Annotated in this window: 99 protein-coding genes (1 of these 99 running past the window's edge); 55 read left to right on the top strand and 44 right to left on the bottom strand. The window is 51.0% G+C overall.

The features are described 5' to 3' along the window. The 3 genes from htpX to CLC93_RS00495 form a co-directional block, all read left to right on the top strand. Positions 1-126: the end of a protease HtpX gene (gene htpX / locus CLC93_RS00505; RefSeq protein ID WP_095503982.1), read on the top strand. 735 nt of this gene lie to the left of the window's left edge; only the last 126 of its 861 coding nucleotides appear in the window; its start codon lies off the left edge, out of view; it ends in the stop codon at positions 124-126. A 212-nt stretch (positions 127-338) separates the two neighbouring features. Then, positions 339-674: a cytochrome c3 family protein gene (locus CLC93_RS00500; protein ID WP_095504516.1), complete on the top strand. Its 336-nt coding sequence runs from the start codon at positions 339-341 to the stop codon at positions 672-674. A 131-nt stretch (positions 675-805) separates the two neighbouring features. Next, positions 806-1,141, top strand: coding sequence for a cytochrome c3 family protein (locus tag CLC93_RS00495; RefSeq protein ID WP_245837022.1), 336 nt, complete (start codon positions 806-808; stop codon positions 1,139-1,141). 80 nt (positions 1,142-1,221) lie between these two features. Here the strand turns inward: CLC93_RS00495 and CLC93_RS00490 are convergent, their stop codons facing one another. Beyond that, on the bottom strand, positions 1,222-1,758 hold the full coding sequence (locus CLC93_RS00490) for a DUF1415 family protein (protein ID WP_095503981.1): 537 nt from the start codon (positions 1,756-1,758) through the stop codon (positions 1,222-1,224). After that, positions 1,758-3,479: a bifunctional metallophosphatase/5'-nucleotidase gene (locus CLC93_RS00485; RefSeq protein WP_095503980.1), complete on the bottom strand. Its 1,722-nt coding sequence runs from the start codon at positions 3,477-3,479 to the stop codon at positions 1,758-1,760. The genes CLC93_RS00490 and CLC93_RS00485 overlap by 1 nt, the downstream gene beginning before the upstream one ends. 124 nt (positions 3,480-3,603) lie before the next feature. Between CLC93_RS00485 and CLC93_RS00480 the strand changes: the two genes are divergently transcribed. Then, complete coding sequence (locus tag CLC93_RS00480; RefSeq protein ID WP_245837020.1) at positions 3,604-3,837, top strand: RNA-binding S4 domain-containing protein; 234 nt, start codon at positions 3,604-3,606, stop codon at positions 3,835-3,837. Positions 3,838-3,845: 8 nt separating this feature from the next. Beyond that, complete coding sequence (locus tag CLC93_RS00475) at positions 3,846-4,196, top strand: ribonuclease E inhibitor RraB (protein WP_095503978.1); 351 nt, start codon at positions 3,846-3,848, stop codon at positions 4,194-4,196. Between the two features lie 70 nt (positions 4,197-4,266). Here CLC93_RS00475 and CLC93_RS00470 read toward each other — a convergent pair whose 3' ends face one another. Then, on the bottom strand, positions 4,267-4,470 hold the full coding sequence (locus CLC93_RS00470) for a cold-shock protein (RefSeq protein ID WP_095503977.1): 204 nt from the start codon (positions 4,468-4,470) through the stop codon (positions 4,267-4,269). A gap of 303 nt (positions 4,471-4,773) precedes the next feature. Here CLC93_RS00470 and CLC93_RS00465 point away from each other — a divergent pair, with 303 nt between their 5' ends. The 3 genes from CLC93_RS00465 to CLC93_RS00455 are packed head-to-tail and all read left to right on the top strand — an operon-like array spanning position 4,774 to position 10,235. Next, complete coding sequence (locus tag CLC93_RS00465; RefSeq protein ID WP_095503976.1) at positions 4,774-5,916, top strand: exonuclease SbcCD subunit D; 1,143 nt, start codon at positions 4,774-4,776, stop codon at positions 5,914-5,916. Between the two features lie 8 nt (positions 5,917-5,924). Beyond that, the gene (locus CLC93_RS00460) at positions 5,925-8,987 is read left to right on the top strand and encodes an AAA family ATPase (RefSeq protein ID WP_095503975.1); all 3,063 of its coding nucleotides are present in this window, start codon (positions 5,925-5,927) and stop codon (positions 8,985-8,987) included. Positions 8,988-9,017: 30 nt separating this feature from the next. Continuing rightward, entirely contained in the window at positions 9,018-10,235 is a 1,218-nt protein-coding gene (locus CLC93_RS00455; protein ID WP_095503974.1) for a uracil-xanthine permease family protein, read from the top strand. Between the two features lie 41 nt (positions 10,236-10,276). On the opposite strand, the gene CLC93_RS00450 is transcribed toward CLC93_RS00455, so the two are convergent. Continuing rightward, the gene (locus CLC93_RS00450) at positions 10,277-11,614 is read right to left on the bottom strand and encodes a DEAD/DEAH box helicase (protein WP_095503973.1); all 1,338 of its coding nucleotides are present in this window, start codon (positions 11,612-11,614) and stop codon (positions 10,277-10,279) included. A gap of 152 nt (positions 11,615-11,766) precedes the next feature. Here CLC93_RS00450 and CLC93_RS00445 point away from each other — a divergent pair, with 152 nt between their 5' ends. The 3 genes from CLC93_RS00445 to CLC93_RS00435 all read left to right on the top strand — a co-directional run bounded on the left by CLC93_RS00445 (position 11,767) and on the right by CLC93_RS00435 (position 13,561). Then, complete coding sequence (locus CLC93_RS00445) at positions 11,767-12,819, top strand: hypothetical protein (protein WP_095503972.1); 1,053 nt, start codon at positions 11,767-11,769, stop codon at positions 12,817-12,819. After that, positions 12,816-13,262 (top strand): YciI family protein, encoded by a 447-nt coding sequence (locus tag CLC93_RS00440; protein ID WP_095503971.1) that lies wholly within the window; start codon positions 12,816-12,818, stop codon positions 13,260-13,262. Before CLC93_RS00445 ends, CLC93_RS00440 begins: the two co-directional genes overlap by 4 nt. 113 nt (positions 13,263-13,375) lie before the next feature. Beyond that, a complete protein-coding gene (locus tag CLC93_RS00435; protein ID WP_095503970.1) occupies positions 13,376-13,561 on the top strand; it encodes a hypothetical protein in 186 nt (61 codons plus the stop codon). A 63-nt stretch (positions 13,562-13,624) separates the two neighbouring features. On the opposite strand, the gene CLC93_RS00430 is transcribed toward CLC93_RS00435, so the two are convergent. The 5 genes from CLC93_RS00430 to CLC93_RS00410 all read right to left on the bottom strand — a co-directional run bounded on the left by CLC93_RS00430 (position 13,625) and on the right by CLC93_RS00410 (position 25,439). After that, positions 13,625-15,808 (bottom strand): TonB-dependent receptor, encoded by a 2,184-nt coding sequence (locus tag CLC93_RS00430; protein ID WP_095503969.1) that lies wholly within the window; start codon positions 15,806-15,808, stop codon positions 13,625-13,627. Positions 15,809-16,069: 261 nt separating this feature from the next. Then, positions 16,070-17,527 (bottom strand): cryptochrome/deoxyribodipyrimidine photo-lyase family protein, encoded by a 1,458-nt coding sequence (locus CLC93_RS00425; protein ID WP_281254646.1) that lies wholly within the window; start codon positions 17,525-17,527, stop codon positions 16,070-16,072. Positions 17,528-17,742: 215 nt separating this feature from the next. Next, positions 17,743-20,223, bottom strand: a complete 2,481-nt coding sequence (locus CLC93_RS00420; RefSeq protein WP_095503968.1) for a TonB-dependent receptor — start codon at positions 20,221-20,223, stop codon at positions 17,743-17,745. Positions 20,224-20,439: 216 nt separating this feature from the next. Beyond that, a complete protein-coding gene (locus CLC93_RS00415; RefSeq protein WP_095503967.1) occupies positions 20,440-23,733 on the bottom strand; it encodes a carboxyl transferase domain-containing protein in 3,294 nt (1,097 codons plus the stop codon). Next, positions 23,733-25,439 carry an AMP-binding protein gene (locus CLC93_RS00410; RefSeq protein ID WP_095503966.1) on the bottom strand — a complete coding sequence of 569 codons (1,707 nt, stop codon included), beginning with the start codon at positions 25,437-25,439 and terminating at the stop codon, positions 23,733-23,735. Before CLC93_RS00410 ends, CLC93_RS00415 begins: the two co-directional genes overlap by 1 nt. A gap of 153 nt (positions 25,440-25,592) precedes the next feature. On the opposite strand from CLC93_RS00410, the gene CLC93_RS00405 reads away from it, so the two are divergent. After that, the gene (locus CLC93_RS00405) at positions 25,593-26,237 is read left to right on the top strand and encodes a TetR/AcrR family transcriptional regulator (protein ID WP_095503965.1); all 645 of its coding nucleotides are present in this window, start codon (positions 25,593-25,595) and stop codon (positions 26,235-26,237) included. A 55-nt stretch (positions 26,238-26,292) separates the two neighbouring features. Here the strand turns inward: CLC93_RS00405 and CLC93_RS00400 are convergent, their stop codons facing one another. Genes CLC93_RS00400 through CLC93_RS00385 form a run of 4 tightly spaced genes read right to left on the bottom strand, consistent with a single transcriptional unit; the run spans position 26,293 to position 30,624 of the window. Further along, positions 26,293-27,630, bottom strand: a complete 1,338-nt coding sequence (locus tag CLC93_RS00400; RefSeq protein WP_095503964.1) for a GntP family permease — start codon at positions 27,628-27,630, stop codon at positions 26,293-26,295. A gap of 23 nt (positions 27,631-27,653) precedes the next feature. Next, complete coding sequence (locus tag CLC93_RS00395) at positions 27,654-28,691, bottom strand: phosphotransferase family protein (protein ID WP_095504514.1); 1,038 nt, start codon at positions 28,689-28,691, stop codon at positions 27,654-27,656. 11 nt (positions 28,692-28,702) lie between these two features. Next, complete coding sequence (locus CLC93_RS00390; protein ID WP_095503963.1) at positions 28,703-29,929, bottom strand: acyl-CoA dehydrogenase family protein; 1,227 nt, start codon at positions 29,927-29,929, stop codon at positions 28,703-28,705. Positions 29,930-29,952: 23 nt separating this feature from the next. Continuing rightward, a complete protein-coding gene (locus CLC93_RS00385; protein ID WP_095503962.1) occupies positions 29,953-30,624 on the bottom strand; it encodes a histidine phosphatase family protein in 672 nt (223 codons plus the stop codon). A gap of 109 nt (positions 30,625-30,733) precedes the next feature. On the opposite strand from CLC93_RS00385, the gene CLC93_RS00380 reads away from it, so the two are divergent. Then, the gene (locus CLC93_RS00380) at positions 30,734-31,633 is read left to right on the top strand and encodes a LysR family transcriptional regulator (protein WP_095503961.1); all 900 of its coding nucleotides are present in this window, start codon (positions 30,734-30,736) and stop codon (positions 31,631-31,633) included. 14 nt (positions 31,634-31,647) lie between these two features. On the opposite strand, the gene CLC93_RS00375 is transcribed toward CLC93_RS00380, so the two are convergent. Beyond that, positions 31,648-32,391 carry an SDR family NAD(P)-dependent oxidoreductase gene (locus CLC93_RS00375; protein ID WP_095503960.1) on the bottom strand — a complete coding sequence of 248 codons (744 nt, stop codon included), beginning with the start codon at positions 32,389-32,391 and terminating at the stop codon, positions 31,648-31,650. Positions 32,392-32,640: 249 nt separating this feature from the next. Here CLC93_RS00375 and CLC93_RS00370 point away from each other — a divergent pair, with 249 nt between their 5' ends. Continuing rightward, a complete protein-coding gene (locus tag CLC93_RS00370) occupies positions 32,641-33,453 on the top strand; it encodes an SDR family NAD(P)-dependent oxidoreductase (RefSeq protein WP_169902737.1) in 813 nt (270 codons plus the stop codon). Between the two features lie 140 nt (positions 33,454-33,593). Then, positions 33,594-33,932, top strand: a complete 339-nt coding sequence (locus tag CLC93_RS17665) for a DUF1294 domain-containing protein (RefSeq protein WP_342744922.1) — start codon at positions 33,594-33,596, stop codon at positions 33,930-33,932. 29 nt (positions 33,933-33,961) lie between these two features. On the opposite strand, the gene CLC93_RS00360 is transcribed toward CLC93_RS17665, so the two are convergent. The 6 genes from CLC93_RS00360 to ubiG form a co-directional block, all read right to left on the bottom strand. Next, positions 33,962-34,375, bottom strand: a complete 414-nt coding sequence (locus tag CLC93_RS00360; RefSeq protein WP_095503957.1) for a GNAT family N-acetyltransferase — start codon at positions 34,373-34,375, stop codon at positions 33,962-33,964. 58 nt (positions 34,376-34,433) lie between these two features. Beyond that, positions 34,434-34,688: a class I ribonucleotide reductase maintenance protein YfaE gene (yfaE, locus tag CLC93_RS00355; protein ID WP_095503956.1), complete on the bottom strand. Its 255-nt coding sequence runs from the start codon at positions 34,686-34,688 to the stop codon at positions 34,434-34,436. Positions 34,689-34,694: 6 nt separating this feature from the next. After that, the gene (gene nrdB, locus CLC93_RS00350) at positions 34,695-35,825 is read right to left on the bottom strand and encodes a class Ia ribonucleoside-diphosphate reductase subunit beta (RefSeq protein WP_095503955.1); all 1,131 of its coding nucleotides are present in this window, start codon (positions 35,823-35,825) and stop codon (positions 34,695-34,697) included. 12 nt (positions 35,826-35,837) lie between these two features. Continuing rightward, positions 35,838-38,159: a class 1a ribonucleoside-diphosphate reductase subunit alpha gene (nrdA, locus tag CLC93_RS00345; protein WP_095503954.1), complete on the bottom strand. Its 2,322-nt coding sequence runs from the start codon at positions 38,157-38,159 to the stop codon at positions 35,838-35,840. A gap of 398 nt (positions 38,160-38,557) precedes the next feature. Beyond that, positions 38,558-39,205 carry an HAD family hydrolase gene (locus tag CLC93_RS00340; protein WP_095503953.1) on the bottom strand — a complete coding sequence of 216 codons (648 nt, stop codon included), beginning with the start codon at positions 39,203-39,205 and terminating at the stop codon, positions 38,558-38,560. 2 nt (positions 39,206-39,207) lie between these two features. Continuing rightward, positions 39,208-39,918, bottom strand: coding sequence for a bifunctional 2-polyprenyl-6-hydroxyphenol methylase/3-demethylubiquinol 3-O-methyltransferase UbiG (gene ubiG / locus CLC93_RS00335; RefSeq protein WP_095503952.1), 711 nt, complete (start codon positions 39,916-39,918; stop codon positions 39,208-39,210). A gap of 180 nt (positions 39,919-40,098) precedes the next feature. Between ubiG and gyrA the strand changes: the two genes are divergently transcribed. The 12 genes from gyrA to CLC93_RS00275 all read left to right on the top strand — a co-directional run bounded on the left by gyrA (position 40,099) and on the right by CLC93_RS00275 (position 54,239). Continuing rightward, positions 40,099-42,792: a DNA topoisomerase (ATP-hydrolyzing) subunit A gene (gyrA, locus tag CLC93_RS00330; RefSeq protein ID WP_095503951.1), complete on the top strand. Its 2,694-nt coding sequence runs from the start codon at positions 40,099-40,101 to the stop codon at positions 42,790-42,792. Positions 42,793-42,942: 150 nt separating this feature from the next. Next, on the top strand, positions 42,943-44,025 hold the full coding sequence (gene serC / locus CLC93_RS00325; protein WP_095503950.1) for a 3-phosphoserine/phosphohydroxythreonine transaminase: 1,083 nt from the start codon (positions 42,943-42,945) through the stop codon (positions 44,023-44,025). 84 nt (positions 44,026-44,109) lie between these two features. Beyond that, positions 44,110-45,213 (top strand): histidinol-phosphate transaminase, encoded by a 1,104-nt coding sequence (hisC, locus tag CLC93_RS00320; RefSeq protein WP_095503949.1) that lies wholly within the window; start codon positions 44,110-44,112, stop codon positions 45,211-45,213. Continuing rightward, a complete protein-coding gene (gene aroA / locus CLC93_RS00315) occupies positions 45,210-46,496 on the top strand; it encodes a 3-phosphoshikimate 1-carboxyvinyltransferase (protein WP_095503948.1) in 1,287 nt (428 codons plus the stop codon). The genes hisC and aroA overlap by 4 nt, the downstream gene beginning before the upstream one ends. 194 nt (positions 46,497-46,690) lie before the next feature. Beyond that, positions 46,691-47,380: a (d)CMP kinase gene (gene cmk / locus CLC93_RS00310; protein ID WP_095503947.1), complete on the top strand. Its 690-nt coding sequence runs from the start codon at positions 46,691-46,693 to the stop codon at positions 47,378-47,380. 98 nt (positions 47,381-47,478) lie between these two features. Further along, on the top strand, positions 47,479-49,149 hold the full coding sequence (gene rpsA, locus CLC93_RS00305) for a 30S ribosomal protein S1 (RefSeq protein WP_095503946.1): 1,671 nt from the start codon (positions 47,479-47,481) through the stop codon (positions 49,147-49,149). Between the two features lie 54 nt (positions 49,150-49,203). After that, positions 49,204-49,506: an integration host factor subunit beta gene (locus CLC93_RS00300; protein WP_342744921.1), complete on the top strand. Its 303-nt coding sequence runs from the start codon at positions 49,204-49,206 to the stop codon at positions 49,504-49,506. Between the two features lie 98 nt (positions 49,507-49,604). Further along, the gene (locus tag CLC93_RS00295; RefSeq protein WP_095503944.1) at positions 49,605-49,907 is read left to right on the top strand and encodes a LapA family protein; all 303 of its coding nucleotides are present in this window, start codon (positions 49,605-49,607) and stop codon (positions 49,905-49,907) included. Continuing rightward, entirely contained in the window at positions 49,900-51,060 is a 1,161-nt protein-coding gene (gene lapB, locus CLC93_RS00290; protein WP_095503943.1) for a lipopolysaccharide assembly protein LapB, read from the top strand. The genes CLC93_RS00295 and lapB overlap by 8 nt, the downstream gene beginning before the upstream one ends. Positions 51,061-51,073: 13 nt before the next feature. Next, positions 51,074-51,772 (top strand): orotidine-5'-phosphate decarboxylase, encoded by a 699-nt coding sequence (gene pyrF / locus CLC93_RS00285; protein ID WP_095503942.1) that lies wholly within the window; start codon positions 51,074-51,076, stop codon positions 51,770-51,772. A gap of 10 nt (positions 51,773-51,782) precedes the next feature. After that, complete coding sequence (locus CLC93_RS00280; protein ID WP_095503941.1) at positions 51,783-52,316, top strand: DUF2058 domain-containing protein; 534 nt, start codon at positions 51,783-51,785, stop codon at positions 52,314-52,316. 150 nt (positions 52,317-52,466) lie between these two features. Beyond that, positions 52,467-54,239 carry an acyl-CoA dehydrogenase C-terminal domain-containing protein gene (locus CLC93_RS00275; RefSeq protein ID WP_095503940.1) on the top strand — a complete coding sequence of 591 codons (1,773 nt, stop codon included), beginning with the start codon at positions 52,467-52,469 and terminating at the stop codon, positions 54,237-54,239. A gap of 76 nt (positions 54,240-54,315) precedes the next feature. Here CLC93_RS00275 and dacB read toward each other — a convergent pair whose 3' ends face one another. Both dacB and CLC93_RS17660 read right to left on the bottom strand, forming a co-directional pair. Beyond that, the gene (gene dacB / locus CLC93_RS00270; RefSeq protein WP_281254644.1) at positions 54,316-55,722 is read right to left on the bottom strand and encodes a D-alanyl-D-alanine carboxypeptidase/D-alanyl-D-alanine endopeptidase; all 1,407 of its coding nucleotides are present in this window, start codon (positions 55,720-55,722) and stop codon (positions 54,316-54,318) included. Continuing rightward, on the bottom strand, positions 55,703-55,873 hold the full coding sequence (locus CLC93_RS17660; RefSeq protein WP_095503938.1) for a hypothetical protein: 171 nt from the start codon (positions 55,871-55,873) through the stop codon (positions 55,703-55,705). Before CLC93_RS17660 ends, dacB begins: the two co-directional genes overlap by 20 nt. A gap of 189 nt (positions 55,874-56,062) precedes the next feature. Here CLC93_RS17660 and pssA point away from each other — a divergent pair, with 189 nt between their 5' ends. After that, positions 56,063-57,397: a CDP-diacylglycerol--serine O-phosphatidyltransferase gene (gene pssA / locus CLC93_RS00260; protein ID WP_095503937.1), complete on the top strand. Its 1,335-nt coding sequence runs from the start codon at positions 56,063-56,065 to the stop codon at positions 57,395-57,397. A gap of 154 nt (positions 57,398-57,551) precedes the next feature. On the opposite strand, the gene gloA is transcribed toward pssA, so the two are convergent. Continuing rightward, positions 57,552-57,947, bottom strand: a complete 396-nt coding sequence (gene gloA, locus CLC93_RS00255; protein ID WP_095503936.1) for a lactoylglutathione lyase — start codon at positions 57,945-57,947, stop codon at positions 57,552-57,554. Positions 57,948-58,277: 330 nt separating this feature from the next. Between gloA and rssA the strand changes: the two genes are divergently transcribed. Continuing rightward, a complete protein-coding gene (gene rssA / locus CLC93_RS00250; RefSeq protein ID WP_095503935.1) occupies positions 58,278-59,198 on the top strand; it encodes a patatin-like phospholipase RssA in 921 nt (306 codons plus the stop codon). Here rssA and CLC93_RS00245 read toward each other — a convergent pair. From CLC93_RS00245 to CLC93_RS00200, 10 genes are all read right to left on the bottom strand, one after another. Then, positions 59,195-59,554, bottom strand: a complete 360-nt coding sequence (locus tag CLC93_RS00245; protein ID WP_095503934.1) for a rhodanese-like domain-containing protein — start codon at positions 59,552-59,554, stop codon at positions 59,195-59,197. The genes rssA and CLC93_RS00245 overlap by 4 nt on opposite strands. A gap of 84 nt (positions 59,555-59,638) precedes the next feature. Beyond that, positions 59,639-61,102, bottom strand: coding sequence for a sodium/proline symporter PutP (gene putP, locus CLC93_RS00240; RefSeq protein ID WP_095503933.1), 1,464 nt, complete (start codon positions 61,100-61,102; stop codon positions 59,639-59,641). A 136-nt stretch (positions 61,103-61,238) separates the two neighbouring features. Next, positions 61,239-61,937, bottom strand: coding sequence for a DUF3379 family protein (locus tag CLC93_RS00235; protein ID WP_095503932.1), 699 nt, complete (start codon positions 61,935-61,937; stop codon positions 61,239-61,241). Beyond that, positions 61,930-62,493 carry a sigma-70 family RNA polymerase sigma factor gene (locus CLC93_RS00230; protein WP_095503931.1) on the bottom strand — a complete coding sequence of 188 codons (564 nt, stop codon included), beginning with the start codon at positions 62,491-62,493 and terminating at the stop codon, positions 61,930-61,932. The genes CLC93_RS00235 and CLC93_RS00230 overlap by 8 nt, the downstream gene beginning before the upstream one ends. A gap of 74 nt (positions 62,494-62,567) precedes the next feature. Further along, positions 62,568-64,211: a BatD family protein gene (locus tag CLC93_RS00225; RefSeq protein WP_095503930.1), complete on the bottom strand. Its 1,644-nt coding sequence runs from the start codon at positions 64,209-64,211 to the stop codon at positions 62,568-62,570. Next, entirely contained in the window at positions 64,211-66,190 is a 1,980-nt protein-coding gene (locus CLC93_RS00220) for a VWA domain-containing protein (RefSeq protein ID WP_095503929.1), read from the bottom strand. Before CLC93_RS00220 ends, CLC93_RS00225 begins: the two co-directional genes overlap by 1 nt. Beyond that, positions 66,187-67,176, bottom strand: coding sequence for a vWA domain-containing protein (locus tag CLC93_RS00215; protein WP_095503928.1), 990 nt, complete (start codon positions 67,174-67,176; stop codon positions 66,187-66,189). Before CLC93_RS00215 ends, CLC93_RS00220 begins: the two co-directional genes overlap by 4 nt. Further along, positions 67,169-67,627 carry a DUF4381 domain-containing protein gene (locus CLC93_RS00210; protein WP_095503927.1) on the bottom strand — a complete coding sequence of 153 codons (459 nt, stop codon included), beginning with the start codon at positions 67,625-67,627 and terminating at the stop codon, positions 67,169-67,171. The genes CLC93_RS00215 and CLC93_RS00210 overlap by 8 nt, the downstream gene beginning before the upstream one ends. Next, positions 67,627-68,544 carry a DUF58 domain-containing protein gene (locus tag CLC93_RS00205; RefSeq protein WP_095503926.1) on the bottom strand — a complete coding sequence of 306 codons (918 nt, stop codon included), beginning with the start codon at positions 68,542-68,544 and terminating at the stop codon, positions 67,627-67,629. The genes CLC93_RS00210 and CLC93_RS00205 overlap by 1 nt, the downstream gene beginning before the upstream one ends. 2 nt (positions 68,545-68,546) lie before the next feature. Further along, complete coding sequence (locus tag CLC93_RS00200) at positions 68,547-69,503, bottom strand: AAA family ATPase (protein WP_095503925.1); 957 nt, start codon at positions 69,501-69,503, stop codon at positions 68,547-68,549. A 207-nt stretch (positions 69,504-69,710) separates the two neighbouring features. Here CLC93_RS00200 and fadI point away from each other — a divergent pair, with 207 nt between their 5' ends. Both fadI and fadJ read left to right on the top strand, forming a co-directional pair. Beyond that, positions 69,711-71,021, top strand: coding sequence for an acetyl-CoA C-acyltransferase FadI (gene fadI, locus CLC93_RS00195; protein ID WP_095503924.1), 1,311 nt, complete (start codon positions 69,711-69,713; stop codon positions 71,019-71,021). Next, on the top strand, positions 71,021-73,159 hold the full coding sequence (gene fadJ, locus CLC93_RS00190) for a fatty acid oxidation complex subunit alpha FadJ (RefSeq protein WP_095503923.1): 2,139 nt from the start codon (positions 71,021-71,023) through the stop codon (positions 73,157-73,159). The genes fadI and fadJ overlap by 1 nt, the downstream gene beginning before the upstream one ends. Before the next feature lie 565 nt (positions 73,160-73,724). On the opposite strand, the gene CLC93_RS00175 is transcribed toward fadJ, so the two are convergent. From CLC93_RS00175 to CLC93_RS00165, 3 genes are all read right to left on the bottom strand, one after another. Then, complete coding sequence (locus CLC93_RS00175; protein WP_095503920.1) at positions 73,725-74,015, bottom strand: hypothetical protein; 291 nt, start codon at positions 74,013-74,015, stop codon at positions 73,725-73,727. 188 nt (positions 74,016-74,203) lie between these two features. Next, positions 74,204-78,526, bottom strand: coding sequence for an EAL domain-containing protein (locus CLC93_RS00170; protein ID WP_095503919.1), 4,323 nt, complete (start codon positions 78,524-78,526; stop codon positions 74,204-74,206). A 135-nt stretch (positions 78,527-78,661) separates the two neighbouring features. Beyond that, complete coding sequence (locus tag CLC93_RS00165) at positions 78,662-81,451, bottom strand: insulinase family protein (protein ID WP_095503918.1); 2,790 nt, start codon at positions 81,449-81,451, stop codon at positions 78,662-78,664. Positions 81,452-81,620: 169 nt separating this feature from the next. On the opposite strand from CLC93_RS00165, the gene sixA reads away from it, so the two are divergent. Next, positions 81,621-82,088 carry a phosphohistidine phosphatase SixA gene (sixA, locus tag CLC93_RS00160; RefSeq protein ID WP_095503917.1) on the top strand — a complete coding sequence of 156 codons (468 nt, stop codon included), beginning with the start codon at positions 81,621-81,623 and terminating at the stop codon, positions 82,086-82,088. A 14-nt stretch (positions 82,089-82,102) separates the two neighbouring features. On the opposite strand, the gene smrB is transcribed toward sixA, so the two are convergent. Next, complete coding sequence (gene smrB, locus CLC93_RS00155; protein WP_095503916.1) at positions 82,103-82,609, bottom strand: endonuclease SmrB; 507 nt, start codon at positions 82,607-82,609, stop codon at positions 82,103-82,105. A gap of 85 nt (positions 82,610-82,694) precedes the next feature. Here smrB and prmB point away from each other — a divergent pair, with 85 nt between their 5' ends. From prmB to CLC93_RS00125, 6 genes are read left to right on the top strand one after another with little or no spacing between them, the layout of a single operon-like run. Then, positions 82,695-83,633, top strand: coding sequence for a 50S ribosomal protein L3 N(5)-glutamine methyltransferase (gene prmB / locus CLC93_RS00150; protein WP_095503915.1), 939 nt, complete (start codon positions 82,695-82,697; stop codon positions 83,631-83,633). Between the two features lie 2 nt (positions 83,634-83,635). Further along, positions 83,636-84,724, top strand: a complete 1,089-nt coding sequence (gene aroC, locus CLC93_RS00145; RefSeq protein ID WP_095503914.1) for a chorismate synthase — start codon at positions 83,636-83,638, stop codon at positions 84,722-84,724. A gap of 4 nt (positions 84,725-84,728) precedes the next feature. Continuing rightward, the gene (locus CLC93_RS00140; protein ID WP_095503913.1) at positions 84,729-85,901 is read left to right on the top strand and encodes an MFS transporter; all 1,173 of its coding nucleotides are present in this window, start codon (positions 84,729-84,731) and stop codon (positions 85,899-85,901) included. 20 nt (positions 85,902-85,921) lie between these two features. Further along, positions 85,922-86,488: an elongation factor P hydroxylase gene (locus CLC93_RS00135; RefSeq protein ID WP_095503912.1), complete on the top strand. Its 567-nt coding sequence runs from the start codon at positions 85,922-85,924 to the stop codon at positions 86,486-86,488. Continuing rightward, entirely contained in the window at positions 86,478-87,602 is a 1,125-nt protein-coding gene (locus CLC93_RS00130; protein ID WP_095503911.1) for an ATP-NAD kinase family protein, read from the top strand. Before CLC93_RS00135 ends, CLC93_RS00130 begins: the two co-directional genes overlap by 11 nt. An 8-nt stretch (positions 87,603-87,610) precedes the next feature. Continuing rightward, positions 87,611-87,877, top strand: a complete 267-nt coding sequence (locus tag CLC93_RS00125; RefSeq protein ID WP_095503910.1) for a YfcL family protein — start codon at positions 87,611-87,613, stop codon at positions 87,875-87,877. 83 nt (positions 87,878-87,960) lie between these two features. Here the strand turns inward: CLC93_RS00125 and mnmC are convergent, their stop codons facing one another. Continuing rightward, positions 87,961-89,961 carry a bifunctional tRNA (5-methylaminomethyl-2-thiouridine)(34)-methyltransferase MnmC2/FAD-dependent 5-carboxymethylaminomethyl-2-thiouridine(34) oxidoreductase MnmC1 gene (mnmC, locus tag CLC93_RS00120; RefSeq protein ID WP_211286771.1) on the bottom strand — a complete coding sequence of 667 codons (2,001 nt, stop codon included), beginning with the start codon at positions 89,959-89,961 and terminating at the stop codon, positions 87,961-87,963. 160 nt (positions 89,962-90,121) lie between these two features. Here mnmC and fabB point away from each other — a divergent pair, with 160 nt between their 5' ends. From fabB to purF, 10 genes are all read left to right on the top strand, one after another. Further along, positions 90,122-91,333: a beta-ketoacyl-ACP synthase I gene (fabB, locus tag CLC93_RS00115; protein ID WP_095503908.1), complete on the top strand. Its 1,212-nt coding sequence runs from the start codon at positions 90,122-90,124 to the stop codon at positions 91,331-91,333. A gap of 173 nt (positions 91,334-91,506) precedes the next feature. After that, on the top strand, positions 91,507-92,634 hold the full coding sequence (locus CLC93_RS00110; RefSeq protein ID WP_095503907.1) for a 4-phosphoerythronate dehydrogenase: 1,128 nt from the start codon (positions 91,507-91,509) through the stop codon (positions 92,632-92,634). Positions 92,635-92,639: 5 nt separating this feature from the next. Continuing rightward, the gene (locus CLC93_RS00105; RefSeq protein WP_095503906.1) at positions 92,640-93,656 is read left to right on the top strand and encodes an aspartate-semialdehyde dehydrogenase; all 1,017 of its coding nucleotides are present in this window, start codon (positions 92,640-92,642) and stop codon (positions 93,654-93,656) included. Between the two features lie 127 nt (positions 93,657-93,783). Beyond that, entirely contained in the window at positions 93,784-96,018 is a 2,235-nt protein-coding gene (locus tag CLC93_RS00100; protein WP_169902729.1) for a FimV/HubP family polar landmark protein, read from the top strand. A 113-nt stretch (positions 96,019-96,131) separates the two neighbouring features. Next, positions 96,132-96,923 (top strand): tRNA pseudouridine(38-40) synthase TruA, encoded by a 792-nt coding sequence (truA, locus tag CLC93_RS00095; protein ID WP_095503904.1) that lies wholly within the window; start codon positions 96,132-96,134, stop codon positions 96,921-96,923. Positions 96,924-97,084: 161 nt separating this feature from the next. Beyond that, a complete protein-coding gene (gene accD / locus CLC93_RS00090) occupies positions 97,085-97,957 on the top strand; it encodes an acetyl-CoA carboxylase, carboxyltransferase subunit beta (RefSeq protein WP_095503903.1) in 873 nt (290 codons plus the stop codon). Positions 97,958-97,977: 20 nt separating this feature from the next. Then, positions 97,978-99,228, top strand: a complete 1,251-nt coding sequence (folC, locus tag CLC93_RS00085; protein ID WP_095503902.1) for a bifunctional tetrahydrofolate synthase/dihydrofolate synthase — start codon at positions 97,978-97,980, stop codon at positions 99,226-99,228. A gap of 9 nt (positions 99,229-99,237) precedes the next feature. Beyond that, the gene (locus tag CLC93_RS00080; RefSeq protein WP_095503901.1) at positions 99,238-99,831 is read left to right on the top strand and encodes an SPOR domain-containing protein; all 594 of its coding nucleotides are present in this window, start codon (positions 99,238-99,240) and stop codon (positions 99,829-99,831) included. A 99-nt stretch (positions 99,832-99,930) separates the two neighbouring features. Next, the gene (locus CLC93_RS00075; RefSeq protein ID WP_095503900.1) at positions 99,931-100,428 is read left to right on the top strand and encodes a CvpA family protein; all 498 of its coding nucleotides are present in this window, start codon (positions 99,931-99,933) and stop codon (positions 100,426-100,428) included. Positions 100,429-100,464: 36 nt separating this feature from the next. Beyond that, positions 100,465-101,976: an amidophosphoribosyltransferase gene (purF, locus tag CLC93_RS00070; RefSeq protein ID WP_095503899.1), complete on the top strand. Its 1,512-nt coding sequence runs from the start codon at positions 100,465-100,467 to the stop codon at positions 101,974-101,976. Between the two features lie 125 nt (positions 101,977-102,101). Here purF and CLC93_RS00065 read toward each other — a convergent pair whose 3' ends face one another. After that, positions 102,102-102,773, bottom strand: a complete 672-nt coding sequence (locus CLC93_RS00065) for a DUF1826 domain-containing protein (protein WP_095503898.1) — start codon at positions 102,771-102,773, stop codon at positions 102,102-102,104. A gap of 186 nt (positions 102,774-102,959) precedes the next feature. Continuing rightward, a complete protein-coding gene (locus CLC93_RS00060) occupies positions 102,960-103,559 on the bottom strand; it encodes a Yip1 family protein (RefSeq protein WP_095503897.1) in 600 nt (199 codons plus the stop codon). A gap of 257 nt (positions 103,560-103,816) precedes the next feature. On the opposite strand from CLC93_RS00060, the gene CLC93_RS00055 reads away from it, so the two are divergent. The 3 genes from CLC93_RS00055 to miaE are packed head-to-tail and all read left to right on the top strand — an operon-like array spanning position 103,817 to position 107,016. Beyond that, a complete protein-coding gene (locus CLC93_RS00055) occupies positions 103,817-104,851 on the top strand; it encodes an arginine N-succinyltransferase (protein ID WP_095503896.1) in 1,035 nt (344 codons plus the stop codon). A 1-nt stretch (position 104,852) separates the two neighbouring features. Beyond that, complete coding sequence (locus tag CLC93_RS00050; protein WP_095503895.1) at positions 104,853-106,187, top strand: NAD(P)/FAD-dependent oxidoreductase; 1,335 nt, start codon at positions 104,853-104,855, stop codon at positions 106,185-106,187. Between the two features lie 46 nt (positions 106,188-106,233). Beyond that, positions 106,234-107,016 (top strand): tRNA isopentenyl-2-thiomethyl-A-37 hydroxylase MiaE, encoded by a 783-nt coding sequence (gene miaE / locus CLC93_RS00045; RefSeq protein WP_245837017.1) that lies wholly within the window; start codon positions 106,234-106,236, stop codon positions 107,014-107,016. On the opposite strand, the gene CLC93_RS00040 is transcribed toward miaE, so the two are convergent. The 3 genes from CLC93_RS00040 to CLC93_RS00030 form a co-directional block, all read right to left on the bottom strand. Continuing rightward, positions 107,005-107,757, bottom strand: coding sequence for a UDP-2,3-diacylglucosamine diphosphatase (locus tag CLC93_RS00040; RefSeq protein ID WP_245837015.1), 753 nt, complete (start codon positions 107,755-107,757; stop codon positions 107,005-107,007). The genes miaE and CLC93_RS00040 overlap by 12 nt on opposite strands. After that, the gene (locus tag CLC93_RS00035) at positions 107,729-108,226 is read right to left on the bottom strand and encodes a peptidylprolyl isomerase (RefSeq protein ID WP_095503892.1); all 498 of its coding nucleotides are present in this window, start codon (positions 108,224-108,226) and stop codon (positions 107,729-107,731) included. The genes CLC93_RS00040 and CLC93_RS00035 overlap by 29 nt, the downstream gene beginning before the upstream one ends. Before the next feature lie 125 nt (positions 108,227-108,351). Next, positions 108,352-109,488 (bottom strand): hypothetical protein, encoded by a 1,137-nt coding sequence (locus CLC93_RS00030; RefSeq protein ID WP_095503891.1) that lies wholly within the window; start codon positions 109,486-109,488, stop codon positions 108,352-108,354. A gap of 210 nt (positions 109,489-109,698) precedes the next feature. Here CLC93_RS00030 and cysS point away from each other — a divergent pair, with 210 nt between their 5' ends. Continuing rightward, positions 109,699-111,081 (top strand): cysteine--tRNA ligase, encoded by a 1,383-nt coding sequence (gene cysS / locus CLC93_RS00025; RefSeq protein WP_095503890.1) that lies wholly within the window; start codon positions 109,699-109,701, stop codon positions 111,079-111,081. A gap of 46 nt (positions 111,082-111,127) precedes the next feature. Here the strand turns inward: cysS and CLC93_RS00020 are convergent, their stop codons facing one another. After that, entirely contained in the window at positions 111,128-111,973 is an 846-nt protein-coding gene (locus tag CLC93_RS00020; RefSeq protein ID WP_095503889.1) for a D-hexose-6-phosphate mutarotase, read from the bottom strand. Positions 111,974-112,160: 187 nt separating this feature from the next. Here CLC93_RS00020 and CLC93_RS00015 point away from each other — a divergent pair, with 187 nt between their 5' ends. The 3 genes from CLC93_RS00015 (at position 112,161) to gmhB (ending at position 114,937) form a co-directional block, all read left to right on the top strand. After that, entirely contained in the window at positions 112,161-113,390 is a 1,230-nt protein-coding gene (locus CLC93_RS00015; protein ID WP_095503888.1) for an endonuclease/exonuclease/phosphatase family protein, read from the top strand. Positions 113,391-113,468: 78 nt separating this feature from the next. Beyond that, the gene (locus CLC93_RS00010) at positions 113,469-114,299 is read left to right on the top strand and encodes a YdcF family protein (RefSeq protein WP_245837013.1); all 831 of its coding nucleotides are present in this window, start codon (positions 113,469-113,471) and stop codon (positions 114,297-114,299) included. Between the two features lie 86 nt (positions 114,300-114,385). Then, the gene (gmhB, locus tag CLC93_RS00005) at positions 114,386-114,937 is read left to right on the top strand and encodes a D-glycero-beta-D-manno-heptose 1,7-bisphosphate 7-phosphatase (protein ID WP_095503887.1); all 552 of its coding nucleotides are present in this window, start codon (positions 114,386-114,388) and stop codon (positions 114,935-114,937) included. Positions 114,938-115,343: the final 406 nt, after the last annotated feature.

Below are 115,343 nucleotides of genomic sequence, written 5' to 3'. Positions count from 1 at the left end.
AACGCCGAGAGCACCATGCCGGCGCAAATGGCTGCCTTTGGTATTTCTGGTAAGAAATCCATGGCCGAACTGCTGATGAGCCATCCGCCGCTAGAGAAGCGTATTGCTCGTTTGCGTCAAGGCTAAGCCATTGACCTAGTTGATAAAGGCAGCGTTAAAGCTGCCTTTTTTGTGCCTGAATTAAATTATTTTAGGCGGAGCTAAAGTTTGCTAATTAGCCACACATTCGCTAGGGTGATAGTTGGTGTAGTCAGTACCTCGAAGGCGTGGAAGCGTGATTTTAAGGAACACCAAAAAGATTCAAACCCTGCAGGTTGAATAACTATGGAGAGCTTATTGTGAGCAAACTTACATTCGCGGCCTTATTCGCCGCACTGCTAGCTGTACTGGCATTTGCACCATTAACTGACGCGGCTGATCAGTCCATTGCGGACATGCACGCTGATGCTAACGGTTGTGAAAGCTGTCACGCTGACGGCGAACCATCCGCAGATGGTGCCCATGAAAATGCCATGTGTGTCGAATGTCACGGCGGTATGGCGGATATGGATGAACCCCATCCGACCCACGAAGATGCCGTTGTGTGTTCAGATTGTCACCAAGTCCACGACATGAATGTAGGTCAAGTTCCTACCTTCGAGGGAAATCCAAAGTGTGCTGATTGTCACGGCTAGCTCTAAAGTGGTACTCGTTCCGAGTAAGTATCGGAAATACCGATGATTTTTCAGTGAGCTACAGCACAGTATGACGAAACGCTTGCCGTTATGATGGCAAGCGTTTTTTTTAGTTGTTAGGGAGAAAAACTGTGAGCAATAAACTGTTAAGTGCACTGTTTGGAGCGGGCTTTGCAATGTTGGCCTTGTCGCCAGCAGTACACGCGAGCGACGTATTGGCTGATGTTCATGCTGAAGCGGGTGGCTGTGAAAGCTGTCACGCCGATGGCGAGCCATCAGCAGATCTAGCTCATGAGAATGGGACTTGTGTTGACTGTCATGGCGGCATGGCAGACATGGATGAGCCACACCCAACTCACGAAGACGTAGTGAACTGTACTGACTGTCACGAAATGCACGAGCACACGGCTGATACTAAGCCTGAGCTAGATGCTAGTGACGAGAAGTGCGCCGACTGTCACGGCTAAGCCTGAATCAGTCATTGGGACGCAAAAAAGCATCGCACAGCGATGCTTTTTTATTGCCTGTAACAAAAGGGCGCGTCGGCTCAGCACTTAGTCTTTGTATCGGGGTCTTTGTGGCGGGCGCGCTTGCGCATTAGTTCTTGATTGCGATCGGGAATTTTATCGATATCAATGCCGCTGCGCTTGGCCATTTCCAAGCTGGAATGGCGAATTAGGTGCAGCGTGGGTAGCGGACTTTGATTGGTTTGATTGGCCGGGTCGTCGGGATTCAAGCCTTCAAAGCAATAGTCTGGGTGAAAGTGCGCCAATTGAAATACCTGGTCAAGCCCTTGTAGATTCATCAAGTCCTCGGCATAACCCACCAACTCCCAAAACTCATCGAAATCGCTAAAGCCTTGGTGATAGATCAGTAGGCTGGTTTCAATGTCATCACTATCGAGCAAATCGAGAAACGCCTCCACCAGTTCACTTAGCGCAGGCTCTATGCTATCGGTGTCGCTGACTTGATAGCCAATGCGTTGCTCGTCATAAGGCACTTTGGCAAATGGACACAAATTGAGCCCAATAACTTCGCGTAGTAGCCAGTCTTTGGTGGTTGTGATTGAGTCTGTGCTTGTCATTAGTTGTTGAAATCCAGTTCAAAAGCCACCTGAAGCGTGTCTAGTGAACGATGTTGTAATAACTGAATAAAGGAGTCTGACATCATCAGCGGCAAGGTAAGCGATTGCTTGCGTTGCTGCAGTGCCTGGTAGCCCTCTTTGCCTGATGCGGTATAGGCTGAGCTCACTCCCCATAACCACTGTTCAGGGTCGAGTACTTGCCAACGGTCTTGCTCGGTAAACAGCTTGAGCTGGGTTAGCCGTTGACCGGCCGGAGCCTTGGCATCGTATCGATAGCCGAGGCGATAGGCGTAGGGAAAACTGCCGGTGCCCGTGCTTTGAACGCCGTTGTTGATGGCGGCATTAATCGCTCCCTCTAGGGCTAATGCCAGATGCTTGGCTTGTAGCTGATAGCACACTAAGGGGATAGCAAAAGGCAGCATGCGTCCGGCGATATCCGCCTGGCTGACATCACCGGCGAGCAGCGAGGTGCGCACTCCGCCGGCGTTGTGCAGAGCAAAGTCGACCCTGTGCCCAAGCTCGCGCGCGGCCCGGTAGAAGCCGTGGGCCACCATAGGCGCCAGTTCACTGCCTTGCGGTAGGGACTTGGTGGGCAATCGAGTGTGGTGCCAGGTTTTGGGGGCGTAGGCTATGTGCTCATGTTCCATGGCCCTAAGTGCGGGTTGGTATTCTTGTGCGATTCGCTGGCTTATCTCGAGATCAGGCGAGACCGGAACCACATAAGGCAGGGCGTTGAACGCGTTAATCGCCGTTTTTGCTTGTGGGTACTTAGCAGATTCTGGGCAAGTCACCGATGATGACACTAGTAGTTGATTACCACCAGCGAGTCTAATCACTCGTCCATCGGCATCCATGGTGAGCTCAGCAACCCCCAGAGTTTCAGCAAACTTGCCCGCGTGCAGCACGGGAATTCGCTCGCTCGGGATTTCGCAATCGCCGTAAACCAGCCCTTGATCCAGCCCTACAGCACTAAAGTCGCCCTGCAGCGAGTGGCTATGACCACCGACAATTACGCTGGCGCCCTTGAGTTTGCTCGCCAGTTCTCTGTCTTGAGTTAACCCCAAATGAGACAATAGTACGATATGACGAATGCCGCGCTGACGTAAGTGATCAATGGTGGTTTGTGCGACAGCAAGAGGGTCGTGAAAGCGGGCTTCGGGGTCTGGTGTAGCCACCTTGTGCATCTGCTCAAGGGTCACGCCGAATATCGCCAATTGAGTGTCGTGAAAGGGTATCAGCTGGTAGCGAGCGATACCGAGTTCAGCCTGATACTGATAAAGATTCGAGTGGTTTTTAAGGCCAAAAGGCTTGTCATCGGCTTCGACGCTGTAATCGCAGTTGCCAGCGAACACGGGAAAATTAGCGCTATCGACAAGGGGGTGTGTGCCGCGATTGCCTGGGTCCATGTCATGGTTGCCTAGCACCAGCGCATCCAGCCCCATGCGATTCATTAAATCCCAGTTGGCTTTGCCGTGATACACGCTGTAGTACAGGGTGCCTTGGTAACAATCGCCGGCGTGGACAAACAAGCTAGGGTGAGTACGGGTTTGGCGAATCTGCTTTACCGCAGCCGCGATAGCGGCGTAGCCACCGCAGTCGGCCATTAAGGGAATAGTTTGTCCCTGATAGTCGAAGTCCAGACGCAGGGAGTTAGCTTCAAAGTGCGAGTGGCAATCGTTGATGTGAGCCAAAGTCAGCTGATATTGCGCCGATTTTTGCATGAATTCCTTGCTGTAGCACAGGTTGTCGATGGAGACGCCGAGCAGTTGCCGCTATACTAGGCGCACATTTTGCTTCGGGCTCAATTCGTTAGTTGCGCCCCATTGTATACAGGAAGCCACTCAGGTGCAGCAATTTCCCTTACTGCCGGACCAGGCATTTATTGAACTCTACAAGCTGTTGAAAGCGGTCGATTGGGCTGGTAGCGGCGGCGAAGCCAAGCAAGTGATTGACGCTGGCTGGGTTCAAGTGAATCAAGAGGTAGAGACTCGCAAGCGCAAAAAGATTGCCGCAGGCGACGTGGTCGAATACCAACACCAACAGGTGCGCGTAGTTAGCGCCGACACTCCAAGCGAATAAGGTAAGTTATGAGTTTTCCGAACGATGATAACGGCAAGATGCTGCAGGCCATGGTTGATGCGGGTATGTCCCTAGACCAGCCAATGGAAATCGATTTTTTCATGGTGTTTGAAGATCAGGGCGATGCCGAATCGGCCATGGCTCAGTTTGAAGACGATAATCCAGGGGCCTTTGTTGAGCTGCAGCTCGACGAAGAGCAGGGCGTATGGGAATTGGTAGTGGCTAAAAGCATGGTACCTGAGTATCAAACCATTATTGATACCGAAGTGGGTTTAGACGAGTTTGCTCAAGGCTTTAATGGCTTTTCGGATGGTTGGGGTGTGATGCAACACCAAGAAGGCGACCCGGAAGTCGAATAACCGCCTTTCACGGAACGTCAGGCACAAAAAAAGAGTCCGCATGGACTCTTTTTTACGTTCAAGCCTTTAATTAAAGAGGCTTAACGTTTTCAGCTTGAGGACCTTTTTGGCCTTGGCCGATTTCGAATTGAACCTGCTGGCCTTCTTCTAGGGTCTTGAAACCATCAGAAACGATGTTACGGAAGTGAACGAATACGTCAGGACCGTTTTCTTGCTGAATGAAACCATAACCTTTGTCGGCGTTAAACCACTTAACTACACCAGTTGTAGACATTGTTGTCTCCTAAATAAAACACTGAATATTTTCTAAAATACGCTCGCATAAGCGCTGCCTTGCTAAAAGAGCCTTCCTGCTTCACAGATTGCGAACGTACCACGAGAACTTCAGTTTTCGAGGCGTGTAGCACAGTAGAGCCAAACCTTTTATAGCGTCCACCTATCGGTGGATGCAGCCAGTATGCCTGAGGGGTATAGGGGAGTCAAACGAATTGAAAATACGGTAGGAATCCCACTAACCCCTGCGATACACTGCTACAAACGGCGGTAAACGCCAATAAGGCCATAAAAATTTCATAAAATGTTAAAAATTCTCCACAGCTCGGATTGGCATCTCGGTAGACAGTTTCACGGCTGTAGCCTACTTGAAGACCAAAAACACATCCTCGACCAGATATTGCAGCAGTGCGTAGACCACAAAGTTGACCTGTTAATCGTCGCCGGAGATATCTACGACCGCTCTGTGCCACCCGCCGCCGCGGTGGCGCTACTCGATGATTTTATTGAACAATTATCGGCACTTAATCACACTCAGCTGTTGATGATCCCGGGTAACCACGATGGCGCGGTGCGTCTGGGCTTTGCCGCTCAGCGCTTGGCCAAAGCCGGGGTTCACATCAAAAGCGAATTGGCGCAGGTGGCCGAGCCGTTGCGCTTGCCTTTGGGAGACGAGCAGTCGCTGGCGTTATATTGCGTGCCTTACGCTGAACCACAAGCGGTGCGTCATACCTTTGAACTAGAGGTCAGTACTCATGATCAGGCCCACGGCGCTTTGCTCGAGCACATCAAAGCCCATTGGCAGGACAATGAGCGCCGAATTTTAGTCAGCCATTGTTTTGTGGATGGCGCGCTCGAGTGCGAGTCGGAGCGACCTTTGGCGATTGGCGGCTCTGAGCGAGTGAGCGTAACCCCGATGCTTGACTACGATTACGTGGCGCTGGGGCACTTGCACGGTGCGCAAAAACGCGGTGCTGATACGGTGCGCTATTCGGGCTCCCCCATGCCTTACAGTTTTTCTGAGCAACACCACAACAAGAGCTGTGTGCTGTTGGAAATTAACGCTGACGGGGTGCAGTCGCAACAGCTACTGCCGTTGCAGCCGCTTCGCAATATGCGCGTGATTGAAGGCTTGATGTCAGAGGTGATTGCCGCGGCCGAGAGCGATCCCAACCGCGATGATTACTTACTGATTCGGCTGACCGATGAGCATGCGATTCTCGACGCCATGGCCAAATTGCGCGAGGCTTATCCGAATGTATTGCATCTCGAAAAACCGGGAATGCTTGATGCCAACTCTGCCAATGCGCAAAACCAAGCCCGATTGAAAAGGGACGAGTTGGCCATGTTTGCCGATTTTTATCAGCAAGTGCGCGATGTGGAGCTGTCTGACGAGCAGCGCCAATTGATTCAGTCGACACTCACTCGTCTTCACAATAACGCCTAAGGATAGCCATGCGCCCGATTGCGCTTACATTGCAGGCCTTTGGGCCGTTTGCCGACCGACAGGTTTTGGATTTCACCAAGCTGGGTGACAACCCACTATTTTTGATTTGCGGCGCTACCGGTGCCGGTAAGAGTAGCCTGCTGGATGCCATGTGCTTTGCGCTGTACGGTGCGACTAGCAGTAAGGAGCGCGACCCGGCCCACATGCGCTGCGACTACGCCCAGGCGAATTTGCTGACTCAAGTCGAGTTTGAGTTTGCTATCGGCGCACAGCGCTATCGAATTGAGCGCTCGCCCACTCAGGACAAGCCTAAGCAAAGGGGCGAGGGGGTTACCGAGCACAAAACCCAAGCCTTGCTGATACAAATTCACGCCGATGGCAGTGAAACTCTGTTAGAGGCCAGTCGCGCCTCTGAGGTGAGCAAACGTTGCCAAGAGTTGTTGGGTTTGGATGTGGAGCAGTTCCGTCAGGTGATGGTGCTACCCCAGGGCAAGTTTCGCGAGTTGTTGCTGGCGGATTCCAGCCAGCGCGAGAAAATCTTTAGCCAGTTGTTTCAAACGCAAATTTACCGCCGCTTAGAGGATTCGCTCAAAGAGCAGGCCCGAGCGGTTAACAAGCAGTATCACGAGTTAAAGCAACAGCAAGTGGGCTTGTTGGCCAGCGGCGAGTACGACAGCGAACAGGCCTTAGAGGAGGCAATTGCCGCCTTGGTACCCGAATGCGAGCAATTGCAACAACAGGCGCAAGCCTGTCAAACTCAGGCGACCGCCGCGGCGAAAACGCTGGCTGACGCCGAGCAACTGGCGCAACTCATTGCTAGGCGCAGCCAAACCCTAGCCCAGAGTGAGCAGCTGGCCGCTCAACAGGATGACATAGCACAAGCGCAAACCCGTTTGGAGTTGGGCTTGGCCGCGCAAAGCTTGGCAAGCGAGCAACAGGCGCACCAGCAACAAACTCAGTTGGTTCAAAGTTTGGCCGAGCAAGCATCGAGCCTGCAGACTCAGTTGGTTAGCGCTGAGCGTGCGGTAGAAGACGCGAAGAGAGCACTGGCAGAAGGCGCTGAACTTGAAACTCAAATTCACAATTACCAACGCGCACTGCAGAACAACGCCGAGTTACAACAACGCTGGCAAAGGCTAGCTCCGCTTAAGCAGGCGGCAACCAAGGCTGAAGCGGCTCATCTCGAAAGCGTTCGCCAAAAAACTGAGTTAAGCGAGCAGTTGCAAACCCTAAGTGCTGGTTTAAGCTCGGCTCAATCCCAACAAGATGCGCTGCAACCTTTGGTGGCCAAACAAGGCGAGCGTCAAAACCAGTGGCATCGTTGGCAACAACTGCAGCGCGGATTTGAATCCATCAGCGAGCTTCGCGGCGCTTTATCCCACAAACAAGCGGAATTGACCCAAGCGCGAGGCCAATATCGCCAGTTGCAAGAGACAGCAAAAGCGGCGGACCAAAACGCCAAGGGACTTCAACTGACCTGGCACCAGCAACAAGCAGCTAGCTTGGCGCAAGAGTTAGCTGACGATCAGCCCTGTCCTGTGTGTGGTTCGGCAGACCATCCCAATCCCGCGGTAAGCGAGCAGGCGTTAATCAGTCAGCAGGCGTTAGAAGTGGCGCAGCAACAAGCTCAGGCGAGTCGCGACCAGTTGGCGGTCCAAGGCGAAATTGGCGCCAAACTCAAAACCGAAGCCGAGAGCCTTGAGGAACAAATTGAGAAGATACTGGCGACCAGTCCAGAGTTGGCCCAGTTAACTGAAGCAGCTTTGGCTCAAGGGCTTGAGCACGCTCAACGGGAGGCTGAAGCTAGCGCGCAGGCGGCTGTGCAGCTTGAGCAACTGACCAAAAGCTTGCAGGCTGACCGTCAGGCGTTAGACCTAGCGCAACAGCAACAAACCGCAGCGGACTCCGCTGAGCGTCAAGCCGAGCAAGCATGGCGCAGTGCGCAGCAGACTTGGCAAGCGGCGTTAGCCGAGATCCCTGAAGATTTGCGCAGCGAGCAAGCGCTAATCTCTGCAGGGCAGCAGTTAACAACTCAACTCAATGCGACCCAGGCTCGTTGGAGCGCCTTGCAACAGGCGGCTCAGACGGCGGAACAAACACTCAGTGCCGCCCAAGGGCAATTGCAGCAAGTCAATCAGCAGCAAGTGCAAGCACAAGCCCAACTGCAACACACCCAAACCGCTTGGACACAGGCGCTTGAAGAATCCCAATTCAGTGATGAGTCTGCTTATACTGCGGCGAGACTCAGTAGCGAGCAGATGCAGGCGTTGCGCCACAAGGTAGACCAGTACCAGGCTAAAAGCGCTGAGGTTGCGGGTGCCTTGGCACAAATGGAGCAAGCCATCGATGGACGCTCGGCGCCCGACTTGGCAGAGCTAAGCGAGCGTAACCAGCAAGCCAATGCCGCACTGATTCAGGCCCAAGAAGCCCATCAGTCCAGCTTGGCCAAATTGGACTTGGCCAAAGCCCTTCAGCGCAAACTTTGTGCCAGTGCTGAGAGAATGGCTGAGGTTGAAAAGGACTACGCGTTGGTGGGCACCTTAAGCGAAGTGGCCTCGGGTCAGTCGGGCGATAAGGTTAACTTGCAGCGTTTTGTTTTGAGCGTGTTGCTCGACGACGTGCTGATTTCCGCTTCCGAGCGTTTTTACACCATGTCCAAGGGGCGTTATCGCTTGTTGCGAAAAACCGAACGCGCCAAAGGCAACAAAGCCTCTGGACTTGAGTTAGAGGTGGAAGACGGTTACTCGGGGCTGACACGAGGGGTAGCGACCTTAAGCGGAGGCGAGTCATTTATGGCCGCTTTGTCTTTAGCATTAGGATTATCTGACGTAGTTCAAAGTTATGCCGGAGGGATACAGCTAGATACCTTGTTCATTGACGAAGGATTTGGCAGTCTAGACCCCGAGTCTCTAGACTTAGCGGTTAACACCTTGATAGATCTACAAAGTCGCGGTCGAACCATTGGCATCATCAGTCATGTTTCTGAGCTAAAAGAAACCATGGCGTTGCGCCTAGAAGTGGACGCAGGCAAAGAGGGCAGTCGCCTGCGAATGGTGGGAGTGGTTAGCTAACTGCGGCGCGCAAAATAAAAAGGAGTATTTATGCGCACACCTTTGCTCGGAGCTCAAATGCTGTTGGTGGCCTTTGGGGCCACCACGCTGGTTCCGCTATTGACCGGCATTAGCCCCAATCTCGCTCTGCTCGGTGCTGGTATCGGCACGCTAATCTTCCAACTTTGCACTAAAGGACAAATCCCGATTTTCTTGGGTAGCTCCTTTGCCTTTATCGCGCCGATTATTCTCGGTATTCAACAATTCGGTTTGCCCGCCACCTTGTCCGGCTTAATGGCTGCGGGTTTTGTGTTTTTAATCGTCAGTGCGGTGGTGAAAGTGCGCGGGGTTGGCATCATCGAACGCTTCTTGCCACCTGTGGTAGTTGGGCCGGTGATCATGGTGATTGGTTTGGGCTTGGCACCGGTGGCTGTGAATATGGCGTTGGGCAAAACCGGTGATGGCACCGCGGTATTGGTTGAGCAAGATACCGCGCTGCTGATTAGTGCAGTGGCCTTGATAACCACCATTGCCGTGTCGCTGTTGGCTAAGGGGTTGCTGCGATTGATGCCGATTATTTGCGGTGTGGTGGTGGGTTATGCCTTGTCGCTGGTTTATGGCTTGGTGGATTTCACCCCTGTGAGCAACGCTCCTTGGTTGGCGGTACCAGAGTTTGTGACCCCAGAGTTTAACTGGCAGGCAATTTTGTTTATCGCGCCCATTGGCTTGATTGTCACGATTGAGCACTTTGGCGACATCATGGCGATCTCCAATGTCACCGGCAAAAACTTCATCAAGGAGCCTGGTATCCATCGCTCTCTGCTTGGGGATGGACTTGCCACCATGAGTGCGGCCAGTTTTGGCGGGCCTCCGGTGGTGAGCTATGGCGAGGTGACCGGTGCTGTGTCTTTGCTGAAAACCTTCAATCCAAGAATCATGACTTGGGCGGCGGTGTTTGCCATTGGCTTGGCCTTTGTTGGCAAGACCGGCGCGCTGCTGTTGTCGATCCCTGTGCCTGTGATGGGCGGCATCATGTGCCTGTTATTTGGTGCTATCGCCTCGATTGGTTTGGGCACTTTAATCAAACATCAGGTGGATTTAAGTGAACCGCGCAACTTGGTAATTGTGTCGGTGACACTGGTGTTTGGTATTGGTGGTATGGCGGTAGGTTTTGGCGAGTTTACCCTCAAGGGTGTGGGGCTCTGCGGCATAGTCGCAATCATACTGAATTTGATACTGCCAAAGGCCAAAGTCAGCGCGGATAGCTGATAGGCTAAAAAAAGCCCCGACCTTTTGTCGGGGCTTTTTGGTTATTCGGGCTCGTCCGTATCAATGTCCGCTTGCGGTTTTTTGCGCAGCAGCGGCTTATCACCCACATCAATACTATTGGCAAAGCGCTTATCCCGAGCCTGTTTGCGCTTAGGCTTGGCGGTCGCTTTTTCCCAAGGCGTTTGCTTATCTTTCTTCTCTACAGTTTTCTTGGCTTTCTTCGGTCTAAACCCTTTGAACTTACCGGTCAGTCCTTCAAACTCAACAAAACCCTTTGGCAGAGTGACAAAGGCTTGCACCGCTAAGTAGGACTGCCAGTCTTTCGGGCCAATCAGAGATAGGGCTTCACCCTTAGAGCCTGCGCGGCCAGTACGACCAATGCGGTGCACATACTCTTCGGCGTGCTTGGGCATGTCGAAGTTGATGACGTGGCTGACGGTGCTGATATCCAGTCCGCGAGAAGCCAAATCCGTGGTGACCAAGAACTGATAATGACCTCGAGCAAACTCGTCCATGATACGATTGCGCGCACTCTGGTTAAGCTCACCGCTAAGAGCAATGGCCTTGCGACCTTGCTCGTTCAAACGCTCGGCCAATCGCTGGGTATCTTCGCGAGTGGCGGTAAAAATCATGCCCTGACGAATGTCGTTATTGTCTAGGAAATGGTCCAGCAGCGCCTGTTTGTGGTCTAAGTGATCGGCCAAAACCAAGCTTTGCTCGATATCGCCGTGCACTTGCTGCGAGCTGCCAATCGCCACTCGCTCCGGTTCACGCAAGAAAGACTGGGTGTATTGAGCCATTTCGGCGTGATCGAGCGTGGCGCTGAACATTAAGGTTTGGCGACGACGGTGATCGGCGGCTTGGTGGATTTGCTTTAACTCTTCAGCAAAGCCCATATCCAGCATGCGATCTGCCTCATCCAGAATTAGAAGCTCAAGCCCGTTTAAGAACAAGTGACGCTGTTTTAGATGATCCGCCAAACGACCCGGGGTGGCGACCACCACATGAGGATCTTTGGCCAGCGCTTTGGCTTGGTCGTTAAAGTTCTCGCCACCAAGAATCAAACAACCTTTGAGCGAAGTCGGGGTTAGTACCAGTCGCAACTGGGCAAAGACTTGCTTGGCCAATTCTCGAGTTGGCGCCAGAATCACCGCGCGCGGGTCGCGTTTACTCAATGCTTTGGTTTTGAGCATTCGGTGCATGGCGGGCAGCAAGTAGGCAAGGGTTTTGCCCGAACCGGTTTTTGAAGACGCCAGTAGATCCCGGCCGCTGATCGCAACGGGAATGGCTTGCGCCTGAATATCAGTCGCCTGCTCAAAGCCTAGGTGGTCAATGGCTTTGATAAGACGAGGGTCGAGACCTAATTCGGATATTTGCACACTGTGCTCCTGCACCAATCTAAAAAACGGCGGCCATTATAGAGGCTTGCGCTTGGATTAGCTAACTATAGGTGTAGCTTTGTCATTTGCCTAAGCCCAAACATAGGGTTAGCTTTAAGTGAGTCACTTTAAACCGGTCGCGTGAGGTCAGCATGAGCCAAAAGGCGTTAAGCCAAGCGGTAGAGCAGGGGATCATTAGCCAAGCCCAAGCGGATGCTCTGTTGCCTTTGATAAACGCAGAGTCAAAGCTCGTCACTTCCCATCTCGAAAAAACAGAAGCTAACAAATCTCAGAGCAGCAGTGCCATGAGTCGTGCCCTGTATTACTTGGGCGCAGTGATAGGCCTGTTCGCCTTGTGGCTACTACTGGATCTGGGCTGGGAGCTTTGGGGCGGTTTTGGGGTGGCCCTGTTGGCTGCCGGTTACGCGGTTTCGGCGCTCGCCTTAAGTGGCAAACTACTGCCCAAGGATGCTGGATTAATTCACTGGTTGTTGCAGTTGTTTGTCTGTGGCTGCGCGCCCTTACTGGTGTTTGGCCTATTTGTAGGTTTTGGCTGGTGGCAGCCTGAAACCATAGGTTTTACTCGCGAATTAGACGGTGAGCCGCTGACCCTGTTACTGGTCTTTTTAGCCGCCTGCATTGCCTTTGGTTGGAAGGGGCAAATGTCGCTTTGGTGGCTGCCCATCAGCTTTGCCGCTTGGATACTGATCTTGGAATTGAGTGACGGTCTGGCGCCGGAACTGAGTTGGCGCCAAAGTGCAACGCTAACCTTAAGCTATGGTTTGGTGTTAATGGGCGCAGGCTATGCTTTACGTCTGAAACTGCCGGATTGGGATGGTGCCAGCTTGCTCAGTATCGGCGGCGGTTTTTTCTGGCTTGGATTAACCGCGCGTTGCATGGGCGTCGATGACAGCATGTTGCTATACCTTGCGGCCAATCTGGCGCTTATTGGCTTGGGAAGCTGGTGGCAACAGCGCAGTTTTTGGGTGTTGGGCTGTGTTGGTGTGGTGCTGTATTTAGGTTATCTGGCCTACGATGTATTCAAGGACAGCGTGTGGCTACCGGCGATCTTGGTGATTCTGGGCCTAGGCGTGGTGACACTGGGAGCGCTTTGGCAGCGTCGATTATCCAAACCAACTTTGACCACAAAATCTCAGCCGGCACAGGTAAGCTCGGCAGACGCAGAAAAGGAGAGCAACCAATGAAAGCGATTCAATCCGCTTTGCTGGTAATACTAGTGGCGGCAATGTCGGCTAGTGCGGCCGATTATGATGCCGCGAAAGCCAAAGCCTTAGGTGCTGACGACTACGGCATGAAAAAGTACGTGATGGCCTTTTTATATAAAGGGCCTAATCGCGACCGACCCAAAGAGGAAGCCCAAGCTTTGCAAAAAGCGCACATGGACAATATTGGTCGCTTAGCGGAGCAGGGCACACTTATTTTGGCTGGGCCGTTTTTCGGCGATGGCGATTTGCGTGGCATTTACGTTTTTGATGTGGCCAGTATCGAAGAGGCGAAAAAGCTCACCGAAACCGACCCGGCCATTCAACAAGGCTCACTGCGCATGGACCTAAAGGAATGGTATGGCTCGGCGGCGCTACTTGAGGTCACCAAAATCCACGAGACAATCGCAAAGCAAAGCCCTTAGCTGATAGTTTCGGCGCTAATGTAGGATAAACTTGATGTCTATCATCCACTTATATTTCGGATTGTGACAAGTTAGAAGGGTCACAATGGAATAACCAATACAAGGAAGTCGCTGTGGAATGGATTGTATTTAAGCTTGGGATCTGTATTTGGATTGTGTTCTTTGGTGGTGCAGAGAGGATTGAAAACACCTTCACGGGCTATCTTAACTTTGGCCAATTTGCTGATAAAGCTCGATTAATCAAGGCCCTGGCCATCGTATATATGATTGTGTTTGTTATCTCGACTCTCAATAGTTAACACCGGATGCCAGCAAACAAAAAAAGGCTGCTCTTTTGAGCAGCCTTTTTCCTTAAATACGAGTTAGTAGAAGCGCTTAGTAATTTCTATACCATAGCGTCGCGGCTCGTTAACAAAGGCGGTGTTGTTGTTGAAGTCGATGCCACCCTTGATGTTGCTTTCATCAGTGATGTTACGACCGTACAAGGCCACCTCTAGGTCATAACCGAAGTTCACGTAACCCAAGCGCAGGCCACCTTCGAATTGGCCAGAAGTATTAAACTCCTGCGACTCGTAGATGAACAGGTTGGTTTTGCCTTGATAGGACCAATCGGTGAAGGCAAAGATCTCGCCATTGCCTACTTCTTGAGACCAACGAGCGGTTAGGTTGCCGGTGACTTCAGGTGCTTGTGGGAACGGGTTGCCGTTGACCAAAGCTCGTTCTACTCCTTCGATCGTTACTAAAGGATTGGTCACGTCACACTGAGCACAGATACCTACCACTAAATTCTTGTCTTGAATCTCGGTTTTTTGATAGGCAAAACCGGCGGTGAACAGCAAGTTCTCGATTGGCAACCACTCAAAATCAAACTCGATACCGTAGGCTTTACCCTTGTCGGCATTCAGCAGCTGAACCAAGTTGTCGGTACCACCAACCGCGGTGAATTGAGGGTCGTTGACTTGGTAGGCAAACAAGGCCGTGTTCAAACGCAATGTGTTCTCAAGCAAGTCGCCTTTAGTACCCACTTCAATCGAGGTCACGGTTTCTGATTTGGCCACCGATGGCGCGCCAAAGAAGGCCACGTCACGACCTTGAATCGATGGGGCACGGAAGCCGTGCGCGAAGCGGCTGAATACCGCCCAATCGTCAGAGACTTTGTAGTGCAGGGCCAAATCGCCGCTCACTTTAGAGTCGTCGGTGGTTACATCTTTGAAATTGATGTTGCTCTGAATGTCCTTAAGGGTTTTGTCGTCTTTGGTATAGCGCAAGCCACCCACAAGGGTCAGTGCATCGGTAAAGTCATAGCTGACCTGACCAAACACCGCCCAAGTTTTATTGTCGTGGCGAACAATACTTGGGGTAGTAAAGAATGGGTCTGTTTCCACGGTCAATTCGCTGTCAAACCAGTAAAAACCCCCTTGCCAAGTCAGGCCAGTGTTGTTGTTTGACGCTAGGCGCAGCTCGTGTGTCAACTGCTTAACGTCAGCGCCATCGGCGGTGTTGGACTGGAACGGAATATCACCTGGGCCGCCTTCGTTACCACCGTCAATATCGCCAAAGCCCGAACCGTCAGCTTTTTGCAAAGAGCCAATGTAGCTCAAAGTAGCAAAGTCGAGGTCTAGGTTAGAGTAAAGGCTGTAGCCTTTGTTTTTGTATTTCTGGAAGTTGCGATATTCGGGGGTGTCATTGTAATACACTTCATCGCGCTTGTAGTTGCCGTTGAGTTTGTTAGAACCCTGGTCCAACACGTTAGCGCGGAACATGGTAGAAGTACCGTCTAGGTCGCGTTGCTGGTAGCTAAAGCGCAGGTCCCAACGGTCGGTTAGGTCAACTTCAACTTGGGTGCGTACCGCGGTGTCTTTGTGACCGCCATAGATGTTCTTCTCATTGGTGAAGCCGTTAGAAATCCAGTCATCTCGACGGTCATCTTTAACCGAAACACGGGCTCTGAAACTGTCTGTGATACCGCCACCTACAGCACCTTCAATCACTTGAGAGCCATAGTTACCGCCACCCAGTTTTACGTAGCCATCCAGGTCATCGGTAGGCTTAGCGGTATCAAACTTGACGATCCCCGCGGTGGAGTTACGTCCAAACAGCGAACCTTGTGGACCACGGAATACTTCGACCTGCTGCATATCAAACAGTGGAAAACTCTTAAGAATCACGTTTTCCATCACCACGTCGTCCATGATCACTGACACTGGCTGCGAGGCGGCCAAATCGAAGTCGGTGTTACCCAAACCGCGAATGTAGAATCGTGGTGCAACACGGCCGTTGGATGACTCGGCGTACAGACCTGGCACTTGCAGAGCGAGTTGCAAAATGTCACCACCACCAGACATTAGGTTTTCAAATTGCTTTTCGCTAATCGCTGCAATCGAGACCGGCACATCGGCGATATTTTGCACACGGCGGTTGGCGGTGACCTCAATGCGTTCCAGAACTGCGGCTTCTTTGGTTTCTTCTTCAGCAGCGAACGATGAGGCAGGTAAAACACTTGAAGCTAGGGCAACGGCCGTAGCTATTTGGGTTTTAGTAAACATGAGTGGTCCTTGTAGTTAGGATTTATTGGCTTCCTGATATGGCCGAGTTTGCCCCTTGCTCCTGAGGTACCCCCGCGACCAACAACACGATATTTTCACAGGTATGACCACGACGATCAACAATTGGTTAACCTTTTGCTAATAAAAATGTGACCATTGCGTGATTGTTAGCAACGCCTGATTGATGTTGTTGTTTGTGCGGCCAGTGTTTTGTGGCGTCCACGCTCTGTGGTTTTCGCTCTGAGGTTTTAGCACTGCGGCTTAGCTGCCGCGGCTTGAGCTAGGCCTGACGTGGCGCGCAAGAATTCGCTTGGCTTCGTATTTGACCTCGGGCTTAGCACGCCAGCTCCAAAGGCGGCTGCGCGCCTGCTTGCCCGTCTCCAATACATCGACAATTGGGAGTGGGTAGTCTTTTCCCAATTGCACTCCCACCATCAGCTGTTCCATCTCTGGCATCAGCCAAGGCGTGTGGATCAGTTCGTTGGGAAGCGAGGCTAGTTCTGGAACCCACTGGCGGACGAAGGTGCCTTGCGGATCTTGCTCAACCCCTTGCTTAATCGGATTGTAAATTCGAATAGTATTGGTACCTGTGAGTCCGGCTTGCATTTGTACTTGGGAATAGTGAATTCCGGGTTCAAAATCCAGAAACCGGCGCGCCAACTCGACAGCGACGGGCTGCCAATGCAGCTCCAAATGATGACAAGCTACGCTGACCAACATGGCTCGCATTCGAAAGTTGATGTAACCGGTTTGTTCTAAACAGCGCATACAGGCATCCACCATTGGAATGCCGGTCATTCCATCACGCCAAGCGCGAAATCTTTTCTCGGCGATGTCGCCCTCAGAATATGCCAAGGACAGATAACCTCTGTTGACGGGGCGAAACTCCATCTCGCACTCGGACTCAAACTTTTGAATAAAGTGACAGTGCCAATGCAGCCTGGATGACAGCGCGCGCAAGGCGCGACTCCAACCGGGACGCCCCCAATGACTTAATAGGGCTTGATAAGCCTGGCGTAAGCTCAGATTGCCCCAAGCGAGGTAAGGAGATAGGCGCGAGCAACTGTCTTTGCTGAGCAGTGGTGAGGAAATATGACGTTGGTAGTTTTGTCCTCTGGTATCGAAAAAAGAGTTCAACACTGCGTGTGCGTTTTGCTCTCCACCGGCTTGAATGGAATTTGCTTCTACTGAGTAGCAGGGAGGTGCATCGAACTCGTGCAAGTTCGCAGTATATGGAATTAGCGAGGCTAGGTCCGGCATCTGTATCGGAGCCCGCATGACTTGCGCCCAGTTCTTGTCCCAGCCGATGCGATTTGGCGCAGCGCGAATGACGGCACCAGTCGGGAATTCATGCCAGGGAATCTGGTGTGTGGCGAACAGCTCAGCTAACGCTTTGTCGCGCTGGTAGGTACACAATAGTCCGCTCTCTTGATAGCTGAACACACGAGAGATACCAACCTCTTTTGCTAAGTGTGTAAACAAATCCACCGCATCGGCTTTCATCCGTGTCACCTTGATTCCCAGAGGAGCAAGCTGCTTGTCCATACAATCCAGAGACTGCTGCACGAACGCCCAGTGTCTTTTGTCGTAGTGGGGGTTGGCGAGCAACATGGGCTCGTACAAATACAAAAGCAAGGTCGGTTCTGGGGAGGCGCAAACCTGCATCAAAGGAGCGTGATCGCTCAAGCGCAGATCCCGTTTGAACCAGACGATTTGCACGGATTGTTGTTGGTTTGCAGAAATGCTCGAATGCTCTAGTTTACCTGAGGTTATCGATTGATACGCAGTCTTGTTAGCTCGGGCTCAGCGCAGCGCAGAGAATTTGCCGAGTCGGCTCTATTAATTTGCTCGACACGTAGGATAAGCAGAATAGTAAAAAAGCAGCCCCTAGCCGCGCAGTCGGGAGATAAGGGCAGGGGCTGCTCGATCGATACCTAGTAGGTGTAGGCTAGTGTGACTCCATAAGTTCTTGGCGCGTTGTATTCGCTGTAGCCGCTGTCCAGTCCGTCGAGATAGAAGGTGGTGCGATAGGCTTCGCCACTCAAGTTACGTCCCCAGATCGCCACGCTCCAGTTATCTGATGGGCTGAAGATCTCGGCGCGGGCATTCACCAAACCATAGCCTTTTTGCTTGTGAATTGGCTCGTTGGAAATCGACAGCCAGTAATCGTCCTTGTAGGACGCGTCCACCTGCACAAAGCCACCTAGGTTACTGCTAAGGTTGAAGTTGTAACGAGCAATCAAGTTGGCGCTAAACTTAGGTGCGTTGTTAAGCTCGTTTCCTTCGACGTTTTGCACTTCACCAAAGATACTGGTGATACCTATATTGTCTGACTCAAATTCTGCGACCTTGTCCACTTTGGTGTCCAAAAGGCCAACCGCAGCGCGCAGATCCCACGCGTCAGTTGGTAACCAGCGCAGGTCGAGTTCGGCACCGGCCATCTTCACATCGCCCAAGTTTCTCAGACCGTTAAAGGTGGCGCCTGAGGCAGGGTCAACTTCTTGTAGCTGCGACTGGAAGTTCTTGTAGTCGTAGCTGAACAAGGCGCCGTTAATTTGCAGGCGAGCGTTTTCAATGGTGGATTTAAAGCCCAGTTCAACACCGTTGTTGCGTTCAGGCTTGTAAGGGCGAATGGCGTTGGGGTTGGTCAAGAAGCCACCAAAGAAACCACCAGATTTAAAGGTGCTACCCACACTGGCGTACAGCAAGGTCTCTGGAGTGACTTTCCAGTCGAGATTCACTTTCCAAGACGGGTCTTTCTCGTCGTACTTCGCCTGGTTGTTGCGAGCTAAGTCGTACAAACCCGTGTCTGGGTCCCAAGCGATGAAGTTCGCACAGTAGGCCGGATTGTTTGGATCTGTGGTATTGAGACCGTTAACGGTACAAATCCAGGTGCCATCGTTGACGAACACGTCGCCCATGTAGTCTTTTTTCTCATGGGTGTAGCGGAAGTCGATAGTGGTCGATAGGGTTTCGGTGATCGAGTAGTCGATTTGGGCATAGGCCGACGCGACTTTGGTTTCTTGGCGGTAAGCCATGGTGCCGCAGCCGGGAAACTGAATCCAATCGGCGTACAGGTTGGCGGCAAACGAACAAGAGCGCAGTTCGTCAATGTCATCTTGGGCGTAAACCGCGCCTAGCATCCAGTTGAAATCGCCACTGTAGTTAGACAGTAAACGCAACTCCTGACTCCAAGACTTGGTATCCGAGTTGTACTGGGTAACGTACATCTCATTGAGATCACCACCGTTGATTCGACCGTAGTCGCGGCTGGCTTGCTCCCACCCGTCCTGGTCTTGGCCAGGGCCTAAACCGACAGAACCAATACCGTTTCTGTGCTTAAACTGCATCTTAGATTGGTTGGTGATGGACGCTAGACTGTGATTGCCAAAATCCCATGCGATGTTAAGCGACAGCGAGTCAAAGCGGTCGTCGTTGGGATGAACGCGAGCGTCAGCACCGCGGTAGGGGTCACCATCGGGTGCGGCGCGGTTCATGTTGATACAGGTACTATCTGGAATGCCAGTGTTGACCACAGGATCGCACCAAGCAATGGTGCCATCTGGGTTGTATGGAATATTCATTGGCGGCAGGCCGGGTAGGCCAAACAGCGGGCCTTCCCAAGAGGCGTTAGGATCTAACAAGCCAACCACTTCAGGGATTGAAGCCTCGGTTTTATCGCGGCCATAGGTATAGCGTACGTCCGCGCGGAAATTCTCGGTCGGCTCCAGGCTAAGGGTGACACGCGCTTGTTGCTTGTCCTTGCCGCCTTGGTTGCGATTCAAAAAGGTGTTGTAGTAATAACCGTCGCTATTGTCTGTCTGTAGCGCGACTCGAATGGCAGCAATATCGCCTAGAGGTAAACTGGCACCCGCTCGAACGTTAATGGTGTTGTAGTTACCAAAGTCCACTGCCGCATTGGCTTCAGTGGTTCCCATCTCTGGCTTTTTAGAGGTGAAGGAGACCGCACCACCGGTGGAGTTTCGGCCATATAGACCACCTTGAGGGCCTTTTAGGACTTCAACGCGCTCGGTATCAAACATAGAGAAGGCGGTATAAATGCCATATGGCTGATACACATCGTCAACCACAACAGCGGTATTTGGGGTGTTGTTGGTGTTGTAGTCCTGCAGACCCACACCGCGGATCACAAAGATTGGAATGCCGCTGTCTTCTGACCAGGCCATTTCCATATTGGGAATGAATTCGGTAATTGCCGACGCTTGGAAGGCGCCCAAATCTTCCAGTTCATCGCCGTTAATGGCGGTAATGGAAATACCCACGTCTTGAATTCTTTCTACGCGCTTTTGCGCTGTGACTTCGATGACCTCAAAGGCACTTTGCTCGCTTTCTTGCGCTAAGCCTTGGCTGGATATTGCTCCCAAAACCGCAACGGCTAAATAACTTAGTCTCATTATGCTCCCCCAGGGTTGCCTGACAGCTTGTTGTTGTTGTTATGTGATGTGTGTAACAATTTTTACATCAATTGTAATATTGCAGTTGCTGTAAAAAAGATCAATCCCCCTTGGCGAGAAAATATCCATTAGTGTTTTGGCGGCAGCAAAGGTCCGATAAAAAAAGCCCGCTATTCAGGGAAATAGCGGGCTTGTAGGCAAGTGATAAAAGCACTATCACCAAGGGTCTATCGGGAAGTTTTGATCTGAAGTGTCATCGGTTTTGGCCGAATCAAAGGTTCGCACTAGCCAAGCTCGAGTGTCCGCAGGATCGATCACTGCGTCTATTTCCAGGTAGCTAGCGACATTCATGGCTTGGCCGTTTTGATGGGCTTGAGCCACCCAAGCGTCAAACTGCTGTTGCCGCTCAGCCGAGTCCTCAATGGCCGCTAATTGACGTTTTCGACTGATTTTTACCGCACCTTCAATCCCCATGGCGCCAAACTCGCCAGAGGGCCAAGCCATGCTCATGCTCGGCTCACAAAAGCCGCCAGCGGCCATCGCCATTGCCCCTAGTCCATAGGCTTTGCGAATGACCACGCAGGCTATTGGCACTTGCAGATTGGCGGCTTTGACGAACATACGGGAGATATGCCGAACCGTGGCATTTTTCTCGGACTCCGGGCCCACCATGAACCCTGGGGTGTCGCACAGGCTAATCAGCGGCAGATGGTGGGAGGAGCACAGCTGCATAAAGCGCGTAAACTTATCACCGGCATCGGCATCGATTGCGCCACCTAAGTGGCGAGGGTCATTGGCCATTAGGCCATAGGCCTTACCCTCAATTCGCACCAGCGCGGTGATTGCCGAAGGCGCAAACTGAGCCCGAAGCTCCAAAACAGAGTCTTGGTCCACCAAGGTTTCAATGAGCTGGCGCATGTCGTAAACGGATTTTCGATTGATTGGCACACTGGTTCTAAGCTGGCTTTGCTCAGCAGCCTGCCAGGATTCAATTGGTCCTTGGAAGTAGCTCAAGTAACGCTTAGCCATGGCCACTGCTTGGCTTTCGTTTTCTACCAGCAAATCGACCACACCAGTTTTGGCGTGCATAGTGGCAGGCCCCACTTGGTCAGGGGTAAATTGACCCAATCCACCGCCTTCGATCATCGCTGGTCCCGCCATGCCGATACTGGTGTCCCGAGTGGCAATGGTAAGGTCGCAGCAACCAAATAGAGCAGCGTTACCAGCAAAGCAGTAATCGGCGGTAATGGCGACCGTTGGTACCCGCCCCGACAGTTTGCCAAGCTCGGCAAAAGTTCGCAGATTTAAAAAGCCGACGCCCGGATAGTCGGTGTCCGATGGGCGACCGCCACCGCCGCCACAAAACAGCACTAACGGCAGCTGGTGTTTTTGCGCAATCTCGATAATGCGGTCGGTCTTTTTGTGGTTAATCATGCCTTGGGAGCCAGCCATCACGGTATAGTCGTAGCCAGCGATGGCCACTTGGCTGTATTGTTTGCCCACTAGCTCGGCGTTTATCGATGCCGTGCCGACCACCATGCCATCGGCGGGAGACAGCTGTTGCAGCGTTTCGATATCGTGGCGTTGTCGCTGAGCGGCGAGTGCCAGTGCCCCGTATTCGTTAAAACTGTCAGCGTCGATCAGCTGCGCTATGTTCTGTCTGATGGTGTTCTTGTTGTGCTTGGCGCGTTTGGCAACGGCCTCGGGACGGCCATCATCGCTAATGGCCTCTAATCGCTGTTGCAATTGGGCCAACAGCGGCCGCACTGCCGGCTCTTGTTGCTGTTCGATTGGGCTGTCAGCGGCTATATCTTGCGCATCAGCGACAAAGGCAAACAAAGGCTGGCCTTCGAGCAGCATATCGCCAGTGCTCACCGGTGCGACTCGACTGATAATACCTGCGCTCGGCGCTTCAATGGGAAACTCCATTTTCATCGCTTCAACCACTGCCAGTAACTGGCCGGCTTTTATTGTCTGGCCTTGTTCGACTTCGACAGAGATTAAGCTGCCGGCAATCGGACTGTTAAGGATTTCACCGAGTTCAGCATTCCAGCTCTCAGAGTCCCATCGCTCGCTTTGGCTAGCGCCGCCGTTGACGCAATCGAGCTTGGGCGTTCGCCCACTGGCGGCGATTGGCAGCAGCAGATGCTCAAGATGTTGTTCGACATAAGCTGTGGTGATTTGGTTATTGGCCAAGTCTTGCGAGTCTAACAGGTTGGTCAGTAGGGTTTGGTTGGTCTCCACACCTTGAACACTCAGCTCGCTTAGGCGGCGCTGGGCTTTTGCCAGTGTCTGCGAGTAGTCGGCGCCTTTCACAATTAGCTTGGCGCCAAGGCTGTCGTAGTTTGGGTTCACCGAGTAGCCCGCGTACAGGTAGTCATCGACTCTGACGTCGCGGCCATTGGGTTTGTGGTATTGAGTAATGACTCCGGCCACAGGTCGAGTGGCCCCCTCAGGGGTCAAGGTTTCTAAGTTAATCCTCAGTTGTATGGCGCAGCCTGAGAATGGCGGCGTTTCGGCCAGCCGCAACTGGTTTAGCGATTGACCCGCCGCCAGTTGAATTTGCGACTTCACCAGATCCACACCGGTAATCTCCTCGGTAATGGTGTGCTCCACCTGTATTCTGGGATTGATCTCCATGAAGTAGTAGTTGGCCGGCTCGCGGGCGTCCACCATAAACTCAAAGGTGCCCACACCGGCGTACTTGATGCTACTGGCTAGCGCCAGCGCTGAATCAATAATGCCTTGTCTTTGGTCTTGGTTAAGACTAGGGCTAGGCGCGATTTCAATTAACTTTTGATTGCGGCGTTGCAACGAGCATTCTCGCTCCCACAAATGGCTGACTTTGCCGCTACCATCACCGAGGATCTGTACCTCAATGTGACGGGCGTTTTCTACCAATTGTTCGACGTACACTTGATTGCGACCAAAGGCCAGCTGGGCTTCTTCCTGGCAGGTGTGATAGGCCTTGGCAATGGCGTCTCTGTCGCGTACCGCGCGCATGCCGCGACCGCCGCCACCGCTTAAGGCTTTGATCATTATCGCGCCATGCTCGCCTAACGAGTCGAAAAAGGCTTCAACTTCTTCTAGGCTGCAAGCCCGGTTTATTCCCTGAGTGAGCGGCAGACCAGCGAGCTCGGCCATCTGTCGTGCTTGCGCCTTATCGCCAAGCTGCGCTAACAACTCGGGCGCTGAGCCAATAAACACCAACTGGTTGTTAGCCAGGCGCTCGGAAAACTCCGCCGACTCCGACAGAAAACCATAGCCAGGATGCACGGCTTGGCAGCCTTCGGCTTTGGCTAGCTCAACCAGTTGTTGTTGGTCTAAATAGGCGCTGACACCGCGTCCTTTTAGAAGCAGGGCTTTGTCAGCGCGCATGGTGTGCAGCGAGTCAGCATCGTCCTCGGCGTAAACCGCGATTGATGTGATGCCAAGCTCGGCACAAGCATCGGCAATCCGGATCGCAATTTCACCTCGATTGGCAATCAGAATTTTGCGAAAGGCGGTCATTACAGCAGGTCCTCTAGGTCTTTTTTACGCACTTTTCCGGTGGCGGTCATCGGCAGTTGTTGTAGAATGCGGATCTCTGGCACCTTGTAGACCGCCATGGCGTTTCTGGCCCATTGGTTAAGTTCGGCCTCGGACTGTTTGGCTCCGGGTTTTAACGTCAAAAATGCCACTGGAACCTGACCTTTCTTGGTATCTTTTCGGCCGATCACGCCACAGGCGGCAATGGCTTCGTTTTGGCCGAGCATGGCCTCAATTTCGGTGGGGAACACGCTCATGCCGTTGACTTTGATCATCTCTTTAAAGCGACCCAAGTAGCGCACAAACCCGTGCTCGGTAATCATTCCCAGATCACCGGTTCTAAACCAACCGTCCTTGAGCAGACGCTGGTTGTCTTCCGGTTTGTTCCAATAGCCCTGAAACAGGGTCGGACTCTTAATCCAAATCTCACCTTCGCTCCCGATTGGTAGCTCTTGCTCGGAGGCGAGATCGCAAATCTTAAACTGAGTGCCGGGTACCGGCATGCCGACAAAGGCCGGCTCAATCTTGAGGTCAAAGTTGTCCTCTTGAAAGCCCTTGGTGAAGGTGTCACAGGTATGGGTTTCGGTCATGCCGTATGCCGCTTCAAACAAGGTGGTACCGGTCAGTTCACGCCACCGCTGGCGGTAATCCGGGTTGAGTTTTTTGATGAAAGAAATACAGGGCGTGCAGTTTAATGATTCGAGGTTAAAGTCATTCACCAAAGGATGGTTGAGAATTTCGTCGATGCTATCCACCAACAGGTTACAAACATTGACTTGATAGTGCTCCACCGCTTCTAAAAATGCGACGCAGTCCCAGCGCGCCAGCAGCACTAAGGTGTTGCCGCTAAACATAGGGAACAAGATGCCGGTGTTCTCGCCGGCAATCCAAAACTCAGGCAAAAAGGTGCACATCACCTGTTCGCTGGCGTTGCCATCGTAATCGCCGTAAACCAGCGGGCTGTAGGCGGCAACCGTGTCTATGATGTTGGCGTGAGTATGCACACAACCTTTTGGCAAGCCAGTGGTGCCGCCTGTGTAATTCAGCGCAGCTACATCATCCAACTCAACCTTTACTGAGGGAGCGCTGCTAGGCATGTCTTTGATGGCCGAGAAGAAGTCTACTTGGCCGCCAACCGGGTCAAGTTTGGCGGCGTCAAACAATTCAGGCAGGGGAATAGTGGGCTGCTCTGGGCGCAACTCGCTAATTGAGGTCACTAGTAGATTGTCGATGTTCAACTGCTCGCAGACCGGCTGCATGAACTCTAGCAGCCGGTCAAAACTGACCACCGCCTTAGGCTGACTATCGCCAAGCTGATGCATCAGCTCCATTTGCTTTGACAGCGGGCTCACTGGCACGTGAATAGCCCCGGCTTTCATCACACCGAAATAGGCGATGTTGAATTGTGGACAGTTGGGTAAGTAAAGCGCTACGCGGTCACCTTTGACGATACCAATGCTGGCGAGATAATGGGCAAACTGATTGGACAGGGCATCGAGTTCGGCAAAGCTCAGGCTATAGCCGTAAAACTCCAACGCAGACTTGTTAGGAACTTGTTGCGCCCAATGGGCTAAGTACTGGTTCAGCGGGCGTCGGCCAATGGGATATTGGGCTTGGGTCGGTGCGCCCGGTGGCCAATATTGCTGGCAGCCTTGGCTGATGCTGTCTAGGGATTGCGGGTGTTTCATAGATTAGCTTCCTTAACGACTGACATTTTTTATTATAATTTTGCTTCAAATGTAAAATTACAGTTACTGTAATTATTTGTCAAAGAAGAATCCATAGGTCGGATGGCTTGTAATTCCAACCAGAAATCGGAAGAATCAGGAAACACAAATAAAATGAGTACGCTAAAAAACACTATGAGCTTACGAGAGCAGAAAAAACGCCAGACCCGCCTGCGGATCTTGAAAGTAGCCGAATCCATGTTCGCCGAAAAGGGCTTTGACCAGGTAATGGTCAACGAGCTAGCGGAACGCGCTGAAGTGAGCCAAAAAACCTTCTTTAACTACTTTCCCAGTAAAGCGGCAACGCTAAAAGCTCTGCTGATCGATTATTTGGAAGAAAGTAATTTGTGGGCACACACCACAGAGCTTGAAGCCAGTGTTGAGTCGGCCATCGTACCGCCAAACGTCGAAGAAATTCAGGACTGGGTGGTGCAACGTCGTCAGCTGTTGCAGCTGATATTTCGTCACACGGATTTGTTTAATTCCATCTATCTGATGGAAGGCGATGGCGAAGAGGGCGAGCGCCTATTCCCAGCCAAATACAAGCAACCGCGAGTAGAGCGCATTCGCAAAGCGCAGCAAATGAAGGTGGTCCGCGACGACATCTCCGCTGAGATGATTGCCGACATGTACGATTACGTGCGTATCGATATGGTGCGTCGTTGGTTGTGTTTATCGGATGATATCGCCACACCTGAGCGCTACAAGCGAGAATATCAACAGGGCATTGATATTCTACTTAAAGGGCTGTCGGCTTAGCTCTTGTCGATAGCTCTTGTCGATAGCTCATGCCGACGCCCGCAACTGAATCTCGCTAGTAAAGTAGGCTAGCCAGCCCAATACATACCAAAGTGACCAGAATCGGAATCGCCACAGAGACCACCGCAATTTCTTTGTAGGACTCTTTGTGGTTGCTGCCCATGATGGTCAAAAAGGCTATCACACCGCCGCAATGGGGCAGCGAGTCCAGCCCACCCGAGGCCATCGCCGCCAATCGGTGTACCACTTCTGGGGCCAAACCAAGCTCAACGAATGACTGCCCCATGGTTTGCAAAAAGATTTGCAGGCCTCCGGAGGAGGAGCCGGTAATCCCAGCAATCACGCTGACCGAGCTCAACAACGACAGCATCGGCGGCAACTCCAGCGTCAGCATGCTATCGACGAACCACTGAAAACTTTGGGTTTGCGAAACCACACTGCCAAACCCTATCACCATGGCGGTATTGAGCACTGGCATAACCGACGATGAAGCTCCTTCACCAAGACTTTCACCAAGGCTGTTACGCACAGTCTTTGAAGTCAGGACAATGGCCAAACAGCCAATCAGCAAACTGATAACAGGCCAGAAAATCGGTTGAGCGCGAGCGTAGTCAAACAGGCTCAGTGCGGTGGGAAGTTGCTCGGGTAATAGCTTAGGCAGGGCAATTAGCAGGATAACTACAAACAAGGGCAAACTGGCCAACCACCAAGGGTGTGGGCTAGTTTCACTTGGTTCGCTTAGTTCTGGTGCGCCAGCGGCTTGAGTCACGCCTAAGGCAATGCGTTTGCGCTCGAGATACCAAATGCCCAGAGCAAACATCATCAGACTGCCGATAATCCCTAGCAGGGGGGCGGCGTAAAGATCCGTGCCCAAGGCGCTTGCCGCTAGAATGTTATTCAAAGACGGTGTGCCTGGCATGGCGGTCAGAGTGAAGGTACCAGCGCCCAAGGCTACTGCGCCAACCATCAGATTTTTGGGAATGCCAGCTTGAACGATCAGCTGTTGTGCCAACGCGTTCACGGTAAACAGCACCACAAAGGCACTTACTCCGCCATAGGTGAGCACAGCGCAAGCCAAGGCAATTATCCACAAAGCGCGGTGGGAGCCTAAGCGCAACGCCAGCGTATCGGCGATGGATTTGGCATAACCACTGCGGGCCATTAGGGTGCCAAACACTGCGCCCGCCACGAACAGCAAGAAAAACCGCCCCATAAAACTAAAGGCACCGAGCTTGCCGAAGGTAAAGGACTCGGTGAAACCTTGGGCAATGTCCATGCCGTTGGAAACCAGTACGATCAAGGTGGCGGTTAGGGCGGCGACTATGATGTTTATGCCGCGCAACGCCATCACGATTAGCACAGCAAGTGCTAGCAGCAGGCCTAGCTGTTCCATAGCAATTCCTCGTCAGATTTTAATTATTTTTGTTGGTAATCTTGAATACTTTGCAGTGCAAGCTCCGCCAAGGGCGCCACGTAATCGCCCATGCTGGCGGCCTGCTTGTTCGACGCGTTGCCGTCTAAGGCGCGTTTCGCTACCCCCTGCACAATCGCGGCCAGGCGGAAGAAGCTAAAGGCGACGTAAAAGCCGAAGTTATCGATGGAATCAATGCCCATACGCTCGCAATAAGCTTGGATATATTGGCTTTCGTTTGGAATACCGAGGGCCTTGAGGTCTTTGCCTGCCAGCCCAACCACAGGGCCAATCTTGGGAATGCGCATTTGCATGCACAAATAACCAAGGTCGGCAAAAGGGTGGCCTAAGGTCGACAACTCCCAGTCCAACAAGGCCATAGGCTCCAAGCTATCTTTATCGAACATCAGGTTGTCGAGACGATAGTCGCCATGAACTAGCGAAATTCGGCCATCGTCTTCAGGGATTTGAGTCGATAGCCACTCGATTAACTGCTCCATGGCCTCAATGTTTTTGGTTTCGGATGCTCGGTATTGCTTGTGCCAGCGATTGAATTGTCGTTCGAAGTAGTTGCCGGGTTTGCCGTAGTCGCTCAGTCCCACGGACGCCACGTCCACTTGGTGTAAATCGGCTAGTACGTTGACTAGGTGGTGATGAATCTTGCCTCGTTGCTGATTGCTAAGCTCGGGCAGGGCGGCATCCCAGAACACTTGCCCTGGGCAATACTCCATTAAGTAAAACATTGAGCCAATGATGCTGGTGTCGGTACACAAATGCAGGCACTTGGGCACAGGGACTGGCGTGTGCTCAAGCGCTTGGATCACTCGAGCTTCTCGGTCAACGGCATGGGCCGACGAAAGCAGGGCGCCCGGGGGCTGACGTCTAAGCACTATCACGCCCAGATTGGTGGTCAGTTTGAAGGTTGGGTTGGATTGACCACCGCTGAACTTTTCGGCGGCACTGATGCTCTCAAACTCGGCTAAGTGCTGAGAGAGATAAATTGACAGTGCATCCAAGTCGAGAGCTTCTACCAGTCGAGTCATCGCTTTCATCCTTATTGATTCTTTTGTTGCATCCAATCGCGGGCGAGATTGCGGCCCAGCTGCATCATGTGTACCTGATCTGGACCATCGGCCAGTCGAATCGCTCGAGCTAGGGTATAGGCGCGAGCCAAGAAAAAGTCCTGGCTAAGACCGGCGGCACCAAATAGCTGAATGGCGCGGTCGATGACCTTACAGCCCATATTCGGGGCAACGATTTTGATCATCGCAATCAGGTCTTTAGCGGCTTTGTTACCGCCAATATCCATTTTTTGCGCGGCTTTGAGGGTCAACAAGCGAGCTTGCTCAATTTCGCAGGCGGACCAAGCTAAGTCTTCGCGAACCGATTGCTGTTTGGATAGTGGGCGACCAAAGGCAATCCGAGTTTCGGCGCGCTCGCACATGTGCTCTAAGGCGCGTTGGGCCAGGCCAATGGTGCGCATGCAGTGGTGAATTCGACCCGGCCCTAAGCGGCCTTGGGCGATTTCAAAACCTCGTCCTTCGCCAAGCAGCATGTTTTCCACTGGTACGCGAACATTGTCGAAGATGATTTCGGCGTGTCCCTCTGGCGCATCGTCGTAGCTAAACACGTTCACTGGGCGAACCACTTTGACGCCAGGGGTGTTTGCGGGTACCAAAATCATCGACTGCTGGCGGTACTTGTCGGGGTTGTCCGGCGAGGTTTTACCCATGACGATGTAGATTTTACAGTGATTGTTGCAGGCCCCTGAGATGTACCATTTGCGGCCGTTAATCACGTACTCATCGCCATCGCGAACCATGGAGGTGGCGACGTTGGTGGCATCTGAGGAAGCAAGATCCGGCTCGGTCATGGCAAACGCCGAGCGAATTTCACCGTTTAACAAAGGCTTGAGCCACTTGTCTTGCTGTGCCGGGGTACCGTACTTTGCCAAGACTTCCATGTTACCTGTGTCCGGCGCATTGCAGTTAAACACCTCGGAAGCCCAGTAGACCCGGCCCATGATCTCCGACAAGGGTGCGTACTCTAGATTGGATAAGCCCGGGCTGAATTCGCCATAGCTTTTGTGCAAGAACAAGTTCCAAAGGCCTTGAGCTTTGGCTTTTTGTTTTAACTCTTCGAGGATAGCGGGTGGCTCCCAGCGATCCCCTTGGTCAACTTGCTCTTGCCACAAGGCTTCGTTGGGGTAGATGTGCTCGTCCATGAACTGCAGCAGCTTTTGTCGAAGTGCTTGTACCTCTGGCGTAAATTCGAAGTTCATCTTTTTGGTCCTTATCCACTGGCTTAGTGGTGGGTAATATCCAAGTGCGGCGCGTCTTTAAAATGCGCCACCGAATTAAAGCTGGTTAAACTGATTTGGCCCTTGCCGAATTTAAAGTGGCTTACCCCTGTGTTGGCGATTTGACGGTTCAGCTGAACCACACTGGCCGCTGGCGCATTCAGTACCTGTGCGGTGATTGCGGCAATCACTCCGCCTGAGGTGACTGCGACCACTTTTCGCGCCGGGCTGGCAATGATTTGCTCAATGAATCGAGTGACGCGTTGATTGAACTCTAACCAGCTCTCGGACAACATCTGGCTGTCGAGTTGGTCAGCTTGCCAAGCGTGCATGGCTTGGCTGAGCTGATGAAACACAGCGCTGGAGTCATGCCATTGCAGCGGCTCTGTTAAGCCTTGCTGGCGGCGGTAGGCTGTCAGTATCGATTGAAAGTCGTATTCATTCAGACTAGCGCTGGCCTCAGCGGGCAGTGCCAACTGGCTGCCAAGGGCCATGCCATCTAGGGTTTGCTGGTGGCGCTTGAGTTGTCCGGTAACTATTGAGTCGCACTTGGCCAATTCTTCGCAAAAGTACTCACCAAGACGCTGGGACTGATGGGCGCCCAATTCAGACAGTTGGTCGTAATCTTGTTGGCCAAAACTGGCTTGTGCGTGGCGAATCAGATATAGGTCAGGCATTTCAGTTCAATTCTTGTGTCTATGTTTAGCAGGATAACAATCCGGTTTAATATTTTTAAAATTTATTTTATAAATAGATTGGTATTCACCTTGTTTATAGTGGTAGCCAATGCATAAGGTCGATTTAAATCTATTTGTCGTTTTAGAAGCTGTGTATCGGGAGCGCAATCTCACTCGCGCTGCCGAGCAGTTACACGTGACCCAACCGGCAATCAGCAACTCGTTGAAGCGCTTAGGCCGTCACTTTGATGACCCCTTGTTTGTGCGTCAGTCCAACGAGATGGTGCCAACTCAAGTGACAAAGCGGATCATTGAGTCGGTGCGTTTGGGAGTCGACTCGCTAACCAGTGCCGTGGAGCAATCGCTGCAATTCGACCCGGCAAACGCGATACAAGATGTGATGTTGTCGATGAACGACGTGGCGGAGCTGAGCTTTTTACCGCCGGTGCTAAAGCACATTCGCCCCTTAGCACCGCAATTGAAGCTTCACAGTGTGGACGTGGCTCGCAAAGAAATGGTGCGCGAGCTGGCGCTTGGACGTATCGACTTTGCCATTGACCCTCCGATAGTCAGTCACCCTGACATAGAACACAGCTTGATTCACTCGAGCGAGTACGTGTGCTTGGTACGCCCGGGACATCCCATTATCTCGAATGACTTTGGCCTGGATGATTACTTGTCGCTAGAGCACGTGCACATTTCCAAGCGGCCGATGGGCACAGGCCATGTGGACCACGCTCTTAATCGACTGGGGCTAAAGCGCAATATCGCTCATCGAATTCAACACCACACCATTGCTCAAAGCTTGCTGATCGACAGCGACTTAGCGGTGACAGTGCCAACCGACATTGCCCGCCAAACCGAGCTGGTATCACTGCCTTTACCATTTGCGATTGAGCCGCAACAGTGGCATCTGTACTGGCATAAAAACCAGCAGGCCAGCGAGATGCATGCTTGGTTGCGCCAGCAAATCGTGTCGGTATGCGAGAAGCTGGCGCTGTCGGACTAGTGGTTAGTGGCCAGTTACAAACACTGGCCGTCGTCTAACGCTAAGGTTTGACCGGTGAGAAAGTCTTGCCCTGGCTGGCACAGGTAAACGATGGCTTTGTCGAGGTCACTTGGCACACCCACCCGTTTTCGAGGCATGGTGGCTGTGAGGGCTTGTCCCGGTGGGGTATCAAAAAACTCGGCGTTAAGTTCGGTTTTGATGTAACCAGGGGCTAGGGTGTTCACGCAAATGCCTTTGTTTATCCACTCTCGAGCAAATTGTTGGCTCAGGCGCGCAATGGCCGATTTGCTGGTGCCGTAGACCGTATGACCTGGTATGGCTTTACGATCCGACACAGAGCCAACATTGACGATACGACCGGCTATCCCTTTGCCCATCCAGCGACGAGCGAGCTCGGTGGATAGGAAATAGGGCCCTTTTAAATTCAAATCCATTACAAAATCAAAATCTTGCGGTGTCATATCAATGGCTTTTTTGCTGATTGAACTGCCGGCATTGTTGACCAAGCAATGAATATCACCGGCCATAGTTTCGGCCTGATCAACCGCGGCTTTAAAGCTGTCGATGTCGGTAACATCCAGCGCCAGTGGGTGGGCCTGACCTCCAGCACTTCGAATCTCTTCACAGATGGATTGCAGTTTATCGATTCGGCGCGCAGCGGCGATGACGGTGAAACCATCGGCGGCCAGTGCTCGACAGAATTGTGCGCCTAATCCGGATGACGCGCCGGTGACTAGAACTGTTTTGTTGTCGCTCATTGGTGTACTTCCTATCCCTAGTGACAAGTGGTGGCGGACTTTGTTTTTGTTACAGTTAGTGTAAACAAATCAAACCTAGGACTCGGTGTCAACCGTCGATACTCAACTAAATTGCATTCGAGCAACTATTCATAATGTGAATGCTAGCCTATTCATACAATTCATTTGTTTAATGTTTGTTGTAATTTTAGGATGGAGAACATCAATGGCTCGGTGCGAAGCAACACGGAAAGTCACATGAACACTCACATGAAAAGAATGAGAATTTTTATCACTGGCGGCGCCAGCGGCTTAGGAAAAGCGATAGCCACCCACTACGCCAAACAGGGCTATGCGGTGGCGATTGGTGATATTGACCCAATCGCGCTGGCTCAGGCGCAGCAACAACTGACTCAGTACACAAGTGATGTCCTTGCCATCGATTGTAATATCACCGCACTTGAAGATCTGGAGTCGGCACGAGCGCAAATTGAATCGGCCTGGGGGGGCTTGGACATTCTGGTGAACAACGCCGGGATTGTCGGTAAAGTCGGTTTGCTGGATGCCTTGGCCATTGAAGACTGGCATCAAGTGCTGGATATCAATCTGCTCGGTGTGGTTCGTGGAATTAAGGCCTTTGCCAGCTTGTTTAAGCAACAGGGCAGCGGTGCCATCGTCAATATTGCCTCCATGGCGGGGATCACTAATAGTCCCACTATGGGCATCTACAGCACCTCCAAAGCCGGGGTGATTGCCTTAACAGAGACGCTGGAATACGAGATGGCGGCTTATGGGGTTAGCGCTCACGTGGTTTGCCCGGCCTTCTTTGAAACCAACTTAACCAAGTCCATGAACTCCAGCGCCAAAACCAAGAGCTTCGTGGAAGGAGCGATGGCGAAATCCAGTATTGATGCCAACGACATCGCCGCCATGATTGCTCAGCAGGTGGAAGACGGGGAGCTTTACATGATGCCTCATAAGCGCGAGCGTCGTTTGTGGCAACTCAAGCGCTTCTTTCCTAAGTGGTATCAGCGCAAGTGTCACAAATGGTACGTTAAGCCAGTGGTCAAAAAGCCTGCCTAGATTGGAGTAGCAAGGCTTTTCTGGGCTGCCGTTTTTGGGCAGAATGAGCTCCAATTCTAGTGAATTGAAGTGCACCTATTTTGAAGCAAGGATCCAACAAATCCACCTTCCATGGCAAAGTGAGCTACGCCTTTGTCGCCATGTTTTTTACTCTTTTAGCTCTCTTGTATTTGATGAGTAGGCTGCCAATAGCAATTCTGGGGTTTTACCTCTTGGTCAGCCTAGTCACGTTTTTGAGCTACGGCTTGGATAAACGAGCTGCCAAAAAGGGCAAGCGTCGAACGCCAGAGCGTCGGCTGCATCTGCTAGCTTTGGCGGGAGGCTGGCCAGGGGCATGGTTGGCGCAAAAGTACTATCGCCACAAAACTCAAAAAACCGAGTTTAGGTTTATGTTTTGGCTAACGGTGCTATTTAATCTTGGGGCGTTGATGTGGATGCAAACAGCGGATGGGCAACGACTGTTTGTCAGTCTGTTTTAGCCCGAGCTTCTGGCTAGAGCGGGTGTTGGTTAAAGTACTTTGGCCAAGAAGAAGCGTGCCGGACCGTCGCCATAACCACTGATTTCACCCGCGATTTCAAACCCCAACTTTTGATAAAACACGGGTGCCTGAAAATCTAGGGTGTCCACTTGAGCACATTGGCACTGACGCTGCTTAGCTTGTTCTAGGGCCATTTCCATCAGTTGTTTACCCAGACCTGTGCCGCGGGCTGATGAGTGCACCCAAACCACTTCAATCAAAAAGTTGTTGTAGATGGTTCGCCCTGACACACCGCCAATAATCTCGCCCTCGTTGTTGCGAGCTACAGTTGCCAAAGGCTTTGAGGTTTCGGGCCCCAAATGTTCTCGGTTGAAGCTGCGCACGCCGTCAACTAAGGCATCGAAGACTTCAGAATGGCTTTCATTGATGATTTCTAGCTTCATTGGCCTTGTCACCATTGGGCGTTGTTAGGGGCGGGGTGGAGACTTGTCGGGGGTGATGCTATTCGATGTTAACTTCTACATCCCCAACCGGGTAGCAACAGCAGGGTAAGCACTCGTCGCTTTCCACGTGGGACAGAGGTTCGTCGGGGTAACTCACTTCACCGTTAACCAGCTTGATACGACAAGTGCCGCAATATCCATTGCGACACTCGCTGTAGCTTTCAACCTTGTTGTCCTCTAGGGTTTCTAACAAGGTGCGGTTATCGTCCGCGTAGAAAATTGGCTTGTGATTCTTAAGGTAGATCCAGCTCATTGAGGGCTAAAGCTTAAAGCCCTCAAGTGCCGCCATATCTACGTCAGCATCAATTTGACCAACTAGGTAGGAAGACACTTCCACTTCTTGTGGAGCCACTTGTACCGCGTCACTCTCCAGCCAGTTCTTCATCCACGGCAGTGGGTTTGAACGCGACTCAAAGTGAGGTTTTAGGCCAACCGCCTTCATGCGCTGGTTAGTGATGTATTCAACGTATGAGCACAAAATTTCTTCGTTAAGGCCAATCATAGAGCCGTCTTTAAACAGGTAACGCGCCCACTCTTTTTCTTGCTCGGCAGCATCGATAAAGATTTGGCGAACCTTGTCTTCGCACTCCATGGCAATTTGCACCATTTGCAGGTCGTCTTTGCCGTTGCGCATGATGTTCATCATCGCCTGAGTACCGTTAAGGTGCAGAGCTTCATCACGGGCAATCAAGCGAATGATCTTGGCGTTACCTTCCATCAACTCGCGCTCGGCAAAGGCAAACGAGCAAGCAAAGCTGACGTAGAAGCGAATCGCTTCCAGTACGTTAACCGAGGCGATACACAAGTACAGACAAGTCTTAATCTTGTACTCGTTGACTTCGACCATCTCACCGTCAACCTCATGCGTACCTTCGCCGTGCAGGTGATACACCTGAGTCAGCTTAATAAGCTCGTCGTAGTATTGCGAAATGTCGCTGGCGCGGTTAATGATGTGCTCGTTCACTACGATGTCGTCAAATACTTCCGCAGGATCTTTAACGATGTTGCGAATAATGTGGGTGTACGAACGGCTGTGAATGGTTTCACTAAAGGCCCAAGTTTCAATCCAGGTTTCTAGCTCTGGAATGGATACCAAAGGCAGCAGCGCCACGTTTGGCGAGCGACCTTGGATTGAGTCCAGCAGGGTCTGGTACTTAAGGTTCGACAAGAAAATGTGCTGCTCGTGCGCTGGCAACTGAGCAAAGTCGATTTTGTCCTTAGTGACGTCCACTTCTTCTGGACGCCAGAAGAAGCTCAATTGTTTTTCAATAAGCTTTTCAAAAATCTCGTGCTTTTGCTGGTCGTAGCGCGCCACATTTACCGGCTGTCCCATGAACATAGGTTCGTTCATAGGGTTGTTGGCGGTCTGACTAAAAGTGGTATAGCTCATGATTTGGCTCCGTTAAATCTTGCAGCCGCCGCCGGCGCAATCGTCATCTTCTTGAATTAGGGTCTCAACCGAGCGGTCTTCCGCTTTCTGGTCGCTGTTGGTGTCTTGGTGCTGCTCAGACGCGCCATCACGAGTGTTATGGTAGTAAAGCGTCTTCAGACCAAGCTTATAGCTCAACAACAGGTCTTGCAGCAGTGACTGCATAGGCACCTTAGAGTTGGCGTAGCGAGTTGGGTCGTAGCTGGTGTTCGCTGAAATCGCCTGGTCGACGAACTTCTGCATAATACCCACAAGCTCTAGGTAACCGCGGTTGCCCGGCATGTCCCATAGCAGCTCGTACTGGTCGCGCAGCTCTTCAAACTCTGGCACTACCTGCTTGAGAATACCGTCTTTCGACGCTTTCACTGAAATCAGGCCTCGTGGTGGCTCGATGCCATTGGTGGCATTCGACATTTGCGAACTGGTTTCTGAAGGCATTAGCGCTGACAGGGTCGAGTTGCGCAGACCGTACACTTCGATATCGCTGCGCAGTTGATCCCAGTCTAGGTGCAATGGCTCGTCGCAAATCTCGTCTAACGCCCGCTTGTAGGTATCAATTGGCATGATGCCTTTGGCGTAGTTGGTTTCGTTGAACTTAGGACAAGCACCTACTTCTTGAGCAAGCTTGTTACTCGCTTTCAGCAAGTAGTACTGAATCGCTTCGAATGTCTTGTGGGTTAGGTTGTTGGCCGAACCGTCTGAGTACTTAACGCCATTCTTGGCCAAGTAGTAGGCAAAGTTAATCACACCCACACCCAGAGTGCGGCGGTCCATTGAGCCCTTAAAGGCCGCTGGAATTGGATAGTCTTGGTAGTCCAACAGGCTATCGAGAGCGCGGATGGCCAGTTCAGCCAGCTCTTCTAGCTCGTCTAGGCTGTTAATTGCACCTAGGTTGAACGCTGACAGAGTACACAGGGCGATCTCGCCTTCTGGATCGTCTACGTTGTTCAATGGCTTGGTCGGCAGAGCGATTTCCAAACACAGGTTAGACTGACGTACCGGTGCCACTTTCGAGTCGAACGGGCTGTGAGTATTACAGTGGTCCACGTGCTGCACATAGATGCGGCCGGTAGAGGCGCGCTCTTGCATCATCAGTGAGAACAACTCAACCGCTTTGATTTTCTTGTGGCGGATGCTGTCGTCTTGTTCGTACTTAACGTACAGCTCTTCAAACTTGTCTTGGTCTTCAAAGAAGGCGTCGTACAGGCCTGGAACGTCAGACGGGCTGAATAGGGTAATCTCACCATTGTTGATCAAACGCTGATACATCAGCTTGTTGATCTGCACGCCATAGTCCAAGTGACGCACGCGGTTCTCTTCAACACCGCGGTTGTTCTTAAGCACCAGCAGGTTTTCCACTTCCAAATGCCACATTGGGTAGAACAGGGTGGCTGCACCACCGCGAACACCACCTTGAGAGCAGCTCTTAACCGCGGTCTGGAAGTACTTGTAGAAAGGCAAGCAACCGGTGTGGAAGGCTTCGCCGCCGCGAATTGGGCTACCCAGGGCGCGAATACGACCGGCGTTAACACCGATACCGGCACGCTGGCTGACGTATTTAACTATGCTTGAAGCCGTGGCGTTAATCGAATCCAGGCTGTCACCACACTCAATCAGTACGCAAGAGCTGAACTGGCGAGTTGGCGTACGTACCCCCGCCATGATCGGCGTAGGCAGAGAAATCTTAAACAGAGATACCGCGTCGTAAAAACGCTTCACCAAGTCCAGACGAGTGGCCTTGGGGTAGTGAGCAAATAAGCAAGCCGCGACCAACATGTACAGGAACTGAGCGCTTTCAAACACCTCGCCAGTCACGCGGTTTTGTACCAAGTACTTTCCTTCGAGCTGCTTCACCGCCGCGTAAGAGAAGTTCATGTCGCGCCAGTGGTCGATGTGCTCGTCTAGTTCGTCCAGCTCTTCTTTGCTGTAGTCCGCCAGAATGTGGGCGTCGTAGCGATGGGTCTCCACCATGTTGGTGATGTGCTGATAAAGCGTTGGTGGCTCAAACTGACCGTAGGCTTTTTTGCGCAAGTGGAAGATGGCCAAGCGCGCTGCCAGGTATTGGTAGTCTGGCGTTTCGGCGCTGATTAAGTCGGCTGCCGAGCGAATAACGGTCTCGTGAATGGTTTCGGTAGGAATGCCATCGAAGAATTGAATTTGAGAGCGCAGTTCGACTTCGGATACGGATACGTTATCCAATCCTTCTGCGGCCCATGCGATGACTTTGTGGAGTTTCTCCAGATCCAAAGGTTCACGTTCACCGTTGCGCTTGGTGACAGTCAACATTTTGTTCATTGCGCTCATGCCTGTTTTGAGGACGTCATTATGCTTAACGTCTTGGGTTCAACTTCGTTTGTTTTTTGGGTTGGAGTTGCCCAGAAATCGGGTCTCAATCCTTTGCTACCAACTGAAAGAAGCCCATAGTGTTAGTATTTTGTGAAGCACACTATATATAGGGTTTCATGCGTAACAAACTACAAGATAATGAGGTCGCTCAGACAATGCAAGCCGAAATTTCGTTGATCTGGGACAAAGATTTGGCAAGATTTTTGCGCCATTCCGGCTAGAGTTAGTGTTGACTAACCTGAGCCTCAAATCCAAGGCGACTTTTGCCAAAATCAAGCAATTTTTTTGCACATTTTTGGTGCGCAAAAATGTCGAAATTGATTGGCGAATCTTTGGCTAGTCAAGTCCTAATCAAGATGGCCGAGCAAATCTAGCGGTGACTCAATTAGGCGGTCTTTTGGCCAACTGGCAATCGGGTCTTCGGCTTTAATGTAGCCCCAGCTCACCGCCACCGCTTGCATTCCAACTGCGTGGGCTGCTTCCATGTCGCGACGAGCATCCCCTAGGTACCAAGAGCGAGAAGAGTCCACTCCCAATTGTTGACTGGCCAATCGCATCGGAAACGGCGAGGGCTTAGCTTTGATACAGCTATCACCACTGATGACAGTACCAAAGGTATCGATAAGGTCTAACGCTTCCAGCAGTGGACGGGTAAATCGCGCCGGCTTGTTAGTGATCACTCCGAGCTTAAAGCCTCGAGTCTGCAGCTCGCTGAGCAGTTCTGGCATCTCAGGGTAAAGACAAGCGCGCTCGCCATTTCGAGCCACATAGTGCTCGAGCAAACTGGCTTTTAGTTCGATTACTCGTTCGTCCGGTAGCTCGCCAAGAGCGGCACGCAGAAGTCCGGTAGAGCCGTCGGAAGTGAAACTGCTGACCTTGTCAAAAGGCGCGGGCTGGTAGCCGTGAGCGACGAGCGTGTCATTGAGCGCCGCCACCAAATCTGGAGCAGTGTCGATAATGGTACCGTCTAAATCAAAGAGAACCGCGCCTGCCATATTTACCCCTGCTTCTCACACACAATCATGTAGTTGACGTCTAACTTACGGGTGTAACCAAAGGTTTGGGTCACTGGGTTGTAGCGAATGCCCATACTACCGCTAGGAATAAAACCGGCCTTGTCGCACAAGGACATAAGCTCAGCAGGTTGGATGAACTTGCTGTGGTCGTGAGTGCCCACTGGCAACATCTTTAGTAGGTACTCAGCGCCAACGATGGTTTGCAGATAGGCCATCAGGTTTCGGTTAATGGTAGAGAAGAAGGCGAAGCCACCGTCTTCTAGTAGGTCAAAGCAGGCTTTTATCACCGAGGCAGGGTCGGGTACGTGCTCTAGCATTTCCATGCAGGTCACTACCTGATACTGGCCTGGTGCTTCGGCGGCTAACTCTTCGGCAGTGATTTGGCGATAGTTGAGCTCGAGCTGGCTTTCAAGGGCGTGCAATTTGGCCACTTCAAGAGGCTCGCCACCCATATCAATGCCGTCCACTTTGGCGCCTAAACGAGCCATGCTTTCGGACAAAATACCGCCGCCACAACCCACGTCTAAAGTTTTTTTGCCGAATAATCCACCGCATTCACGGTCCACATAATCCAGTCTTAGGGGGTTTAATTGATGTAACGGCTTAAAATCCCCCTCGGGATCCCACCAAGAGGCGGCCATTTTTTCAAATTTACTGATTTCTTGAGGATCGACATTGATGCTTTGAGACATGAACCACAGCCTATTTTTGTTGTTCTGAGATCTGCGCCCATTATAGCGACAAACGGGCGCTTTCCTAGTGGTCTAACAGCACTAGTCAAAGGATTTTACTGTGGTATGATGCCATGTTAATTCGTCGACAAGTGCAAAAACAAAAGTGTCGGCGTCTCTCAAACGGGGAATGAGTGATTTATGACAAATCTGGCTACTGAAATTACGCCGATTAACATCGAAGAAGAACTAAAAAGTTCCTATTTGGATTACGCCATGAGCGTGATCGTGGGTCGTGCACTACCGGACGTACGTGACGGCCTCAAACCAGTTCACCGTCGTGTGTTGTTCGCCATGAACGAACTGAAAAACGACTGGAACAAGCCTTACAAAAAATCTGCCCGTGTGGTGGGTGACGTAATTGGTAAATATCACCCTCATGGTGATAGTGCGGTTTACGACACCATTGTTCGTTTGGCGCAAGATTTCTCTATGCGCTACACCCTAGTCGACGGCCAAGGTAACTTTGGTTCGATTGACGGTGACGCCGCTGCGGCGATGCGTTACACCGAAATCCGTATGGACAAGCTAGCCCATTCTTTACTTGCGGACCTAGACAAAGAAACCGTCGACTTTGTACCTAACTACGACGGCACCGAGCACATGCCTTCGGTGTTGCCAACTCGCGTTCCCAACCTGCTAGTCAACGGTTCATCCGGTATTGCGGTAGGTATGGCAACCAACATCGCCCCGCACAACCTGACCGAAGTGGTTAACGGTTGCTTGGCGCTGATCGACAACCCTGACCTCACCATAGCTGAGTTGATGGAGCACATTCCAGGCCCTGACTTCCCAACCGCGGGTATTATCAGCGGTCGCAAGGGTATTATCGACGCCTACAACACAGGTCGCGGCAAAATCTATATGCGCGCCCGTGCGGAAGTGGAAGTTGAGAACAATGGTCGCGAGCGCATCATTGTTACCGAGATCCCATACCAGGTGAACAAGGCGCGATTGATTGAGAAAATCGCCGAGCTGGTTAAAGACAAGAAAATTGAAGGCATCTCAGGCCTGCGCGATGAGTCTGATAAAGACGGCTTGCGCGTGGTCATTGAGATTAAGCGCGGCGAAGTGGGCGAAGTGGTTCTAAACAACCTTTACGCTCAAACCCAGCTTCAAACCGTATTTGGCTTGAACATGGTGGCGCTGTCTAACGGCCAGCCACGTCTGTTCAACCTAAAAGAAATGCTAGAAGAGTTCCTGCTTCACCGTCGTGAAGTAGTAACCCGCCGTACCGTATACGAGTTGCGCAAAGCCCGCGACCGTGCCCACATCCTAGAAGCCTTGGCGATTGCACTGGCCAACATCGACCCAGTGATTGAGCTTATTCGCAACGCGGCAACTCCAGCCGAAGCCAAGTCTCTACTGCAACAACGCGGTTGGGATCTGGGTAATGTTGCTGCCATGCTTGAAAAAGCCGGCGACGATGCGGCTCGCCCTGAGTGGCTAGAAGACCAATACGGTATTCGCGATGGTCAGTACTACCTGACCGAGCAACAAGCCCAAGCGATTCTGGACCTGCGTCTGCACAAGCTGACCGGTCTAGAGCACGAGAAGATCCTCAACGAGTACGAAGAGCTTCTGGAAATCATCGCAGGCCTGATTCACATTTTGACCAGCCCTGAGCGTTTGCTTGAAGTGATCCGCGAAGAGTTGGTGTTGGTAATTGAAGACTTTGGCGACGAGCGTCGCACCGAAATCTCCAATGCCTCCCACGACATTAGCCTAGAAGACTTGATCAACGAAGAAGATGTGGTTGTGACCCTGTCGCACCTAGGCTACGTGAAATACCAGCCGCTAACCGATTACCAAGCGCAGCGTCGCGGTGGTAAAGGTAAAGCAGCAACTAAGGTGAAAGACGAAGATTTCGTCGAGCGTTTGTTGGTGGCTAACACCCACGACACCATTTTGTGTTTCTCTGACAAAGGTAAGATGTACTGGCTCAAGGTTTACCAGCTGCCGCTGGCCAGCCGCCAAGCCCGTGGTCGTCCAATTGTCAACCTGTTGCCGCTGGACGAAAACGAGCGCATTACCGCTATTCTGCCGGTGCGCGAGTACGCCGAAGACAAGTACATCATCATGGCGACCGCCGATGGTACTGTGAAGAAGACTGCACTAACTGCCTACTCGAATCCACGTGCCAACGGTATTATCGCGGTTAACCTGAAAGAAGGTGACCAACTGATTGGTGTGGACATTACCGACGGCAGCAACGACATCATGTTGTTCTCTGATGCCGGTAAAGTGGTTCGCTTTAACGAGAAGCTGCGCGACAGCGAAACTGGTGAAGTGAAAATCGACCCAGAAACCGGCGAAGAGATGTCTGCGCTGCGTGCCATGGGCCGTACCGCTACCGGTGTTCGCGGTATTCGCCTAGAAGGCGACCAGAAAGTGGTTTCTCTGATTGTGCCGCAAGGCGATGGTCAGATTCTGACGGTCACCGAGAACGGTTATGGTAAGCGTACTCAGTTGGAAGACTACCCAGCCAAGAGCCGTGCGACTAAAGGTGTGGTTTCGATTAAGGTGTCTGAGCGTAACGGTGCCGTAGTTGGCGCGGTTCAGGTCAACGACAACGACGAAATCATGCTGATCAGTAACAAGGGTACTTTGGTACGTACTACGGTTGAGGGCGTGAGCTCGGTTGGCCGTAATACTCAGGGTGTCACTCTTATCCGTACCGCTGACAACGAGTTGGTAGTAGGTCTTGAGCGCATTGATGAGATTCAAGTGGAAGAAACCGATGAAGTGGAAGCACTAGAAGGTGCCGAAGCGGGTGAAGTTTCTGAGCAAGCGCCACAAGCGGATGACGCAGGTGATGAGGGCGAAGAGGCCTAATTCCAGCCCGCTCATTCGAGCAAAGTGAAAAAGTTGCGAGCGCCTATTGGCGCTCGTTTTATTTGCGGGCATTCTAACGTATGCTTGGGAGCCCCATAACAACAACTCAAGCTGTATCAAACCGCTTTAACCACAAATTGAAGGACCGCTATGCGAGTGTTTAATTTTTGCGCTGGGCCAGCCATGCTGCCCACCGAGGTAATGGCGCAAGCCCAGGCCGAATTGTTGGATTGGCAAGGGCAAGGGGTATCCGTGATGGAAATGAGCCATCGCAGCCCAGAATTTATCGCATTGGCCAAAGGTGCGGATGCGGATCTGCGTGAACTTCTCACTATCCCTGACGATTACCACGTGTTGTTTATGCACGGTGGCGGTCGCGGTCAATTCGCCGCAGTGGCGATGAACTTGTTGGGTGATAACGGCAAAGCGCTGTACTTGCGCTCGGGCAGCTGGTCTAAGGCCGCTGCCGAAGAGGCACGCCGCTTTGGCGAAGTCGATGAAATCGAAGTTATCGAAGAGCGTGACGGCACTAAAGCGCTCAATATGCCAAGCTTTAGCGCGGAACAAGGTGACTATCGCTATTTGCATTATTGCCCTAATGAAACCGTCGACGGCATTGAGATCTCAGAAGTACCGGATTCACCTTGGCCGATTGTCGCCGATATGTCATCGTGCATTTTGTCCCGTCCAATCGACGTGTCTAAGTACGGCCTGATTTACGCCGGTGCGCAAAAGAACATTGGCCCATCGGGTTTGAGCTTAGTTATCGTCAAACGCGACCTACTCGAACTGCCATCCTTGCCAATGCCAAGCATCATGGATTACCGCATCACTGCTGAGAATGAGTCCATGTTTAACACCCCACCGACTTACGCTTTGTACATAGCGGCGTCGGTATTTGCTTGGCTTAAAAAGCAAGGCGGAGTGGCGGCCATGGGTGAGCGCAATCAACGCAAAGCTGACGAGCTGTACGATTACATCAATCAATCGGATTTCTACAAAAACCCGGTGGCGAGTAATTTGCGCTCGCGGATGAACGTGACTTTTCAGTTGGCTGATGAGTCACTTAATAGTGAGTTTTTGTCTCAGGCCAAGGCCCGAGGCTTACTGGCGCTTAAAGGTCACCGCAGCGTAGGCGGTATGCGCGCCAGTATCTATAACGCCATGCCGCACCAAGGCGTGTTGGCGCTTGTCGCCTTTATGGATGAGTTTGCCAAAGCGCAACAAGCATAAGATTGATCGACAGTGGATTTACTGGAACAGGTTTAAAAGCCGTCGCGAGCAGCGACGCCAAATAAAAGAACAAGGATAACAACAATGAGCTGTGATTTTATTGGACTGGCCAACACTGGCGTACAAGGACTCAAGCCATACGAGCCGGGTAAGCCGATTGAGGAGCTTGAGCGTGAGCTAGGCATTAGCGACATCGTCAAATTGGCCTCTAACGAAAATCCACTGGGCCCAAGTGCGTCGGTGCGTCAGGCGATTGATAACGCGGTCGCCGACTTAAGTCGCTATCCAGATGCTAGCGGCTACGGCTTAAAGCAGGCCTTGTCTTCTCGTTTGAGCGTGTCGCCTGAACAGATTGTATTGGGCAATGGCTCCAACGAAGTACTTGAGCTGGTTTTCCGCACCTTCGTTACGCCTCAGCATCAGGTGGTTTATTCTCAGTATGCCTTTATTGTGTACGCGCTCTTGACCCAGTCGTGCGGCGCCAAGCATCGTGCGATTGCCGCCAAAGACTACGGTCATGATTTGGACGCCATGCTGGCGGCGGTCAATGATGACACTCGCTTGATGTGCGTCGCCAACCCCAACAACCCAACCGGCAACTTTATCGATGCGGCTACCTTAAAAGCCTTTATCGCCAAAGTGCCGTCTGATGTGTTGGTGGTATTGGACGAAGCCTATTACGAGTACTTGAGCGAAGAAGAGAAAGCCGATTCTTGTGCTTGGGTAAACGAATTCCCGAATCTAATTGTGAGCCGCACTTTCTCTAAGGCCTATGGTCTTGCCGGCTTGCGCGTGGGCTACTGTGTGTGTCACCCACAAGTGGCCGACCTATTAAACCGAGTTCGCGAACCCTTTAACAACAACAGCTTAGCTTTGGTAGCAGCCGAAGCGGCACTGAACGACGACGAATACCTTGCCCAAAGCGTCGAGCTTAATCGCACCGAACTTAAGCGCGTGTGCGATTGGTTAGACGCTAAAGGCATCGACTATATTCCTTCCAAGGGTAATTTCGTCACCATTAACATTCAAAAAGACGCAATGCCGACCTACCAGGCGCTGCTAGAGCAGGGCGTGATTGTGCGCCCCATCGGCGGTTACGGTATGCCACAGCACTTGCGTGTGAGTATTGGGCTTCCAGCGGAGAACGACCGCTTGTTAGAAAGCCTTGAAAAGATAGGATTTGCATGAAGCAATTAAGCTTAGCCCCCATCGCTTCGATTAATGGGGAAATTAATATTCCAGGCTCTAAGAGTATCTCTAACCGAGCCTTGTTGCTGGCAGCCATGGCGCAGGGACAAACCACCCTGACCAATTTGCTCGATTCCGATGACATCCGCCACATGCTTAACGCTCTCAGTCAACTGGGTGTGAGCTATCAGCTAAGTGACGACAAGCGCACTTGCGTGGTGGATGGCGTTGGTGGTGCTTTTCAGTCGAATAAAGCCCTGAATCTATTCTTGGGTAACGCCGGTACTGCGATGCGTCCTTTGTGTGCAGCGCTTACCTTGGCTCATGGCGAGTTTGAACTCACCGGTGAGCCGCGCATGGAAGAACGTCCGATTGGTGATCTCGTTGATGCATTGCTCCCGCTGGGTGCTGAGGTTGAGTACCTTAAAAACCCAGGCTTTCCACCGCTTAAAATTTCAGGCTCAGGCTTGAATGGCGGTGAGGTAAGTATTGCCGGTGACTTGTCGAGTCAGTTTTTGACCGCGCTATTGATGGTGGCGCCAATGGCCAAGGGGGATGTCACCATTCGCATCAAAGGCGAGTTGGTGTCTAAGCCGTACATTGATATTACCCTGGCCATCATGGCGCGTTTTGGCGTCGAAGTGAGCCACGATAACTATCAGGTGTTTGAGGTGAAAGGTAACCAAACTTATCAAGCGCCAGGCACTTTCTTGGTGGAAGGGGATGCCTCGTCGGCGTCTTACTTCTTAGCGGCGGGCGCGATTGCCGGTGGTGAAGTGAAAGTCACAGGCGTGGGCAAAGCGGCCATTCAGGGTGACGTGAAGTTTGCCGATGCGCTAGCGGCCATGGGCGCGGATATCGAGTGGGGTGATGATTACATCATCGCGCGTCCTGGGGTGCTAAAGGGCATCGACATGGATATGAACCACATTCCGGATGCAGCGATGACCATAGCGGCAGCGGCGGTGTTTGCCGAAGGTGAAACCGTGCTGCGCAACATCTACAACTGGCGCATCAAAGAAACCGACCGCTTAGCGGCCATGGCGTGCGAGCTTAAGAAAGTGGGCGCTGTGGTGGAAGAAGGCCACGACTATATCAAGGTCCAAGGCCCGGTGGATTTGGCCAAAGCGGATATCGATACCTACAACGACCACAGAATCGCCATGTGCTTTAGCCTAATGGCGTTTGGTAAAGCGGGCGTGGTTATCAATGACCCGGATTGTACCTCAAAGACCTTTCCAACTTACTTCGAAGAGTTTGACCGTCTGACGTCAAACAGATAGTAGTGTCAGGCCGCAGTTGATTGCTGAAACGGTGTAAAGGGTGACCTTTACACCGTTTTTATTTTGAAGTTTGCCAACAAAAATTGGTGGATTCGATTATACTATGCGCGCATTTTTTAGCGTGCCTTTTGATCTTGTTATCAGCGCGCGCAGTTTTCAGGGGTTACCCCTTAAGTATTAACTCGGAGACGACTATGTTGGATAGGGCACCGGTAATTACCATCGACGGCCCAGGTGGTGCAGGGAAAGGCACGATTTGTCAGCTTTTGGCAAAACAATTGGAGTGGCATTTGCTCGACAGCGGCGCACTGTATCGCGTGCTGGCGTTAGCGGCCATCTACCGAAATGTGGATTTCACCAACGAAGAAGCGCTTGGCCTTTTGGCAGCGCACTTAGACGTACAATTTTTAAGCGGCGATAACGGCGTAAAAGTTGTTCTGGAAGGCGAGGATGTCTCCAAGGCCATTCGTTCGCAAGAGTGTTCCGATGCCGCCTCTCGAGTGGCGGCTTTCCCACGAGTTCGCGAGGCACTTTTGCGTCGCCAGCGCTCCTTTCGAGCCGCGCCTGGACTAGTGGCCGACGGTCGCGATATGGGCACTGTGGTTTTTAACGATGCCGAGTGCAAAATCTTTCTGACCGCCAGCGCCGAAGAGCGCGCCCAGAGGCGCTATAATCAGTTGATAGAGAAGGGCTTCGATGTTAACATTGACCGCCTTTTGGCCGAGATAAAGGAACGCGATGCGCGCGATACCGGGCGCAAAGTGGCACCTTTGATCGCTGCCGAAGATGCATTAATTATTGACACCACAGGGTTAAACATTGACCAAGTGATGGATCGGGTAACCGAATACGTCGCCGATGTGTTGTCGCTAGATTTGGGCTAAGGCCCAATTTTTATTGGTGTTCTAGGATCGGAACGCCTTGTTAAACAACCTCCGTGTTCAGGATGAACGTGGAAAACACACTAAGTTGAAGTTAAGAAATGACTGAATCATTTGCTGAATTATTTGAACAATCTCTACTAGAAATCGAAACTCGCCCAGGTGCCATTGTTAAAGGTACTGTTGTTAAGATCGAAAACGGCAACGTAATCGTTGACGCCGGTCTTAAGTCTGAAGCGGTTATCTCGGTAGACCAGTTCAAAAACGCTCAAGGCGAGCTAGAAGTTGAAGTTGGTAGCGAAGTTGACGTTGCGCTAGACGCAGTAGAAGACGGCTTCGGTGAGACTCAACTGTCTCGTGAAAAAGCTAAGCGCCACGAAGCTTGGATCCGTTTGGAAAAAGCTTACGAAGACGCTGAAACTGTTATGGGCGTTATCAATGGCAAAGTTAAAGGTGGCTTCACTGTCGATCTAGACGGTATCCGCGCCTTCCTACCAGGCTCGCTAGTTGACGTACGTCCAGTACGTGACACTCTGCACCTGGAAGGCAAAGAGCTAGAATTCAAAGTTATCAAGCTGGACCAGAAGCGCAACAACGTTGTTGTTTCTCGCCGTGCTGTTATCGAGTCTGAGAGCAGCCAAGAGCGTGACGAACTGCTTGAGAACCTGCAGGAAGGTCAAGAAGTTAAAGGTATCGTTAAGAACCTTACCGATTACGGTGCCTTCGTTGACTTGGGCGGCGTAGACGGCCTACTGCACATCACCGACATGGCTTGGAAGCGCGTTAAGCACCCAAGCGAGATCGTAAACGTTGGTGACGAAATCAATGTTAAAGTTCTGAAATTCGACCGTGAGCGCACTCGCGTTTCTCTAGGCCTTAAGCAATTGGGCGAAGATCCATGGTTGGAAATCAGCAAGCGCTACCCAGAAGGTGCACGCCTGACTGGTCGCGTAACCAACCTAACTGACTACGGTTGCTTCGTTGAAATCGAAGAAGGCGTTGAAGGTCTGGTACACGTTTCTGAAATGGATTGGACCAACAAGAACATCCACCCATCTAAAGTTGTTAACTTGGGTGACAGTGTTGAAGTTATGGTTCTGGACATTGACGAAGAGCGTCGTCGTATTTCTCTGGGTCTTAAGCAGTGTAAAGCTAACCCATGGGATGAGTTCGCGTCTAAGTTCAACAAGAACGATCGCGTTGCTGGTAAGATCAAGTCAATCACTGACTTCGGTATCTTCATCGGCCTAGACGGCGGTATCGACGGTCTGGTTCACTTGTCTGACATCTCTTGGAACGCACCAGGCGAAGAAGCCGTTCGCGACTACAAGAAAGGCGAAGAAATCGAAGCTGTTGTTCTTTCAGTAGATCCTGAGCGTGAGCGTATCTCTTTGGGCGTTAAGCAAATTGAAGAAGATCCGTTCAACTCTTATCTTGCTGATAAGAAAAAAGGCGCTATTGTTAATGGTACAGTAGCTGCTGTTGACGCTAAGGGTGCAACCATCGAGTTGGCCGACAGCGTTGAAGGTTACATCCGTGTAGCTGACATTGCTCGTGAGCGTATCGAAGACGCGTCTTCTGTACTGAACGTTGGCGATGCTGTTGAAGCTAAGTACATGGGTGTTGACCGTAAGAACCGCACCATCAGCTTGTCTATCCGCGCTAAAGACGAAGCGGAAGAGAAAGAAGCCATGGCTTCTTTGAACAAGCAAGAAGACGCTTCTATGGGTAACGCCATGGCAGAAGCCTTCAAGGCGGCTCGCAGCGAGTAATGCTGATGCAGCGGGAGTTAGCTCCCGCTTCATTACAGACTTCATAGCTTGTTGATAAGGGTGAAAAGGATGACTAAATCCGAACTGATCGAATTGTTGGCGTCAAAACAAACGCAGCTGTCGGCCAAAGAAGTGGAATCAGCGATTAAAGAGATGTTAGAGCAAATGGCTGACACTCTGGAGTCGGGAGACCGCATCGAAATCCGTGGTTTCGGTAGTTTCTCGCTACATTTTCGAGCCCCGCGCAGTGGTCGCAACCCCAAGACTGGGGAAACGGTCGAGCTCGAGGGTAAGTCGGTACCGCACTTTAAGCCCGGCAAAGAGCTTCGCGAACGAGTGAATAACGGATTCGCATAAGAAAAAGCCTCCTGATGGAGGCTTTTTTGATTCTCACTAGCTAAGCTCCAAAAATTCAAGGATAATCAAAGCTATTATCGACCGCTTTGGAGAAAGCCGTGAAAACCTTGCTTGTGACCTTAGTCGTTGCCTTGTTGTTCTTAGTGGCGCTGGCGTTTGGCAGTCAAAACGAACAGATGGTCACCATCAATTACTTTCTCGCCCAAGACGAATTTCGCCTTCCAGTAGTTTTGTCGGTTGTCTTTTTTAGTGGCTTTGTTAGCTGTTGGCTTATTGCCATGGTATTTGTGTTGCGATTGAAATTATCGCTGCGCTCGGCCAACAAGCGCATCAAATCTCTCAACGCTCAATCGAGCGAGTCTCAACCGGAAACCGTAGCGAACGCTCAATCGAATGCTTGAACTGCTGTTTCTTTTACTGCCTATCGCCGCAGCCTATGGATGGTACATGGGACGGCGCAGTATTCGCCAAGGACAACAACAAAAAGCCCAAGCCATGTCCCGGGATTATTTCACCGGGTTAAACTACCTGCTGTCTAACGATGCCGACAAAGCGGTGGACTTGTTCATTAACCTGCTCGAGGTGGATGACGAGACCATAGATACTCACATGGCGCTTGGGGCCTTGTTCCGTCGCCGTGGCGAGGTGGAACGCTCGATTCGCATTCACCAGAATTTGATTGCTCGTCCAAGTCTGACCGTTGAGCAGCGGGATTTGGCCATGTTGGAGCTTGGCAAGGACTATCATGCGGCGGGCTTCTATGATCGCGCCGAAGAGATTTTTGTTAACCTTATCAGCCAGTCAGAGCATGTTGATGAGGCCGAAACCCAGTTGCTGGACATCTATCAGATCACCAAAGATTGGCAAAAAGCCATTGACGTAGTGGCGCGCTTTAATCGTTCAACGCGCAAGCGTTATAAACCTTTGTTGGCCCATTTCTACTGTCAGTTGGCCGAAGAGGAAACCGAGCCTAAGGTCAAACTCGCCAAACTCAAGTCCGCGGTGAAGCAAGATGCGAAATGCGGCCGCGCTTGGCTGCAAAAAGCCGAGTTAGAGCTCGAGCAGGGCAGTTACACTGATTGTCAGCAATCGTTGGAGCAACTGCTACAAGCCGACGTCAATTTGTTTAGCGAAGCGCTGCCTGTGGTTAAAGAGTGCTTTGAGCGCCTGAACAACCCGCAAGGCCATACTCAAATGCTGCAAACCGCAGTGGGTAAAGAAGCCGGTGCTTCTGTGGTGCTAGCGCTGGCTCAACGAGTGCTAGAAGAAGAGTCGCAGGCGGATGCTGAGCGTCTGATTTTGCAACACCTGATGCAGCATCCGACCCTAAAAGGGTTTCATCGCCTAATGAAATTTCACCTAGCTCAAGCTGAAGATGGCAAAGCCAAGGACAGCTTGAGCATGCTAGAAAAATTGGTTCAACAACAAATTAGAGTCCGTCCGGGCTACCGCTGCCACGAATGCGGTTTCCCCGGTCACAGCCTACACTGGCAATGCCCCTCCTGTAAGCAGTGGGGCTCAATGAAGCCTGTGATTGGCTTAGACGGCGAGTAAACAGGAAACGACGATGCAACACAATCCGATTTTGGTCGCTTTGGATTTCGACGACCAACAACAAGCGCTGGCATTAGTAAAACAACTGGACCCAGCACTGTGTCGCCTAAAAGTGGGCAAGGAAATGTTCACTTTGTTTGGCCCTCAGTTTGTCACCGAGTTGCACAACTTGGGCTTTGAGGTGTTCCTTGACCTAAAATTTCATGACATTCCCAATACTGTGGCCAAGGCCGTCCGTGCTGCCGCCGAGTTGGGTGTGTGGATGGTCAACGTGCACACCAGCGGCGGTCTAAAAATGATGCAAGCCGCGAAAGATGCGCTGGTGCCTTATGGCGACAAAGCCCCTTTGCTAATTGGTGTTACCGTGCTGACTAGCATGGACCAAGAGCAACTTAACGGCATTGGCATCGAAGGTGAGCCTGCTGACCAGGTACTGCGTTTGGCCAAATTGGCTAAAAGCGCCGGTTTGAATGGTGTGGTGTGCTCGGCCCAGGAAGCCCAAGCACTCAAAGCCGAGCTTGGTAGCGACTTCCAGTTAGTCACCCCGGGTATTCGCCCTGTGGGCGCCGATGCTGGCGACCAGTCGCGCATCATGACGCCGAGCAAAGCCATCGAAGTTGGCGCTGATCACCTTGTGATAGGCCGACCAATTACCAAAGCTGACAATCCGTTGCAGGCGTTGGCGGATATTCACGCCTCGATTAACGACTAGGAGATAGGTTATGTCGTTACAAGATCAATTGTTAAAAGCGGGCTTAATCAACAAGCAAAAAGCCAAGCAGGTGCGCACCGACAAGCGTCGCAAGCGCAAGCAAAACAAAGTCGACGAAAGTGAAGTGATCAAAGCCGAAGCGGCGCAAAAGCGCGCTGAAGCCGCAGAGCAAGACAAAGCGTTAAATGCCGTGCGCGATGCCAAAGCGGAAGCTTTAGGGCGCGAGCGCGGTTTTGTCACCGAAATAAAGCGTGCGGCTATCAAACCGGGTAAAGAGGCCGAGATTGGCTTTAACTATACCTTCAACAATAAGGTGCTCAAACTCTACATCGACGAGCGTTTGCAAGAGCAGTTGCTAAAAGGCCAGTTGGGTATTGTGCGTATCGACAATGCCTCTTATTTGCTGCCGGGCAAATTGGTGGAGCGGGTTCAAGCCTTTAAGCCCGAGTGGGTGGCGTACCTTTGGGATGGTGAAGTTGAAGAACAAACCGACGAGGAAGACCCATACGCTGGGTACGAAATCCCAGACGATTTGATGTGGTAATTTCCCACCGACTTTAATTTTTTTGAAGTTGGGTAGATCGACTGTCGAAAGTTTTGAGTTTGGCCGTTAGCTGATGTAATTTAAACAGGTGTTTAAATATTAACGTCAGATGACGGCCTTAATCGGTTACAACAAGACAAGAGACTACCCATGAAAGGATATAAGGCGCCTTTAGCCGACATGCGTTTCCTGCTGGAGCAGGTCTTCGACGCCCAAAATGAATGGCAGCAATTGCCAGCCTTCGCCGAAATGGCGGATCTTGAGACCGCAGTGGCAGTGCTTGAAGAGTCTGCCAAGCTGAACGAGCAAGTGGTCGCCCCCCTCGATAGAAATGCCGATGAACAAGGCGTCAGCTTTGAAAATGGTATTGTGAAAACCCCCGATGGTTTTGCCGATGCTTATGGCCAATTTGCCGAAGGCGGCTGGATTGGCCTGTGTGGTAACCCAGAGTTTGGTGGCATGGGCATGCCAAAAAGTTTGGGCGTGTTAACCGATGAGATTGGTTATGGCGCGTCCAACGCATTCCAGTTGTACGGCTCGCTAACCGCAGGTGCGGCTTTGTGTATCAATGCCCATGGCAGCGATGAGCTCAAAGAAAAATTCCTGCCTTCACTTTACTCGGGTGCCTGGACCGGTGCGATGGACATGACCGAACCCCAGGCGGGTTCTGATCTTCGCGGTATTCGCACCAAAGCCGAGATTCAAGACAACGGCAGCTACAAAATCAGCGGCAGCAAGATTTTCATCACCTCGGGCGACAATGACTTAGGTGAGAATGTGGTTCACCTAGTGTTGGCCAAGATTGCCACTGACAAAGGTCTGTCCAAAAACATCTCGTTATTCTTAGTTCCCAAAATCCTAGTCAATGACGATGGCAGTTTAGGTGACGCCAATGGGGTGAGCGTTGGCTCCATTGAGCACAAGATGGGCCTTAAGGGCTCTGCCACTTGTGTGATGAACTATGACGACGCCGAGGGCTATCTGATTGGTCAAGAAGGGCGCGGCTTGGCGGCCATGTTCACCATGATGAACTACGAGCGCGTCTCGATTGGTATCCAGGGTCTGGGTGCGTCGGAAATGGCCTATCAGCTAGCCGCTGAGTACGCCAAAGAGCGACGCCAGGGCGTAGCAGCCGACAAATCGATGCGCAGCGGTGAGTTTAACGACAGTCTTCTGGTTCACGGAGATGTGCGCCGCATGTTGTTGAATATTCGCTCGTTAAACGAAGCAGGACGCGCATTTGCGGTTCACACAGGGCTTCAGTTGGATATTGCCAATTACGGCGAAGGGGAAGCCGCTGAGTGGGCAGGTGCGCAAGTGGGCTTGTTAACGCCTTTGGCCAAAGCCTTCTTAACCGACCGTGGATTAGATAGCACAGTTGCCGGTCAGCAAGTGTTCGGTGGTCACGGTTTCATTCGCGAGTGGGGTGCTGAACAGCTGGTACGCGACTGTCGCATTGCGCAGATCTACGAAGGCACCAACGGCATTCAAGCGCTGGATTTACTGGGTCGAAAGGTTGTGGCTAATCGCGGCGAGAATATGAAGCGCTTACTTGAACAGTTTAGTGCTGAGACTTCAGCCATGACCAACGTGGATGCCGGACACAAAGACAGTGTGTTAACCGCCTTTGCTGAGCTACAAGGCGCCACCGCTGAGCTGGTGGATGCTGCCCGTAACGATGCCAATTTGGTGAACTGTGCAGCTGTAGATTATCTCAACGCTGTGGGTTACACCTTGTTTGGCTACTTCTGGCTGCGCATGTGCAATGTGGCCGACGAGCAAGCGGATGAGCAATTCGCTAGCGATAAACGCCTAGTGACCGATTACTACGTGAAGCGAGTCATGCCGCTAGCTGCCCATCACTTGCGCTTAATCAGCACGGGTGCTGGTGCGACCATGGCGCTGGAGTTAGACCGCTTTTAATCTGGTGTAAGCTCGAAAAAAGTCGCTGTCGTTATCGACAGCGGCTTTTTTGTTGGCGCATTGATTTTCAGACTTTTTAACGAAGACTGTGCTGTTCGAGCACGGCCTTAAGCAGTATCGGCTCGCTATTGACCGACAGCTTGCCGCCGTTTTGCAAATAGACGAACAGGGTTTCGATGTTTTTGTCTTTGTCTGTCGTGAAGCCCGCCAGCGCACTGACGCCACGCATAGTTCCAGTTTTAGCGGCAACTCTGTGTTTAAGCGGGGGCTGAGTGAAACCCGCTTTGTACTTTAGGGTACCGCTGACTCCGGCCACCGCTAGGCTTTGCTGCAGCGGAGCCAACTTTGGGTCGGTTAGTATCAATTGCAGCGATTGGGCGAGCTGGTTTGCGCTAATAAGGTTGTATCGAGACAAGCCAGAGCCATCTTCAATCACAGCATCCTGCATATCGACACCGGCGCTTTGCAAAGTCGCTTTTAAAGCCAATCCGCCACTGCGAAAGCTGCCAGAATGCCGGTAGTAATGGCTGCCCAGTTGCTTAAACAGCGAGTCGGCAATCAAGTTGTCAGACTTCACTAGCATGGTTTTGACCAGCTCACTTAAAGGACGTGAGGCTTGACTGGCTAACACTTTCCCCTTTATTGGCTGTTGTGACAGCGACACGGGTTTGGCGACAGAGATCCCTGCGTCTTTTAGCATTTGCGACAGGCTTTCTGATAGATAGGTGTAAGGGTCGGTAATCGCGACCTTCAGCGGCAACTTTTGTTTTTCTGCCAAACAGCCGCTAATCACAAAGCGATTGGCCGGGAAGCGCTTTAAGTGCAGTTCGCAAAACGCGTCTTTCTTGGCTTGGTATTTGGCTTGAGATTCGATGTTGGCGGGCAAGTAGCTGGCCAATTTCACCCAGGTATCTGTACCTTTGGCGCGAAGGCTGGCGTGTAAGCAGTTGCGGTCCAGAATGAACCCAGAAACTGGTGCGGCAAAGCAAATCCCCAAATCGTCCCAGACCCATCCAGGTGCGTGGTATTGGTCGGCCTGACTGGAGTACAAACTGAGGGTTTGAATTCGCTTGATGCCCTGTTGGCGCAACGATTTAATCATTGCACGCAATTGCGCTCGAGTGAGCTCGGGGTCGCCGTCGAATTGCAGCTGCAGGTGACTGAGCTGGCCTCGATTAATTGAGCCACTGGCCACTGCACGAGTGTAAAATTGATAATCCGGACCAAGGATGCGATAAGCACCAACCGCGGTTAGCAGTTTTTGGCTACTGGCTGGGGTCATCAAACCATTCGGGTTGTGATTGAGCAGCAATTCACCGCTGCGGGTGTCAATCACTACAGCTGCTACTTGCGCGTGGTCGGGCCGTACTTTGTCCAGTAAAGGCGAGAGCGGCGTTGCTTGAGCCCAACTGACGGGGCCAATTACGAATGCTAGCAGCGCAATTAGCGCTGACAAACAGGGACTAGTTAGAATCCTCGTCATCATTTTCCATTAAGCGATAGCCGCGATAGGTAATGAAGCCCACCAACAGCAAAAACAGGGGCAGGGTGGCGCCGCCAAGCATGGGTTTAAATTGGAACATAACAAAGCCGACGACTAAGGCCAACAGTATCCAGGCAATATTGGTTTTCATCAGGGGTATAGATCTTCACGTAGGGTATCTTGGATAGGTCTAATATTAAGGCTAAGCGCTCCCTGTGTCTTGAGCTAAGCTCATGTAATTGCTGCTGCGCACACTTTATTTGGAAAATACTTGAAAGCGAGTGCACTAATCAGTAATTTTGCTGGCTAGCTAAAATTTTTGAAAGAGCACCTACCCTGAATGGCCCGTTCGCACGCCAACTTAATTGATGCCCTACCGGGTTTCGCCCTTGCCCCGCAACAATTGCACACCTTTGCCGATGCTAAGGCGTATCGACAGCAATTACTCGATGCGATTGGCCAAGCCAAGCAACGCATTTTGATGGTTGCCTTATACCTTCAAGACGATACGGCAGGCCGTGAGGTGTTTGACGCTTTGATCGCTGCGAAACAGGCCAACCCGGAGCTCGAGATCAGCGTATTGGTGGATTTTCACCGCGCCCAACGAGGCTTGATTGGCGATGACGAGCAGCTGGGCAACGATAGCATGTATCGTGCGCGTCTGGCCGAAGCTGGTGTTTCTTTTCCGGTCTATGGTGTCCCGGTCAAAACCAAAGAAGTGATGGGTGTTTTGCACCTAAAAGGCTTTGTGGTTGACGACTTCGTGCTTTATTCAGGTGCATCCTTGAACAATGTGTATTTACACCATGGCGAGCGCTATCGACTGGACCGCTACTATCGCATTGAACAGCCTGAGCTAGCCGACTCGATGGCGGACTTTATTCGTCAGGTGCTCGTGGCCGACCCTAGCATTCAAAATCTGGTGGATAAAGTCGAGGTTAAAAAGCGCGAGCTGAATCGCTTTATCGCTCGCTACAAGCGCCGTCTTAGCAAGTCTGAATATCGCAATGGCGAGTTAACTCATGGAGCGCGTATTACTCCTTTAGTGGGCTTGGGCCGTCGTGCCAACAAGCTCAACCGAGCCACTTTGCAGCTGATAAAAGATGCTCGCAAGCAAGTATTCCTTTGCACGCCGTATTTCAATCCGCCTAGAGCGATTGAAAAAGCGCTGGGCAGTCAGCTTCGCGCTGGTCGCCAAATCAGTATTGTGGTTGGCGACAAGACGGCAAACGACTTTTATATTCCGCCAGAGCAAGAGTTCAATCTAATTGGCACTGTGCCTTACCTGTACGAAATGGCGCTGCGCCGTTTTGCCAAGCGCTATCAGTGGGCTATTGACCAGGGCTTGTTGAACATCTATTTGTGGAAGGATGGTAATAACAGTTACCACCTCAAGGGCTTGTCGATAGACGAGCGTTACCATTTGATCACTGGCAGCAATCTCAACCCTAGAGCTTGGGGGTTGGATTTGGAGAACGGTCTATTGCTACAGGACCCGAATCGCGATTGGCAGGCGTCGTTTGAGCAAGAGCAACAGGGGTTTGTGGCGCAAAGTCAGAAGATTCAGCACTACCGCGACGTGCAAAAATCGGAAACTTACCCGGCCGAAGTTCGCAAGATCTTAAACCGAGTGCAAAGGTTTAACGCAGGGTTCTTGCTACGACAATTGCTCTAGTCAATGGGTCATCCCCGCAATTCTGGGTCATCCCCGCGAAAGCGGGGAACTAAGCTAGTTGCTAGATTCCCGCTTTCGCGGGAATGACGTTTATTCGCGGGAATGACGTTTATTCGCGGGAATGACGTTTATTCGCGGGAATGACGGTGTCCAGTTACATACCCGCGCGTTCAATCAGCTCGATCTTGTAGCCATCGGGATCTTCAACAAAGGCAATCACGGTCTTACCACCCAGCACAGGCCCTGCAGGGCGTACCACTTTACCGCCAGCAGCATCAATGCGCTCACAAGCACCTGCCACGTCTTCAATGCCAATCGCTAAATGTCCAAAGGCGTTGCCCATGTCGTAGCTGTCAGTGTCCCAGTTGTAGGTCAGTTCGATAACCGCAGCGCCTTCCGATTCTTCGGCATAGCCAACGAAGGCCAAGGTATAGCGATACTCGGTGTTTTCGCTTTGACGCAGTAATTTCATGCCAAGCACCTGTGTGTAAAAATCGATGCTTTTTTGAAGGTCGCCAACGCGGATCATGGTATGCAATAGTTGCGGCATGGGAATTCTCCTTATTTTGATTGTCGGCAGTATAACCCGCTGGAGGATGATTTCCATGAACAACGGAAAAACGTGATCTGGCGCTTGTCTTGCCGGCGTGATTACTGACGGCTTTTCGGCCGCTTGGTAAGCTGTGTCACCATAGAATAAGCTAATAGGGAAACGAACATGTCGTTGAATTTAAAAGTCGCCTTGGGCGCTACTGCTGCTATCGCATTGGTATTTGCTATTATGGGTGCAAGCATTTTTGCTTAATCCTATCGATGAGAGAAAAGGCGCATCAAAGCGCCTTTTTTTGTGCTTTTGATTTAACCGGACTAGGAGTTCCTAATGGCTAAAGTGGGAGTGGCTTTGGGCAGCGGTGCCGCCAAGGGTTGGGCGCATATTGGTGTGTTACGCGCACTAAAAGAGCTAGGGGTCGCGCCTGACCAGGTGGCGGGCTGTTCGATTGGCGCCTTGGTGGGTGCGGCCTACGCCAATGGCAATTTGGACAAGCTGCAGGATTGGGTGGAAGGCTTTTCCAGTTGGGACGTGCTCGGGCTGATGGATTTTAGTTGGGCCAAAAGCGGCTTGCTCGGTGGCGAGAAGGTTTTTGACGCGTTTCAGCGCCAAATCGGCAACGTGCGCATAGAAACCTTAGCTGTGCCCTTTACCGCGGTGGCCGCCGATTTGTACAGTGGTCGTGAGATTTGGTTTGATCAGGGAGATTTACGCCAAGCGGTGCGCGCATCTTGTTCTATGCCTGGTGTGTTGGCGCCGGTGCAGCTTAACGGCCGCTGGTTAGTCGATGGCGCAGTGGTTAACCCGGTGCCTGTATCCACGTGCCGAGCCATGGGGGCCGATGTGGTGATCGCGGTGGACCTGCACGGTGATAAGCGCACCATGACCTCAAAGTCTCCGTTAACTCTTGCCAGTGAACCGGAATCGCAGACTGAGGATTCCACCACCTTTACCGACTTGCTGGCCAAGGGCAAAGACTACTTGGCGTCGATGAAGGAACTGATGGAGCGGGATGACAAAAGCGGACCAAACATGATGGCAGTAATGTCACAGTCGATGGAAATCCTCGAACTTAGACACAAGAAAGCACGCTTGATGGGGGATCCCCCTGAGGTGTTGGTGAGCCCAAGAGTTAGTGATATTGGCACAATGGAGTTTCACCGGGCCGATGAAGCCATCGACGCGGGCTACCGCGCCATGATGGCCCAAAAGGAAAACCTGTTAGCCGAACTAGCCCGATTTAAAGACTAAGGTTGCTGATGGGTTTGTAGGCTTTCCAAGCCGCCGCCATTGTAGACATTGGTGTAACCCATGGACATCAGAGTTTCAGTGGCAATGCCCGAACGTCGACCAGAGCGACAATAAAGAACAATGCTTTGGTCCTTGGCAATGTTTTGTGCTTGCGCCCATTCGCCAATTTGCTCGAAAGGTACGTGGGCGGCATTGTTCAAATGGCCCACCTCAAACTCTTCGGCGGTGCGAACATCGACCACTAACGCCCCTTGTTCAATGTGGCCCCAAGCCACTTGCGGGTCTTTTTGTGGCACGGCTTCTGCGGCGACCAAAGTGCTAATGCACAGAAGTGCGATTCCAATCCAATGTTTCATATTGCCTCCTTGTTTGGCTGACAAAAGGGCCAGCCTTGGCAGTGATGTTAGTGTAGCTCATCGCTGCCACAGCAGGTATTGAGCCTATGAGTCTAGTGTCTTTTGGTAGCGGTCAAAGCCGTCCAAGCTGGTTTGGTCCTGATTGGGACGTAACTTGGACACCAAGACGCCAGCGATTAATGCAAATACAAAGCCTGGTAATAGCTCGTACAATTCAAATATACCGCCGTTAAGCTGCTTCCAGATCACTACGGTGAGTGCACCGACTAATAAAGTGGCCAGAGCGCCATCTCGCGAGTAACCGCGCCAGAATAAACTCAGAATCACCACAGGACCAAAGGCGGCACCAAATCCAGCCCAAGCGTAGCTGACAAGGCCAAGTACGTTAGAGTCAGGGTTCATGGCAATCACACCAGCAATAATGGCGATAGTCAGCACGCCAAGGCGGCCAACTAGCATGAGTTCGCTGTCAGATGCACTTGGGCGCAACCACTTCTTATATACATCTTCGGTGATTACGCTTGAGCAAACCAACAGCTGAGAATCGATAGTACTCATGATGGCCGATAAAATAGCGGCGATCAAAAGTCCGGCAATCCAAGGGTTAAATGCCACTTGGGTTAATTGAATGAATACCGTCTCTGGGTTGTTGAGTGGCTGGTCAGCGAAATACAAAGCACCTACGAGACCTGTCATTAGCGCACCGACTAGCGCGGCTGTCATCCAACTCATGGCTATACGGCGGGAGGTCGGGATATCTTTGACCGAGCGAATGGCCATGAAGCGGCTTAAAATGTGGGGTTGTCCAAAGTAGCCCAGACCCCAGGCTAACAGGGACAATAGACCAATGGCAGTGGTTTCTGGGCTAATGAGCTGTGTCATGTTGTCAGGTAGCACTTGCGATGCGTGCTCCCAACCACCCATGTCGTTAAGTAACACCGCGGGAACCATCAACAAGGCGACCAGCATCAAGCAGCCTTGGAAAAAGTCGGTCCAACTAACCGCAAAGAAACCGCCAACAAAGGTGTAGGTGACAATCACTACAGAGCCAATGATAAGCGCGGTGATGTAATCCAGGCCGAACACTTTTTCAAACAGAATGGCGCCACCAACCAGGCCTGACGATGCGTAGAAGGTAAAGAAAAGTAAGATAACCGCGGCGGCGAAGGTGCGAATGACGCCACCTTTGTCGTTAAAACGGCTTTCTAAGAATTCTGGAATAGTCAGTGCATCGTCGGCGCTATAGGTGTAAACCCGCAGGCGTTTGGCGATGATCATCCAGTTAAGACCAGCGCCGAGCAGCAGACCTATGCCTATCCAAGCTTCGCTAAGCCCACCAAGATAAACCGCACCGGGTAAGCCGAGTAACAACCAACCGGACATATCCGAAGCGCCCACGGACAAAGCGGTAACCGCTGGGCCCATTTTACGGCCGCCAAGAATGTAATCTCCGACGTTGGTGGTTGCACGGTAGGCCACAAAGCCAATACCTATCATCAACACCAAATAACCAATAAAGGTAATTAAAACAGGGGAACTAACTGACATGGAGTAAAGGCCTTGTTGTAATTATTGTGATTGGTATCCTACCAAAATTGACCTGTCTGTCATCAAAATTTGAGCTAGCTAACAAAAAGGCCAGCGATGCGCTGGCCTTTTGATTAATTACTGTACAGCTTTCAGTTTAAATACTGTAAAGCTTGGTTTCTACGTCTTTTTGAACTTGCTCGATGGCTTGCGAGTTTTCTCCAACGAACATCAGCAAGCTATTGTTTTGTTCAATAGTTTTGCCACGCCACTGCTCTTGAGCAAATTGGTTTTGACCTTGCAGTCGAGGATCTTTAGGCACGATAAACAGGGTCACTGGGCCTTGCTCGGTTTGCACTATCCAATGCAGGCTCTTGATACCCTGAAAGTCACACTCTTTGGCGTACACCACGCCTTCAATACCCTGACTCATGGATTTGCCATAGCTGGCTAGCTGTACCTGCAGGGCATCGCTTGGCAAGGCATTGGTTAGATGCAAGGCATCCACTTCGTGCATCACGTGAGCTAAGGCGTGCTCGTTTAGGTTAATTGGACCTGTTCGCAGCATATTGAAGGTAAGACCGGCAACAAAGGCTACGGATGCCGCCATTGACAACCACACCGCAGTGCGGCGGCGGCCTTGCTGATGGCTCTGTATTTTTTGGGTTAACAGCAGTTTGTCGGCCAAATTCTCTGGCACATCTACCTTGAACGCGTCTTCGAGCTGCCCATCCAAGCGCTTGAGGTCATCCACAAAAGCTTGGCGTGTTGGGTCTTGCTGTTGCGCTTCGACAAAGTCAGCTTGCTTGCTGTTTGGGTCGGCGTAAGCCTGACGTCTAAAGCTGAGTTCATCCATTTTGGCTACCTCGAAATTCTGTTGGATTCTCCAGCGCTTCTTTTAACTGGTTGCGCGCACGAAACAACCGGGTCATGACTGTATTGCGATTGAGGTCGAGCATTTGCGCGATCTCATCGCCACTGTATCCTCCGAGCACCTGCAGCAGCAGTGGCTCGCGGTACTCCAGCGGCAGCTTGGCAATCTGACGGCGGATTTGATTGCGCTCGAGTTGGCTTTCTAAGTCCAGACTCGTGCTGTCTTCCAGAGTTTCCTGCTCAACATCGGAATATTGAAATTGTTTGCGCTCGAAGCGGCGGGCGTTTTCGCGTCTGAGAATTGTGATCAGCCACGACTTAGCCGCTTTCTCGTCTTTCAATGAGTCGAGCGACTTCCACGCACGCAAGAATGCTTCTTGCACTACGTCCTCTGCGATTTGCTTGTCGCCGATTAACCAGTAGGCGTACCGGAAAATCTCGCCGTGATAGGCGCGGACCAAGCTGTCGTATCGTAATTGTTTATTAGCCATGTCCTCTAAGACCGAGGCTTTTGATTTTTTATTTCCAAAAGAAAACATACAGCAATCCATTGAGTGGTTTGGGGACGCGGCGAACGCTTAGGCGGCCAATGTTTGACCGCCTTTATTTTAGCTTACTCTTTGTTGGACAAAGGATAAAGTGGCGCGAGAGTTGCGCTTGAATGGGCTTTTTTCGGCAGGTTAGCCACTAATTGATACAAAGGCATTAAATCTAGAGCCGAATCAGACTTATTTGGTGAATAGGTGTGCGCTTGAGCGATGTCGAGTGCTTTAGCGAGCTGAGGTGAGTGTTGGCGCAGCTGGGTTAACGACTGTCGCTCGCCAGTGACTTGGGCCGCGGCGCCGGTGAGTAGCTTAAGTGCATCGCCTAGCTGGCCTTTTTGACAGGCATCGTGAAAGCGCTGCAAGTCATCGTTTTTTGGCGCTGTGCGGGCAGGCGCTTTGGACTCGGTCGATTTTTCTCGGCGCCACCAAAGCCAATGACCCAACCAGCCTAAGGCCAATGCAGCGCTGGCCAGTTGCCAAGGCAGCAGATTGCTGGGTTCAGCGCTTGACGGTTGGGGCTGAACTGTGGCTTCTACCGGCAGTGTGAGGCCATCGGCGGCCACCACAGTAATGGTTTTACCCTCTAACCGGGCCACTTCGGCGCGCTTGGTGTGGGGATTAAACCAGAGCAACTCGACGTCTGGAATGACTAGCTCACCGGCTTGAGTCGGAATTAGCGCCTGATTAATGGTCAGTTGGCTAATGAGCTGCTCATTGCGAATAGCACTGTTGCGCTGGGGCTTTTCGGGGTAGCGTTTTACCCAGCCTGGCAACTCCATTTGTGGCTCAGGGATGGCGTTGACATCGCTGTTAACCGCGGTGATTTGCCAGTTGAGATTTAGCGGTTGTCCCACTTCAACACTGTCGGGCAGGGCGTCTCCAACCGCTTGTAAAACTACCATGTCTGAAACCAACCAAGGCCCGTTGAAATCGATGGGCTTGTCGAGAACGGTTAGAGTTAGCGGCTCGCCTTCGGCGCGCGTTGGCATGCTTTGGTTAAAAGCGAACAAGCTATCGCGAGAGCGGCTGTTTACCACGATATCTCCGTCAAATACCGCTGGCGGTAGCTCGTACTCCCCGGGTTCTTCAAGGGTTAGCGCGTAATTGCGTTCGATAACACGGTAGCGTTTACCCTCGATGATTTCAGTGGTGTCTTTGTCTTCACCGATTTGCTGTAAGCTCATGCCTTCGAGCTGGGGCGCGGTTAACGCACCGCGTTGTAACTCAGCCCCTATCAGAAGTTTAACCTTGTAGTTAAGCACCTGGCCTAAATAGGCGCGAGATTGACTAACACTGTTAAACACTTCTACCGGTGCGCTTTGATTTGGGTTGGCGCCAGCTTGAACCGTCAGGGTAAAAGGTTGGCTCTCAAACGGGCCAACGGTCAGCGGGCCGATGGGATAGTCTCCTGGCTGGGTTGCAACCAGAACCGTCTGCCAAACCGTGGTTCGGCGAGTATCAAAGTTAATGATTTGAGTGTTGCGCCGAACACTGGTGCGCCCGAGGGTAAACTGTTCGCCTAACTGACTGGCATCAAAGGCGTCAGCGGGCAAGTCTTGGTCTACTTCTACGGTTAAGACTATGGGTTGGTTGGTCTGCGCGGGATTTTGATCCACCGATACCAGCACATTGGCCTGCAACTGACCGGCAAACAGCAAAGTGAGTAAGCTTGCCCATTGCCACAAGCGTTTTTGTATTTGAGAGAAAACCATTACCAGGCTTGTCCTTGTACTTGCGCCCGTCCATCGGCTCGGCGCTTTCTGTGTTCTAACAGCATTTTGTTTCGCAGCAATAACGAAGGGTCATCGTCTAACTGCTGTATCAGCTTTTGCAATTCGGGCGGCAGTTGGTCAGCATTGCCGTCAGCTTCCCCCGGGCTGACTGCTGCGCCTTGGGCTTGTTGGTCATCGTTGTCAGCGGCTTGCTCTGGTTGAGACGCGGCACTTGCGTCTTGAGTTCCTGCTTGCGGCTCAGATTGCTCCGGCTGACTGCGCGAGGGGGCACTTTCGAGTTGCGAGTGTTGGCTTTGATCTCCCTGTGCGCTTTCGGATTGCTCCCCTTGCTCGCCAGAATCTTGCTGCTCAGATTGTGAGGACTGTTCGTCCTGAGCGCTGTCGCTGGATGATTCTTGCGAGTTTTGCGGGTTCGAGCTGTCTTGTTTAGATTCACCTTGCTCGCCGCTTTGTTGCTCTGAACTTTGGTTCTCAGAGCTTTGATTCTCAGAGCTTTGGTTTTCAGGGCTCTGTTGGTCAGGGCCTTGTTGCTCGGAATCTTGCTGGTCTTGTTGTTCAGAGTTTTGCTGATCTGAGTCCTGTTGGTCTGACTCACCTTGTCCTTGGGAGTCTTGCGATTGTTGCTTTAAGGCTTGGGCTAATTCCAAGTTGGACTTGGCCTGTTCAAAGTCTTGCTCAAGCGTCAGGGCTTGCTGGTATTGCTCAATTGCGCCATCGATATCGCCATCTTTGAGTAGAGCATTGCCCTGGTTGTAGCGCGCGTTAGCGCCTTCAAGGCTTTGATAAAGCTCAGCGGCACTTTGGTAATCCCCCTGACGGTAGGCGTTGGCCGCTCGCCACTGGGCTTGGTCTAATAGCTCAGCCGCTTTGTCGTGCTCACCTTGAGCGTAGGCCTGCTGCCCTTTGCCTTGGGGTGACTGCCACCAAGCGGCGTGAGCTGGTGTTGGCTGAAACGCAATAAGCCCAAGAGGCAACAAGTATTGCCACAGTCGACCTTGGCGAAAGCTCAGGAGCATGGGCAAAATCAGCAAACATGCCAAGTAAGGCCCCAAGTCTTGCCATTGCTGCGAGAGTTGGTCGCTGATTTGTGATTCGCCCAATTGATTGAGCTTGTCGGCCAGTTGATTGAGTTCGCCGCCACTAGGGCTGGCCGCCAACCAATGGGCGTCGGCGTTTTTAACCAACTGCTGAATCGGGGCTCGGGTTAAGCGCGGGATCACTATGTTGCCGCGATTGTCTTTTAGCAGTTGACCGTTTGGCAGTTGCACTGGCGCACCATCACGACTGGCGAAGGTGTATAGATGCAGTTGATAGTTGGTGTTGCTCAGTAGCTGCTCAATCTTGTCTGCCTGTCCGGGCGTTAATCCATCGCCAAACAACACGATATCGCCGCTCAAATGGCCCGATTGGGTCAATAACTGAATGGCCAGTTGAGCCGCTTCCTCAGGCGATGAGCCTTTGACCGGCATAATATCCGGCGACAAGGCAGGCAGCAGGTTTACCAAAGTGCCTTTGTCGGACGTGAGTGGCGCAATGGTATAGGCCTCGCCAGCGTAGGCAATCAATCCGGTATCACCGTCATTCACCAGCTTGAGTAGGTCGTTGGCGCGGAATTTAGCTTGAGCGAGGCGATTGGGTTTAAAGTCGGTGGCGTACATAGAGCGCGACATATCCATCGCTATCACGCGCGCTTGTTGGTTCTTAAATACCTGAGTGTCGCTTTGGAATAATGCCGGGCCCGCGGCGGCAATTATTCCGGTGAAAAGCGCCAATGCGAGTGGCCACAAAGGACGCTTGGCGCTGTTGTCTCCGCCACTTAAGAGCACTTGATGCAGATGCTCAGGCAACATCTTGTTCCACTGCGAGTTGTTCGCCCGCAAGCGCTTAAGTAACAGGAGCAAAAGCGCTAGCGGAATTAGCGCCCACAGCCACTCGGGTCTTAGCCAGTGCAAACTCATGCATCACCTCGCGCAGGCCGCCAATTGGGCACCCAAGGTGATAGCAGTTGAATCGCACATACGAGCAAGGCTAGCAATAAAGGCAAGTAAAACAGCTCAGTGCGCGGGCGATATTGATTGCCTTCAGCTTCGATGGGCTGCAATTGCTCAATGGCTTGATAAATCCGTTGCATGTCTTGCGAGGAGCGAGCGCGGAAATACTCGCCATTGGTGGCATTCGCCATGGCCTTGAGCGCGCCTTCGTCGAGATCTGACGCGGTTGGCACCTTAAAGCTGCCAAACAAGGAGCGTTGTTCCATTTCATCGGCGCCAACGCCTATGGCATAGATTACTACGCCAACCGCTTTGGCTAGCTCCAGCGCTTGCTGAGGCGATAAACTGCCCGCGGTGTTACTACCATCGGTGAGCAGTACCAACACTTTATTGCTGTCCGAGCGTTGGTCGAAGCGCTTGGCGGCTAGTGCTATCGCATCGCCGATGGCGGTTTGATTGCCCACCAGGCCTAATTGCGCTTCTTCCAAATACTGCACAATAGAGCGGCTGTCCTGGGTCAACGGCGCTTGCAGGTAGGCGCGATCACCAAACAAAATCAGCCCGAGGCGATCGCCTTGGCGTCGCGACACAAACTCGGCGGATAGGTGCTGGACCATAGTGAAGCGGTCCACCGTATCGCCATTGAGCTTCATATCGGGGATTTCCATGGAGCCGGATAAATCCAGCGCTAACATCAGCTCGCGGCCTTCTTGGGCGATAGGGATTGGCTCACCGACCCACTGGGGGCGCGCACAGGCCAGCACAAGAAGCATCCATACTAGCCAAAGCCCAGGACGTGCCAAACGAGTGAGTGGGCGTTTACCTTGGCGCAGACCTCGTCCAGCCCCAGCTAGCTTAAGCGCGGTTTGATGGGAGGCTTGTACCGGCTTGTGGCGAATAATAAAGGGCAGGGGCAACAGTAATAGGACCCACCACCAAAGCACATCAAGCATGGGGCCTCCTGGCGGGCAATGCCTGCTTTAACCACTGCTGGGCCCAAGCTCTCATCTGCTCAAAATCTTTTTGGGTCACGCCTTGGGGGCTATAACTGGCGCTCAATATTGGCTCTAGTGGAATAGGAGCTGGGTGAATGCTTTGTAACCAAGCACACCAGTCAGCGGTGGTTTTTCCCCAAGCCTGACTGCTGGGGTGATAGTGTCTTGCCACCCGCTTCAACAGTGCGTTGAGCTCGATAACCTGATGGGCTTGTGTCATTAGAGCCAGCTCTTGGATGGCTTGTTGTTGAGCCGCGCGATATTGGCGGCGCTGACGCCACCACCAAAGTGCGAGGCCTGCGCTCGCGAGCACTAGTAAAACCAACAGATACCAAAGTGGATGCAGGGTTAACCAAAAGCTAACCGGTGTTGGTTCGACGATGTCTGCCATATTGGCCAGCGGGTCCATTAGCTTAACTCCCGCAATTGACTGGCCAGTGGTTTGGCTGCACTGATAGCCTGCCAGCGCACTTGATGTTGCTGCGCCCAGTGTTTCAGCGCCTGTTGCCGTTCTTGTTGAGCGCTGGCGTAGTCGCGATATCCTGCGCGATTGAGTACGCCGCGCCGGCGCCCATCCAACACAGCTAGTTCGGCGCCAACCGGCCAGGTTTGCTGACCGAGTCGAAATGGGTCGACCACTTGAACCAAATTGAGATCGCATTGGCGTTTTAAGCGAGCCAGTTGGTCCATCGCAGCTGTATCAAGGGAGCTACCATCGCTAATTACGTGGATCAGTGAGCCGGGCTTGGCGAGTCGGCGCAATCGCTGCAACGCGCTTTGCAAATAGTCGGCCTGATGGGGCTGATTGTCGGTGCGTTGGTGCTGCAAAACTAAGGCTTGGATTAACGCCATAACCCCTTGGCGCCGCGATTTGGGCTTGAGCTCAATGTGACCGTGCTCTGAGCAAACCAAAGCGCCAAGGCGGTCGCCTTGTTGGCAGGCATGCCATCCAAGGGTTGCGGACACATGGGCAATCTGCACCGATTGCAACAGCAGGCTCGAGCCAAAGCGGGCGCTATCACCTAGGTCGACCAAGAGAATGACCGGGCGTTCGCGCTCTTCAACGAATAACTTAGTGTGGGCTTTTCCAGTTCGAGCAGTAACGCGCCAGTCAATGGTGCGCACGTCGTCCCCCGCTTGGTAGCGGCGTACCTCGGCAAACTCCATGCCTCGGCCTTTGATCAAACTGGCGCGAGTCCCCGCCTGCGCGTGACGGGCTTTGCCGCGACGGTCGGGCAAAGCACTGGCTTGCCGTTGGCAGGCCAGCAGTTCTTTTTCGGTGAGATTGACGCCATCGCTAAACAGCGGAAAAACCAACTCAGCCATGATTAAGGCACGGCCACCAAAGACAGAATGCGTTGAATAATGGTGTCGTTGTCGACCCCTTCCGCTTCGGCGTGATAACTGCGCAGTAAGCGGTGACGCAAGGCATTCGCAGTCACCGCTTGGATGTCTTCTGGAGAGACGAAGTCGCGCTGCATTAACCAAGCGCGAGCTCGAGCACAGCGCTCTATGGCGATGGTGGCACGCGGGCTGACGCCAAATTCCAGCCATTGGGCAAGCTCATCGCAGTACACCGATGGTTGGCGCGTGGCCATCACTAATTGGACTATGTACTGCTCAAGACTCGGTGCCAAATACAGGGTTAAGGCTTGCTCTCGGGCATTCTCAATATCGACTTGGCTGATGGGGGTTACTTGCGGCGCTTCACCGTGTAAGGCTTCGTTGCGCGACAGAGCCAAAATCTGGGCTTCGGTTTGCGCGTCTGGGTAGTCGAGATTCAAGTGCAGCAAGAAGCGGTCGAGTTGGGCTTCTGGCAGAGGGTAGGTGCCCTCATTTTCCAAAGGATTTTGGGTGGCCATCACTAAGAACAAGTCAGGTAGCTTATAGCTTTTCTTGCCGACCGTGATTTGACCTTCGGCCATGGCTTCAAGCAGCGCCGACTGCACTTTAGCCGGTGCACGATTGATTTCATCGGCCAGTACTAGATTGTGAAACAACGGTCCAGCCTCAAAGTGAAACTGTCCAGTTTCCGCTCGATAGATATCGGTACCTGTAAGGTCCGCCGGCAGCAAGTCAGGAGTGAACTGAACCCGATGAAAGTTTCCTTCGATGCCTTTGCTAAGTGCATTAATGGCGCGGGTTTTAGCCAGCCCTGGTGGCCCCTCAACTAACAGGTGGCCATCGGCTATCAGCGCAATCAGCAGGTTTTCGGTAAGTTCTGGTTGGCCAATCACTTGGCTATCAAGATACTGTTTTAGCGATTGAAATCTGTCTAATGGCATTAAAAAGCCCTAGCTTTTATTCGAGTAATTTAGATTTGAGGTCTATGTTAATAATTCGCTCTAGCCTTGGCTAGGCCTAATCTTCATACACTGGTTTGAATTTTGACCGACAGAGGTTAAGATGAATGCCGTGTAATGGTCTGACCTGTTTATTAGAAGGTCGCCTCATCGATTCATGGAAGCCGCTAAAGATTCAAAGGAGGGCCAATGAGCGCCAGCCAATCCGTTACAACGGCCAATGGCGATCGCATCGCCATTGTCACCGGATTACGTACCCCGTTTGCCAAGCAAGCCACTGAGTTTCACGGCATATCCGCTTTGGATATGGGGAAAATGGTAGTTAACGAACTTATTCAACGCGCCGAGATTGACCCGAAAATCATTGAGCAAGTGGTGTATGGCCAGGTAGTTCAAATGCCTGAAGCGCCAAACATCGCTCGTGAAATTGTATTGGGTACCGGCATGTCGGTGCATACAGACGCTTACTCGGTAAGTCGTGCCTGCGCCACCAGTTTCCAGTCCACAGTGAATGTCGCCGAGTCGATTATGGCCGGCACCATTGATGTTGGTATCGCCGGGGGAGCAGATAGCTCATCTGTGCTGCCTATCGGTGTGTCCAAGCAACTGGCCCGAGCCTTGGTGGACTTGTCCAAAGCTCGCACCTTGTCGCAGCGCTGGAATATTCTGAAGAAACTCAAGCTAAAGCAGTTATTGCCGGTACCGCCAGCGGTGGCAGAGTATTCCACCGGTCTGTCCATGGGGCAAACCGCTGAGCAAATGGCAAAAACCCATGGCATTAGCCGCGCGGATCAAGATGCTTTGGCTCATCGTTCGCACAGCCTGGCCACCCAAACTTGGGAGTCGGGTGTTTTAGCCGATGAAGTGATGACCGCGCATGTACCTCCTTATAAACAGTTCATCTCGCAGGACAATAACGTGCGCCATGACTCCAAGTTAGAGTCTTACGCGAAATTGCGTCCCGTGTTCGATCGACGCCACGGTACAGTCACGGCTGCTAACTCGACACCTCTGACCGATGGCGCCTCGGCGGTATTGCTGATGAGTGAGTCAAAAGCCAAAGCCTTGGGTTATGAGCCGATTGGCTATATCAAGTCTTACGCTTTTGCGGCAATTGACGTGTGGGAAGACATGTTAATGGGGCCGTCGTACGCTACGCCTTTGGCGCTTGAGCGAGCCGGCATGACCCTAGACGATGTGGACTTGGTGGAAATGCACGAAGCGTTTGCTGCGCAAGCGCTGGCTAACGTGAAAATGTTCGCTAGTTCCGAGTTTGCCAAGCAAAAGCTTAATCGCACCTCGGCCATTGGTGAGATAGACATGGATAAATTTAACGTGCTCGGTGGCTCGTTGGCATACGGACACCCGTTTGCGGCCACTGGCACTCGCTTGATTACCCAGCTTTGTAATGAGCTTAAGCGTCGCGGTGGCGGCGTTGGATTGACCACGGCGTGTGCCGCCGGTGGTTTGGGTGCAGCAATGATCCTGGAGGTAGACTGATGACAGAGGAAGTTAAGCCAAGCAGCTTTAGCCTTGAGGTTCGCGAAGACGGAATCGCGCTGCTGAAAATGGATGTGGTCGGTGAGACCATGAACACCCTGCGCTCCGAATTTGCGCAGGAGTTTGATGAAATTTTGGCTCAGCTCAACGCTGACAGCCGAGTGCGTGGTTTGGTGCTGTACTCGGGCAAGGACACTTCGTTTGTGGCTGGTGCCGATGTGCACATGCTCGATGAGTGCGACACTGCAGAGCAAGCGCAAGCCATTGCTGCAGAAGGGCAGCGCATTTTCGATCAAATTGAGAATCTGCGAATTCCGGTGGTTGCCGCCATTCATGGGGTGGCACTAGGTGGTGGATTAGAGCTAGCCCTGGCCTGTCATCGTCGGGTGTGCTCGGATAGCCCGAAGACCTTATTGGGTGTGCCAGAAGTCCAGTTAGGCTTGCTACCTGGTAGTGGCGGTACTCAGCGTTTACCAGCGCTAGTTGGAGTGTCCAAGGCATTGGATATGATGCTTACCGGCAAGCAAGTGCGACCTAAGCAGGCTTTGAAAATGGGCTTGGTAGACGAGATGGTTCCCCAGTCGATTTTGCTTGATGCTGCGATTGAGCTGGCTCAAGACCGAGCCTGGTCTCGTCCCAAGCGCAAGCAAGATGCTGTAACCAAAGTACTAGAAGCCACGCCTGTGGGGCGCAACATCATTTTTGACCAAGCGGGCAAGCAAGTCTTTAAAAAGACCCAAGGCAATTATCCAGCGCCAGAGCGTATTATTGATAGTGTGCGCACCGGTCTGCGCCGAGGTCGTAAAGCTGGTCTAGAAGCCGAAGCCCGTCATTTTGGCGAGCTGGTGATGACCCCTGAGTCACAGGCTTTGCGCAGTATCTTCTTCGCAACTACCGAGATGAAAAAAGAATCCGGTGCAGGTGATGTGGTTGCCGAGCCGGTCAATAAAGCTGTTGTGCTCGGTGGTGGTCTGATGGGCGGAGGTATCGCAGCTGTAACGGCGACCAAAGCCAAGATCCCGGTGCGGATTAAAGACATTAGTGAACAGGGCATTAGTCACGCGCTGAAATACGGTTACGACTTGCTGCAAAAGCGGGTTAAGCGTCGTCACATGCGTGCATCCGATCGCGACAAGTTGATGGCCTTGATGACTGCGACGCTTGAATATCGCGGTGTGAAAGACGCCGACATCGTAGTCGAAGCTGTGTTTGAAGACATTAACCTCAAGCACCAGATGGTTCGCGACGTTGAAGCCAACTGTTCCGATAGCACAGTATTTGCGTCAAACACCTCTTCATTGCCGATTGGCGAGATCGCCAAAGCGGCCGAGCACCCTGAGCGTGTAATTGGCCTTCACTACTTCTCGCCGGTGGACAAAATGCCGCTGGCTGAGGTTATCGCTCACGAGGGAACATCGCCTGAGACGATTGCCAAGACCGTGGCCTTTGCTAAGAAGCAGGGCAAGACGCCTATCGTCGTAAAAGATGGCGCAGGCTTCTATGTGAACCGTATTTTGGCCCTGTACATGAACGAAGCGGCTCAAGTGCTTTTGGAGGGTACGGGTATTGCTGAAATGGACAAGTCGGTGGTGAAATTTGGTTTCCCAGTGGGACCGATGACACTGTTAGACGAAGTGGGAATCGACGTTGGTGCTAAGATTGGCCCAATTTTGGAGTCCAATTTGGGTGCTCGGTTCAAAGCCCCTGACGCTTTCGACAAGTTGTTGGAGGATGACCGCAAGGGCAAGAAGAACGGTCGTGGTTTCTACGATTACAAGAACGGTAAGCGTGGCGCTAAGTCGGTTGATGAATCCGTGTACTCAGTACTCGGGCTACAGCCGTCAACCCAGACCATGAAAAAACATCAGCTGGATCGATGCATCATGCAGATGCTAAACGAAGCGGCTCGCTGTTATGATGAGGGCATTATCGCTAACGCTCGCGACGGCGATATCGGAGCCATCTTCGGAATCGGCTTCCCACCATTCTTAGGCGGGCCATTCAGATACATGGATAGACTAGGAATCGATCAGGTGGTGACCAAACTGCAATTGTTTGAGTTGGAGTACGGTGAGCGCTTTGCACCGGCACAGGTGCTGGTGGATATGGCGGAAAGCGGTAAGAGGTTTTACGAATAGATTACTTTTAGGCAACATATTGCCAAAATTTCCGGAAGAATAGGGCAGGTAACTGCCCTTTTTATCGCCTAAAGCTTGGGGTTTAAGTATAATTTTTGAACAGTTTTCAAAGGGAGTATAAGCGTGCTTTGGATGTGGTTTGTGGTTGTAGTTGTTAGTGCAGTTTTTATTGGGCAGCAAGCGTTTCAGCAAGGTATGCCCGTTAAGCGCTGGGGATTTGCAGGAGCTCTGATCGGACCTTTCGCTTGGCCTCTGTATCAGTCCCACCTTCGCTTATCTCGCGCCAAAGTCAGAGGCAAATCTTTGACACTCTGATTGCGACAAATTTGTAAGCGTCAGATTTTCGTCGAAAAATTGACGGTTAAGAACTAAAAAGGGAGCCAATCGGCTCCCTTAGTTATTTATAACCCTAGCGTATTTGACGCTATTAGTTCCACCAAGCTTTGGCTGGAACGGCTTCTAGGGTTTGTAGACCTGCCGGCAAAGTCGCTTTTTTACGTTGCTCTGACTTTAGGCCTAGTGCTTTTTTGATGGCTTTTAGCATGATGATAGCTCCTGGTCAGTGTTAAGCAGATTGGGTTTCTTGGTTTTCAATCCAAGGAAGGCCTGCGGTGTTGATGTCTTGGTTTTCAATCCAAGGAAGGCCTGCGGTGTTGATGTCTTGGTTTTCAATCCAAGGAAGGCCTGCGGTGTTGATGTCTTGGTTTTCAATCCAAGGAAGGCCTGCGGTGTTGATGTCTTGGTTTTCAATCCAAGGAAGGCCTGCGGTGTTGATGTCTTGGTTTTCAATCCAAGGTAAACCAGCTGCAACACTAAAGCACGAAGCCAGAGCAAGAACGATTAGTCCCTTATTCATTTCTTTTCTCCACGAAAAACTAGTAGATTTTTTGACTATGTCTTAAGTGAAGCAATCAGCGTGCCAAAGTTGTACGATAGTACTAAAAAGATAAAAAGGGGGGGGAAGGTATGCGGGTAGACGGACCTATGTGCTGGTCTGCCAATTTTCGCTTAGTTCATTGTTGTGGTGTTTAACTAGCAAACGAATCAAGCATTGGCCGTTGATTTTATCTCGGCGGAAGCTTTAAGTAGGGATTCGAACTCTTTTTCAGGTAAAGGCTTGCTGAATAGAAAGCCTTGCATTTCTTCGCACTTTAGAGCCTTAAGTATATTCCTTTGAGAAGACTGCTCAACTCCTTCTCCAACCACTTTTAATCCCATGTTGTGTGCGATAGTAATTATTGAGTCAACCATCTTTAAATCTCGCTCGGAAGAGTCGATGTCATCGATAAACGCTTTGTCAATTTTTAGCGTATCGATAGGGAATTTCTTTAGATAGCTGAGTGATGAATACCCAGTTCCAAAATCATCTAGAGCTAAGTTAATTCCCAAGTCACTGAGGGTCCTCATTACATCGATGGCTTTTTCTGGATCTTCGATAACAGTACCCTCAGTTATCTCTAGTTCTAAGAGTTGAGGTGGTAACTCTGTGAGCTTAAGTATATTACTTATTCTTTCTCTCAAATCGGGAAGCTCGAATTGCTTTGATGATAAGTTGACGGCAACTCTACCTTTAAGTAAACCTTTCTCGAGCCACTCTTTTGCAGCAAAACACGATTTCTTTAGCACGACCTCTCCAATTTCTATTATAAGGCCATTTTCTTCCGCTAGCGGGATGAATTCACCAGGAGAGACAAATCCTTTCTGAGGGTGATTGATTCTTACCAAAGCCTCCATGCCCGAAACGTTTCCGCTAGATAAGTTGATCTTTGGTTGGTAGTAGACCTCAAAGTAATCATTCTTTAATGAGTCTCTTATAAGCGTTTCTATCTCAAGAACTCTAGTAGCGTTTTTGTTCAGTGATTCAGAGTAGAATTTATAATGAGCACCACCTTTACTTTTGGCAAAATACATTGCCATATCGGCCTTTCGAAGCAGGGATTGCTCGCTTTCTGCATCCTCAGGATAACGAACAATTCCAATACTCGCTCCAACGATGAACTCGCCTTGCTCTAGTCGAATAGGTTTCGATATCTCTTCACAAATCCTCGATGCTAGATATGTCGCACGGGCTGCATCGGCTTGATTATCAAGTAAGACAGCAAACTCGTCCCCTCCTATTCGATATACGTTACATGACGGGCCAATGGCGTCTTGCAACCTATTTGCTGTTTCGATAAGAAGTGTATCGCCTGCTCCGTGGCCATGAGAGTCATTTATTCGCTTGAAGTTGTCGAGGTCCATAACCATCAGCATGTGGTTGTTGTTCTTTCGAACTAAGTTAGCTAGCGAAACTAACAAGTTACTTCGATTTGGAAGACCTGTAAGTAAGTCGTTGTTCGTCAGTCTTCGGAGCTCGTCTTCCTGTTGCTTCCTTAATGAAATGTCAGAAAATACGCCGACGTAATGGGTTAACTCTCCTAAATCATTGTAAATAGCATCTATACTAACTTCCATTAAGAAAGAGGTAGCATCTCCTCTATCAAAGTCAATTTCTCCACTCCATTGACCTTGACCTCGCAAGATTTGCTTTATCTTGTCTGTGTAACTGTTTGGATAACGTGAAAACTGTAGAGTACTACGAATTAAATCGTGTCTGTCTACTTTTAGAATTTCGCAGCAAGCGTCGTTAACCTCTACGAAGTCAAAGTCGTTGCTAAGTATAAACATACCTTCTGAAATGTTTTCGATTGCTCTCGCAAATAAGGTCAACCTTTCTTCTGTCACCTTAAACTCGTTGATATCTTTAATCGTACCGGTCATACGCGTTGGATTGTCGTCACCATCTCGCTCCACAACTTTAGCGCGGTCTAATATCCACATCCAATTACCCTGTTTATTTTTGACTCGATACGTCGATTCAAAGTGCTCAGAGTTTCCCTTGAAATGGAGTTCGAGAGCTTCATTTACTCGCTCTCTATCATGGGGGTGAATATTACTTGACTTAGAGTGCCCTCCGTTTCTCTGGCCATCCTGCGGGAATTCTAATGAACCCCAAATATTTGATCTAAATATTGTCCCTTTATCTATGTCCCAGTCCCACATTTCATCTCCGGACCCCCAAAGGCTTAGTTTAAGTCGCTCTTCACTTTGGGCTATTAAAGCTCGGTTCTTTTGGTTTCGGACATAAGCCTTAAAGAAGAAAAACGAGATTAAAAGTGCAAGAAACACATAGGTAGTCTTCGCATAATTAGTCTTCCAGATTGGAGGCGTTATGTTGATTCTGACATTAGACAAAGGACTTTTGATAGTGGTGCCACTTACACCGCTGTAAAAACTTAAAATATATGTTCCACTAGGAATGTTGGTATATGTTGCAGTCCGATTTGAGTCGGATGAGATCCAATTATCATCAATTCCTTCTAGTTTATAATAGAAGTTAATTGATGCCTGTGTTTGTGATTTTGGAGACTCAAACTTTAAACTAAAAGGGTAGTCTGAGTAGTTTAAAGTGATTTCTTCATTAATGCTTTTAGCTTTATTCAAATAAGTCGCTGGCAAATCCGAAATTTCTTTGTTAAATATTTTTAGTTTCTCTATTCTCGCTTGGTCGGCCAGAGCTTTTCTAAAATAATTAATTATTTTACTCGGCTCGACTCTTGAAATCCCATTAGTTCCACCAAACAGAATGTATTTACCCTCCCCGTAAAGGGAGGAGGAGGGAGCGTGGTACTCGGATTGAGCACCAAAATCTGAGTTTAAAATGTATGAGGTATTGGTATAAAGCGACTTTGCAATAATCTCTCCTTGAGAAGAGGCCCAAATAAAATCATGTGAAATTTCAAAGCTATATATCGGGTTTTCACTTGACAATATTGGGGAGTTATTATCTACGTTGAAAATCCCTGATGTAGTAGCGAAATAAATCTCATTGTTGTAGCCTTTGATGTTGACCACAGGATTTCCGGATGAGACTCGGGCTAAAGAAGTGTGCGAGTTAGAGGATTTATACAATCCTTTCATTGAGCCTATGTATAGCTCGTTCTCGTGAGCTAGTAACTTTATCGGGATATCATCAACTTCTATAATTAGTTTTGTCGTTGTCTGAATAATAGTGTCAGAAAGTTCATCGTAATAGATGCTATAAATTGAGCCATCTATTGTAGCGTAGTAAAGCTGGTTTTTATTTAAATGCGTTGTTGTAATGAACTGATTGTTTAGCTTTTTACCTTCCCATGCTTCACCGGAAAAGCGAAAGTGGTACATTCCATTTTGCCCACTGGTTACAAAGCTTTTTGTGGACAAGATGATTGACGATTTGACTCCATTTAAACCAGTATTAATAAAATGTCTTTCTCCTAATCTGTCTTGGAATAAAACTACTGGGTCGTCCGAACTAAATATAACTGCTGAATTAGAATAGTCGACATGCCAAATATTCTTATCGTTGAGGGGGGCAATATCTAGGTTGTTTATCAGGTTGTTTTCATGGCTTATGAAGGTTAAACCCTCGCCACTATAAATAATCCAAATATTACCCTTGGAATCAACAAAAGCGCTATCTCTTTCTCCAAATTTCTTAATCCTCATGGAGGAGGTTTCTGAAAGGTTTTTTGAGTAAGTTTTTAATGCGTCCTCTGAAATAGTAAAAATTTTATTGCTCGAGGAAATGACAGATATGTTTTCACTATCTAAAACTAACGCATGTTTTGGTTTTTCACCGGTTGGCAGGCCTGTTAATATTAATTGGTTATTTGAAACGGTTAGTGACCTGTAATTGCCAGGGTAAACTCTATGGGTTCCATTGATGTTGATAGACTGTAAAGTGTTGGAGTAATTTACTGTATAGATTTTTTTGTCGTGTATTTCAATATACTTTGCTTTTTTGGAAGCTTCTGACTGAGAAATAGATTGAAGCTCAGATTTAGAATTTAACTTATAGATTCCATCTTTAGTACCAATGATTAGTTCGTTTTCTGGAGTTTCCTTTATTCTCCATACTTCGGAACCATTGAGAGCTTCCAATCCTTTTAGACTCTTTATAGTGTCGGTAGACTCATCGTATCGATATACACCAGAGGAGGAACCTATCAGCAGCCCAAACGAATTGGTTGAGACGATATCTCGAACAAAATTTGCGTTAAGTAGTTTTGTTTGGGAACTGTAGTCCTTAAACGACTGACCATTAAATCGGGATAGACCGTACGCGCTGCCGATCCATACATAACCATTCTTGTCCTCAGCCAAGGATAGTATATTAGATTGGCTCAATCCGTGATCGGTACTAAAAACTTCAAATCTTGGCAATAACTCATCGCTGGCAGCGGCCAATCCAGGTAGAAACCATAGAAGGGCATAAGTTATAAGAGAGAGTAAATGTGTTCGTAGCATTGCTCGTCTAAGCGCGGCTCTCAAGGCGGCAGTATCCATACTTAGCAACCACTTTTTCAGAATCCCCAGCTAATGTCAAAGAGTTGTCGACATTTTGCTAAAGCGCTTAACTTTTCAAGCAGTAATCAGGGTTTCAAGGTAAGCGAGTGGCGAAATTTTGACGATCGTCAGTAGTTAGACGATCAGCTTATTGGCTTCGAGTTTGAAGCTTTTTAGGTTGGTGATGGCAATGCCTTCGCTCAACTCGGTTTCGTTGCGGTGGCGGTCGCCAGTGCTGTATAGCACGAGTCGATCGGCATCGTCCCGTTGCAAGCACTCGCGCAGGTGTTCAATCAGGTCTGCTCGAGTAATGTCTTTGATTTCTTTGGCCACTCGGCTGCGGTGGTGAAATTCCACGTCTTTGTTGCCAATGCAGATCCAGTACCTTTGGCTTCGCGTGCGCAGGTTTGCATCGGGCTCTGTCAGCTGATTCATCAGGCCTTGCTTGGTAGACTGCCATTGCTCGCTGGTCAGTTGCATGAGTGCGTAACTAAAGCGGCCGATAAAGTCATCAATGGTGGCCAGCAATTTTGCAGGTCCAAACTTCGGCGACTGGATATAGAAAATCATTCCCGGGACTCGATTGAGTGGCAGGTAACCGGTTCCCAGCATGTAGCCTAGTTGCTGTTCGGTGCGCAATTCGTTGAAGAACGACGAGGACATGGCGTGGTTGAGCAAACTGAACAAGGCTACCTGACGAGTTTCAATCTTGGACGCTTGGTAGTAAATCAAGATTGCGCTGTCTTGGTGACGGCTCTCGATTTCGCGGCGAAGCATGCCGTAACCTTGCAAACGGATCATCTCGCGATGGGTTTCATCGGCAGGTTGGGAGACTTCCGACAGCACGTGCTTGAGTCGCTTAGCTAGCTCAGTCGCTTCTTCATGCAACCAATCACCGTGTACAAGTCCTTCGAAGTAAACTTTCTTATAAAACTTCTGTACGTGTTCGTGTAGGTCTTCTAGGGTGACTTCTTCTAGCTCTTCAGCTAAACGGTAGGGCTCAAAGCTACGTCGCTGTAGGGTGGCCGTGAGGCTGGTGAACAGCTTGGAAATTGGCGTAGCTTCCACCGCGTTTTGCCAGCTGCGCAACACCTGACGTTTGATAATCTGAAAGCGACGCTCGCCAAAGTTGCGTTCGCGGGCTTTGTCTACCAGGAGTTTAAGCAGAATCTCCTGCTTACCCGTGATACCGGTTAAATGCAGGGTTAAGCCGCCTTGGTGCGGATAAATATTAAAGTTGAGCCCAGCGACTTCGGCAGGGTAGGTATACTCCTGCACATAATCGAGCAGCATCTCAACGTACAATCGAGTCATCGCCGCGTGCTTTGGCGAACGACTGCCTTCGTCCGAATCCAGCGATAAGAATAAGTGGCCTTTGGGCACGTTAAAGGTGTTGTCTTTTTTGTGCCAGAGCTTAAACCCTGGCCCCTGTCCTACTAGAGTAGGGTTAGGACTGCGGCTCTTTTGTGGTCTAACCTCGCAGTGCTCCACAACAAATGGGTTGGCATCTGGCAACGCCACCACTGAACTCGGTCCCAACGAGCGCCAGGCTTCTAATCGCGCTTTTTCGATGGGCGTGGTGGTGTAGGGCGTGTCATACCATTTTGCATTGAATTCGGTATCGACTTCTTGTGCGACCACGGTCAGGCGCATATTGTCCACTGAGAACAGGCTAAGCAGCTCTTCGCACTGAGCGACATCCAGACCGTCCATACGATAATCGCCAAATAGCACATCCTGCATCGGGTAGTGATGCATATTGATGGTCAGGTGGCTGGCATAATCCGCAGGCTTAATCTTCTCTTGGAACTTAAAGGCTAAGTCGAGCAAACTGGCGCGCTCTTGATAGCGCCAGGCTTCCAAACCTTCTTCGCGGATCAGCGCAATGTATTCAAAGGTGTTTGCCACTATTTCGTTGATTCGCTCAAGGCCTTTATCGGTGAGCTGAAACGAAATGTTGTATTCCTTAAAGTTGTAACCGTTTACACCACCGCCGGCAGACATCTGGTTAACCCAGCCCTTAGCGCGTAGATAGGCCAGCAAGCTGCCCTGACTCTCGTCTCCCAGCAGATGGCTCAAAAAGGTCAACGGCTTGCTGGCGTACATGTCTTGTATGCCGGGCAGGGTAAAACTGATCGATAGTCGTTTCTGCTCCTTAAGGGGAACAATCCAAGTCTCGGTGCCTAGGCGTTTACCGCTGAATAGAGGCACTGGCGGATAACATTTGATTAAGTCGCGATTGGGTATTTGGTCAAAGTAGCGCTCGACCGCTTGTTGCTGCTGGTCAAGGGACCAAGGCGATACTAAGGCCAAAGTCATCACATTGGCCGAATATTCACGCTCGTAAAAGGCTATTAGGTTATCGCGCAGCTCATCGTCGTCTTCGCTCAGGGTTTGCTGGTTACCGACTGAGAACTTACTAAACGGGTGCTTAGGGTCGACGAGTTCTTTTAGCACCTGATAGATACGCCGAGTATCATCTTTGTACTTAAGGTGAAACTCGGAGTCGACGGCTTTCAGCTCACGGACCAAATACTCTTCTGAAAACAGCGGCGCACAGAAGAACTGACTGAAGCGATGCAGCGCTTCGTCAAAGGCCGGCGTATCGATATTAAAGTAGTAATTGGTGTGTTCGGTACCCGTCCAAGCGTTATTTGAGCCACCGTTTTGGCTGATAAACTCCTGATACTCTCCGGCTTTGGGAAAAGCCTCAGTACCAAGAAACAGCATGTGTTCGAGAAAGTGGGCTAGGCCGAAATAGGGTTCCGGATCGTCAAAGTGGCCCGTCGCCACAGCCAAAGACGCCGCCGACTGTTTGGATTGCGAGTCTTCGACCAGCAAAACCTTGAGCTGGTTAGGCAAGCAGATATGACGGTATTGTCTGTGATCATTTGGGCTGATCACTAGTGATGGCTGATTTGACAAAGTTTTGAGCTTCCTCGACCGGACTAGTTATATTATTGAATTGTTAAGGCCAGATTAGCAAATGACTTAACGCAATAGTTTGACTAAAGGCTAATCACACAAATCTTTTTATTCGATGCGTAAGTAACTAAGATATGTGCAAAAGGTTTTGTGACAGTGCCTTGTTTCTATGGTTGTTTTTTTGATGCGTCATGGCGACGCCGCATTTGATGCCTGCAAAGACTCTGAGCGCCAACTCAGTTTGCAAGGGCGGCGTGAAGCCCAAAAGACCGGCCAGATCTTGGCAGGGGAAACCGCGCAAGTTGATTTAGTATTGGTCAGCCCTTATTTGCGTGCGCAGCAGACTTGGCAATTGGTGCGTTATGAAATCAATCCGCCGGGTAAAATTGTGGTGCTTGACGAGCTTACGCCAGAGTCCGATCCGGCGCTTACAGCGAGTCTGATTAGCGCGATGGCGGAAGTACAGCAGGCAAAAACCGTGCTGGTTGTAGCTCATATGCCTTTGCTTGGGTACTTATGTACTGAGTTTGTGGCTGGGATTGAACCGCCCTTGTTTGCCACTGCTGGCTTGGCGAAAATCAATGGAATGGATAACGGCCAACTGGTGTCCATGACCGCACCCCAAAACGCTATCTAGCATTTTTTTAAAGCTCAGCGCTCTTCTTCAATATCGATTAGTACCAGTACCGAGCCGTCGCCGCCCCATTGCAAAGGGGCTTGGTGAAAGGCCACCACATCTGGGTGCTGTACCAACCAATTGGGCACTTTCTGGCGTAACACACCGCCGCTAACTCCGTGACTGATACAGCAACAATGGACATGCTCGCGTTTGGCGGTTTCTAGTAGTGCCAAGATTTCGTGCTTAGCTTGATGTTGGCGTAGGCCGTGAAGGTCGAGTAGCAGTTCAGGGTCGTAATCGCCACGGCGCAGCTTTTTGACTTCATAGGGGTCTGCGCCATCGCGAACAAATCTCAGAGGCCCGGTATCGTCAAAGTGCGCTTCAAAGGTATCTGAAAAGATATCCTGAGGCTGACGCACAGGTTTTTCGTCGATTCGACGCTTTTCGCGAGCCTGTGGCTTAAAATAATGCTTGTCTTGCTTGATGGGTTTCACATCGCCCATCAAGTCGGCGAAACTGTCTTGTTGCGGTTTTTTCATCGTGATCAGGATTTTGGCGCGGCTGCATGGGCAAGCTTTAGTGCTTGAGTTACAATAGCACGATTCTCGATTTGAGGACCTTAACTTGGATAAGATTTTTGTAGAAGAAGCCGTATCGGAACTCCACACGGTCGAAGACATGCTGCGCTGGGCGGTGAGCCGCTTTAACGACGCCGGTATTTATTACGGTCATGGGACCGACAATTCTTGGGACGAGGCGGTATGCCTGGTTCTGCACGCCTTGCACTTGCCACTGCACATAGGCAAACACGTAAAAACCTGCCGTTTGACCTACACCGAGCGCCAAAAGGTAGCTGAGCTTATTATTCGTCGCGTGCAAGAGCGCGTGCCGGTGAGCTATCTAATTAATCACGCTTGGTTTGCAGGGCTTGAGTTTTACGTCGATGAGCGCGTATTAGTGCCGCGCTCGCCGATCGCTGAAATGATTCAAAACAACTTCAGCCCTTGGTTGTACAACAAGCCGGTCAATCGCGTCTTAGATTTGTGTACCGGCTCTGGCTGTATCGCCATTGCTTGCGCCTATGCCTTTGACGATGCCGAAGTCGACGCACTGGACATCAGTACCGATGCTTTGGACGTGGCTCAAATTAACATCGAAAATCACGGTGTATTAAATCAAGTCTTCCCGATGCAGTCGGACTTATTCAGCGCAATCCCTCAGGGTGTTAAGTACGACTTGATTGTCTCAAACCCGCCGTACGTGGATGCTGAAGACATTGCTGACATGCCTGAAGAGTACCAGCACGAGCCTGAAATTGGCTTAGCCTCTGGCGTAGATGGGTTAGACATTACTCGTAAGATTCTAGCCAATGCACCTGACTTTTTAACCGAAGAAGGTGTGTTAGTGGTCGAAGTGGGCAACTCTATGGTTCACCTCAATGAGCAATTCCCGAACGTGCCTTTCACTTGGGTGGAATTCGAGCACGGCGGTGATGGCGTCTTTGTACTTACGCGCGACCAGTTGGTTGAGCATGCTGACGAATTTGCGGCGTTTAAGGGGTAAGCATGTCAGGAAATTCCATTGGTAAACTGTTTAGCGTAAGCAGCTTTGGCGAGAGCCACGGCCCGGCGCTTGGCTGTATCGTAGACGGTTGCCCTCCAGGGCTGGAAATCAGCGAAGCGGATTTGCAAGGTGATCTAGACCGTCGTCGCCCGGGCACCTCGCGCTACACCACCGCTCGACGCGAACCGGATCAGGTGAAAATCTTATCTGGTGTGTTTGAAGGTAAAACCACTGGCACCAGCATTGGTTTGCTTATTGAAAACACCGACCAACGCTCTAAAGATTACTCGCAAATCATGGACTTGTTCCGTCCAGGCCACGCCGACTACACCTACTGGCAAAAGTACGGCATTCGCGATTATCGAGGTGGTGGTCGCTCTTCGGCGCGCGAAACCGCAATGCGAGTGGCCGCTGGCGCAATTGCTAAAAAGTACTTGGCACAAGCCCACGGTATTAAAGTACGTGCCTACTTGTCGCAACTTGGTCCAATTCGCGCTGATCAAATTGATTGGTCGCAGGTGGAGCAAAATGCCTTTTTCTTCCCAGATGCGAACAAACTCGAAGAACTCGACCAGTACATGCGCGACCTCAAAAAAGCCGGTGATTCGATTGGTGCTGAAGTAACAGTAGTCGCCGAGGGTGTACCTGTGGGCCTTGGTGAGCCAGTATTTGACCGTTTAGACGCGGAATTAGCTCACTCGCTGATGAGCATTAATGCGGTTAAAGGCGTGGCGATTGGTGATGGTTTTGATGTGGTGAATCAAAAAGGCTCAGAGCATCGCGATGCCATGACCCCAGACGGCTTTGCCAGCAACCACGCCGGTGGTGTGTTGGGCGGCATTAGCTCAGGCCAACCGATTGTAGCCTCGATTGCACTTAAGCCAACCTCAAGCATCACGGTTCCAGGTGATACCATCGACCGTTTTGGCGAGCCGCAGCAGGTGGTGACCAAAGGTCGACACGACCCTTGCGTTGGCATTCGTGCGGTACCGATTGCTGAAGCCATGATGGCCATTACACTGATGGACCACCTATTGCGCCATCGCGCGCAGAACCAAGGCGTTCAAACCGACACGCCAATCCTGACTTAACGCGATGACGGACAATCCTCAGGCGGCGCAACCAAAACTCTGGTTGGCCGCCTGTTATTTCTTCTACTTCTCGATTCTTGGGGTCTTGGTTCCATACCTTGGCCTGTATCTGGATTTCCGCGGATTCGACTCGGGCGAAATCGGAACGCTAATGGCGATTTTGATGGCCACTCGCGTGCTGGCCCCCAACTTGTGGGCTTGGCTGGCGGATAAAACCGGATGGCGTGTGGAGCTTATCCAGCTTGGCTCGGCGGCGGCTTGCTTTACCTTCGTCAGTTTTTACTACCCAGGCGGCTTTTTGTATACCGCGGCCAGCTTGGCACTCTACACCTTTTTCTGGAACTCGATACTGGCCCAATTGGAAGTGGTCACCCTAGAGTCCTTGGGGAATGCCACTCATAAGTACGGCAAAATTCGCAGCTGGGGCAGTGTGGGTTACATTGCCCTTAGTGTCGCTGCCGGCGCCTTAATCGAGCTGTTTGGCCCGGGCGCCATGTTGCACATAGTGCTGTTCTTGTTCGCAGCACTGATGGCCGTGAGCTTGCCACTGAAACGTCACAAGCCATCTCCAGTCACTCAGCAAACGAGCTCTGGGTTTAAACCCACTGCCAGCATGATTTGGTTTTTGCTGTCCTCAATCTTGCTGCAAATGAGCATGGCGCCGTTTTACGTCTTCTTTGTGCTGTACCTGGAACAGTTGGGTTACTCGGCGACCAGTGCGGGTTTCTATGTGGCGATTGGCGTGGTAGCCGAGATCGGCATATTCCTTGTTGCCTCAAGGCTGTTAGGTCGCTTTGGGGTCAAGAGTTTGCTCGTGGTGAGCCTAGTGTTTACCACCGCGCGTTGGTTGTTATTGGCCCATGGTGGTGATTCGGCGGTATTATTGGGCATCAGCCAAATTCTGCACGCCTTTAGTTTTGGACTGGCGCACGCGGCGTCAATCCAGTACATTCATGCTAATTTCCCCAAACAGCACCGCTCCAAGGGACAGGCACTATACGCCAGCTTAAGCTTTGGACTGGGCGGCGCATTGGGCGCCTATTGGATTGGTCAAGTTTGGCAAGGCGGCGATGGCGCACAGTCAGCCTGGCATCTAGCGGCCTTGTGGGCCGGCATGGCAGCACTTACCGCTACCATGCTACAAAGCTCGAAACAGAAAGACCACAAAACAAAATAACTAACAACCGCAGTAGTTCGATGAAAAGTCCAATCAACCACACCCTAGAAGACATAATTGGCCTGTTTAATCAGTGCTTTCTTACTAGCCATAATACTGAGCTAGTGTCTGGTGTGGGTGAGCCGATCTATTTGCCCGCAACCGAAACGCAGAGGCATCATCGCATCGAATTTGCTAACGGCTTTTATCAAAGCGCACTGCATGAAATTGCCCATTGGTGTCAGGCGGGTGAGCAGCGCCGTCAGCAGGTGGATTACGGTTACTGGTACATAGGCGACGGTCGCAACAAGCAACAGCAAGCGGCCTTCGAAACCGTGGAAATTAAGCCTCAGGCGATCGAGTGGGGTTTAAGCGTGTGTTGCGGCATGGCCTTTAACGTCAGCAGTGACAATCTCGACGGTGCGCCAGTGAACCGTTTGGCGTTTCAACATCAAGTGTACGACCAAGTGCGCGACTACTTAGTCAATGGTTTTCCAAAACGCGCTCAGGTGTTGATGCAAGCCATGTGTCGGCATTACTTTGACGCGAAACTCGAGCAGCGTTTGACCTTAGAACACTTTAACTATCGAGGTATGTATGAGCGCTAAGTTTCGCCTCGGTATCATAGTTAATCCACTGGCAGGCCTTGGTGGTAGTGTGGCGCTTAAAGGCTCCGACGGTGTGGCCGAGCAAGCGTTAGCGCTTGGTGCCAAACCCATGGCGCCAACTCGTATGAAAGCAGCGCTTGAAAAGGTGCTGCCTTACGCCAAGAACATTGAGTGGGCCACCGGCGAGGGCGCGCTAGGCGGTGAGCTGCTGTCAGAGCTGGCTATCGACTTTGAGAGTGTGTATTACAGCGACACCCAAAGCACCTCGGCGCAGGATACTCAAGCCTTGGCCAAAGCGCTAAGCCAGTGGGGTGCGGATTTAATTTTGTTTGCGGGCGGTGATGGTACTGCGCGAGATATGTATCAGGCGCTGTCGGAGAAGCAAGCAGCCCTTGGTGTACCGGCTGGGGTGAAAATTCACTCAGGCGTGTACGGCGTATCGCCAACCGCCGCCGGCGCTGTGGTTGCCAAAATGGCCCGCGGTGAGATGGTCAGTCTAATGGAAGCCGATGTGATGGACATCGACGAAGTGGCGTTTCGCCAGGGCACAGTGCGTGCCAGACGCTATGGCGAGCTTCACGTGCCAGCCGAGCTTAAGTACGTACAAGCGGTGAAAATGGGTGGCGTCGAAGTGGACGAGCTCGTGTTGGCAGATATCGCCGCCGAGGCGGTGGAGTCAATGGACCCGGATACCACTTACTTTATTGGCTCAGGCTCCACCACAGCTGCTGTGATGGACGAGCTAGGTCTTGAGAACACTTTGCTTGGCGTGGATGCGGTACGCGATGGCCAGCTGATTGGCAGCGATTTAACCGCCTCGCAGTTGTTAGCACTCACCGAGCAGGGCCCTTGCAAGCTGTTTGTGACCCTTATTGGTGGCCAGGGGCATGTGCTAGGTCGCGGTAATCAGCAGCTCTCCCCACAACTGATTCGAACCCTAGGGCGAAACAATATTCAAATTCTCGCCACTAAAACCAAACTTAACGCGTTAGCTGACCGACCTTTATTGGTGGACAGCGGCGATCCTCAATTAGACCGCGAGCTAAGCGGCTATTGTAAAATTATTACCGGCTATCGGGACTATGTGATGTACCCGCTAGCCAACCCAGAGTAGGACACATCATGTTAGAGCAGTACGAACAACAATTGGATTCTTGGATGGCGCATCAAGTGGATAACGCCAACGACGACGAGCTCTTTGCCGCGGGCTACTTGCAAGGCCATGTAACAGTGGCACTGTCCGAAGTGGAAGCCAGTGGTGAGTCCAATTTTGAAAGCTTAAGCGCAGCGGTGGCTGCAGCGCTTAAAGGTGCAGAAAGCGAACTTTCTGCAGAAGATCAAGAGTTGGTGGCTAACGCTTGGGCGGATCTGCAACAACACCTGAGCTAATCGCTTTTTATTGCCGTCCGCTATTGATACTCGGCAGCTATTTATTTTCGGAACCTATTGATTTTCAGTGCTAATTTGCCAGGTCACCTAGGTGGCAAAGCTGGTTCCGCCATGCCAAGTTGAGGCAGAGGACGTCTGGCCAAGTGCCGTCGCATCCAAAAACGGTTGGGGTGAAGCCTATCGAGTGTCTCACTTGAGGCCGGAATTGGCTCCCCGCAAATTTCGCTGGCTAGAATTTCTGCCGCCAATGGCGCAGTGCAAAGTCCTCGAGCGCCAAACCCACCAAGCACATAAAGATTTGGCCAACTTGGTCCATCACCACTTTGATAACTACCAAAGGCCTGCGGGTCTAGGTTGGGCATTAACCCAATCAAAGGTAGATGGTCGCGACAGCTCGAGCGCACGCCAACTTTGGCCTTGTTGTCACTGACATCGGCATTCTCAATCCAAGCTTGCGACTGATAGCTATTGTGTAAACGCTGTAGGTTTTGCGCCTGCTCCGCCTCGCTGTAATCCAAATTGTCGAAGCGCCGCGAATGACTCGCGCCCAAACAGTGACTGCCATCGTGGGCTGGGGTTAAGTAGCCATCGGCACACAACACACACTTAAGTTGGCCCAGCTCTCCCTGGCTTGGAATTTCACTGACCTGGCCGCGAATACGACTCACGGGTAGGTTAGCCGACAAGCCGAATTGTTTTAGGTTGGCGCCGTTCGCCAGCACCACACAGTCACAAGCGATTCTCTCGCCGTCAATTGCTAACTGCCAGCCATTGCCAGCGGGGCTGATGTCTTTGACTTGAACGCCAAATCTGGCCTCACACCCCATTTCAGTTGCCAACTCGAACAAGGCTCGAGTGGCTAATTGGGGAGCTAGCCAGCCTCCATGGGGATACCAAAGTCCGGGCTTATCGATGGTGACGCCAGCTTTTTGGTTAACCTGTGGCGCTGATAGCCACTCCACCACGCTGCTAACAAACGGTGCCTCGGCGATTTTCTCGAGTTTGGCGTGCGCCGCTTCATCGGCACCGGTTTGTAGCACGCCACAAAAATCCATAGGGAAGGGCACTTGCGCACAGGCATTGCGATAGCGGCGCAGGGCAAAATCAAACGCCTGCATATACCAGTGGCTAAGCTCGGGCTCCGAGGCAATTAATAGGGGGTAAATGGCGCCTTGGCGATTGTGAGATGCGCCTTTAGCTGGCAGTTCGTCCTGGCAAAACAGGCGCACCTTCTTGCCTTTTTGTAGAAGACTGATTGCCAAATTGGCCGACGCGATACCACCGCCTATGATGCTAACGGTGTCAGCACTGCTGCTTTGGAAAGGGAATGGACGTTTCACTTTCGGCAAATGGCACACGCTGAATTGACCAACTAGCATGTCGCGCTTACGCCCGTAACCTTTTTGCTTTTTCATCACAAAGCCAGCTTGCTGCAAACCGCGGCGAACAAAGCCCGCGCTGGTGAAAGTAGCGACTGTGGCATCCGAGCGGCTAACGCGGGCCATGTTGTCAAACAGCGCCTGATTCCACATCTCGGGGTTTTTAGCCGGGGCAAAGCCGTCGAGAAACCAGGCGTCAACCGAGCCGGCAAGGCTAAAGGGCAACTCGGGTAAACAGTCTTTAATATCACCAAGCCACAAATCTAAGGTCACTCGACCGTTATCAAATTCGCAGCGATGCACCCCGGCACTCAGCAGCGGATAGCTATTTTGCAGCTGGCTGGCAAGTTCGGCTAGTTCTGGCCAAGCGCTGTGGGCTTTGACTAAGTCGGCATGAGATAGCGGGTATTTCTCAAAGCTGATGAAGTGCAGTCGCTCGGCGCCGGCTTCTTGCAACTCGTGTTGGCGAAACGCTTGCCAAGCCGCCAAGAAATTTAGCCCTGTGCCAAATCCGGTTTCACCAATGACGAACTGTGCGCGTGGGCATTCGAGCAAGCGCTGAGACAAGTTATTACTGTCCAAAAACACGTAACGGGTTTCATTGAGACCGTGGTCGTTAGAGAAGTAAACGTCGTCGAATTGATCCGATACGGGCGTGCCCTCGTTGTTCCACTGAATTTGGGCATTTTTGATGGCTTGGTGCAATTTTATTGTCTCACGGGGCATACTACGGCAGTATTTTACGCCAGATGACGCAAAATCGAGAAGTACCGAGCGCATCTAAATGGAAAGCTGACCAGTTTCGGTTGATAAAACGGATACTATTGGCGCAGCATTTTTAGGATTACGCGGAACAATTTCGAAAATGAAACGAGTGGTGATCACCGGTCTGGGCATCGTATCCAGCATTGGTAACAATAAACAAGAAGTGACTGATTCACTTAAAGCGGGTAAAAGCGGTATATCTTTCTCGCAGCAATTCGCAGACATGAACCTACGTTCCCACGTTTGGGGTAATGTTGAAATCGACCAAAAAGCACTGATTGACCGTAAAGCCCTGCGCTTTATGGGCGACGCTGGTGCCTACGCATACATCGCCATGGCGCAAGCCATCGAAGATGCGGGTCTGACCGAAGAACAATACTCACACCCACGTGTTGGTCTAGTGGCCGGTAGTGGTGGTGCGTCTTCTGACAACCAGGTGCAAGCAGCTGATACCTTGCGTACCAAAGGCGTTAAGCGCGTTGGTCCATACGTAGTGCCACGCATCATGTCTTCTACCTCTAGTGCTTGTTTGGCAACTCCATTCAAGATTAAAGGTGTTAACTACTCAATCAGTTCAGCTTGTGCCACCAGTGCACACTGTATCGGCCACGCTGCCGAGTTGATTCAAATGGGCAAGCAAGACATCGTTTTTGCTGGTGGCTCAGAAGAGATTCACTGGACCTTGACCATGGGCTTTGACGCCATGGGTGCACTGTCGACCAAGTACAACGACGATCCAACCAAAGCATCGCGCACCTACGACGCAGATCGCGACGGTTTCGTTATCTCTGGTGGCGGCGGTATTTTGGTACTAGAAGACTACGACCACGCTGTGGCTCGTGGCGCCAAAATCTACGCAGAAGTGGTTGGCTACGGCGCGACTTCTGACGGTTACGACATGGTTGCTCCTTCAGGCGAAGGCGCAGTGCGTTGTATGAAGATGGCAATGGAAACCGTTGACGGTGACATTCAGTACATCAATACTCACGGTACCTCAACTCCAGTAGGTGACGTACAAGAGCTTAAAGCCCTTAAAGAAGTGTTTGGCGACAATGTGCCTGATATCAGCGCAACCAAAGCCATGACCGGTCACGCACTAGGTGCGGCTGGCGTACACGAAGCCATTTACAGCTTGATCATGATGGAGAATAACTTCATCGCGCCAAGCATCAACGTTGAGACTCTGGACGAGCAAGCCGAAGGCCTGCCTGTTGTTACCGAGAAGAAAGACGTTGAGCTGAAAACCGTGATGAGCAACAGCTTCGGTTTCGGTGGCACCAACGCCACTTTGGTGATGCAAAAAATCGACTAAATTGGTTTTTTGACCGACTAGCCTAGTGTTAACGAAAGACTAGACTCGTCCGATTTTTATGAAAGGCTGGACTAGCCCAGATTTTATGAAAGACTAGACTCGTCCGATTTTTATGAAACAATGAAAGAAGAGCTTTGGCTCTTCTTTTTTTTGCCTCAAATTCAAGGAAACCCATGCGGATACTGGCCGACGAAAATATGCCGTACGTCGAGGCGCTATTTGCCGAGCATGCCCAGATCACTACCAAAGCCGGACGCGCGATTAACGCCGATGATCTGGTGGACATTGATGTGTTATTAGTGCGCAGCGTAACCCAAGTGAACCGCACGCTGATTGCCAAAGCCAATAAGCTCAAATACGTGGGCTCGGCGACGATCGGCATGGATCACGTTGACCAACAGGCACTGGCTGAGCGCGATATTCGATTTTCCAATGCGCCGGGGTGCAACGCGGTCGGAGTCGGGCAGTGGGTGGCTCAAGTTCTGCTGACCTTAGCGGACAAAAGCGACGAGGTGCTCAAAGGCAAAAAGTTGGCGGTGATAGGCGCGGGTAATACAGGAACAGCTGCGGCCAAGTGTTTGCAGGCGCTCGGTTGCGATGTGCGATTGTGCGACCCTTTCAAAGCTGCTAGCGGTGATCCTAGAGATTTTGTATCCCTTGATGAGGCTTTGGACGACGCCGATATCGTCACTTGCCATGTGCCACTGACGAAAGACGGTGAGTACCCCACCCACTACTTACTCGACCGACAAAGGCTTGAAAGCTTAAAGCCCAATGTTTGGATTCTAAACGCCTGTCGCGGTGCCGTGATTGACAATCGAGCGCTCATTGACTGGGCCAAAGCCAATCCGCAAGCTCGTATTGCGCTGGATGTGTGGGAGGGGGAGCCGAACCCCATGCCAGAGCTGGCCGACTTAGTTGAGATCGCCACGCCACACATTGCTGGCTACAGCCTCGAGGGCAAAGCTCGAGGCAGTTACATGCTTTATCAGTGGCTAGCACCTCAACTGACTTGGCCCGCACCTAATAGTTTGGCCAGCTTGCTACCGAACCCAAATCAAGCACCGATTACATGCTCAGCAGCGCCGTCACAAAGCCAATTGCTTAGCTGGTGTGAGCGCGTCTATGACCTTGACTTAGACGACCGTTTGTTTCGCCAAAAAGCCTTTGAAACCGGCGGATTTGACGGTTTGAGAAAAAATCATCAGCCAAGGCGAGAATTCTCGGCTTTGACACTGGTGCCCAAGGGCAAATTTGAGGTAAATTGGCTCGAACAATTCGGTTTTTCTGTAGGACGCTAAACTCCATGTCGCAATCTTTTAACGTCGCTGTTTTAGGCGCATCGGGCGCCGTTGGCCAAACCATGATCGAAATCTTGGCCGAGCGCAATTTTCCCGTTGAGCAACTCTTTCCTCTGGCGAGCTCTCGCAGCGCTGGTGAAACCGTAGAGTTTAACGGCGATACTGTGACCATTTTGGACGTTGACCAATTTGATTGGAGCCAGGTTCAGATTGCGTTTTTCTCCGCTGGTGGGGATGTCTCAGCTAAGTGGGCGCCAATTGCGGCAGATCACGGCGTAGTGGTTATCGATAACACCTCACACTTCCGCTACGAATACGATATTCCACTGGTAGTGCCTGAAGTGAACCCACACGCGATTGCCGATTTTCGCAATCGCAACATCATTGCCAACCCTAACTGTTCCACCATCCAAATGTTGGTGGCACTAAAGCCGATTTACGACCAGTTTGGTATTCAGCGAGTTAACGTTTGTACGTATCAGTCGGTATCGGGTTCGGGTAAGAGCGCCATCGAAGAGCTAGCGCACCAGACAGCGCAGTTACTACAAGGCAAACCGGCCGAAGCCAAGGTGTATCCAAAGCAAATTGCGTTTAACGTGATCCCTCACATCGACCAGTTCCAAGACAATGGCTACACCAAAGAAGAAATGAAGATGGTGTGGGAAACCCAGAAGATCTTTGGCGACCAAGCCATTGAGGTTAACCCGACTGCGGTGCGCGTACCTGTATTCTATGGCCACGCCGAAGCGGTTCACCTTGAAACCATTCAACCTTGTGAGCGTGAAGACGTGCTTGAGGCATTGCGCGGTGCTCCAGGCATCGAGCTCATCGAAGAAATGGATCAATATCCTACCCAAGTGGGTGATGCATCCGGTCAAGATGGCGTGTATGTTGGACGTGTACGCAAAGACATTAGCCACCCGAATGGCATCAACCTATGGGTGGTGTCTGATAACATCAGAAAGGGCGCAGCGCTAAACAGTGTACAGATCGCAGAACATTTGATTAGGGATTACTACTAATCCGTCAATGTCACACAATGGCCTGCTTTTGCAGGCTGTTTTGTTCAAAACGGCTGGTGGCGCTAGGTTCGCGTCACTAACTGGTTTATAGTAAAAATTATTCGAATAATAAAAAGTGCAAATGGATATGAAACGAAACGCCTTTGGATTAATTGGTGCAATTCTTATAGGGACATGTGGCAGTGCAGTAACTTCGGTCGTCGCCGAGCAAGCCACATCCACTGACACTAGCGTTCAACAAATTATTCGACAGTACGGACCCACCAGTCCGACCGACACCCTTTGGGGAGTGGCCAACAAGGTCCGTCCCGAACCTGGCCTCAGCATCTATCAAGTCATGGTGGCACTGCACGATGCCAACCCCCACGCCTTCGCCAACTCTAATTTAAACAGTCTAGAAAAAGGTGTCATTCTGCTGGTACCCAGTGCAGACACTATTGCCAGTTATCCGGTAGCAAAAGCCAAAGCACGTGCAGAAGGTGATGACTCCCGTTGGGGGAAAGTAGCTGCAAAGCCAAGTGGTCAAAACAGCAAGCCAAAGCCTATTGCTAAGCCAAAAGCCGAGCCGGAAGTGGTGGCGGCCAAGCCTCAACCCAAACCAGCAGCGCCAGTACAGCCTAAACCGTCTGAGCCTGCGCTAAGCAGCGTCCAAACCAATGAGCTTAAAGACGAGTTAAGTCGCAACCAAGAAGCTTTGCAGACTGCACAGGAGAGCAGCCGTGCGCTAACTCAAGAAGTGGCGACCTTAAAAGGCCGATTAGGTGCGACCGAATCCGAGTTGCAAGTCACTAGATACGAAAACGACAAGCTAGTGGCAGAGTTAGAAAAAACTCGCTCGCTGAATCAGCAATTGTTGGCGGAAAACCGTGAGCTAAAAACCGGTCAAGCCGGTGGTTTTTGGAGCTTCTTGATCAGTAATTGGTGGTTGCTATTGATAGTCGCCATTATTCCTGCAGGTATTGTACTGGCGGTGGCCTATTGGATGATGTCGCGCAAAGCTCAAGCGCAACAAACTCCTGAGCAGGAATTTAGCACTGGTGAAGCAGCGCCTCAAACGTTTGCGGCCGCAGAGGTTAATGATGCGCCGCTTGCAGAAACTGCCGTGTTAGATGCCAATTCCAGTTCAGAACAAGCGGTTGATTTGGAGGCTCCTAGCCACCGTGAATTGATGGAATCAAGCGAAGCTCAAGACAGTGAAATGCTCGACGCCCTTTGGGAACAAGCGATGAACGAGCAATCAGAAGTGCCCGATTCAGTCGCTCAAGAGATTAATTCATCGCCCGAGCTGGCCGGTGAATTAGAGCCGCAAAGAGAATCCTTCGCCGAAGCTGAGCCACAAACGGCTGAGCTACCCGAAGACGACTTGATTCAAGCGCTAGACCAGCCTGAGTTAACCGATACAAACGATGAGCTACCTGAACTGGACGACGAACTGCTGGGTTTCGAAAATGAGCCGGTGGTTAGAACCTCAGCCGAAGCTGAACCTAGTTCGGTTTCCGACGATGCTTTGATGGCCGAGCTTGATGACCAAATTGCCGAGCTAAATATGGCAACGGCTGAGCCAGCGCCAGTAGTTGAAGAGCCCGGCTTGGACGCTATTGATATTTCAACTGAATTTGACGGTATTGATATCAGCGAAGCGGATGAAGCCGTCATAGAGCTTGGTGACATCTCTGCTACTGATGAGATGTCATTGGACGACCTTGCTCAGTCCATCATCGAGGAAACTCAAACAGAGCAAGTGGCTGAAGCTAAGCAGGATGCTACAGCTGATGTGGATCCAGACACGGCCAGCTTGGCGGCAGATGACGTATTAGAATGGTCGCTAGATGATGCAACGGCCGATGAAGGCGATCTTGAGGCTCCAAGTGCAAGCGACGAAGCAGCAGAGCAGGTCGCCGAATTCCAGAATGATGGATTGGATTTCGACATCTCAGACATCAACCTAGACCCGCCAGCAGAGCCAGAACAACCTGCGGACGATGCTATCGAAGGAATCGACCTTTCTGATGACATCAGACTTGAAGGTATCGAGCTCGCTTCAGATGAAGCGCCCGCGCAAACTGGCGAAGACTTCATCGATATCGACGTTTTGATGCAGCAAGCCTCAGACGCACCTGTAGAAAACGACCCCTATCAAGATCCGGATGTGGACTTTAGCGACTTGGACGAAGTGGTAAAAGGCCAAAAAGACATTGATGTGGATGATGCGGAGAACTCTATCAACGCCAAACTGGATTTAGCTAGGGCCTATATCGAGATCCAAGATACCGACAGTGCTCGAGCCTTACTCAAGGAAATTAGCCTAGATGGCAACGACGAGCAAAAGGTGGAAGCTGAACGGCTAATTGGTAGCTTGTAGATGCTCAACTAGACGTTCAATCGAGTTAAGGAGAACGGCAACCTGAGGGTTGCCGTTTTTTTTGGCCAAACTCAGGGTATAATGCCGCCTTTCGTTTTTGACTGAGTAACAACATGCGCATCGCTTTAGGCATCGAATACGATGGTGCCAAATACTATGGTTGGCAACGCCAGCAAGAAGTCGATTCGGTTCAAGCCAGACTTGAGGCCGCGCTTTCTAAAGTGGCCGACTGCCAAATTGAAGTGGTGTGCGCCGGGCGTACCGACTCTGGAGTTCACGCCACCGGACAAGTGGTGCACTTTGACTGTGATGTTGAGCGTCACATGGGCGCCTGGACCCTTGGTGTCAACGCCAACTTGCCTTTCGACGTGGCAGTTCGTTGGGCCAAAGTGGTGGACGAGGAGTTTCACGCTCGATTCTCCGCAACCGCGCGTCGCTATCGCTATGTGATTTTGAACCACAGACTGCGTCCGGCTATTTTGCAGCCGGGAGTGACTCATCATCACCAGCCTTTGGACGAAACCCGTATGCATCAAGCGGCGCAAGCGCTGCTTGGCGAGCAGGACTTTTCGAGTTTTCGCGCCGTGCATTGTCAGTCTAAGACGCCGTTTCGCAACGTGCACTCGGTGCAGGTAAAGCGCTTTGGCGATTATCTGGTGGTCGAAATTGCCGCTAACGCCTTTTTACATCACATGGTGCGCAATATTGTCGGCTCGCTGTTAGTGATTGGTCAGGGCGAACAGCCAGTGGAGTGGATTGAACAACTATTGGCATTAAAAGACCGCACCCAGGCAGCACCCACCGCTAAGGCCAATGGATTGTATCTGGTTGATGTAACTTATCCTGACGAGTTTGAGCTTCCTAAAGCGCCAGCCGGGCCACTCTTCCTGCCCGACCCTATGTAAAGCACGCGAATTCTCTCGCAGATTTAAAATGTCCAACCAGTTTTCAGTGTCCAAAGCACTGGAAACTGTGTTTTAATGTGGCCAATTTTAAAAGAATCGCCGCGCCAATAAACAAAAGTAGTAACGGCGCTTTCATCGCGACAAAGTTAGGAATCGATTACATGAGCTGGTTAGAGAAAATTCTTCCCAAAAGCAAGGGCGTATCTGAGCGTCGTCACAGTGTACCTGAAGGTGTATGGAGCAAATGTGGCTCTTGCGACCAAGTAATTTATCGAGCGGAGCTTGAGAAAAATCTAGAAGTTTGCCCTAAGTGCGGTCATCACATGCGCATTAATGCCCGTACTCGCTTGCTGGCCTTCTTGGACAAGGACAGCACTCGTGAGTTGGGTGTAGAGCTTGAGCCACAGGACAAACTCAAGTTCCGTGACTCTAAGAAGTACAAAGACCGTTTGTCTGCCGCGCAAAAAAGCACAGGCGAGAAAGACGCGCTGATTGCAATGGAAGGCAGCTTAAAAGGTATGCCAGTGGTTGCAGTGTCTTTCGAGTTTAGCTTTATGGGCGGTTCAATGGCCTCTGTTGTGGGCGCGCGTTTTATCAAAGCCTGCGAGACTTGTCTTGAAAAGAATCTTCCTCTGGTGTGTTTCTCTGCCAGTGGTGGTGCCCGTATGCAAGAGGCCTTGTTCTCATTAATGCAAATGGCCAAGACTTCAGCAGCGTTGGCGAAAATGAGCGAGCGTGGTATCCCGTACATCTCAGTGCTGACCGACCCAACTATGGGTGGCGTATCGGCCTCATTGGCTATGCTAGGTGATATCAACGTTGCCGAGCCTAAAGCGCTGATTGGCTTTGCAGGCCCTCGCGTTATCGAGCAAACCGTACGCGAGAAGCTACCAGAAGGCTTCCAGCGCAGTGAGTTCCTGCTTGAGAAAGGCGCGATTGATATGATTATCGATCGTCGCGAAATGCGTGACCGCCTGGCGCGAATTTTGGCCAAGTACCAAAACCTGCCTTCAACCGAGCCGGAAGCGGTTTAACGCTCAGGTTATTGATGACAATGAGTCCTCCTGATGCAAGCCAGTCTATTCAAGACTGGCTTGACTATTTAATGGCCCTCCATCCCAGTGAAATCGAGATGGGGCTGACCCGAATCAAGTCGGTGGCAAGCGCCATGAAACTCGACCAACTGGCACCCGCCAAGGTCATCACGGTCGCAGGCACCAATGGCAAGGGCAGCACTTGCGCTATCCTCGAATCGATTTTGCTACAGGCCGGATTCAAGGTCGGCGTATTTAGCTCACCGCATTTCAGCCATTACCGCGAGCGTGTGCGCATCAATGGCAAAGAGCTCGACGATAGCGCCCACACTCAAGCCTTTGCCGACATAGAAACCGCTAGAGGCGATACCTCGCTGACCTTTTTCGAATTTTCCGCCCTGGGCGCGTTGCACTGCTTTGCCAATGCCTCGTTAGATTGGGTATTGCTTGAAGTGGGCTTAGGTGGACGCTTAGACGCCACTAATATAATCGATGCGGATGCCACCATTATCACCTCCATCGATTTGGACCATCAGGAATACCTTGGCAACACCCGAGACAGCGTTGGCCGAGAAAAAGCCGGTGTCATGCGCAAAGGACGCCCAGCGATAATCGGCGAGTCGGATGTGCCAGTGGGACTTGCAGAACAAGCCGCGCTAATTGGCGCGAGCTGCCAGTGGGTGGGTAAGGATTTTGATTATCAAGCGGCAAGTGAGCACTGGCACTTTAGCGGCGTTAACGAGCACTGGAGTGAATTGCCGCTACCAGGTTTGCCTCTGGCCAATGCCGCCAGCGCGCTTGCGTGTTTGCAATCGCTAAAAGTGGAAGTAACCCTTGAAGAGGTCCGTAAGGGCTTGGCAACTGTTGCCTTGCCTGGTCGTATGGAAACTTTGAGTGAGCAGCCTTTGGTTATCGCCGATGTTGCTCATAACCCTCATGCCGCGGCCTATCTCGCGACCCAACTTTCCAAGCAGCCGTGCAAAGGTAAACGCTACGCACTGGTGGGCATGCTACACGACAAGGATATCCAGACCACACTGGCTCAATTAGATAAGAGCTTCGATGCTTGGTACTGCTGTTCGCTAAACGTTCCTCGAGGGGCAAAAGCTGAGACTTTGGTGAGTGCCTCACCGAGTCATTGCGAGGCCCATGAGTTTGACAGTATTGCCGATGGCTGGCGCGTGCTGGAGTCACGCTTGAACAAACAAGATGTGGTAATTGTGTTTGGCTCATTTTACACTGTAGCTGATTTCAAAAAGCATAAGCATTAGGAGCAGGCTTTGGCCAACGCGTTCCACAATCGATTGGTCGGCACCATAGTTGTCGTTTCGCTGGGTGTCATTTTCTTACCGGACATGTTGGACGGTAAGAAGCAGGTCAAGGAAGACAATTTCGCAACCATTCCGCTGCGTCCGGATTATCAGCACGTTGAGGTACCGGAAGGTGCCTTTGAGCCTGTGGCAATTACTGCTGGCTCTGACACCGACCCGATAGCCGACGAGAAAGCTGTGGTTGAAGAAGTTCAACGTCAAGCCAATGCACAAGCTTCTGCCACCAATGAGCCAAGTGCTCAAACCAAACCAAATCCACCTCAAAGCAAGCCTCAAGAAACCAAACCAGCGGCACTGGCCTATGCGGTTCAAGTGGGCTCGTTCAGCAAAGCGGAAAACGTCAATGCGTTAGTGGCTGCGTTGCGCAAAGAGGGATTAAAGGCCTATACCGTACCATCGAAGGTGGTGGACGGGCGTCTGACCAAGGTGATGGTAGGTCCCAATGTCAGTCGAGCTAAGCTAGAAAAACAACAGGCGCTTATCAAAAAAGTCGCCAAGGTGAACAGTGTCATTGTTCGCTACGACCCACTGGCGAACCAATAGTGGTCCAATTTCTCCGCAGCTGAACTTTGCTAGGTGAGAAATCATTCTGGGTCTGTTAAAATCGCCGCCGTTACTCAAAAGGCCTAAAGGATCCCTTTAATGCTTTGGATTGATTACGCCATTATCGGCATAGTGGCGCTATCTACCGTTATCAGTCTGGTTCGTGGTTTTGCTAAAGAAGCCATGTCATTGGTGGTGTGGTTCGCCGCCTTTCTTGTCGCCAGCCGTTTTTATGAAGACTTAGCGGTTCATATCGACCAAGTAGATGATCCCATGCTGCGCAATGGCGTAGCGGTCGCCATTCTTTTTATCGGTACTCTGATTGCCGGTGCTCTAGTAAATTTTGTGATTGGACAGTTGGTACGAAGTACCGGACTGTCTGGTACCGATCGCGTACTCGGACTGTGTTTCGGCGCGCTGCGCGGGGCCTTGGTAGTCGCCGCCATACTGTTTTTCTTGGATACTTTCACCGGTGCCAACGGCACCAGCTGGTGGAAGGGTTCGCAACTTATCCCGGAATTTAAAGTAGTCATTGAGTGGTTCTTTGACTACATGCAAGCCAATTCCAGTTTTATAAATGAGCACAATCCGTTGTAACGGGTTGCTGTTAGTAGACTCAGAGGAAACTCACCCATGTGTGGTATTGTTGGAATCGTTGGTAACCATTCGGTTAATCAGACCATCTATGACGCCTTGACCGTGCTTCAGCACCGCGGCCAGGACGCTGCCGGTATTGTTACCATTGATCACGGTGCGTTCCGTTTGCGCAAAGCTAACGGCTTGGTAAAAGATGTGTTTGAGCCTAAGCACATGCAGCGCTTGCAAGGACAAGAGGGCATTGGTCACGTGCGTTACCCAACCGCGGGTAGCTCAAGTGCCTCAGAAGCTCAGCCGTTTTACGTAAACTCGCCTTTTGGTATGGCCATTGCCCACAACGGCAACCTGACTAACACCGAAGCATTACGCGAGACTTTGGTAAAACAACGTCGTCACGTGAACACCACTTCAGACTCAGAAGTATTGCTAAACCTGTTGGCCCACGAAATCGCCAAGAACGACAGCGCTCAATTGACCGCTGACGAAGTGTTTGCTGCGGTTGCTGCGGTACACCAGCAAGCTCGTGGTGCTTATGCGGTAGCCGTGATGATCATTAACCAAGGTCTGGTGGCTTTCCGCGACCCTTACGGCATTCGTCCACTGGTATTGGGTCAGCGCGAATCCGAAGACGGTACTTTAGAGTACATGGTGGCTTCTGAGAGTGTGGCGCTGGATGCTGTCGGCTTTAAGTTCCTACGCGACGTAGCTCCTGGTGAAGCGGTATTCATTTCTGCGGATCGTCAGCTATTTACCCAACAGTGCGCCGAAGCACCGTCTTACTCGCCGTGTATCTTTGAGTATGTTTACTTTGCCCGTCCTGATTCAACTATCGATAAAGTGTCTGTGTACGCCAGCCGCGTTAACATGGGCGTTAAGTTGGGTGAGAAGATTAAACGCGAGTGGGAAGACAACGACATTGACGTGGTTATTCCGATTCCTGAAACCTCGTGCGACATCGCGCTAGAAATCGCAAACCGCTTGGACTTGCCATACCGCCAAGGTTTTGTGAAGAACCGCTACATTGGCCGTACCTTTATCATGCCGGGTCAGCAACAGCGTCGTAAGTCGGTACGCCGTAAGCTAAATGCGATTTCAGCAGAGTTTAAAGATAAGAACGTACTGCTAGTGGACGACTCTATCGTTCGCGGTACTACTTCAGAGCAGATTATTGAGATGGCTCGCGAAGCGGGAGCTAAGAAAGTGTACTTTGCCTCAGCCGCACCTGAGATTCGCTTCCCGAACGTTTACGGTATCGATATGCCGACCTCAAACGAGCTAATTGCTCACGGTCGCGACGTACAGGAAATTAGCGAAATCATCGGCGCCGATGGCATGGTGTTCCAAGACCTAGGCGATCTGGTTGATGCGGTGGCTGAACTCAACCCTGATATCAAACAGTTTGAGACCTCGGTGTTTGACGGCAACTACGTAACCAATGACGTTGACCAAAGCTATTTGGACCATCTGACTTCATTACGCAACGATGATGCCAAAGCTAAGCGCAACATGGAATTAGGTACTAGCTTAGAGCTGCACAACCACACTTAGGCCACGAACCACCTCGGCACTAAAAAAAGGAGAAGCTAAGCTTCTCCTTTTTTGTCGGCGTTTTTCTATTTCTAACCAAAATCCAAGTACTACCCATAATCCAAGTACTACCCATAATCCAAGTACTAACCAAAATCTAGGGTCAGCAGTAACCTCTCTTGATGGCTTGGAACCGGCGGTGATCGGTGGACGAGTCCGCCGCCTTCGTTACCTTGCCAACGCTCCCCTTTAAGCAAAGCTACATCTCCGCTTGTGAGCTGCTGAATGTCACTTAGGGAGCTAATCAGGCCTGACTCCTCGTCGGATTTCCCCTGACTGCCATGGCCCAATTTAGTTCTGTCTACTCGGCTATGTGGCAGCCATTGAGTGGCCACGCCCCGGTAGGTGGTCACCAATCGACAAGGGACTTTATCAACGTGAAATTTGGGACACATGGCGCTGGTTAACGCCGTGATCCTAAGACCAGCGCGGCCTAAGTCAAACAGACAGCAAAACATATCAACCAGTTGAGCTATGTCTTCACTCAGAGGTGCAAGAGCAGGAGCACTCCCAAAAGATTCGTGAATGGGTTCAAACGCGTTCTCCGGAGATAAGGTCATTGAAGTTCGAAACTGGGGCTTTTCTTTAAGCAACAGGTCTACCGCGCTTTCAATCGACGGAGACAAGCTTCTTTGCCACACCGCGATATTGCATTGCTCCTGATATACATCGGATAAAACCATTACTTCATCGGAAGCGCTTGAGCGTCTGTGCATTACAGGGGCGATATCGAGAGGTTGTGCGGCTTGCGAACTCATAACAACTCCAAAGGTAGCTTGCTGGTATTTCGGATTTGAGTGTGTTTTTCTCTGATAATTCTTGATATGAAACAGAACTGTCGTCAAGTGCAAAATAGTGAGCATAACTGTCAGCCTTGCCATTTTTCACCAAGGCAACAAACTAAAAAAGCGCCCTCGGGCGCTTTTTGTTTATGTAGATGTTGTCTAACTGGTGTAAACCGGGGCGAAGCCAAAGCTCCACAAAATGACGCTCGAGGCCATCAGAGCTACCAGTAATACCAATCCGCATGTTACTACTGAGCTAGAGTAGATAAAGCCGCGCTCTTCAGGGATGCGCATGATAATTGGCACGCCCGAGTAGAGTAGATAAACCGAGTAGGCGACGCCTGCGAGCCCTACCACCATCATGAACCACAGTTGTGGGTACAGGGCCGAGAGGCCCACCATGAATAGTGGGGTCGATGTATAGGCTGCCAGTTCAATGGCCTGAGTTTTCGTCGGGTTGGCGCCAAAGGTCTTTGCCATCCAGTGCACCAAGTAGGCCAGGGCAAATACTCCGGCAATCATACCGACGTACATGGCGACGGAAATCATGGCCGCGCTCTGGGTGGTCAGTTTGATCGGTTCGCCGGCGCCTAGATTCCAACCAATTTGGGAGCTCGCGATGAATCCACACACAGACGGGATGAGCGCTATTAATAGAATGTGCGATAAACTACTGCGCAAGGCTTCATGGCTTTGACCAATAGTTTGCCACTCTTTTTTAGGATGAGTGTACAGACCCCACAAATGATTCAATACCATTGTTGTTATCCTTTGTTTCGTTGATTAATCGAGTCTCGCCGAAACAGCAGACGAGGCTTTTTACAGCTCTATATTTAGTTATTGAACAATTATTGAACTGAGTCAAGCATTGTTTTATATGCGCTAAAGTTGAATAAAGATCCTTTTGTCGCTGCGTTACTGTCGAAATTAGATGACCTCAATGCGCTGGCAATGGCATAGTGTGGAGCCAATAATTAAAACAATAATCGACACTTAACTCGGTAAGGAGCAGGGATTTGGCCTTTGTCATTCGTCCTATCGAAACCGCAGATTTAGCCGCATTAATGACCATTGCCCAAGAAAGCGGCGCTGGATTTACTTCACTTCCACCTGACAAAAATTTTTTAAAACAACGCATTGAGCTCTCGCAGGCATCGTTTGCCAAACAGGTCAGTAAAGCCGGTGGAGAGCGTTATCTGTTTGTGATGCAAGATGTGGCTAGCGGTGAGGTCATGGGTACTAGCGCCATTGAAGCCTGTGTGGGTTTGCACAGTCCTCTGTTTCACCATCGTCTCGGACGCCAAGTGCATCACGTGGAATCCTTAGGCTTGTCCCGCGAACTACACACTTTAACCTTGTGCAATGACTTACAAGGCACCTCTGAGGTGTGCTCGCTATTTTTGCGTCCCAAGTTTCGTCAATCTGGGGTAGGGCGAGCCCTATCGCGTTTTCGATTTTTGTTTATGGCACAACACCCGCATCGCTTTAGCGACCGAGTGATTGCCGAGATGCGAGGTCACACCGACGATAACGATCACTCGCATTTTTGGTCCTGGTTTGAAACTCATTTCTGCCCGTTGACTTTTACCCAAGTGGATAAGCTGATTGGTTTGGGCGACATGCGTTTTGCTCACATGATGCCCAAGCACCCTATATATCTAAGCCTGTTACCAAAAGAAGCTCAGTTGAACATTAACCAAGTTCACCCCAATACCCAAGGTGCGGTAAATTTGTTGCTGGCTGAGGGCTTTCACCGCAGTGATTACATTGGTGTTAATGACGCAGGCCCCGCATTAGTGGCGCCGCTAGATGCCATAGAAACTGTGCGTCAAAGCCACTTAGCGAAAGTGAAAATTGTCGATGAGGTTGAGCGTCCCCAACAGGTGTTGTTGTGCAACCCCGACTCCGCCGGATTTAGGGCGGCTCAATTGTCCGTAGAAGTTCACCCAGACAAGGTACTAATGGACAGCACTGATGCGAAAGCGTTGAAGGTGTCCGCTGGCGACTGTGTTCGTTGGTGTTTTGCGCAGACGAAACGCGAGGAGAGCTAAGTTGTACGACCCGCTACACGACAAACACCCCGGAGAGGGTGAGGGCTACCCCAAGAGTTATTGGGCACAAAACTCAGGCCTAGCGCCTAAGGCCGATGGGCCGCTCCAAAACGACATCAGGGTTGAGGTTGCGGTGATTGGCGCTGGCTACACCGGTCTATCTTGTGCGCTCGAGCTCGCCAAACAAGGTATTGAATGCTGTGTACTTGAGGCTAACCAAGTGGCATGGGGTTGCAGCGGGCGCAACGCCGGTTTTGTATTGAAAGGCTCGGGGCGACTTGGGTTTAGCCAAATCAAGGCTCGTTGGGGCGATGAGGTGATGCGCCAGGTTTATCGAGAGATGAGCCTTGGGGTAGAGCGAGTAGAAGACTTGATTGCCGACGGACTTGATTGCGAACCGCAACCCAAGGGCTACCTCAAACTTGCCCACTCGCCAAAGCATTTGACTCAACTCAAACATGCGGCGATGGAGCAGCAGAGTTTACTTGGCGATGAACTCAGCTTTTTGAGCAAGAACGAATTAGCTGAGCGATATGTTGACGATAAGCTTTGCCATGGCGGCGTGCTGTATCACGACGGGTTTGGACTGAACCCCCTAAAGTTGGCCTGGGGCTATGTTGAGCGAGTAACCCAAGCTGGCGTTAGTGTGTACGATGGCACTCCTGTGCTTTCTATTGACACTGCCAAAGGGGTAGGGTACGAACTAATCACTCCACAAGGCCGTGTGACAGCCAAGAAAGTAGTATTGGCAACCAATGGTTACACGCCAAAAGACTTTCACCCCATATTAAATGGGCGCAGTTTGCCGGTGTTGTCTCAAGTGATAGTGACTCAAGCTTTGTCAGACTCTCAATTGCGACAGTGTGGTTTGAACACTAATCAAGTGATCATGGACACTCGAGCACTGAAGTATTACTACCGCAAACTGCCAGACAATCGAATTCTGTTTGGTGGCCGCGGAGCAATAACCGGCGCTCAGGCTGAAAGTGATTACTATCCCAAACGCCTGCTAAGTCAGCTCAAAAAGAGCTATCCAGCCTTGTCGGACATCAACTATGACTACGCTTGGAGCGGCTGGATAAATGTGGCACTAGATGACATTCCCCACCTTTGGCAAAACGACGAAAACAGCTTGTTTTACGCCGGAGGCTACTGTGGTAGTGGCTTGTCTTTCGCCGCGCAAGCCGGTGCTCGAGTTGCACAACGAATCGCTGGACAGTCCATCGCTGCAATCCCCATGTATCAAAGCGAGTTACCCAAGTTTCCGCTAGCACCTTTAAGACGGTTAGGGCAGTGGGCTTATTTCCAGTACGGTCGAGTCGCTGACGCGCTTTGAGCGTGCTAGACTGCGCCAAAAATTGATGAATACGAGGAAGTCATACGTGTCGTCAGATCCCATTCAAAAACTGCTGGCACCAGTGCATGAGTTTTTGCACTGTGCCACTCCTAACGAGTGGATAGCCGAAGCTCGTCGCCCCGAGCATCTGCCCGCTTTGTTGGTGGATCATATGAACTGCGAGTTAAAAGCCGCGCAGACCGCCATCATGCTGCTGCGAAAGTACGCAGTGGATAAAAACACCGCCCAAGCGCTGGCGCAGTGGGCCAAACCCTTTGAGGATATGGTGTATTTTCGCCGTTACTCGCCGGAGCTTGCCGGTGCTAAGAACGGCCAAATTCAATTGGTGTATAAGCAGGACAACGAGTTTAATCGCGAGTTTGGCTCCGCCATGATGCGACTTATCAAAGAGGAGTTTCACCACTTCGTGCAAGTGCTGGAGATTCTTGAGCAACGAGATATTCCTTACCACTCTCTGTCGGCGGGGCGTTACGCCAAAGGCTTGATGCGCTGTGCTCGCACTCATGAACCGGCCACCTTGGTGGACAAGCTGATCATTGGCGGTCTTATCGAAGCCCGTTCTTGCGAGCGCTTTGCCAAACTCGCGCCTTTCTTGGATGACGAGCTTAAACAGTTTTACGTGAGTTTGTTGCGCTCCGAAGCTCGCCACTTTAAAGATTACTTGGCTTTGGCTAACAGTGTTGCAGGGGAGTGTATTGACGCACGAGTCCAATATCTGGCAGCGAAAGAAGCTGAGCTGATTCAAAGCAGTGATCCCGAATTTCGATTCCACTCGGGATCACCGCTGGCAGAGGTGTTAGCCAGCTAAGGGCAGCTGTATCAGCTCTGGCTCGCCTTGGCGGGCCATCAAATAGCTGCCTTGGGTGTACCAGTCACCGACCACCCAACGTTGTTTTCCCGTGGCTAGTTGGTGCAGCTTAGGTCTGTGGGTGTGCCCATGGATCAGCACATCCGCTTCAAAACGGTTAAGCAAAGCATCCACAGCCGTCGGATTGACGTCCATGATGGCTTCGGACTTCATTTGTTTTGATTTCGCGCTGTTTTGGCGCAGATTATCGGCAATCTTTTGGCGTCGACGCTGCGGCAGTCGCATAAACAGCCAACGGGCCATGTTGTGGTTTCGAAAGCGGCGAAACTTTTGGTAGGCCTTGTCGTCGGTACACAGGCTATCACCGTGAGCCACAAGGGCCTTAGTGCCATACAAATCGAGCGCTTGAACTTCTGGCAACAGAGTCATTTGGCTGCGCTTGGCAAACTCTTTATCGACCAGGAAATCTCGATTGCCGTGGCTGAAGTAGATGGGGTAGTGCTGAGCGGCTTGAGCAATCGCATCGGCCACATCAAGGGCAAACGGCTCGGCGATATCATCGCCAATCCAATACTCAAACAAATCCCCCATGATAAACAGGGCATCCAATTGAGTTTGTTCGGATAAAAACTGCAGAAACGCCTGGGTGATATCGGGCCGATCTGCACTTAGGTGCAGATCGGCGATAAAGGCGCATTGACCAAATTGAGGGTTAAGCTGAAGCAACTTCGGCCTTTTCAATGACAACCGCTTCAACTGGAACGTCTTGGTGCATGCCGTAGTTACCGGTTTGCACTTCCTTGATCTTCTCAACCACGTCCATACCTTCAACCACTTCACCGAACACGCAGTAGCCCCAGCCTTGCATAGATTCGTTCTTGTGGTTTAGGAAGTCGTTGTCGCTCACGTTGATAAAGAACTGAGCGGTGGCGCTGTGTGGATCTTGAGTACGAGCCATTGCGATGGTGCCCAGTTTGTTGGGCAAGCCATTGTTCGCTTCGTTTTCAACTGGCGATTGAACCGACTTTTGCTCCATGTCCGCAGTAAAGCCGCCGCCTTGAATCATAAAGCCATTAATCACGCGGTGGAAAATGGTGCTGTCGTAGAATCCTGACTTCACATAGTTAAGGAAATTTTCTACGGTTTTTGGCGCTTTTTCGGCGTCTAGCTTAAGCGTAATTTGGCCGAAATTTGTTTGTAAAATAACCATTTGGCTTTGTCTCATAAGTTGTTTTAATCACTGTCCCCAACTCTGCAAAATCAGACACTTGGAGATTCGCTGAAGCATAACACATAAATTTAAAATTGGTGTTGTGTTAGATACTGTTAGCAGTTCTATAGTTCAAACTCGAGCTCCTCGCAGGGGGCAGGAAGTTCTCCTGGGTAAAGTTGCTCGGCGATTGTGTGTATTACACGTTGAGCTTCAACTTCACCAACTTGGTCGAAATTTATAAGCCAAGCGCGAGTAAACTCATCGTCTGAAAACATCAAAATGTCGGCTTTCGTTGGGTAAGGCGGTGTCGGAGTGAATCTAGTGTATGATTCATCGACAATTTTCGCGCTCTTAAAATCTGAATTGTGTCGATAGACTTGCTTTTGTAACCGGATTCCAACGATCTGCGTTATCGAAGTTTGAGCTCGTGACTGAAGGTCTTGGCCGTACTGCAAACACTGCTGTGCGAACACAGGGTCAGCTATTTGCTCTTTACAGGTGTCGACAAGTGGTGCGAATGATCTGACGGACTCTAACGCCTCTGCGAAGCCATTGAACAAATTCAACGCTTGACTATTGGCGGCCGAGCCTTGAAGCGCTTCAGCGTAGCCCAAGGCAAACGCCCCCATTCGCTCATTGAAGTAGTTGGTTGATATGGCTTTGGACATAGCCCAGCGCATCTTTTCCGTGTTTTTGGTCGCGGCAAAATAAAGAATCGCGCTCAACCACATAGAACCATTGTCCGGATCGGCCTCAATTGCGGCCATTGCAAGCTCGATACTACAACCTGGCTCTTCAGGCGCCGTGGTACAGATGTTTAACGCCGCTTGAAAGGTCAGGGGCTTACCGCCAAATGACTTGTTGTACTTAACAAGGCGAGCTAGCCTTTCTTGCTTGCTCTCAACCGGGGCATATAGCGCATGTTGATATTGGCTTAAATCTGAGCCTTCGTTAGCAAGACTGTGCAAATGCCGCTCAATAGCTTGTTCATATTGCTTGATCATCTCCTCCGTACTGTTTCTTAACCAATCATTGGCAATGCATTGCGGCTGAAAACCCTCTTTGGGCTTTCCTACGGACACGGTATTCGAAGTGGCGTCTAAATTGGTGGACGCTGGAGCGCCGCTTTGCACAATTGCAGCTTGTGGTTGAGGAGAGGCGGGCTCAATGGAGAAAGTTTTTTCGTGTGGAGACAATGAGTAAAGGTATAGCCCAATGGCTGAGCCTAACGCGATCGCTACCCATAGTAATTTTCTCATGGTCATCCTTTCCCGAGAGCAATAAATGTCAGCTAGGCTTAAATCCTAGCACTAGCGTATGACAAAAATTAGTGATCCTTATCAATCGCTTTGACTAAATACTAATAGATTGCCTAATTACTTAAAACACCTGTGTTAAAGCGTATTTAGCCTTGCTAGAATTAGCCGGTTTTAATAGTCAGCAAAGAGCCTCGGAGAGCAAGCAACAAGATGTTGAAGATCTACAACACCCTGACTCGTCAGAAAGAAGAATTTAAGCCTATCACTCCTAACGAAGTGGGCATGTACGTGTGCGGTGTTACCATTTACGACCTATGTCACATTGGCCACGGTCGCACCTATTTGAGTTTTGACGTTGTTGTGCGTTACCTGCGTTTTCTTGGCTATAAGGTCAACTATGTTCGCAATATCACCGACGTTGACGACAAGATTATTCGCCGCGCCAACGAGCGCAGCATGGATTGCGATGATTTAACTGAAGAGTTGATCGGCGAAATGTATCGCGATTTCGATGCGTTGAATTTGCTTCGTCCAGACGTTGAGCCACGTGCTACCAAGCACATCGGCGAAATCATTGAGATGGTTCAGCGCCTTATCGACAAAGAACATGCTTACGTTGCCGACAACGGCGATGTACTGTTTGCGGTCAACACCTGTGATGACTACGGTTGCCTATCGGGTCAAGATCTTGAGCAACTGCAAGCGGGTGCTCGTGTAGAAGTCGAGCAGAGCAAGCGCAACCCACTGGATTTCGTGCTTTGGAAAATGTCTAAGCCGGGTGAACCGACTTGGGATTCACCATGGGGCCCTGGCCGTCCGGGTTGGCACATTGAGTGTTCAGCGATGAACGTTAAGCACTTGGGTGACCATTTCGATATTCACGGTGGTGGTTCAGACCTTAAGTTCCCACACCACGAAAATGAAATTGCCCAGTCGTGCTGTGCCAATGGTACTGATTACGTTAATACCTGGATGCACTCAGGCATGGTGATGGTGGACAAAGAAAAGATGTCCAAATCGCTTGGTAACTTTTTCACCATTCGCGATGTGTTGAGCCACTACGACGCCGAGACAGTGCGCTACTTCTTGCTGTCTTCGCACTATCGCAGCCAGCTTAACTACAGCGATGAAAACCTAAACCAAGCCCGTGCTGCGGTTGAGCGTCTGTACACCTCACTGCGTGGCTTGGACCTAAGCGTTGCTGCTGCCCCTGCGGAACAATACGTGGCCGAGTTCACCAAAGCGATGAACGACGACTTCAACACGCCAGAGGCTTACTCTGTGTTGTTTGATATGGCCCGCGAGGTCAACCGTCTGAAAGACAAAGATCATTTGGCCGCTAGTGCACTAGGCGTGGCGATGCGCGAAATCGCCGATGTTCTTGGTCTTTTGGGCCAAGAGCCAGAAGCTTTCTTGCAGGGTGATTCGGGTAACGACGAAGAAGTGGCTCACATTGAAGCCTTGATTGCTCGTCGTAACCAAGCTCGTGCCGATAAAGATTGGTCATCGGCAGATGCGGCTCGTGACGAGCTCACTGCGATGGGTATCATTCTGGAAGATAACAACGGTGTGACCAGCTGGCGCCGAGGTTAAGCTTTCTGAAGCGATTAGAAAGCCTGCTGATTAGCAGGCTTTTTTATTATTCCCAGCCAAAACGGGTAGCAAGAGTGTGAGACTGTCCTGGCTCTATGGTAATTGCATCATCTAGCGCATTGCTGGCTTCAAGACACAGCATATCCAGATAGCCATCGTCGTTGAATCTGTCCAATCGTTGCGCCTTGGCAATCCAAGGATTCCACAACACGCACGAGCGACTGTTACTGCGCTCAACCACTAAGGTGCCATTGGGACATTCAATCTTCTGCTGCAGTGGAACCCCTTGATAGACGCGATCGGTTTCGGCGTCGAATTCCACGAAAGCTTGTTGATCAACTTTTTGCTCGCCAAACTCTAGATAATGACACCCCTGTAAGCCATGCACTCGAGTGTTGTGTATGTCGTTTATGGCGAAGTAACTGTGCAGCGCTTGGGTAATGCTAAAGGCTAGTTGGTCCAAGTTAGTGGTGGTCAGCTGTACTTCAGCTGTTCGACCCAATTCAATTTGTGCTTCAAGCTTGCATTGATAAGGCCAGAACTGGCTCGGCATTGCCGATTGGGGCAATTCTAGTGTTAGTAATACACTACCGTCGGCACGCTGCTGCTGGTCGACTAATTGCCAAATGAGTTTGCGGGCAAAGCCGTGCTGAGGGTGGTCGGCTTGTTCGTGCATACCAAACCAAGGCCAGCAAATCGGAACACCGCCGCGTAAGCCAAAGCCTGGTTTTTTGTGTTCACTATCGGACATCCAAAGAATAGGGGCGGCTCCCTTTGGAGTGAAGCTTGCCAGTTGTGCTCCCTGCAAATAGACCTCGGCGCGACAGAGAGGGGTATCGATGAGCAGGTATTCGAGTCCCTGTGGGTGAGTGAGGCGGCGAATGGCTTCCACAGTACTAAGCTCCTGAAGACAATTAAGAAGTGTTCTAATATCGGCTAGATTTAACACACTCTGCTGCTTGAAACCAGCGACGACTTGCTATGTGCATTAGAGGTCATTAAGGTTAGCGCACCGAAGCTGCCGATGAGATTTATACTCAATGATTGCAGTGTTCGGCGATTAAGGAAAAACCAAGACTATGTCCATTGTAAAATCTCATTCTTTGCTGCGCGGCTTTATCTGTGTCGCGGCACTACTAACCAGTTCTTTGACTATGGCCGAATCTACTACTGTGCGTTTCGCGACATTTAATGCGTCTTTTGACCGTCAACAATCAGGACAACTAGCAAGCGAAATGCGAGTTGCCGATAACCCTCAAATCCAGAGAGTGGCAGAGATCATTCAGCGAGTCCGCCCGGATGTGATGCTGATTACTGAGTTTGATAACGACGGCCACGCCCAAAACCCTCAAGCGATGCGCGACTTTATTGGTAACTACTTAGCCAAGAGCCAAAACGGTGCTGAGCCTATCGACTACCCGCACTTTTACTTGGTTCCAACTAACACGGGTAAGCTCGCTAAAGTCGACAGGAACGGCGATGGGCAATTGTCGCGTCCGCAGGACACTTATGGTTTTGGTATGTTCCACGGACAATTTGCGTTTGCCGTGGTGTCTAAGTACCCGCTCGACCTCGCCAAAGCGCGCAGCTTCCAATCTTTTCTCTGGAAAGACATGCCTAACGCGTCCTTACCAGACGCCACACCTGGCTCGGGTAAAAAGGATTACTTTAGCCAAGCCGTATTAGAAGACTTTCGTTTGTCGTCTAAAAATCATTTGGATTTGCCGGTAAAACTGCCGGGTAAAACCGTTCATTTGTTGGCGATGCACCCAACACCTCCAGTGTTTGATGGGCCAGAAGATCGCAACGGCCGTCGCAACCACGACGAAATTCGTTTGTTTGCGGACTATATTGCTGCCGACTCTCAAACCGGGGCTTATTTGGTTGATGATCGCGGTAATCGCGGTGGACTCGGAAAGGGCAAAAGCTTTGTGTTGATGGGTGACTTTAATGCGGACCCGTTTGACGGCGATAGCTTCCAGGCGTCGGTCAATCAGTTACTCGAGCACCCACAAGTGCATCAAAAGGTCGCGAGAGGCAATTTGATTCCAGTGAGTGAAGGGGCCAAACAAATGCAGCCGAAAGGACAATTTTTTGGAGAACCAAGTCACTGGACTCACGTTTATCCACTAAGATTAGATTACGTGCTGCCTTCAGCGGACCTAAATGTGGTCGATTCTGGTGTATTTTGGCCCAAGCCTGGTGATAAATATCGCTATTTAGTAGAAGACGAGCACGGAAATCAGGCTAAAGCCGTGTCGTCGGATCATCGACTGGTTTGGGTGGATGTGACGATTAGCTCTGATTAAGGAACCTGAATAACGGACGCTCACTCGGTGCAGCCGAGTGAGCATCAGCAGCTCGATACTCGAGCAGGAAGAAGCCTTATGGATGAACTCATGTTTGTGGCAAAGAAAGTGCTTTCTTTAGCCATTATGCCTATCCCCCTTACTGTGATACTTGTGTTACTTGGCCTTTATTTCATGGGCGGCCGAGGTGACTTTGGCAAAGCCATGGTGTTTTTTGCTGTCATGGTGTTGGCCGGCCTTAGCCAACCTGACATCGCTCGCCAACTATCTACTCCGCTTGAAGAAAAGTACGTGATTAATCACCAGCCAATTGAGGACGAATGCGTTGTCATGGTGTTGGGTAGTACGCATACGGACAATCAGGCGGCCACGGTACAGCAGCAACTCAGTGATACCGCGAATGCACGATTATTAGAGGGGGTTCGCCAGTACAAAATGGGCGAAAACTGTCAGTTTGTGGTGAGCGGATATAACGGCGGTTATTTACTCGACCCACATGCTCAAGTGATGGGTAAAGCTGCGGTAGAGCTTGGGATCCCGGCAGACAATATTGTGACTCTGGATGAACCTAAAGACACCATCGAAGAAGCGCAAGCCTTATACTCGGCCTTAGGTCCTTCTAAGATTCGTTTAGTGACCTCGGCAACCCACATGCCTCGTGCTGTGATGATTTTTGAAGCGTTGGGCATGGAAGTCGAGCCGGCACCGGCGGACTTTAGAGCGCTAGACGGTATGTGGTGGCGTCCATCAGCAGATCACTTGCTTACTAGTCAAAGGGCGGTAACCGAATACGTTGGGATACTCTGGCTCAGAGTTCGTCCAAATATAGAGCAGCCTGAAGGGCCAACGCGGGTAGCAGAACCGCTTGAGCAACCAGAGGCTGACATCGCGGTGGCGCAGGGCGGCTAAATGAGTCCTGCGTTTGCTTAAAAGGATGGCTTTCTGACCAAATCATTGGATAATAACGCCGCTGACCAATTTACAAGGGGAACAGGGTGAAGAAGGCCATCTTTTTAGACCGCGACGGTGTTATCAATAAAGACCTAGGGTATGTCGCACGCGTCGACGACTTTCATTTCATTGAAGGTGTGTTCGAGGCTTGCCGTCAACTAAAAGACATGGGTTATTTGCTGGTTTTGGTAACCAACCAGTCCGGTATTGCTCGTGGCTATTATTCTGAAGTTGACTTTCACACGCTAACTGAGTGGATGGATTGGAACTTCGTCGATAAAGGCGTTGAGTTCGATGGCATCTACTTCTGTCCTCATCATCCCACCAAAGGCAAAGGCGATTACTTGCAAGATTGCGATTGTCGCAAACCTAAGCCAGGCATGTTCAACTCGGCTCAAGAGTTTTTGAAGATAGACATGAGTCAGTCAGTCGTACTAGGCGACAAGCTTAGCGATCTGCAAGCTGGTGAAGCCGCTGGTGTCGCTATTCGTGTATTGGCACTATCTGGGCAAGAGCTCTCTGAAGCGGAAAAGGCCCAGGCCCCTTATACTGTTAAGTCGATTGCCGAGCTTCCAAGCTTTTTAAAAAGCCTTTGAATCGAGTTTCGGTTAAAATTTGGTCAGTCGAAACGAAATCTCAAAAAAGGGGTTGCGCCGAAAATTAAGCTCCCTATAATGCGCATCCACTGACACGGCAGAGCAGCTTCGCAAGGCGATTGCAGCAGGGTCTAGAACCTAGTTTTAGCCACCGAGTTAGAGACCAAAAGCCTTCTGAAAAAACTTTTCAAAAAGCGCTTGACGGTCGAGGGGAAACGCGTAGAATACGCAGCCCTGACCGGTTGAACCGGTCGCCGATAACCACAGGGTTTCGGCACTGCTCTTTAACAATTTATCAAGCAATCTGTGTGGGCACTCCGTTGATTGTAGTAAGTATCCAAAACGATATTTAACTCAATGTAACGAAGTGAACATATAGCTTATGTCAATACATAACGTATATTTA

It is taken from the genome of Paraferrimonas sedimenticola, from assembly GCF_002282855.1.
GTDB lineage: Bacteria > Pseudomonadota > Gammaproteobacteria > Enterobacterales > Shewanellaceae > Paraferrimonas > Paraferrimonas sedimenticola.
The sequence above is the reverse complement of the archived record's forward strand: the minus strand, read 5'-3'. Positions and strand labels throughout refer to the sequence as shown.

Excerpts from the sequence above, each read along its gene's own strand:
- CLC93_RS00490 (WP_095503981.1), bottom strand. The coding sequence starts at position 1,758 with ATGACAAGCACAGACTCAATCACAACCACCAAAGACTGGCTACTACGC.
- CLC93_RS00485 (WP_095503980.1), bottom strand. The coding sequence starts at position 3,479 with ATGCAAAAATCGGCGCAATATCAGCTGACTTTGGCTCACATCAACGAT.
- CLC93_RS00475 (WP_095503978.1), top strand. The coding sequence starts at position 3,846 with ATGAGTTTTCCGAACGATGATAACGGCAAGATGCTGCAGGCCATGGTT.
- CLC93_RS00470 (WP_095503977.1), bottom strand. The coding sequence starts at position 4,470 with ATGTCTACAACTGGTGTAGTTAAGTGGTTTAACGCCGACAAAGGTTAT.
- CLC93_RS00465 (WP_095503976.1), top strand. The coding sequence starts at position 4,774 with ATGTTAAAAATTCTCCACAGCTCGGATTGGCATCTCGGTAGACAGTTT.
- CLC93_RS00460 (WP_095503975.1), top strand. The coding sequence starts at position 5,925 with ATGCGCCCGATTGCGCTTACATTGCAGGCCTTTGGGCCGTTTGCCGAC.
- CLC93_RS00455 (WP_095503974.1), top strand. The coding sequence starts at position 9,018 with ATGCGCACACCTTTGCTCGGAGCTCAAATGCTGTTGGTGGCCTTTGGG.
- CLC93_RS00445 (WP_095503972.1), top strand. The coding sequence starts at position 11,767 with ATGAGCCAAAAGGCGTTAAGCCAAGCGGTAGAGCAGGGGATCATTAGC.
- CLC93_RS00440 (WP_095503971.1), top strand. The coding sequence starts at position 12,816 with ATGAAAGCGATTCAATCCGCTTTGCTGGTAATACTAGTGGCGGCAATG.
- CLC93_RS00430 (WP_095503969.1), bottom strand. The coding sequence starts at position 15,808 with ATGTTTACTAAAACCCAAATAGCTACGGCCGTTGCCCTAGCTTCAAGT.
- CLC93_RS00420 (WP_095503968.1), bottom strand. The coding sequence starts at position 20,223 with ATGAGACTAAGTTATTTAGCCGTTGCGGTTTTGGGAGCAATATCCAGC.
- CLC93_RS00415 (WP_095503967.1), bottom strand. The coding sequence starts at position 23,733 with ATGACCGCCTTTCGCAAAATTCTGATTGCCAATCGAGGTGAAATTGCG.
- CLC93_RS00410 (WP_095503966.1), bottom strand. The coding sequence starts at position 25,439 with ATGAAACACCCGCAATCCCTAGACAGCATCAGCCAAGGCTGCCAGCAA.
- CLC93_RS00405 (WP_095503965.1), top strand. The coding sequence starts at position 25,593 with ATGAGTACGCTAAAAAACACTATGAGCTTACGAGAGCAGAAAAAACGC.
- CLC93_RS00400 (WP_095503964.1), bottom strand. The coding sequence starts at position 27,630 with ATGGAACAGCTAGGCCTGCTGCTAGCACTTGCTGTGCTAATCGTGATG.
- CLC93_RS00395 (WP_095504514.1), bottom strand. The coding sequence starts at position 28,691 with ATGACTCGACTGGTAGAAGCTCTCGACTTGGATGCACTGTCAATTTAT.
- CLC93_RS00390 (WP_095503963.1), bottom strand. The coding sequence starts at position 29,929 with ATGAACTTCGAATTTACGCCAGAGGTACAAGCACTTCGACAAAAGCTG.
- CLC93_RS00385 (WP_095503962.1), bottom strand. The coding sequence starts at position 30,624 with ATGCCTGACCTATATCTGATTCGCCACGCACAAGCCAGTTTTGGCCAA.
- CLC93_RS00380 (WP_095503961.1), top strand. The coding sequence starts at position 30,734 with ATGCATAAGGTCGATTTAAATCTATTTGTCGTTTTAGAAGCTGTGTAT.
- CLC93_RS00375 (WP_095503960.1), bottom strand. The coding sequence starts at position 32,391 with ATGAGCGACAACAAAACAGTTCTAGTCACCGGCGCGTCATCCGGATTA.
- CLC93_RS00370 (WP_169902737.1), top strand. The coding sequence starts at position 32,641 with ATGAAAAGAATGAGAATTTTTATCACTGGCGGCGCCAGCGGCTTAGGA.
- CLC93_RS17665 (WP_342744922.1), top strand. The coding sequence starts at position 33,594 with ATGTTTTTTACTCTTTTAGCTCTCTTGTATTTGATGAGTAGGCTGCCA.
- CLC93_RS00360 (WP_095503957.1), bottom strand. The coding sequence starts at position 34,375 with ATGAAGCTAGAAATCATCAATGAAAGCCATTCTGAAGTCTTCGATGCC.
- yfaE (WP_095503956.1), bottom strand. The coding sequence starts at position 34,688 with ATGAGCTGGATCTACCTTAAGAATCACAAGCCAATTTTCTACGCGGAC.
- nrdB (WP_095503955.1), bottom strand. The coding sequence starts at position 35,825 with ATGAGCTATACCACTTTTAGTCAGACCGCCAACAACCCTATGAACGAA.
- nrdA (WP_095503954.1), bottom strand. The coding sequence starts at position 38,159 with ATGAACAAAATGTTGACTGTCACCAAGCGCAACGGTGAACGTGAACCT.
- CLC93_RS00340 (WP_095503953.1), bottom strand. The coding sequence starts at position 39,205 with ATGGCAGGCGCGGTTCTCTTTGATTTAGACGGTACCATTATCGACACT.
- ubiG (WP_095503952.1), bottom strand. The coding sequence starts at position 39,918 with ATGTCTCAAAGCATCAATGTCGATCCTCAAGAAATCAGTAAATTTGAA.
- gyrA (WP_095503951.1), top strand. The coding sequence starts at position 40,099 with ATGACAAATCTGGCTACTGAAATTACGCCGATTAACATCGAAGAAGAA.
- serC (WP_095503950.1), top strand. The coding sequence starts at position 42,943 with ATGCGAGTGTTTAATTTTTGCGCTGGGCCAGCCATGCTGCCCACCGAG.
- hisC (WP_095503949.1), top strand. The coding sequence starts at position 44,110 with ATGAGCTGTGATTTTATTGGACTGGCCAACACTGGCGTACAAGGACTC.
- aroA (WP_095503948.1), top strand. The coding sequence starts at position 45,210 with ATGAAGCAATTAAGCTTAGCCCCCATCGCTTCGATTAATGGGGAAATT.
- cmk (WP_095503947.1), top strand. The coding sequence starts at position 46,691 with ATGTTGGATAGGGCACCGGTAATTACCATCGACGGCCCAGGTGGTGCA.
- rpsA (WP_095503946.1), top strand. The coding sequence starts at position 47,479 with ATGACTGAATCATTTGCTGAATTATTTGAACAATCTCTACTAGAAATC.
- lapB (WP_095503943.1), top strand. The coding sequence starts at position 49,900 with ATGCTTGAACTGCTGTTTCTTTTACTGCCTATCGCCGCAGCCTATGGA.
- pyrF (WP_095503942.1), top strand. The coding sequence starts at position 51,074 with ATGCAACACAATCCGATTTTGGTCGCTTTGGATTTCGACGACCAACAA.
- CLC93_RS00280 (WP_095503941.1), top strand. The coding sequence starts at position 51,783 with ATGTCGTTACAAGATCAATTGTTAAAAGCGGGCTTAATCAACAAGCAA.
- CLC93_RS00275 (WP_095503940.1), top strand. The coding sequence starts at position 52,467 with ATGAAAGGATATAAGGCGCCTTTAGCCGACATGCGTTTCCTGCTGGAG.
- dacB (WP_281254644.1), bottom strand. The coding sequence starts at position 55,722 with ATGACGAGGATTCTAACTAGTCCCTGTTTGTCAGCGCTAATTGCGCTG.
- CLC93_RS17660 (WP_095503938.1), bottom strand. The coding sequence starts at position 55,873 with ATGAAAACCAATATTGCCTGGATACTGTTGGCCTTAGTCGTCGGCTTT.
- pssA (WP_095503937.1), top strand. The coding sequence starts at position 56,063 with ATGGCCCGTTCGCACGCCAACTTAATTGATGCCCTACCGGGTTTCGCC.
- gloA (WP_095503936.1), bottom strand. The coding sequence starts at position 57,947 with ATGCCGCAACTATTGCATACCATGATCCGCGTTGGCGACCTTCAAAAA.
- rssA (WP_095503935.1), top strand. The coding sequence starts at position 58,278 with ATGGCTAAAGTGGGAGTGGCTTTGGGCAGCGGTGCCGCCAAGGGTTGG.
- CLC93_RS00245 (WP_095503934.1), bottom strand. The coding sequence starts at position 59,554 with ATGAAACATTGGATTGGAATCGCACTTCTGTGCATTAGCACTTTGGTC.
- putP (WP_095503933.1), bottom strand. The coding sequence starts at position 61,102 with ATGTCAGTTAGTTCCCCTGTTTTAATTACCTTTATTGGTTATTTGGTG.
- CLC93_RS00235 (WP_095503932.1), bottom strand. The coding sequence starts at position 61,937 with ATGGATGAACTCAGCTTTAGACGTCAGGCTTACGCCGACCCAAACAGC.
- CLC93_RS00230 (WP_095503931.1), bottom strand. The coding sequence starts at position 62,493 with ATGTTTTCTTTTGGAAATAAAAAATCAAAAGCCTCGGTCTTAGAGGAC.
- CLC93_RS00225 (WP_095503930.1), bottom strand. The coding sequence starts at position 64,211 with ATGGTTTTCTCTCAAATACAAAAACGCTTGTGGCAATGGGCAAGCTTA.
- CLC93_RS00220 (WP_095503929.1), bottom strand. The coding sequence starts at position 66,190 with ATGAGTTTGCACTGGCTAAGACCCGAGTGGCTGTGGGCGCTAATTCCG.
- CLC93_RS00215 (WP_095503928.1), bottom strand. The coding sequence starts at position 67,176 with ATGCTTGATGTGCTTTGGTGGTGGGTCCTATTACTGTTGCCCCTGCCC.
- CLC93_RS00210 (WP_095503927.1), bottom strand. The coding sequence starts at position 67,627 with ATGGACCCGCTGGCCAATATGGCAGACATCGTCGAACCAACACCGGTT.
- CLC93_RS00205 (WP_095503926.1), bottom strand. The coding sequence starts at position 68,544 with ATGGCTGAGTTGGTTTTTCCGCTGTTTAGCGATGGCGTCAATCTCACC.
- CLC93_RS00200 (WP_095503925.1), bottom strand. The coding sequence starts at position 69,503 with ATGCCATTAGACAGATTTCAATCGCTAAAACAGTATCTTGATAGCCAA.
- fadI (WP_095503924.1), top strand. The coding sequence starts at position 69,711 with ATGAGCGCCAGCCAATCCGTTACAACGGCCAATGGCGATCGCATCGCC.
- fadJ (WP_095503923.1), top strand. The coding sequence starts at position 71,021 with ATGACAGAGGAAGTTAAGCCAAGCAGCTTTAGCCTTGAGGTTCGCGAA.
- CLC93_RS00175 (WP_095503920.1), bottom strand. The coding sequence starts at position 74,015 with ATGAATAAGGGACTAATCGTTCTTGCTCTGGCTTCGTGCTTTAGTGTT.
- CLC93_RS00170 (WP_095503919.1), bottom strand. The coding sequence starts at position 78,526 with ATGGATACTGCCGCCTTGAGAGCCGCGCTTAGACGAGCAATGCTACGA.
- sixA (WP_095503917.1), top strand. The coding sequence starts at position 81,621 with ATGGTTGTTTTTTTGATGCGTCATGGCGACGCCGCATTTGATGCCTGC.
- smrB (WP_095503916.1), bottom strand. The coding sequence starts at position 82,609 with ATGAAAAAACCGCAACAAGACAGTTTCGCCGACTTGATGGGCGATGTG.
- aroC (WP_095503914.1), top strand. The coding sequence starts at position 83,636 with ATGTCAGGAAATTCCATTGGTAAACTGTTTAGCGTAAGCAGCTTTGGC.
- CLC93_RS00140 (WP_095503913.1), top strand. The coding sequence starts at position 84,729 with ATGACGGACAATCCTCAGGCGGCGCAACCAAAACTCTGGTTGGCCGCC.
- CLC93_RS00135 (WP_095503912.1), top strand. The coding sequence starts at position 85,922 with ATGAAAAGTCCAATCAACCACACCCTAGAAGACATAATTGGCCTGTTT.
- CLC93_RS00130 (WP_095503911.1), top strand. The coding sequence starts at position 86,478 with ATGAGCGCTAAGTTTCGCCTCGGTATCATAGTTAATCCACTGGCAGGC.
- CLC93_RS00125 (WP_095503910.1), top strand. The coding sequence starts at position 87,611 with ATGTTAGAGCAGTACGAACAACAATTGGATTCTTGGATGGCGCATCAA.
- fabB (WP_095503908.1), top strand. The coding sequence starts at position 90,122 with ATGAAACGAGTGGTGATCACCGGTCTGGGCATCGTATCCAGCATTGGT.
- CLC93_RS00110 (WP_095503907.1), top strand. The coding sequence starts at position 91,507 with ATGCGGATACTGGCCGACGAAAATATGCCGTACGTCGAGGCGCTATTT.
- CLC93_RS00105 (WP_095503906.1), top strand. The coding sequence starts at position 92,640 with ATGTCGCAATCTTTTAACGTCGCTGTTTTAGGCGCATCGGGCGCCGTT.
- CLC93_RS00100 (WP_169902729.1), top strand. The coding sequence starts at position 93,784 with ATGAAACGAAACGCCTTTGGATTAATTGGTGCAATTCTTATAGGGACA.
- truA (WP_095503904.1), top strand. The coding sequence starts at position 96,132 with ATGCGCATCGCTTTAGGCATCGAATACGATGGTGCCAAATACTATGGT.
- accD (WP_095503903.1), top strand. The coding sequence starts at position 97,085 with ATGAGCTGGTTAGAGAAAATTCTTCCCAAAAGCAAGGGCGTATCTGAG.
- folC (WP_095503902.1), top strand. The coding sequence starts at position 97,978 with ATGAGTCCTCCTGATGCAAGCCAGTCTATTCAAGACTGGCTTGACTAT.
- CLC93_RS00075 (WP_095503900.1), top strand. The coding sequence starts at position 99,931 with ATGCTTTGGATTGATTACGCCATTATCGGCATAGTGGCGCTATCTACC.
- purF (WP_095503899.1), top strand. The coding sequence starts at position 100,465 with ATGTGTGGTATTGTTGGAATCGTTGGTAACCATTCGGTTAATCAGACC.
- CLC93_RS00065 (WP_095503898.1), bottom strand. The coding sequence starts at position 102,773 with ATGAGTTCGCAAGCCGCACAACCTCTCGATATCGCCCCTGTAATGCAC.
- CLC93_RS00060 (WP_095503897.1), bottom strand. The coding sequence starts at position 103,559 with ATGGTATTGAATCATTTGTGGGGTCTGTACACTCATCCTAAAAAAGAG.
- CLC93_RS00035 (WP_095503892.1), bottom strand. The coding sequence starts at position 108,226 with ATGGTTATTTTACAAACAAATTTCGGCCAAATTACGCTTAAGCTAGAC.
- CLC93_RS00030 (WP_095503891.1), bottom strand. The coding sequence starts at position 109,488 with ATGAGAAAATTACTATGGGTAGCGATCGCGTTAGGCTCAGCCATTGGG.
- cysS (WP_095503890.1), top strand. The coding sequence starts at position 109,699 with ATGTTGAAGATCTACAACACCCTGACTCGTCAGAAAGAAGAATTTAAG.
- CLC93_RS00015 (WP_095503888.1), top strand. The coding sequence starts at position 112,161 with ATGTCCATTGTAAAATCTCATTCTTTGCTGCGCGGCTTTATCTGTGTC.
- CLC93_RS00010 (WP_245837013.1), top strand. The coding sequence starts at position 113,469 with ATGGATGAACTCATGTTTGTGGCAAAGAAAGTGCTTTCTTTAGCCATT.